At 65.9% G+C, this 99,018-nt stretch carries 82 protein-coding genes and 4 pseudogenes; 39 read left to right on the top strand and 47 right to left on the bottom strand.

Annotated features, from left to right (window positions below):
- A pseudogene (locus tag DVS29_RS26015) lies at nt 1-245 on the top strand (IS630 family transposase); the annotation flags it as partial.
- 303 nt (nt 246-548) lie between these two features.
- Here DVS29_RS26015 and DVS29_RS26010 read toward each other — a convergent pair.
- The 7 genes and pseudogenes from DVS29_RS26010 to DVS29_RS25980 form a co-directional block, all read right to left on the bottom strand.
- Nucleotides 549-1,682 (bottom strand): annotated as a pseudogene (locus DVS29_RS26010) (IS110 family RNA-guided transposase).
- Between the two features lie 499 nt (nt 1,683-2,181).
- Nucleotides 2,182-3,411 carry a tyrosine-type recombinase/integrase gene (locus DVS29_RS26005; protein ID WP_118183394.1) on the bottom strand — a complete coding sequence of 410 codons (1,230 nt, stop codon included), beginning with the start codon at nt 3,409-3,411 and terminating at the stop codon, nt 2,182-2,184.
- Complete coding sequence (locus DVS29_RS26000) at nt 3,356-4,444, bottom strand: fatty acid desaturase (RefSeq protein WP_118183393.1); 1,089 nt, start codon at nt 4,442-4,444, stop codon at nt 3,356-3,358. Before DVS29_RS26000 ends, DVS29_RS26005 begins: the two co-directional genes overlap by 56 nt.
- A 227-nt stretch (nt 4,445-4,671) precedes the next feature.
- Entirely contained in the window at nt 4,672-5,457 is a 786-nt protein-coding gene (locus DVS29_RS25995) for a CDP-diacylglycerol diphosphatase (protein ID WP_118183392.1), read from the bottom strand.
- A 55-nt stretch (nt 5,458-5,512) separates the two neighbouring features.
- Nucleotides 5,513-6,967: an indoleacetamide hydrolase gene (iaaH, locus tag DVS29_RS25990; RefSeq protein WP_118183391.1), complete on the bottom strand. Its 1,455-nt coding sequence runs from the start codon at nt 6,965-6,967 to the stop codon at nt 5,513-5,515.
- 295 nt (nt 6,968-7,262) lie between these two features.
- Entirely contained in the window at nt 7,263-7,478 is a 216-nt protein-coding gene (locus DVS29_RS25985) for a transcriptional regulator (protein ID WP_118183390.1), read from the bottom strand.
- Nucleotides 7,479-7,822: 344 nt separating this feature from the next.
- The gene (locus DVS29_RS25980) at nt 7,823-8,437 is read right to left on the bottom strand and encodes an NAD(P)H-dependent oxidoreductase (RefSeq protein WP_118183401.1); all 615 of its coding nucleotides are present in this window, start codon (nt 8,435-8,437) and stop codon (nt 7,823-7,825) included.
- A 597-nt stretch (nt 8,438-9,034) separates the two neighbouring features.
- Here DVS29_RS25980 and DVS29_RS25975 point away from each other — a divergent pair.
- The 3 genes and pseudogenes from DVS29_RS25975 to DVS29_RS25965 form a co-directional block, all read left to right on the top strand.
- Nucleotides 9,035-10,317 (top strand): annotated as a pseudogene (locus DVS29_RS25975) (quaternary amine ABC transporter ATP-binding protein); the annotation flags it as partial.
- On the top strand, nt 10,310-11,215 hold the full coding sequence (gene choW / locus DVS29_RS25970; protein ID WP_118183389.1) for a choline ABC transporter permease subunit: 906 nt from the start codon (nt 10,310-10,312) through the stop codon (nt 11,213-11,215). The pseudogene DVS29_RS25975 and the gene choW, both read left to right, overlap by 8 nt.
- A gap of 119 nt (nt 11,216-11,334) precedes the next feature.
- Nucleotides 11,335-12,327, top strand: coding sequence for a GlxA family transcriptional regulator (locus DVS29_RS25965; protein ID WP_118183388.1), 993 nt, complete (start codon nt 11,335-11,337; stop codon nt 12,325-12,327).
- A 135-nt stretch (nt 12,328-12,462) separates the two neighbouring features.
- Here the strand turns inward: DVS29_RS25965 and DVS29_RS25960 are convergent, their stop codons facing one another.
- From DVS29_RS25960 to DVS29_RS25935, 6 genes are all read right to left on the bottom strand, one after another.
- Nucleotides 12,463-13,653, bottom strand: a complete 1,191-nt coding sequence (locus DVS29_RS25960; protein WP_118183387.1) for a CmpA/NrtA family ABC transporter substrate-binding protein — start codon at nt 13,651-13,653, stop codon at nt 12,463-12,465.
- 7 nt (nt 13,654-13,660) lie between these two features.
- The gene (locus tag DVS29_RS25955; protein WP_118183386.1) at nt 13,661-14,236 is read right to left on the bottom strand and encodes an ANTAR domain-containing response regulator; all 576 of its coding nucleotides are present in this window, start codon (nt 14,234-14,236) and stop codon (nt 13,661-13,663) included.
- Nucleotides 14,237-14,267: 31 nt separating this feature from the next.
- Complete coding sequence (locus DVS29_RS25950) at nt 14,268-16,961, bottom strand: nitrate reductase (RefSeq protein ID WP_118183385.1); 2,694 nt, start codon at nt 16,959-16,961, stop codon at nt 14,268-14,270.
- Nucleotides 16,962-17,034: 73 nt separating this feature from the next.
- Nucleotides 17,035-17,376, bottom strand: coding sequence for a nitrite reductase small subunit NirD (gene nirD, locus DVS29_RS25945; protein ID WP_118183384.1), 342 nt, complete (start codon nt 17,374-17,376; stop codon nt 17,035-17,037).
- A 13-nt stretch (nt 17,377-17,389) separates the two neighbouring features.
- Entirely contained in the window at nt 17,390-19,822 is a 2,433-nt protein-coding gene (nirB, locus tag DVS29_RS25940) for a nitrite reductase large subunit NirB (protein WP_118183383.1), read from the bottom strand.
- Nucleotides 19,823-20,178: 356 nt separating this feature from the next.
- Nucleotides 20,179-20,385: a hypothetical protein gene (locus tag DVS29_RS25935; RefSeq protein ID WP_118183382.1), complete on the bottom strand. Its 207-nt coding sequence runs from the start codon at nt 20,383-20,385 to the stop codon at nt 20,179-20,181.
- A 187-nt stretch (nt 20,386-20,572) separates the two neighbouring features.
- Between DVS29_RS25935 and DVS29_RS25930 the strand changes: the two genes are divergently transcribed.
- The 4 genes from DVS29_RS25930 to DVS29_RS25915 all read left to right on the top strand — a co-directional run bounded on the left by DVS29_RS25930 (nt 20,573) and on the right by DVS29_RS25915 (nt 22,005).
- Nucleotides 20,573-21,223 carry a helix-turn-helix transcriptional regulator gene (locus DVS29_RS25930; RefSeq protein ID WP_276314341.1) on the top strand — a complete coding sequence of 217 codons (651 nt, stop codon included), beginning with the start codon at nt 20,573-20,575 and terminating at the stop codon, nt 21,221-21,223.
- Nucleotides 21,224-21,258: 35 nt separating this feature from the next.
- A complete protein-coding gene (locus tag DVS29_RS25925; protein WP_118183380.1) occupies nt 21,259-21,450 on the top strand; it encodes a DUF1653 domain-containing protein in 192 nt (63 codons plus the stop codon).
- A 31-nt stretch (nt 21,451-21,481) separates the two neighbouring features.
- Nucleotides 21,482-21,676 carry a YqaE/Pmp3 family membrane protein gene (locus DVS29_RS25920; RefSeq protein ID WP_118183379.1) on the top strand — a complete coding sequence of 65 codons (195 nt, stop codon included), beginning with the start codon at nt 21,482-21,484 and terminating at the stop codon, nt 21,674-21,676.
- Nucleotides 21,677-21,771: 95 nt separating this feature from the next.
- On the top strand, nt 21,772-22,005 hold the full coding sequence (locus tag DVS29_RS25915; protein ID WP_118183378.1) for a hypothetical protein: 234 nt from the start codon (nt 21,772-21,774) through the stop codon (nt 22,003-22,005).
- A gap of 327 nt (nt 22,006-22,332) precedes the next feature.
- On the opposite strand, the gene DVS29_RS25910 is transcribed toward DVS29_RS25915, so the two are convergent.
- Both DVS29_RS25910 and DVS29_RS25905 read right to left on the bottom strand, forming a co-directional pair.
- Nucleotides 22,333-22,689: a 2Fe-2S iron-sulfur cluster-binding protein gene (locus DVS29_RS25910; protein ID WP_118183377.1), complete on the bottom strand. Its 357-nt coding sequence runs from the start codon at nt 22,687-22,689 to the stop codon at nt 22,333-22,335.
- A 119-nt stretch (nt 22,690-22,808) separates the two neighbouring features.
- Entirely contained in the window at nt 22,809-24,872 is a 2,064-nt protein-coding gene (locus DVS29_RS25905; protein WP_118183376.1) for a sigma-54-dependent Fis family transcriptional regulator, read from the bottom strand.
- A gap of 360 nt (nt 24,873-25,232) precedes the next feature.
- Between DVS29_RS25905 and DVS29_RS25900 the strand changes: the two genes are divergently transcribed.
- On the top strand, nt 25,233-25,523 hold the full coding sequence (locus DVS29_RS25900; protein WP_118183375.1) for a DUF1488 family protein: 291 nt from the start codon (nt 25,233-25,235) through the stop codon (nt 25,521-25,523).
- A gap of 81 nt (nt 25,524-25,604) precedes the next feature.
- On the opposite strand, the gene DVS29_RS25895 is transcribed toward DVS29_RS25900, so the two are convergent.
- The 6 genes from DVS29_RS25895 to DVS29_RS25870 all read right to left on the bottom strand — a co-directional run bounded on the left by DVS29_RS25895 (nt 25,605) and on the right by DVS29_RS25870 (nt 32,066).
- On the bottom strand, nt 25,605-26,132 hold the full coding sequence (locus DVS29_RS25895; RefSeq protein ID WP_118183374.1) for a cytochrome b: 528 nt from the start codon (nt 26,130-26,132) through the stop codon (nt 25,605-25,607).
- A 183-nt stretch (nt 26,133-26,315) separates the two neighbouring features.
- Nucleotides 26,316-27,617 (bottom strand): NCS2 family permease, encoded by a 1,302-nt coding sequence (locus DVS29_RS25890; RefSeq protein ID WP_118183373.1) that lies wholly within the window; start codon nt 27,615-27,617, stop codon nt 26,316-26,318.
- Nucleotides 27,618-27,891: 274 nt separating this feature from the next.
- Nucleotides 27,892-28,152 carry a DUF4148 domain-containing protein gene (locus DVS29_RS25885; protein ID WP_118183372.1) on the bottom strand — a complete coding sequence of 87 codons (261 nt, stop codon included), beginning with the start codon at nt 28,150-28,152 and terminating at the stop codon, nt 27,892-27,894.
- A 199-nt stretch (nt 28,153-28,351) separates the two neighbouring features.
- Nucleotides 28,352-29,128, bottom strand: coding sequence for a slipin family protein (locus DVS29_RS25880; RefSeq protein WP_118183371.1), 777 nt, complete (start codon nt 29,126-29,128; stop codon nt 28,352-28,354).
- Between the two features lie 109 nt (nt 29,129-29,237).
- A complete protein-coding gene (locus DVS29_RS25875; protein ID WP_420816164.1) occupies nt 29,238-30,773 on the bottom strand; it encodes an NfeD family protein in 1,536 nt (511 codons plus the stop codon).
- Between the two features lie 243 nt (nt 30,774-31,016).
- A complete protein-coding gene (locus DVS29_RS25870) occupies nt 31,017-32,066 on the bottom strand; it encodes an AraC family transcriptional regulator (RefSeq protein WP_118183370.1) in 1,050 nt (349 codons plus the stop codon).
- Between the two features lie 239 nt (nt 32,067-32,305).
- Between DVS29_RS25870 and DVS29_RS25865 the strand changes: the two genes are divergently transcribed.
- The 6 genes from DVS29_RS25865 to DVS29_RS25840 all read left to right on the top strand — a co-directional run bounded on the left by DVS29_RS25865 (nt 32,306) and on the right by DVS29_RS25840 (nt 39,706).
- Nucleotides 32,306-33,439: an acyl-CoA dehydrogenase gene (locus DVS29_RS25865; protein ID WP_118183369.1), complete on the top strand. Its 1,134-nt coding sequence runs from the start codon at nt 32,306-32,308 to the stop codon at nt 33,437-33,439.
- Nucleotides 33,440-33,520: 81 nt separating this feature from the next.
- Nucleotides 33,521-35,212 (top strand): AMP-binding protein, encoded by a 1,692-nt coding sequence (locus DVS29_RS25860; protein ID WP_118183368.1) that lies wholly within the window; start codon nt 33,521-33,523, stop codon nt 35,210-35,212.
- An 81-nt stretch (nt 35,213-35,293) separates the two neighbouring features.
- Entirely contained in the window at nt 35,294-36,823 is a 1,530-nt protein-coding gene (locus DVS29_RS25855) for a CoA-acylating methylmalonate-semialdehyde dehydrogenase (RefSeq protein WP_118183367.1), read from the top strand.
- A gap of 38 nt (nt 36,824-36,861) precedes the next feature.
- Nucleotides 36,862-37,755, top strand: a complete 894-nt coding sequence (gene mmsB / locus DVS29_RS25850) for a 3-hydroxyisobutyrate dehydrogenase (RefSeq protein WP_118183366.1) — start codon at nt 36,862-36,864, stop codon at nt 37,753-37,755.
- Complete coding sequence (locus DVS29_RS25845; protein WP_118183365.1) at nt 37,755-38,549, top strand: enoyl-CoA hydratase; 795 nt, start codon at nt 37,755-37,757, stop codon at nt 38,547-38,549. Before mmsB ends, DVS29_RS25845 begins: the two co-directional genes overlap by 1 nt.
- Nucleotides 38,546-39,706, top strand: a complete 1,161-nt coding sequence (locus DVS29_RS25840; protein WP_118183364.1) for an enoyl-CoA hydratase/isomerase family protein — start codon at nt 38,546-38,548, stop codon at nt 39,704-39,706. Before DVS29_RS25845 ends, DVS29_RS25840 begins: the two co-directional genes overlap by 4 nt.
- Before the next feature lie 16 nt (nt 39,707-39,722).
- On the opposite strand, the gene DVS29_RS25835 is transcribed toward DVS29_RS25840, so the two are convergent.
- Complete coding sequence (locus tag DVS29_RS25835) at nt 39,723-40,985, bottom strand: phospholipase D-like domain-containing protein (RefSeq protein ID WP_118183363.1); 1,263 nt, start codon at nt 40,983-40,985, stop codon at nt 39,723-39,725.
- Between the two features lie 309 nt (nt 40,986-41,294).
- Here DVS29_RS25835 and DVS29_RS25830 point away from each other — a divergent pair, with 309 nt between their 5' ends.
- From DVS29_RS25830 to DVS29_RS25805, 6 genes are read left to right on the top strand one after another with little or no spacing between them, the layout of a single operon-like run.
- On the top strand, nt 41,295-42,161 hold the full coding sequence (locus DVS29_RS25830; RefSeq protein ID WP_118183362.1) for an STAS domain-containing protein: 867 nt from the start codon (nt 41,295-41,297) through the stop codon (nt 42,159-42,161).
- Nucleotides 42,162-42,173: 12 nt separating this feature from the next.
- On the top strand, nt 42,174-42,530 hold the full coding sequence (locus DVS29_RS25825; RefSeq protein ID WP_118183361.1) for an STAS domain-containing protein: 357 nt from the start codon (nt 42,174-42,176) through the stop codon (nt 42,528-42,530).
- A gap of 17 nt (nt 42,531-42,547) precedes the next feature.
- Nucleotides 42,548-42,973 (top strand): anti-sigma regulatory factor, encoded by a 426-nt coding sequence (locus DVS29_RS25820; protein ID WP_118183398.1) that lies wholly within the window; start codon nt 42,548-42,550, stop codon nt 42,971-42,973.
- Nucleotides 42,958-44,148, top strand: a complete 1,191-nt coding sequence (locus DVS29_RS25815) for an ATP-binding protein (RefSeq protein ID WP_118183360.1) — start codon at nt 42,958-42,960, stop codon at nt 44,146-44,148. Before DVS29_RS25820 ends, DVS29_RS25815 begins: the two co-directional genes overlap by 16 nt.
- Nucleotides 44,145-45,653, top strand: coding sequence for an ATP-binding protein (locus DVS29_RS25810; protein ID WP_118183359.1), 1,509 nt, complete (start codon nt 44,145-44,147; stop codon nt 45,651-45,653). Before DVS29_RS25815 ends, DVS29_RS25810 begins: the two co-directional genes overlap by 4 nt.
- The gene (locus tag DVS29_RS25805; RefSeq protein ID WP_118183358.1) at nt 45,650-47,203 is read left to right on the top strand and encodes a response regulator; all 1,554 of its coding nucleotides are present in this window, start codon (nt 45,650-45,652) and stop codon (nt 47,201-47,203) included. The genes DVS29_RS25810 and DVS29_RS25805 overlap by 4 nt, the downstream gene beginning before the upstream one ends.
- 77 nt (nt 47,204-47,280) lie before the next feature.
- Here DVS29_RS25805 and DVS29_RS25800 read toward each other — a convergent pair whose 3' ends face one another.
- The 6 genes and pseudogenes from DVS29_RS25800 to DVS29_RS25775 all read right to left on the bottom strand — a co-directional run bounded on the left by DVS29_RS25800 (nt 47,281) and on the right by DVS29_RS25775 (nt 54,432).
- The gene (locus tag DVS29_RS25800; RefSeq protein WP_118183357.1) at nt 47,281-48,534 is read right to left on the bottom strand and encodes an MFS transporter; all 1,254 of its coding nucleotides are present in this window, start codon (nt 48,532-48,534) and stop codon (nt 47,281-47,283) included.
- Between the two features lie 12 nt (nt 48,535-48,546).
- On the bottom strand, nt 48,547-49,371 hold the full coding sequence (locus tag DVS29_RS25795) for a siderophore-interacting protein (RefSeq protein ID WP_118183356.1): 825 nt from the start codon (nt 49,369-49,371) through the stop codon (nt 48,547-48,549).
- 124 nt (nt 49,372-49,495) lie between these two features.
- On the bottom strand, nt 49,496-50,254 hold the full coding sequence (locus tag DVS29_RS25790; protein WP_118183397.1) for a PadR family transcriptional regulator: 759 nt from the start codon (nt 50,252-50,254) through the stop codon (nt 49,496-49,498).
- A gap of 544 nt (nt 50,255-50,798) precedes the next feature.
- Complete coding sequence (locus tag DVS29_RS25785; RefSeq protein ID WP_118183355.1) at nt 50,799-51,542, bottom strand: glycosyltransferase family 9 protein; 744 nt, start codon at nt 51,540-51,542, stop codon at nt 50,799-50,801.
- Nucleotides 51,543-51,782: 240 nt separating this feature from the next.
- Nucleotides 51,783-52,667 (bottom strand): annotated as a pseudogene (cyoA, locus tag DVS29_RS25780) (ubiquinol oxidase subunit II); the annotation flags it as partial.
- Nucleotides 52,668-52,908: 241 nt separating this feature from the next.
- Nucleotides 52,909-54,432: a DHA2 family efflux MFS transporter permease subunit gene (locus DVS29_RS25775; protein WP_118183354.1), complete on the bottom strand. Its 1,524-nt coding sequence runs from the start codon at nt 54,430-54,432 to the stop codon at nt 52,909-52,911.
- 425 nt (nt 54,433-54,857) lie between these two features.
- Here DVS29_RS25775 and mreB point away from each other — a divergent pair, with 425 nt between their 5' ends.
- Nucleotides 54,858-55,913 (top strand): rod shape-determining protein, encoded by a 1,056-nt coding sequence (gene mreB, locus DVS29_RS25770; RefSeq protein WP_118183353.1) that lies wholly within the window; start codon nt 54,858-54,860, stop codon nt 55,911-55,913.
- Between the two features lie 39 nt (nt 55,914-55,952).
- Here mreB and DVS29_RS25765 read toward each other — a convergent pair whose 3' ends face one another.
- Entirely contained in the window at nt 55,953-56,354 is a 402-nt protein-coding gene (locus DVS29_RS25765; RefSeq protein ID WP_118183352.1) for a hypothetical protein, read from the bottom strand.
- Between the two features lie 432 nt (nt 56,355-56,786).
- Here DVS29_RS25765 and gltA point away from each other — a divergent pair, with 432 nt between their 5' ends.
- Both gltA and DVS29_RS25755 read left to right on the top strand, forming a co-directional pair.
- Entirely contained in the window at nt 56,787-58,091 is a 1,305-nt protein-coding gene (gene gltA / locus DVS29_RS25760; RefSeq protein ID WP_118183351.1) for a citrate synthase, read from the top strand.
- 119 nt (nt 58,092-58,210) lie between these two features.
- Nucleotides 58,211-60,496 carry an amylo-alpha-1,6-glucosidase gene (locus DVS29_RS25755; protein WP_118183350.1) on the top strand — a complete coding sequence of 762 codons (2,286 nt, stop codon included), beginning with the start codon at nt 58,211-58,213 and terminating at the stop codon, nt 60,494-60,496.
- A gap of 55 nt (nt 60,497-60,551) precedes the next feature.
- Here the strand turns inward: DVS29_RS25755 and DVS29_RS25750 are convergent, their stop codons facing one another.
- Nucleotides 60,552-60,956, bottom strand: coding sequence for a helix-turn-helix domain-containing protein (locus DVS29_RS25750; protein WP_118183349.1), 405 nt, complete (start codon nt 60,954-60,956; stop codon nt 60,552-60,554).
- 556 nt (nt 60,957-61,512) lie between these two features.
- On the opposite strand from DVS29_RS25750, the gene DVS29_RS25745 reads away from it, so the two are divergent.
- From DVS29_RS25745 to DVS29_RS25720, 6 genes are all read left to right on the top strand, one after another.
- On the top strand, nt 61,513-62,016 hold the full coding sequence (locus DVS29_RS25745; protein ID WP_205962517.1) for a hypothetical protein: 504 nt from the start codon (nt 61,513-61,515) through the stop codon (nt 62,014-62,016).
- A 90-nt stretch (nt 62,017-62,106) separates the two neighbouring features.
- Entirely contained in the window at nt 62,107-62,967 is an 861-nt protein-coding gene (locus tag DVS29_RS25740) for a MurR/RpiR family transcriptional regulator (RefSeq protein WP_118183348.1), read from the top strand.
- 198 nt (nt 62,968-63,165) lie between these two features.
- Nucleotides 63,166-64,227, top strand: a complete 1,062-nt coding sequence (locus DVS29_RS25735) for a C45 family autoproteolytic acyltransferase/hydrolase (RefSeq protein ID WP_118183347.1) — start codon at nt 63,166-63,168, stop codon at nt 64,225-64,227.
- Nucleotides 64,228-64,295: 68 nt separating this feature from the next.
- A complete protein-coding gene (locus tag DVS29_RS25730; protein ID WP_118183346.1) occupies nt 64,296-65,648 on the top strand; it encodes an aspartate aminotransferase family protein in 1,353 nt (450 codons plus the stop codon).
- Between the two features lie 39 nt (nt 65,649-65,687).
- Nucleotides 65,688-66,245 carry a carboxymuconolactone decarboxylase family protein gene (locus DVS29_RS25725; protein WP_118183345.1) on the top strand — a complete coding sequence of 186 codons (558 nt, stop codon included), beginning with the start codon at nt 65,688-65,690 and terminating at the stop codon, nt 66,243-66,245.
- Between the two features lie 242 nt (nt 66,246-66,487).
- Nucleotides 66,488-66,913 (top strand): OsmC family protein, encoded by a 426-nt coding sequence (locus tag DVS29_RS25720; protein ID WP_118183344.1) that lies wholly within the window; start codon nt 66,488-66,490, stop codon nt 66,911-66,913.
- A 13-nt stretch (nt 66,914-66,926) separates the two neighbouring features.
- Here DVS29_RS25720 and DVS29_RS37040 read toward each other — a convergent pair whose 3' ends face one another.
- Nucleotides 66,927-67,316, bottom strand: a complete 390-nt coding sequence (locus DVS29_RS37040; protein WP_124800718.1) for a hypothetical protein — start codon at nt 67,314-67,316, stop codon at nt 66,927-66,929.
- Between the two features lie 360 nt (nt 67,317-67,676).
- Here DVS29_RS37040 and DVS29_RS25715 point away from each other — a divergent pair, with 360 nt between their 5' ends.
- Nucleotides 67,677-67,955 carry a YodC family protein gene (locus DVS29_RS25715; RefSeq protein WP_118183343.1) on the top strand — a complete coding sequence of 93 codons (279 nt, stop codon included), beginning with the start codon at nt 67,677-67,679 and terminating at the stop codon, nt 67,953-67,955.
- A gap of 122 nt (nt 67,956-68,077) precedes the next feature.
- Here DVS29_RS25715 and DVS29_RS25710 read toward each other — a convergent pair whose 3' ends face one another.
- The 3 genes from DVS29_RS25710 to DVS29_RS25700 form a co-directional block, all read right to left on the bottom strand.
- On the bottom strand, nt 68,078-68,542 hold the full coding sequence (locus tag DVS29_RS25710) for a GNAT family N-acetyltransferase (protein WP_240655799.1): 465 nt from the start codon (nt 68,540-68,542) through the stop codon (nt 68,078-68,080).
- Between the two features lie 271 nt (nt 68,543-68,813).
- On the bottom strand, nt 68,814-69,968 hold the full coding sequence (locus DVS29_RS25705) for an epoxide hydrolase family protein (RefSeq protein ID WP_118183341.1): 1,155 nt from the start codon (nt 69,966-69,968) through the stop codon (nt 68,814-68,816).
- Between the two features lie 121 nt (nt 69,969-70,089).
- Nucleotides 70,090-70,458, bottom strand: a complete 369-nt coding sequence (locus tag DVS29_RS25700; RefSeq protein WP_420816163.1) for a superinfection immunity protein — start codon at nt 70,456-70,458, stop codon at nt 70,090-70,092.
- A 189-nt stretch (nt 70,459-70,647) separates the two neighbouring features.
- On the opposite strand from DVS29_RS25700, the gene DVS29_RS25695 reads away from it, so the two are divergent.
- Complete coding sequence (locus DVS29_RS25695; RefSeq protein WP_118183339.1) at nt 70,648-72,111, top strand: M20 family metallopeptidase; 1,464 nt, start codon at nt 70,648-70,650, stop codon at nt 72,109-72,111.
- A gap of 712 nt (nt 72,112-72,823) precedes the next feature.
- On the top strand, nt 72,824-73,693 hold the full coding sequence (locus DVS29_RS25690; RefSeq protein WP_118183338.1) for a crotonase/enoyl-CoA hydratase family protein: 870 nt from the start codon (nt 72,824-72,826) through the stop codon (nt 73,691-73,693).
- Nucleotides 73,694-73,752: 59 nt separating this feature from the next.
- On the opposite strand, the gene pdeR is transcribed toward DVS29_RS25690, so the two are convergent.
- Together pdeR and DVS29_RS25680 are read right to left on the bottom strand one after the other, a co-directional pair.
- Nucleotides 73,753-75,756: a cyclic di-GMP phosphodiesterase gene (gene pdeR / locus DVS29_RS25685; protein WP_118183337.1), complete on the bottom strand. Its 2,004-nt coding sequence runs from the start codon at nt 75,754-75,756 to the stop codon at nt 73,753-73,755.
- 481 nt (nt 75,757-76,237) lie between these two features.
- Complete coding sequence (locus DVS29_RS25680) at nt 76,238-78,004, bottom strand: hypothetical protein (protein ID WP_124800717.1); 1,767 nt, start codon at nt 78,002-78,004, stop codon at nt 76,238-76,240.
- A 422-nt stretch (nt 78,005-78,426) separates the two neighbouring features.
- Between DVS29_RS25680 and DVS29_RS25675 the strand changes: the two genes are divergently transcribed.
- Complete coding sequence (locus DVS29_RS25675; RefSeq protein WP_118183335.1) at nt 78,427-79,734, top strand: MFS family transporter; 1,308 nt, start codon at nt 78,427-78,429, stop codon at nt 79,732-79,734.
- A 74-nt stretch (nt 79,735-79,808) separates the two neighbouring features.
- Nucleotides 79,809-81,719 (top strand): S9 family peptidase, encoded by a 1,911-nt coding sequence (locus DVS29_RS25670; protein ID WP_118183334.1) that lies wholly within the window; start codon nt 79,809-79,811, stop codon nt 81,717-81,719.
- 6 nt (nt 81,720-81,725) lie between these two features.
- Here DVS29_RS25670 and DVS29_RS25665 read toward each other — a convergent pair whose 3' ends face one another.
- From DVS29_RS25665 to DVS29_RS25635, 7 genes are all read right to left on the bottom strand, one after another.
- A complete protein-coding gene (locus tag DVS29_RS25665) occupies nt 81,726-82,751 on the bottom strand; it encodes a LacI family DNA-binding transcriptional regulator (RefSeq protein ID WP_118183333.1) in 1,026 nt (341 codons plus the stop codon).
- Nucleotides 82,752-82,951: 200 nt separating this feature from the next.
- On the bottom strand, nt 82,952-84,052 hold the full coding sequence (locus tag DVS29_RS25660) for an ABC transporter ATP-binding protein (protein ID WP_118183332.1): 1,101 nt from the start codon (nt 84,050-84,052) through the stop codon (nt 82,952-82,954).
- 12 nt (nt 84,053-84,064) lie between these two features.
- Nucleotides 84,065-84,979: a carbohydrate ABC transporter permease gene (locus DVS29_RS25655; protein ID WP_118183331.1), complete on the bottom strand. Its 915-nt coding sequence runs from the start codon at nt 84,977-84,979 to the stop codon at nt 84,065-84,067.
- On the bottom strand, nt 84,979-85,812 hold the full coding sequence (locus DVS29_RS25650) for a carbohydrate ABC transporter permease (protein ID WP_240655798.1): 834 nt from the start codon (nt 85,810-85,812) through the stop codon (nt 84,979-84,981). Before DVS29_RS25650 ends, DVS29_RS25655 begins: the two co-directional genes overlap by 1 nt.
- A 137-nt stretch (nt 85,813-85,949) precedes the next feature.
- Nucleotides 85,950-87,215, bottom strand: coding sequence for an ABC transporter substrate-binding protein (locus tag DVS29_RS25645; RefSeq protein WP_118183329.1), 1,266 nt, complete (start codon nt 87,213-87,215; stop codon nt 85,950-85,952).
- Nucleotides 87,216-87,380: 165 nt separating this feature from the next.
- Nucleotides 87,381-88,772, bottom strand: a complete 1,392-nt coding sequence (locus DVS29_RS25640) for a GH1 family beta-glucosidase (RefSeq protein WP_118183328.1) — start codon at nt 88,770-88,772, stop codon at nt 87,381-87,383.
- A gap of 292 nt (nt 88,773-89,064) precedes the next feature.
- Nucleotides 89,065-89,403: a hypothetical protein gene (locus DVS29_RS25635; protein ID WP_118183327.1), complete on the bottom strand. Its 339-nt coding sequence runs from the start codon at nt 89,401-89,403 to the stop codon at nt 89,065-89,067.
- 389 nt (nt 89,404-89,792) lie between these two features.
- Between DVS29_RS25635 and DVS29_RS25630 the strand changes: the two genes are divergently transcribed.
- Nucleotides 89,793-90,077: a DUF3303 domain-containing protein gene (locus tag DVS29_RS25630; RefSeq protein WP_118183326.1), complete on the top strand. Its 285-nt coding sequence runs from the start codon at nt 89,793-89,795 to the stop codon at nt 90,075-90,077.
- A gap of 272 nt (nt 90,078-90,349) precedes the next feature.
- Nucleotides 90,350-92,425, top strand: coding sequence for a putative bifunctional diguanylate cyclase/phosphodiesterase (locus DVS29_RS25625; RefSeq protein ID WP_118183325.1), 2,076 nt, complete (start codon nt 90,350-90,352; stop codon nt 92,423-92,425).
- A 42-nt stretch (nt 92,426-92,467) separates the two neighbouring features.
- Here DVS29_RS25625 and DVS29_RS25620 read toward each other — a convergent pair whose 3' ends face one another.
- The gene (locus tag DVS29_RS25620; protein ID WP_118183324.1) at nt 92,468-93,241 is read right to left on the bottom strand and encodes a helix-turn-helix transcriptional regulator; all 774 of its coding nucleotides are present in this window, start codon (nt 93,239-93,241) and stop codon (nt 92,468-92,470) included.
- 124 nt (nt 93,242-93,365) lie between these two features.
- Between DVS29_RS25620 and DVS29_RS25615 the strand changes: the two genes are divergently transcribed.
- Entirely contained in the window at nt 93,366-94,445 is a 1,080-nt protein-coding gene (locus DVS29_RS25615) for a zinc-binding dehydrogenase (protein WP_118183323.1), read from the top strand.
- Here the strand turns inward: DVS29_RS25615 and DVS29_RS25610 are convergent.
- Both DVS29_RS25610 and DVS29_RS25605 read right to left on the bottom strand, forming a co-directional pair.
- Nucleotides 94,442-95,008, bottom strand: a complete 567-nt coding sequence (locus tag DVS29_RS25610; protein ID WP_118183322.1) for a cupin domain-containing protein — start codon at nt 95,006-95,008, stop codon at nt 94,442-94,444. The genes DVS29_RS25615 and DVS29_RS25610 overlap by 4 nt on opposite strands.
- Entirely contained in the window at nt 95,005-95,772 is a 768-nt protein-coding gene (locus tag DVS29_RS25605; protein ID WP_118183321.1) for an NAD-dependent epimerase/dehydratase family protein, read from the bottom strand. Before DVS29_RS25605 ends, DVS29_RS25610 begins: the two co-directional genes overlap by 4 nt.
- A gap of 116 nt (nt 95,773-95,888) precedes the next feature.
- Here DVS29_RS25605 and pdxR point away from each other — a divergent pair, with 116 nt between their 5' ends.
- The gene (gene pdxR, locus DVS29_RS25600; protein WP_118183396.1) at nt 95,889-97,418 is read left to right on the top strand and encodes a MocR-like pyridoxine biosynthesis transcription factor PdxR; all 1,530 of its coding nucleotides are present in this window, start codon (nt 95,889-95,891) and stop codon (nt 97,416-97,418) included.
- On the opposite strand, the gene thrS is transcribed toward pdxR, so the two are convergent.
- Nucleotides 97,415-98,614, bottom strand: a complete 1,200-nt coding sequence (gene thrS / locus DVS29_RS25595) for a threonine--tRNA ligase (protein WP_118183395.1) — start codon at nt 98,612-98,614, stop codon at nt 97,415-97,417. The genes pdxR and thrS overlap by 4 nt on opposite strands.
- Nucleotides 98,615-99,018 lie beyond the last annotated feature (404 nt).

Raw genomic sequence — 99,018 nt, 5'->3', positions numbered from 1 at the left:
TTCTGCAGCAACACTGCAACGTGCGGCTGCATTACACACCGACCTATACCTCCTGGCTAAATCAGGTGGAAAACTGGTTCGCGCGTATCCAGCGCGGCGTAATCGCGCGAGGCGTCTTCACCACCGTTAAGGATCTGGATCGCAAACTGATGCGCTATATCCGTGAGCACAACAAGAATCCGAAACCGATCAAATGGAAGTACAACGATCCATCGCGGCGAATTCGCCCGGTGCCATTTCAATGACGCGATGGACTGATATGACTCCCGGTGTCAATCGGGATGGTTTTTCGGTTGCTCGGGTTCATGTTGCTGGAATTTCCTGAGGGCGGCGTAGCAGTACGTCTCGACGGTGGATCAAACTGATATCCGCGGGTTGGGTACCGCATTACAGAAGTCCGCCCAATGAGCCTGCCGCTATCTAGAGTCGCAAGTCGGATGCAATCCGTTGCGTAGTCCGCTCGCGGGTTACTCGTGTGCCGGGCTACACCGCCTTCAGGAAACTCCTTCTGTCGTCAGGGTGCCACGGGTGATCGGGGTGATGCTGCGTCATGCGGTGAGTGCCCCGCGCGGCACGGCGAGCGACAGCGCGAGCTGACTGATGTCCCAGATGAAGCCGGAGAGCTCGCGGGCGACCGCAACCACCGCGATGTTCTTCTGCTTGCCGCGCGCGACGAGCTTGCGGTAGCGCCGGCATAAGCGCACCTGTGCATCCCAGGCGCGGTCCACAATCGGTTTCGGGATGCCCTCATGGCGGCGCTGGATCTCGGGGCTCACGCGCGCCGGATGCTGGTAGCTCCAGGCTGCCTCAACAAGCAGCTTCCTCGCGTAGCTGTTGCCGTTCTTCGTGATGCTACCCTGGCGACGCTTCTCGCCCGAAGAGTGTTCCGAAGGCGTCAGGCCCAGCTAGGCCATCAGCTGACGCGGATGGGCAAAGCGTGACAGGTCGCCAAGTTCAGCGAGCACGCCAACGGCCGTGGTGAACTGCACGCCACGCATCGTCTGCAGGGCCAGCACGACCGGATAGAAGCGCCAGTTGGTAACCGCCTCGCGCAACGCCGCTTCCAGACGCGCGCATTGTGCGAGGCGGTCCTCGATCGCGCGCCGCTGCTCCTCGAACGCCATTTGCTGCCAGGCGCTCTCGAAGGCAAACGCGCTCACCCAGCGCCGGTGCGCCGGTCCCCAGTCGGCACGGCCGGTATAGCGCACCCCATGCGAGAGCAGAAAGGCCTTCACCCGTTGCCGCGCGCGCTTCAGGTCGTCTTTGGCGCTGACCCACGTGCGCGCCAGATCGCGGAACGCTTCGTCGTCCACGCTCGGCACGTACACCGCTGAGAGGTCACCGGCGCGCAGCGATCGCACCAGCTTGATCGCATCACGCCGGTCAGTCTTGACCCGCTCGCCCGGCTTTTTCGGAATCAGCGATGGCGCGCACACCATGCACACGAATCCCTTCTGCACAAGCTGCCGGTAAAGCCCGTAGCCGCATGGACCAGCCTCGTAAACGACGCTGATGTGCCGCGCTTTTGACTGAAGGCGCCTGCACAGGCGATCAATATCCGCCGGCGTCGTGCCGGTCTTGCCCAGCAGTTCGACTTCACCCGAACCAGGCCCATACGCGACCGTGATCGATTCCTTGTGTACATCGAGACCGACGTACAGCGTAGTGCTATCGTGTTCCATGCTGGCCTCCGTGCTCGAAATCACCGGGTGCGGCCCTGTCCGCACCGTGCGGCTCTGACAGCAATGCTAACCCGCGTTTGATTTCTCACGGCAGGCCAGCCAATGCCTCACGGGAGTCATAGTGTCTAGAGAGATGCAGACAGTATTTTCTCGCGGGTCTCTCGATCCATTTTGTTCCGACATCCGCAGGGGGTATATCTGGGGGTAGCCGCACATCGTTGAATCGGGAATCCCTTGTGGGATTCGCCTCCGCGGCCAGCATGTGACTCCCACCCAGTCAGTCTCTCTGATGGTGGTCGTGGCATTGGGTAGCTTTGTCAGGACCGCGTTGGAGAATGCTTGACGGTATTCAATGACTGAGTCGTCGTCGCCACCCATCGTCTTGAGGTGCACCATCTTCGCGATTTTTTGAGCAAATTGGCGTTAATTCTCGATTGCTGTCCGCAGAGAAGCGACAAGTCTTGGATCTGAAGGCGTAGGCGCCGTCGTACCAAATAGATCAGTCGCTCAGGCTTTCGAGATAGTCCCCCCAAGCCTGCATCATTTTTTGTCTCTCTGAAATAAACTCGGCCTTGTTATACGCACGACTCGTGCGATTCCTCTCGACATGGGCTAACTGACGTTCAATCGCGAGAGGAGCAAATCCCTGTTCGTGTGCCCATGTGCTGAATGTACCTCGTGCTCCGTGCGCTCTGAAAAGCCGTTCGTTATTGAATCCAGCACGAACCAAAGCTGCATTGATTGTAGTGGCTGCCATGGTTCGTGATTTGTCTCTGGCGTTTGGGAAAAGGTAATCGACTGAGGTCTTGGGTTGGGCAATTTCTTTTACTTTTTTTAAGACTTCAATCGCCTGTGTGCTGAGCGGCACCACATGCGGACGCGCCATCTTCATGCGTTCTCCGGGAAGGACCCATATTGCTGCTTCGAGGTCAAACTCACTCCATGTTGCACTTCGCAGCTCGACAGTGCGTACTGACGTAAGTAGCAGCAGGTGCATTGCCAAGCGCGTTGGTGGAGTTCCCGTGACAGAAAACGCCGCCAGCAGGTGCTTGAGTTCATCAGCCTCCAGCGCTCGATTATGTCGAGTAGGCGGGAGTGTTACAACATCCGATGGTTTGAGTGCTGCGACAGGATTGGAGTCTACTCGTCCACTGATAATCGCTCGCCTAAATACAGCGTCAAGGTGTTGGCGCAGACGTATAGCGATGTGAGGAGCGCCCTCTGCCTTGCGTTCATCGCCTGAAAGAGTTTTGCGCTTTGCGATCGATTGGATCAGGTCATACAAGTGCGCCACCGTGATGTCACGAATTGGCATTCCACCGAGCTGCGAATCCTTCACGTAGCGTGCAAGGAAGCGCGTGGCTTGACCGTGATAGTAAGCGGTCCAGTTTCCTCGGTTGTCGCTCAGCCATTCTTCACACACCGGCCAGAGCGTGTTCTTGTGGTGGGCAACAGTCTGTTGTTGAAGACGCTTTTCGTGTGCCTTCGGATGAACGCCAGACGAGACGAGCTTGGCTGCAGCGTTGCGAAGCTGACGAGCGTCCGCTATCGAGACATCGGGAAATCGGCCGAGAGTGTAACTGCAATCCTTACCGTCCAACCGATAGTCAAATTTCCATACCTTCGAACCCGAAACCGACACCCGAAGATACATGGAATCGCGGTCGCGAATTTTATAGGGCTTGTCTTGCGGTTTGGCGTTCAGCAGCAGCGCGTAGGTGAGCTTCATGGAGTTTTCCTCGACGGACAACTATCATGAATTTTACCCGCAATTTACCCGCAAAACTGCCGGAAGCAGGCGGATTTTCCCAGATCAAACCGGATGGGTCCCCATAAACCGGATGGGCAATTCTGGCGAACGAATAGTGCTTCATCCATTCGCTGTATCCCTTTACCAGAAAGCTTCCTGAGCGTTCGATATATTGCTGCCTGGATGCTTCATAGACTTTCCGCAGCGCATACCACGGCACGGCCGGCAGATCGTGATGCACGAGGTGGTAGTTGTTGTTCAGAAACAGCAGCCGCCAGAACCATCCCGCTTCGTTGATTACCGAACGATGCGCGGCGTCGTCCGCGACGCGATGCTCATGGAACGAGCGCACCGCGCTGACTGACAGCGCACCATAGCCGGCGAGCATCAGCGCCAGTGGCGGCAAGCCGTAGCGATGCGCAAGCCACGAAGCCAGTGCGACGACCGCAACACCATGCGCGATCCACGTCGGCAGATCGCGCACGTCGCCATCGGCGAGCTTGCGCAACGCGGCTGCCAACGTCGCGACGATCGAGCACGCAGGGCCCAGCGCCAGCCGGCCGAAGAACGTATTCCGCGCCACCAGCAACGCGCGCACAAACGGCCCGCTTTCTTGCCACGTGCCAGCATCGACGAACCAGCTCTCCGGATCGAGACCGGGATGCGTCAGATGCAGATCGTTGTGATGTGCGAGGTGAGAGTCGCGATAGATGCCGAACGGAAACCACACCGCGAGCGGCGCGAAACCGAGCAACGCATTGAAGGTGGACGAGCGGGTCGGATGCCCATGCAGCAGTTCGTGCTGCAACGACAGATACCACGCGCCGGCGAGCGCAAGCAACGCAGTGGCAAGCGGCAAACCTAGCAAACGCGCATGCGTCGCGACGAAAAACCAGCTGCCATACACGGCGACGATCAGGAGCCACGTCGGCCATTCGCTGCGCCACGTCACGCTGGCGCGCAGTCGAAGCAGGGTATCGCGCTGCTGGTCGTCGAGATAATGATGGGCCATCGGCAGAACCGGTTCGAGCGCTGCATCCCACAGCAGCCGAAGGCAAACACCACCCGCCGCCACGATGCAGTGCAACCGATGCTACCGGCGCGATGCCGGCGGACGAACCAATTTGTTTGGCTAAGCATGTGCCGAAACCCGCTTAGCGCCGGATTGGCCGAGCGGGCCAAACGATGGCGATGGAGCCTTACGCCAATTCCGCTAAAGCGCGCATGCCGGACGACCAGTCACTGACTATCGACCACCTTGCAGCTGTGATCGAGCAGCACCTCGGCGCTAGCTGAACCGCGGTCTACATCGGTGCCGCTATTCACGACGAACCAGCCGCTTTGCGCGGCCGATGTTCCCGCGCCCGTCACGAGGATCGTCTGCGTGGCCATCGCGGCGGAGTCGGTGTGATCGCGCGCGACGATGCGGAACGGATCCTGATCGCCGGTCAGCGCGGTGACGCGCATCACGCGGTAACGCTGGCCGTCGAGCGTTTCCCAGCGCCAGCGCAGCGGCGGATCGCTCGCATGCTGGTCCAGCGCGGCGGTAACGTCAGTGCGCATGCAGTCGATATGGATATGCAGCTGCTGCTGCGAGCGCGCGAACTTCGAATTGATTTCCAGGCCCACCTGCTGGTCGTTCAGCGCGTGGTGCAGCGATGCATCCACGTCGTGCCGCGCGCCCCACGCATCGAGCCAGTAGTTCGGCGATCCGGCATAAAGGATCTGGTCGCTTTCGATGCCGGTCACGCGGTCGGTTGGAATCAGCAGATGCTGCGCCTTGCCGCTGATGTCCTTCAGGATCGCGTAGCGCTTCTGCAGATCGACCGTCGTGCAGTTGCCGGGATTGCCGTGATCGCGCTGCGACGGCACGCACTGCATGCTGACGATCTTCCACAGCGCGTCGGGATCGACGGTATGTAGATGCGCGCAGGCCGCGACGATCGCGGCGAACGCAAGCGCCAACGCGACGCGCGGAACACGCGCAATACGCGGATTGCGCGAAACAAACGGTAGTCGGCTCATGGCGGGCTATCGTGCGAACAGCAAAGAGGGTTGTACAACGAATCGGATCGACGGCTCAGATCACCGGCGCCGGCAGCGTGCCGAGCACCTGCTCGAACGCAATGCCGATCGCGAGCAGCCGCCGGTCGCTTCCGACTGGCCCATCGAGTTCGAGCCCGACCGGCAGGCCGTCGTGCGTCAATCCCGCCGGCAGCGACAGGCCCGGTATGCCGGCATTGCTCGCGGGGTCGGTGTTGCGCAGGTACGCGTTCATCTCGTCGATCGGCGCGCCGCCGTTGATCGATACCGTCGACGAACCTTCGAGTTCGTCGAGCGGTACCGCGGCGAGGATCGTCGTCGGAAACAGCAGCGCTTCGATACCGTACTTCGAGAACGTGTCCTCGTAATGTCGCTGCAACGCGGGGCGCGCGACGTTGAGCGCATCCGGGTACGCGGCCGCGAGCGGATCGGTCTGCATCAGGTCGTAGATGCCGCGCACGTCCGGGCTGCCGATGCGGGCAGCGACTTCGGCGACGGTCTTCACCGGCGCATCGTTCGCGACGAGCCATGCGGGTACGTCGGTCAGCGCTTCGTGGAACGCGACCGGCCCGCCGACTGCGCGGTTCAGGTCCATCACCGCGTCCATGCCGACCGGCACCAGCACCACGCCCGCGGCTTCGAGCCGCTTCAGCGCGGCGCGCGCGGCGTTTTCCACCGCGTGTTCGAGGTCGGTCCAGAACGGCCCCGGAATGCCGATGCGCAAGCCGGCAAGCGTGACCGCCGGCAGGCTCGTGTCGCCCGTGATCACGCCGTCCAGCAGCGCGACGTCGGCCACCGTGCGCGCCATCGGGCCCACGGTGTCACGCGTATGGCTGATCGGCACCACGGCGTCGGGGTCGTGATAGCGGCGCTCGGCGCCGCCATTGCCCACCGACGGCCGGAAACCGGCGATGCCGGTCAGCGCGGCCGGGATGCGCGTGGAGCCGCCGGTGTCGGTGCCGAGTCCAGCGGGCACGATGTGCGCGGCCACGGCCGCCGCGGTGCCGCCCGACGAACCACCGGGTATCAGCGACGGGTCGTACGGATTGCGCACGGGTCCCGCATGCGCGCTCAGGTTCGTGCTGGTAATGCCGAACGCGAGCTCGTGCATGTTGGCCTTGCCGAGCACGATCGCGCCGGCGTCCGTGAGCTTCGCGACCGAAGGCGCGGTGGTACGCGGCTTGAAGCCGTCGAGCGAGGGCGTGCCGGCCGAGGTCAGCAAACCCGCGGTATTGATGTTGTCCTTCACGACGACAGGCAGCCCGCACAGCGGCAGACGCGCCTTGTCAGCGGCGGGCAGCGCATCGATGCGCCGCGCTTCGGCGAGCGCGTCTTCCATATTGAGCGCGGTCAGCGCGTTGAGCGTCTCGAGCGCGGCGGCGCGCGCAAGCAGCGTCGCGACGTAGTCGGTGGCGAGCAGCTGGCCGGACCGGATCGCGGCGACCGCTTCGACGGCAGTGAGCGTGAGTTGTTGATCGACGGTCCAGCTCATGCGCAACGGCTCCTGTTCAGTGATGGTATGCGCCGCGGGCAGGCACGCGCAGATGCAGGCAGGGGCGCTGCGACGCACGCATGCCGCGAAGTCGGCATCAGCCGTACAGTACTACGTCCGGATGTTCTTGAGCGCGAGGCTCGCAGAAGGAGGCTCGCGGATGGAGCGCCAGGGTTCTGGACGCCGACGCGGCAGGAACAGGGGCTCAGGCGCGCATGGGCACGTCGCGCGACGCAGCCCAAGGCTTCAACAAAAACTTCAACGAAGGCTTCAATACGAACCCGGCGAACCCGGCTCAACGCCGGCTATCGATCCACATGCGTCCCCAGCGGAACGCATAGGCGAGCGCATGTTCCTCGTCGAAGAAGTAATCGAGCGCATCGAACGAAAAGGCCTGCGCTTTCTGTCCGGCGGCTTTCTCGATCTTGAGGTTGGCGGCGAACAGCCCGTTCGGCATCAACTGCGCGGCTGGCGCAACGTCATAGCCCTTGTAGTACATATGTCGGTTCATGATCGTGACGATGATCGTACCCGCTTGGCGTCCTCGGAACGCGACGATCGGTCAGGGAACGGGCACAGACAAGCGTAGGCGGTGCCACGGGGTGCGTGAACCAATCTTTCCTTGCAAGCAAATCACGGGTGTCCGGCAACGGTCATCGCGGATTCGCATGAGGCGGGTCGCGTAACGTTCAGCCCACTATCGGCCTGAGAAATGGCGACGTCTGTGGGTTTGCACACCGATCGAAAATGGCACGAAAGTACCGTGTTTCAAGGTGTTACGCGCGCATCGAAGGGCAGTTTTGCGGTTGAGTGCGCAACCGCACACAAACGTGCGCAAGCGCGCACCGCCTGTCATCAGGCGGCAAGTTTTGCGTTGGCCGGGCGGGGAGTGTTGAACGCGAGCGCGAAGGTGGCGGCCTGGCGGCCGACGGTCGCGAGCTGCTCGGCAACCTTCGGGTCCGAGCAGGTGGTGGCGGAGTCGAAGCGCGTTTCCAGCGTGTTGATGCCGGCGCCGAACGGCGTCGGCCAGCCCCGCAGCGCGTGCACGATCGAGCGCAGCGACGCGAGCACCGAGCCCGTTGCCTGCCAGCCGTACGCGGTGACGATGCAGCCGGCCGCGCGGCCATCGAGGTACGGCCGTTCGTCGGCGCGCAGTTCCTCGAGCGTATCGAGCGCGTTCTTCACGAGACCCGACACGCCGCCGTGATAGCCGGGCGTCGCGATCACGAGCGCGTCCGCGGCGCGCACGGCTTCGATCAGTTCGAGCTGTTCGTCGGTGCGATGCGGATGCTCGGGCGCATAGTGCGGCAGGCGGTGCAGAAATTCTCCACCGAAAAGACGCGTGCGCGCGCCCGCCTGTTCGGCGCCGCGCAGCGCGAAGCCGAGTGCACGCTCGGTCGACGACGCCGCGCGCGTCGTGCCGCCGATACCGACGACGAGCGGCCGGTGGGTCTGGTCGAAAGAGGTCAACGCAATGCTCCGTTCCGGTTCGGTCCAGCGCATTGGCAGATGAGACTGCGTGCGCTGGACGGCCTGCACGAGGGCAGGATCGAACCGACATCCTAGCGACCGGTCAGCGCGCCGCGAACCGACTTTTTGTTCTAACGATATACGCGGCGAGGGTTATCCCGACCGTCGCGGGCGCAGTCGCGGACGCAGTCGCCGATACCGATGCAGCGCACGCGACCCGCCGATAAGCATATGCAAAAGCATTGGTTGGTTGCGGGCGGACGGTGACGCTACGATGCACCCGTCTCCTCCATGACTTACTCCTTTGACATGGGACTCGGCCCCGGCATCCTCGCGACGCCGGGGCCATTTTTTTCCGCTTCGCTCGTCGACCGCGCAAGCTGAAAAGGTAACTCCGCCCGATTCCAGCCCTCCCTGCCGCCTCGCGCGATGCCCCGATCGCACGGTTTTCGGCCGCATTCCGCGATCATCCGCGAACGGACGCGCACCCGTCATATCGCGACACGCGCACAAGCCCGATGGCGCGCCGCAGCATCCCGGTGAGGCCCGCCACACAAGGCGCTCGGCGTCTCCGGTCCGAAAGACCCTGATTGGAGGTGTCGTATTTCCGCAAGCGTCTGTCGTAATTCGTCGGCAATCAAAGGTTTTTTCTAGCAACTATGTAGTCACATTGTGCGGGCCGGCGCCTGCACCACGAGGAGATGGAGTCGATGAATTCCCCTAAGGTGGTGGTCGAAGGTCTATGTAAGGTGTTCGGGAACAACCCCAAGCTCGCGCTCGACATGCTCGCAGCGGGGGCCGGGAAAGACGAAGTGTTCGCGAAGACCGGCCAGGTGGTGGGCGTGCACAAGGCCTCTTTCGACGTCAAGGAAGGCGAGATCTTCGTGCTGATGGGCCTGTCGGGCTCCGGCAAGTCGACGCTGATCCGCCTGATCAACCGGCTCGTGGAGCCGACGGCCGGCAAGGTCGTGATCGACGGTCGCGATATCGCCGCGGTGCGCCGCTCCGAGCTGACCGCGCTGCGACGCACCGACATGAGCATGGTGTTCCAGTCGTTCGCGCTGATGCCGCAACGCACGGTGCTGTCGAACGCATCGTTCGGGCTCGAGGTGGCGGGCGTCGGCAAGCGCGACCGCGAGAAGCGCGCGCTGGCCGTGCTCGAGCAGGTGGGCCTCGCGCCGTTCGCGCAGAAGCTGCCGTCGGAACTGTCGGGCGGCATGCAGCAGCGTGTGGGCCTCGCCCGCGCGCTCGCCGTCAATCCTTCGCTGATGATCATGGACGAAGCGTTCTCCGCGCTCGATCCGCTGAAGCGCAAGGAGATGCAGAACGTGCTGCTGGAACTGCAGAAGAACCAGCGCCGCACGATCCTGTTCGTGTCGCACGATCTCGAGGAGGCGATCCGGATCGGCACGCGCATCGCGATCATGGAAGGCGGCCGCATCGTGCAGATCGGCACGCCGCAGGAAATCATCAGCAACCCGGCCGACGACTACGTCCGCGCGTTCTTCGACGGCGTCGACACGAGCCGCTATCTGACCGCCGGCGACCTGATGCAGCGCGACGGCGTGCCGACGGTGCGCTCGCTCGATGCGTCGAGCGTCGCCGAGTCGCTGAACGGCAGCGCCGAATACGCGTTCGTGCTGGACGGCGAGCGCCGCATCCGCGGCTTCGTGACGCGCGATGCGATGGGCAGCGCGACGCCGGACGTGAAGCAGGTCGAGTCGGTCTCGCTCGGCGCGACGCTCGAGCAGGTCGTGTCGCGGGTCTGCGCGAGCAGCACCGCGCTGCCGGTGGTCGACGCCGAACAGCGTTACTGCGGCTCCGTCGATCAGGCGATGGTTCTGAAAGTCCTTACCCGCAATCGAGGTTCCCATGTCTGAGATCATCCCACTCGGCCGCTGGGTCGACGACTCCGTCCATTACCTGCTGGATCACGACGCCAATACGTTCGATGCGATCGGCAAGGGGATCGAGAGCTTTGCCGCGCTCGTCGAGCACAGCCTGCAGGCCATTCCGATGTGGCTGATGATCGCGATCTTCGTCGGCATCGGCCTGTGGCGGGTCGGCTGGCGCTTCGCGACGTTCGCGCTGCTGTCGCTGCTGCTGATCTACGCGACCGGGTTCTACGACGAGCTGGTGATCACGCTTGGCCTCACGCTGTCGTCGACGGTGATCAGCCTCGTGTTCGGCATTCCGATCGGCATCTGGACCGCGAAGAACAAGCACGTGAACATGATCGTGCGCCCGATCCTCGACCTGATGCAGACGATGCCGGCCTTCGTCTACCTGATTCCGGCGGCGATGCTGTTCGGTCTCGGCCGCGTGCCGGGCATTCTGTCCACGGTGATCTTCGCGATGCCGCCGGCCGTGCGTCTGACGAGCCTCGGCATCCGCCATGTGAACCGCGAGATCGTCGAAGCGGGGCAGGCGTTCGGCTGCACGCCGTGGCAGCTGCTCTACAAGGTGCAGTTTCCGAACGCGCTGCCGTCGATCATGCAGGGCGTGAACCAGACCATCATGATGGCGCTGTCGATGGTGATCATCGCGTCGATGGTCGGCGCGGGCGGTCTCGGCAACGACGTGCTGGCGAGTATCCAGCGCCTCGATATCGGCCTCGGTTTCGAAAGCGGTCTGTCGGTGGTGCTGCTCGCGATCATTCTCGACCGCATCACGGAAAGCTTCGGCCGCGCGCCGGGCGGAGCGAAGCAGCCGAAGCTCTCGGGCCTGCGCAGCATGATGCGCGTGCGTCGCGCCGCGCCGGTCGCGCAGCAAGGCTGATTCATCGCGCTGATTCACACGGCAGCTCATTCGCGGCCGCACCATTCGACCAGTAAAACAACGGGTTCGCGACACGACAGGTGTCGTGCGCGAACCCGGCCAGAGTTCGCCGTTGATCCATGGAGGGCGACGTGACGTCCGCCACGATTGCTGCATCGCCGTTGACGGGACTTGCGCATTTCGGTTTCCTGACCTTACCCAGCTTCTCGATGATCGCGTTCACGAGCGCGATTGAAGTGCTACGGATGGCTAACTATGTCGGCCGCGCGCAGCACTACCGCTGGTCGATCCTGACGCCGGACGGCGTGCCGGTGCGCGCGAGCAACGGCATCACCGTGAAGCCGACGCGCTCGCTCGACGAAAGCGGCATGCCGGACGTGCTGATCGTCTGTGGCGGCACGCAGATCCGCAACGCCGTGGACAGCCGCGTGACGACGCTGCTGGGCGAGCTGGCGGAGCAGGGCGTGCCGCTCGGCGGCATCTGCACCGGCGCGTATGCGCTGATGGCGGCGGGCCTGCTCGACGACTACAAGTGCACGGTGCACTGGGAAGATCTGTCCGCGCTGCACCGCGAGTTTCCGCGCGTGCATTTCGCCGACGAGCTGTTCGTGATCGATCGCGACCGGCTGACCTGCACCGGCGGCACCGCGCCGCTCGACCTGATGCTGAATCTCGTCGGCAGCCGGCTGGGGCGCAACGTGGCCGCGCAGGTGTCGGAGCAGTTCATCCTCGAGCGGATTCGCAGCGCGAGCGACCCGCAGCCGATTCCGGTCGACGCGCGGGTGGGCTTCTCGCGCGCCGAGCTGATCGAGGTGGTGCGGCTGATGGAAGCGAACATCGAGGAGCCGTTGTCGCTCGACGAACTCGCGCGGCTCGTGCAGCTCTCGCAGCGGCACCTGCAACGGATGTTCAAGGTGTACCTGAACGTGTCGCCGACGCACTATTACCTGTCGCTGCGCCTGCGGCGCGCGCGCGAACTGCTGCGCACGACGGATGCGTCGATCGCGAGCGTGACGAGCGTGTGCGGGTTTCATTCGCCGTGCCACTTCAGCAAGGCGTATCGCGCGCAGTTCGGTCATGCGCCAAGTGTCGAGCGGAGGCAGCCGGCTTGAGCGTGCGAGCGCGTGCGCTCGCATGAGCGCCGACACTGACGGTTTCTGTCAAGGGTAGGTGGATTGAGCGCGTGATTGCCTGCCAGGGGCGTCACGCGTCTTTTTTTGTGCTGCATTTTAACCGCGCGGCAAGGCTCAAGCCTTCACGTCGAACCCATCGACATAACCACGCGGATCGTTGCCATCCCACACGCGACCATCGATGAACGTCTGCGGCGCAGCGAGCGCCGCGGCAGACGGCACTACAACCTGCATCTGCGCCGCGGCCTGCTCGTACAGCGCCGTCTGGTTGATCGCCTCCGCGATCGCCTGATAGTTGTCGCGCGGCGCGATCATCCCCCAGCGCTCGTACTGCGTGAGGAACCACACGCCATCGGACGGCACGGGGACATTCACGCGGCCTTCGGCAAAGAAGCGCATCGGCAGACGGCGCGCATCGGGTTGCTGCAATGCCTGATCGCCGATACCAAACCGCCTGGCGATCACCGCCTCCGGCGCGCCGAGCAATTCGGGCTGCGCGAGCCACCGCGCGATATCGGAGCGATGCGGCGGCTCGTCGAGCCAGCGGCACGCTTCGAGCATCGTGCGCACCAGCGCCCGTGCGGTATTCGGATATCGCTCGACGAAATCGCGCCGGCTCGCGAGCACCTTCTCCGGATGGTCGGGCCACACTTCGCTCGTATACGCGGCCGTTCTGCCGACGCCGCGCGCCTCGGCCAGCGCATTCCACGGTTCGCCGACGCACAACCCATCCAGCTCGTTGTCGGCGAGCGACGGCACCATCTGCGGCGGCGGAATCACGACGCTCGTCACATCGGAGAGCGGGTGCACGCCGTGCGCTGCGAGCCAGTAGTACAGCCACATCGCATGCGTGCCGGTCGGAAAGGTCTGCGCGAACACGGGGCGTCGGCCGAGCGTCGCCAAGGCAGCGGGCAGCGAGCCGTGCTCGTCGAGCGCGGCCGCGACGCGGTTCGACAGCGTGATCGCCTGGCCGTTGCGGTTTAGCACCATCAGCACCGCCATGTCCGTCTGTGGACCGCCGAGCCCGAGCTGCACGCCATACACGAGGCCGTACAGCGCGTGCGCGGCATCGAGCTCGCCGGACAGCAGGCGGTCGCGCACGGCGGCCCACGAAGGCTGGCGCACCAGTTCGAGCGTGAGCCCGTGCGCATGGCCGAACTCGAGCAGCTTCGCGGCGACGAGCGGCGCGGCGTCCGACAGCGGCACGAAGCCGAGCCGCAGATGGGTCTTTTCGAGCGCGCCGTCATGACGCGTGGCGGGACCAGAAGCGGGACTCGAAGCGGGCGCGGAGGCAGAGGCGTTCATGGCGAGGTCAGCCTGACGAGTCGGCGGCCGCGACGATCTGGCGCGCGACCTCGACGAGTTTGATGCCCTGGTTCATCGCGCGCTTGCGCAACGTCGCATAGGCAGCGGGTTCGGACAGGTGCTGCCGGTCCATCAGCAGCCGTTTCGCGCGGTCGATCACCTTGCGCTCGGCGAGTTCGTTCTCCGCCTGCGCGAGCCGTTCGCGCAGTTCGGCCTCATGCGCGAAGCGCGCGAGCGCGGTTTCGAGGATCGGCGCGAGCTTGCCGGTGTCGAGGCCTTCGACGAGGTACGCGGTGACGCCCGCGCCGACCGCCGCGCGGATCAGCTGCTGGTTCGCGTCGTGGCTGAACATCAGCACCGGGCGTGGCGCGGTGGCGTTCATCACCGCGAGCTGTTCCAGCGTGTCCCGCGACGGCGACTCGGTGTCGATGATGATCACGTCCGGCCGCTCGGTGGCGACGACCGCGTGCAACGCCTGCGGCGTCGCCGTATTCGCGAGCATGTCGTAGCCGAGCCGCGCGAGCGCATCGCGCAGATCGCCGATCGGCTTGTCGGTGTCGGTGACGAGCAGTACCCGCAGCATCGAATGAATCAAGAGAGAGCGAGACGACAGTTTAGCTGGCGACGGCTGCGGCGTCGCACATTCGTTTGAGTTCGGGAACGCACGAGCCGCAGACGGTGCCGCAGCCGAGCGTCGCTTTCAGTTCGGGCACGCTCGCGCCGCGCGCGATCGCTTCGTCGATGCTGCTCTTCGTCACCTGCTTGCAGTTGCACACCACCTGGTCGCGCACGACGTTCGCGCGCTGTGCCGAGAACACCGTGAAGCGCGGTCCGCTCCATGGCGCGCCGTCGCCGAGCGCGGCCAGCAGCGCGTCGGTGCTGGTCACATCGCCCGCGAGCAGGAAGCCGACGATCCGGCTGCCGTCCCAGCCGACCCGTTTGTCGAGGCCGCGGCGCGCGTCGCGGTAGACGAGCAGGTCGTCGCCGGCGGGCATCGCGAGCGCGGCCGTGACCGCGTCGAGCCAGCCCTCGGGCGCTTCGGTGTGCGCGGCGCGCAGCACCAGCACGTCGTCGGCGTCGTAGGTCAGCGATGCGTAGCGGCAGGTCTTCAAGAGCGGCTGCAGCGCCGCGTGCAGCGCGAGCGTATCGCAGCGGCGCGCGGCGGTCATCTGCCACGGCAGCTTCGCGGCTTCGACGCGTACCGCCGCGTGCTTCAGCTCGGGTTGCTTCGACAGCGGATCGACGGCGGGCTGGGTGGCTTCGTTAATGCCGCCGCTCGCGAGGTACTGCGCGTTCCAGTGCATCGGCACGTACAGCGTGCCCGACTGCACGTCGTCGGACAGCTGCAGCGGCAGGATCAGTTCGCCGCGCCGGCTCGCGATCCGCACGAGGTCGCCGTCCTTCAGGCTGCGTCGCGCAGCATCGCCGGGCTGCATGTTGACGACCGCCTGCGGCGCGTGTGCGAGCAGTTTCGCGACGCGGCCGGTGCGGCTCATGCCATGCCACTGGTCGCGCAGCCGGCCGGTCAGCAGACGGAACGGATAGCGCGGGCTCGTTGGTTCGGCTACCGGCAGGTAGTCCGTCGCGTGAAAACGCGCGCGTCCATTGGCGGTGGCGAAGATGCCGTCGGTGTAGCGACGCGCGTCGCCGCCTTCGGCTGCGTTACGGCGCTTCGGAAACGGCCACTGCTGCGGGCCGTGCGCGTCGAGCACGTCGTACGTCAGCCCGCCGATATCGAGGTCGCGCCCTTCGGTCAGCAGCCGGTGCTCGTCGAACACCGCTTCGGGCGTGTCGAACGGGAACAGCGGCTTGCTCGCTTCCTTGAAGGTCAGGCCTTGAATCCGCTTCGCCACTTCGTTGGCGATCCACCAGTCCGGCTTCGCGTCGCCGGCGGGCGCGACGGCCGCGCGCACGCGCGAGATGCGGCGCTCCGAGTTGGTCACGGTGCCTGCTTTCTCGCCCCACGTCGCGGCGGGCAGCAGCACGTCCGCATACGGGACGGTGTCGGTCTGCGTGAACGCTTCCTGCACGACGACGAACTCGGCGGTATCGAGCGCTTCGCGCACGCGGCCGATGTCGGGCATCGAATGGACCGGGTTCGTGCACGCGATCCAGATCGCCTTCACCTTGCCCGAGCGCACCGCGTCGAACAGTTCGACGGCGGGCAGGCCGGGGCGGTCCGACAGCGCATCGATACCCCACAGCCGTGCCACTTCGTCGCGATGTTCCGCATTGCCGATGTCGCGATGCGCGGCGAGCATCGTCGCCATGCCGCCCACTTCACGGCCGCCCATCGCGTTCGGCTGGCCGGTCAGCGAGAACGGTCCCGCGCCCGCGCGGCCGATCTGCCGCGTCGCGAGATGCAGGTTGATCAGCGCGAGGTTCTTGTCGGTGCCGCGGCTCGACTGGTTAAGGCCCATGCAGTAGAGCGACAGCGCGGCGGGGCTCGCGCCGAACCACCCGGCCGCCTTGATCAGATCGCTTTCCGCGATCCCGCACAGCTCGGCCGCGATGCGCGGCGTGAACTCGCGCACGGTCGCCTTCAACGCGTCGAAGCCCTCGGTGTGCGCCGCGATGTAGTCGCGATCGATCAGTCCTTCCCAGATCAGGTGATGCAGCATCCCATTGAACAGCGCGACGTCGGTGCCGGGCTCGATCGCGAGATGCAGGTCGGCCATCGCGGCGGTATCGGTGCGGCGCGGATCGACGACGATCCAGCGGATCGCCGGGTTCGCCGCCTTCGCCGCTTCGAGCCGGCGAAACAGCACCGGATGCGCCCACGCCATGTTGCTGCCCGCGAACAGCACGGTCTGCGCCTGTTCGAGGTCTTCGTAGCAGGTGGGCGGGCCATCGGCGCCGAGCGCCATCTTGTACGCGGTCACCGCGCTCGACATGCACAGGCGCGAGTTCGTATCGATGTTGTTGGTGCCGATCAGCCCCTTCGCGAGCTTGTTGAAGACGTAGTAGTCCTCGGTCAGCAGCTGCCCGGAGATGTAGAACGCGACCGAATCCGGGCCATGCTCGGCGGCGATGCGCGCGAAGCGTGCCGCGACGTGATCGAGCGCTTCGTCCCATTCGACCTGTCGACGCGGCGTGCCGCGATCCAGCCGCAGTTCCGGATACAGCGCACGGCCGGTGTCCCGCGCTGCCGTATCGGCGAGCGCGAGCCCCTTCGTGCACAGTCGGCCGAAGTTCGCCGGATGGTCCGGGTCGCCCGCCACGCCGGTGATGCGGCCGTGCTCCGCTTCGATCAGCACGCCGCAGCCGACACCGCAATAGCAGCAGGTGGAACGGGTGACGGTCTTCATCGTGGCTCCGGGCGGTCGGTGGGCGGGGTGGAGGGCATCGGTTTTTGCGTGTGCTGACGTGCTCGCGCCGCGCTCACTCGTCGGCGGCGAGCTGCAGGAACACGCTGCCGTCGTCAGTCACGCGCACCGGAAAGCGCCGCGCGCAGCCGACGTCCGGCGCGCGCGCGTTGCCTGACGCGAGATCGATATTCCACGCGTGCAGCGGACACGTGACGCTCTCGCCGTGCACGATGCCTTGCGACAGCGCGCCGCCCTTGTGCGGACAGCGGTCGAGCAGCGCGAACACGTTGTCGCTCGCGGTGCGGAAGATCGCGACGTGGTTGCCGTCGTCGCGTTGCAGCACGCGGCTGCCGAGCGGCGGAATCTCGGACACCGCGCAGACGCGCGTCCAGGAGGAGGTGACTTGCATATCCATGGCGTGCGTGTCCTTAAGCGATGACCTTGAGCGGAATGTATTCGTGCTGCTGCTTGCCTTCCACGCGCTGTTCCCACGGATCGGACAGACCTTCGAGCGAGTAGAGCAGGCGTTCGTACAGCGCCTTGCGGTTCGCTTCGTCGTCGACGATCTTCTTCTTCACGTAGTCGAGACCCACGCGCGCGATGTAATGCACCGTGCGGTCCAGGTAGTACGCCTCTTCGCGGTAGAGCTGCAGGAACGCGCCGCTGTACTCCTTCACCTCGTCGGCGGTTTTCACTTTCGCGAGGAACTGCGCGACCTCGGTCTTGATGCCGCCGTTGCCGCCCACGTAGAGTTCCCAGCCACTGTCCACCGCGATCACGCCGACGTCCTTGATGCCCGCTTCCGCGCAGTTGCGCGGGCAGCCCGACACCGCGAGCTTCACCTTGTGCGGCGACCACATGTTCGCGAGCATCGTTTCGAGGTCGATGCCCATCTGCGTGCTGTTCTGCGTGCCGAAGCGGCAGAACTCGCTGCCCACGCAGGTCTTCACGGTGCGGATCGATTTGCCGTACGCATGACCCGACTTCATACCGAGATCGCGCCACACGTTGGGCAGGTCTTCCTTCTTCACGCCGAGCAGGTCGATGCGCTGGCCGCCCGTGACCTTCACCATCGGGATGTTGTACTTGTCCGCGACGTCCGCGATGCGGCGCAGTTCCGACGGATTCGTCACGCCGCCCTTCATCTGCGGCACGACGGAGAACGTGTTGTCCTTCTGGATGTTCGCGTGCACGCGTTCGTTGACGAAGCGGCTTTGCGGGTCGTCGATCGCTTCGTGCGGCCACGTGGACAGCATGTAGTAGTTGATCGCCGGCCGGCAGGTCGCGCAGCCGTTCGGCGTGCGCCATTCGAGGAAGTCGTACACCTCGCGATGCGACAGCAGCTTGTGATCGCGGATCGCCTTGCGCACGTCGGCATGCGTGTAGTCGCTGCAATGGCAGACGGGCTTCGTCTTCGGCGTTTCCTGGAAGCTGGAGCCGACCGTGCTCATCAGGATCTGCTCGACGAGACCCGTGCACGAGCCGCACGAACTCGAAGCCTTGGTGTGCTTCTTCACGTCGTCGAGCGTGAACAGGCCTTTCTCGGTGATCGCCTTCACGATCGTGCCTTTGCACACGCCGTTGCAGCCGCACACTTCGTCGGTGTCGGCCATCGCGGCCGCGCGGCTCTGGCCCTGCACGCCCGCATCGCCCACGCTCGATTCGCCGAACATGATGTGATCGCGCAGTTCGCCGAGCTTGCGGCCTTCGCGCAGCAGCTTGAAGTACCACGCGCCGTCGGCGGTGTCGCCGTACAGGCACGCGCCCACCAGCTGGTCGTCCTTGATCACGAGCTTTTTGTACACGCCGCCCGCGGGGTCCGATAGCACGATTTCCTCGGTGCCTTCGCTGCCGTTGAAGTCGCCGGCGGAGAACAGATCGATGCCTGTTACTTTCAGTTTGGTGGACAGCACCGAGCCCTTGTAGCTGCCGATGCCCATCAGCGCGAGGTGGTTCGCGCACACCTTCGCCTGCTCGAAGAGCGGCGCGACGAGGCCGTACGCGATGCCGCGATGGTTCACGCATTCGCCGACCGCGTAGATGCGCGGATCGTACGTTTGCAGCGCATCGGTCACGACGATGCCGCGATTGCAGTAGAGGCCCGCCGATTCGGCGAGCGTCGTGTTCGGACGGATGCCCGCGGCCATCACCACGAGATCCGTATCGAGCGTCTCGCCATCCTTGAAGCGCACGCCGGTCACTTCGCCGGCTTCGTTGCCGATAATCTCGGCGGTCGAGCGGTTCAGCAGGAACGCGAGGCCGCGCGCTTCGAGCGAGCGTTGCAGCAGCTGGCCGGCGGCCGTATCGAGTTGACGTTCGAGCAGCGTATCGGCGAGGTGCACGACCGTCACGTCCATGCCGCGCAGCTTCAGTCCGTTGGCCGCTTCGAGCCCGAGCAGCCCGCCGCCGATCACGACCGCGCGGCGCTTCACCGTCGCCGCGTCGATCATCGACTGCGTGTCGTAGATGTCGCGATAGGTGATCACGCCCTTCAGGTCCTTACCCGGCACCGGCAGGATGAACGGCGTCGAGCCGGTCGCGATCAGCAGGCGGTCGTACGGCGCTTCGCTGCCGTCGCTCGCGATCACCTTGCGGCGCACGCGATCGATCTTCTCCACCGACACGCCACAGTGCAGCGTGATGTGGTGTTCGTCGTACCACGCGAGCGGATTGAGGATGATGTCGTCGAAGGTCTGCTCGCCCGCGAGCACCGGCGACAGCAGGATGCGGTTGTAGTTCGGATGCGGCTCCGCGCCGAACACGGTGATGTCGTAGTGATCCGGTGCGATCGCGAGCAGCTCTTCGAGCGTGCGGATGCCGGCCATGCCATTGCCGATGACGACGAGACGGGGCTTGTTCATGATGTCGATGGTTGCGTCGTTGGATCGAGGCCGCGCGTGGGGCGCGCTGGCTGCGACGAACGTCGAACGTCATTGCCCGACTGGAATGCTCGCTTCGCGGGCCCGGGCGTCGTTGCGGCGGGCGGCGCGTCTCCGCTGCATTGCGGAGTTCGGAACGTAATTAGCAACGGCCATGCCAATTTGATGATTCGCCGGAAAGCCTTGTTGTATAAGGCTTTGCGGGCGATGCGCCGAACTGGGGAACGGGGCTTGCCGCACCGCAGCAGTGCGGGCGGTGCGATCGGGAGGGCGCGCGGCGCACCGAACTGGAGCGCGGGCGGTGGACGCGGGGTGACCCGCGGGTGACCTTGTGTGGTTCAGGCGATGCGCTTCTGCAGTTCCTTCGAAGCGGCGAGCGGGATGCGTGCGTCATCCCACGTCGACAGCCATTCCACTTCCTTCGCGGCGAACACCTGGCCGTGATTGCGCAGCGCGTACTGCAACGAATCGATGATGTGGTTGCGGATGATTTCCGGCGTGCGCTGGTCGTCGAGGACCGCGCGCAACGCTTCGAGCGTAGCCATCGGGGAGAGCTCCGGCGAGTTGCGAACGTCTGCTTATCGCACGACAAATCGACGCGCACCACCTGGTCAAAAATCGCGTTGTCTCCGGTAGATGAACGACGAGCGTCGCGAGCGTGTCGCCGGCGGACGATACAATGCACGCTTCACTGCGGCGGCGCGCGTACCGGTTGCCGCTCCGATCGACGCGATGGCGATGTCCAGCACACCTCTTTCATCCGGCAGCGATGCACTGCTCGAACGTTATGCGCCGATTGCGGACGGCATTGCGGCGCTGTTCTTTCCTTATGCGGAAGTCGTGATTCACGATCTGCGCGACAGCACGGTCGCGTACGTCGCGAACAATCTGTCGAAGCGCGAGATCGGCGACGAATCGAGCGTCGAGGAAATCGATCACGCCGATCACGAGCGCACGATCGGCCCGTACGAGAAGCTGAACTGGGACGGGCGGCGCATGCGCTGCGTGAGCAACGTGCTCACCGACGAAGCGGGCGCGCATGTCGGCATGATGTGCATCAACTTCAACATCGCGGTGTTCGACGACGTGCGCGCGACGCTCGACATCTTCATCAAGGGCACCGGCATCGCCGCGCGTCCGGTCGAACTGTTCCGCGACGACTGGCAGGACCGCATCAACACGTTCCTGCACACGTGGCTGCGCGAGCGGCAGCTCGGGCTCAACGCGCTGACGCGCGAACATCGCCGCGAGATCGTCGAGGCGCTCTACGCCGAGGGCGCGTTTCGCGGCAAGAGTTCGGCGAACTACGTTGCGCATCTGCTGGGCATGGGGCGCGCGACGGTCTACAAGCATCTGAAGCAGATGAAGGACGGCTCGAACTGAGCCTGGCAACCTGAATGAACTCCGCGGGGACATGCATGCGTTTTCGACACTACAAGGGCGGCATCTACGAACTGGTCTGCGAGGCGAAGCTCGAAGCGGACCCCGCGGTCACGATGATCGTGTACCGGGGCGCGGATGGTACGATCTGGACCCGTCCCGCTTCCGTGTTCTTCGAAACGGTCGAGCACGACGGGATCCAGGTGGCGCGGTTCACCGCGATCAACTGATACGGGCAACAACACAAGAGAGAGCGAACCCATGCGTCTGCTGCTGGCAATCATCATCCCCTGGCTGCAATTCTTCACGATCGGACGTCCGGTTGCCGGGATCATCTGTCTGGTCCTGCAGATCACGCTGATCGGCTGGATTCCCGCCGCGATCTGGTCCGTCTACGCGCTGAGCCAGTACAAGACCGACCAGAAGATCGAAGCCGCGCTTGGCGCGCGGCGGTAAGCGGGCGGGTTTTTTTCGGCGTTTTTCGGAAGGGGTGGCTCGGGTACACCGTTTGCTGAAGGGTGGTTCCCAGATTCAAACAACAAACGGGCACCATGAACCTCGACCACACGTCACAACCGGATCGCGCGCTCGATCTGCTGCCGGAGCTATTGCCTGAATTACTGCCTGAGTTGACGTCCGCCGCGCCGCGACGGCGGTTCAGGCTTGGCAGTTTCATCGCGTATGGCTTTGCCTGGATGTTCGGGCTCGAGCCTTTCCTGACCGAACCGGGCGCGCTGTCTTCGCGCGCCTCCGATGCAACGCGTGCCGCCGAACGGCGCCGCTGATTTTCATCGGTTTCATCGCTTCATCCACCGGCCCGATGTCCTGGCCCCCCGCGAAAACGATCGTGTTTCGGCATTTTTTGCCGCGCACGATCGTTCGTGATCGGCAATCCAGGGATATCGCCAATGTAGACGAATGGGTGTGTGCCGTTAAAGTACTCATGCAGCGCGCGTCAACCGACGAACGCACTCTGCATTGACGCTATCACGCGGCGGTCGGCGCCGCAGAGCACATCCGGGCAGCGTCAGTGTAGAGTGCGCTGCATTTCCTTCCTGCGGTTCCTCTTCCTTTCCCTGTTTTCCTGCACTCGATCCCACCGCGTTCCGAGATCAGATGTCCGTCGCGTCCGGCACTTCGATCACCAGATCGCTTTGCGCCACCGCCACGCACGGCAGGATCCAGCCCTCGGCTTTTTCTTCCCGCGTCAGTCCCGGCCATTCGATCGTATAGCTCACCGATCCGCTCGCGAGTTTGCACATGCACGTGCGGCAGGTGCCATTGCGGCACATCTTCGGCAGGCGCAACTGCGCGAAGCCGGCCGCTTCGAGCAGCGTCAGCGACGTGGGCGCGTCGAACGTGCGGCCGAGCGGCTCGACGCGCACGGCCCACGCGGTGTCTTCGTTGTCCTGGTGCGCTTCGTGGTCCGCCTGGTCGAGCGGGGGCAGGTTCGCTTCCTTGTCCGTCATTGCAGCGGTAGCGGTTCGTTCAGGTCAGGGCTCGAAGCTTAACCTGGGACGGTGGATGGCCGAGGCGGCGGGCCGGCGAAGCGTGCAATGTTGTTGGCGCTTCCGCGTGTCGCGGCGCGTCAATGCGCGCGCCGCAACCGCAGGTAGCGATAGACCGTGTTGCGCGCGAGGCCCAGCTCCCGTGCCGTCGCGGACACGTTGCCGTCGTGGCGCGCGAGCGTCCGCTCGATCAGCGACGCTTGCCAGTCCTGCATGTTCGTCGCGTTGCCGGATGCGGGCGAGGGCGGGATCGTGCGGTTCGTTGCGCCGGGTTGCGCTGTCTGGTTCGCCGCATCGGTGCACCCGGCGCCGTGCGTTGCGCGGCCGCCCCGCAAGTGGCTCGACGTTTCCGTCGATACCGACGACGGTACGGCAACGTCTTCATCCGGCTCGCAGTCCGCCGCAAGATCGTCCGGCAGATGCTCGAGTTCGATCAGCGGCGCGCTTTCGGCCATGATCGCGGCGGTGCGCAGCACGTTCGCGAGCTGCCGCAGGTTGCCCGGCCAGCGGCACCGCGCAAAGCGACCCAGCACGGCATCCGACACCTGCCGCGGCGCCGCGGCGTCGTGCTGCTGCGCGTCCAGTATCCGGCCGACCAGCACCGCGAGATCGGTACGCTCCGCGAGCGGCGGCAGCGTCACGACCAGACCGTTGATCCGGTAGTAGAGATCCTCGCGGAACGTGCCGTCGGCGATCATCGCGCGCAGGTCGCGGTGTGTCGCGCAGACAATCCGCAGATCCACCGGCACCGGACGCGTCCCGCCGAGCGGCACGACCTCGCGTTCCTGCAGCACCCGCATCAGCCTGACCTGCTGCGCGAGCGGCATGTCGCCGATTTCATCCAGAAATAAAGTGCCGCCGTCCGCCTGCACGATCTTGCCGGCGCTGCCGCGCTTCTTCGCGCCGGTGAACGCGCCGTCTTCGTAGCCGAACAGTTCGGCCTCGATCAGCGTATCCGGCAGCGACGCGCAGTTCACCGCGACGAACGGCGCATCGCGGCGCGGCGATGCATCGTGGATCGCGCGCGCGAGCCATTCCTTGCCGGTGCCGGTGCGGCCGAGCACGAGAATCGGGATATCGCGGCCGCGCACCTTCGCGACCCGTGCGAGCACGGCCGACATTCGTGCGTCGCCGGTGTCCAGTGAGGCGAGCGTGACCGGCGGGGTCGCCGGATCGGTGAGACGCGGCGCGCGGGCGGGCATGCGCTGCGGCATGGATCGCGTGTCGTCCCAGCCGCGGCCGCCATCGAGCGCGCTGACCGGAACGCCGCGCTGCGCCGCGTAGTCCGCGCGGGCGACGACACGCACGCCGCTCGGCAGCATCAGCGTCGCCATGCCATTGCCGTTCGAGCAGGCGCGCAGCATCGCGTGCAGCGGCGTGCCGAATAGTGCATCGAATGGCTGGCGCTGCAGTGCATCGAGCGCGACGCCGAACTGGAACAGCGCGCTGCGGTTCGCCGACAGGAATGTGCCGTCCGGCGCGAAGGCCGCGAGCCCTTCGAACAGCGTGCCGACGAACTCGGCGCGTGCATGAAAATGCACGCGCACCGCATCGACGAACTGGTTCGCGAACAGCTGGTTCTCGATCATCTGCGCGGACATCCGCACCAGCGCAAGCGTGTGCTTGTGATAGCCGCGCGTGTCGCCGCTGACGTCGAGCGCGCCCACGACGCGGCCGAACGGATCGGCGATCGGCGCGCACGAGCAGGTCAGGATGCTGTTTGCATGCAGGAAATGCTCGCCGGCGTGCACGACGGTGGGCTGATGGTCGACGAGCGCGGTGCCGATCGCATTGGTGCCGCGGTCGGTCTCGGCCCACGACACGCCCGGGCACAGCGCGACGCGCCTCGCCTTTTCGACGAAATCGCTGTCGCCGAGGCTATGCAGGATCGTGCCGTCGCGGTCGGTGAGCAGCACCATGCTCTCGGTGTCGACGATCTGCGCATGCAGCGTCTCCATGACCGGCAGTGCATGCGTGTAGAGGGTGTGATTGCCGTCGATCAGCTCGCGCAGCGCCAGTTCGCGCAGCGGCTGGAAATCCGGTGCTTCCGACGCCCGCAGTCCGCAACGCTGCGAACGGGCATGAGCCTGCGCGAGCACGTCGGCACGCGCCGCGGCGGTGGGGGCAAGGGAATGCGAGGCCAAGACTGTCTCCGTGTGTCCTGCTGCCGGCCCATCTTACAGGATCGGGCGAAAGCGCGACGGGCGTTGTATACCCGTAGGAATAGCGCTATCGCTGGACGGCAGGAGAAAATGGAGTGCAGTGCAGACGCACGGGAAGCCGTAGCGCCGTCCCGGACGAAACCCGCCGGGCGGTGAGGGAAAACTTGCGGCGCGGCGGAAGTCGTCTAAAGTGGATGAAACTGGCCGCCGTGAACGTACCGTGACGGCGCGGGTGGTCAGTTGAGCCCGCGCACGCCATCCGGTGGTTGAGGAAGCAAGCTCGCATCCGGCATACGCGGCCCCGAGCGGTCACGTGGACGCAGGTCCATCGAGGCGATTCCCATGCAGATCATTTTCCCGAACGAGATTCCCGAGTATTCGGGCCGCGAGTTGACCCTGGCGTTTCCGGCGATGGTCGATGGCGAACGGGTGGAATGCACGATTACCGCCGAAGCGCTCGAGGATCACTACGGCGCCGCGTCGTGGCGTCCGGAAGACATGATCGGCGCGTTCGATCTGCACCGGGCGCGCATCGAGGCGGCCGCGCGCCGCCTGCTGTCCGAAACCCGCGCGCAGTGCCTGACGCTGCGCAGCGGCTATGTCCGCTTCTACGAAGCGAACCTGCCCAACTGATACTCACCGCACCCGCTGCGGGCGGCGCCAGCCACCACGGCCGCGCCGCCTCGCGCCTGACGCGGCGTCACGAAGTCAAAGTTACATCATCCTGCGCAGCGTCTGATCCCTCAGCACGACGTGATGGCCGATCGCGGCCAGCGCATGCACGCCGATCACCCAGTAGAACGCGTTGCCGATCAGCACGTGCGCGCCATGAATCAGCTTGCGCGCCGTCGGGTCGGCGCCGACCAGCGTGATGTCGACATTGAGGCCCGCGAGCGTGACCGGATGGCCGCCGGTATTGATCATCAGGATGCCCAGCAGCGGCTGCACGAAGATGAACAGATACAGCGCGAGATGCACGAGCCGCGCGAGAAACTGCAGCACGGCGGGCGATTCGATCTCGTCGGGCGGCTGGCGCCACAGGCGCCACACGAGCCGCAGCACCGCGACGGTCAGCACCAGCGAGCCCGCCCAGAAATGCACCGCGGTCCAGAACGCGCGGCTGTCGCTGCCCTTGGGGCCGCGCACCTCGATCGCGAGGTACGCGGTCGCAATCAGTATGACGATCACCCAGTGAAACAGCACGGCGGGACGCGAATAGCGTTGCAGCTCGGGTGACGGCATGCGGCGGCTCCTGTGAGGGTCGAATGGTGTGAGGTTTGCCTGGAGCACGGATCATACGCGAGCACGCATGACGGCCGCAGTCAGGCAATCGATAGACCCCGCGCCATAGGCCCGCCTCATAGACCCACATGCTGGACGCAGAACCCGCGCCCGCCCGGCGATCAGCCCGAAGTCACCGTGAAGTCACTCCGAGCCGAGATAGAAGAACCGGAACAGGAACACGGCCGCGATCACCCAGACCACCAGCTTGACCTGGCGGGCGCGGCCCGTCAGCAGCTTCAGGCCCGCGTACGAGATGAAGCCGAACGCGACGCCGTTCGCGATCGAGTACGTGAACGGCATCAGCAGCGCGGTGAGCGCGGCGGGCACCACTTCCGTCGCGTCGTCCCACGGCAGGTCGGCCATTTCGCGCAGCATCAGGCACGACACGTAGAGCAGCGCGGGCGCCGTCGCGTACGGCGGCACCACGCCCGCGAGCGGCGCGACGAACAGGCACGCGAGGAACAGGACCGCGACGGTGATCGCGGTGACGCCGGTGCGCCCGCCCGCCTGCACGCCTGACGCGCTCTCAATATACGCGGTGGTCGACGACGTGCCGAGCAGCGAGCCCGCGAGAATCGCGCTGCTGTCGGCGAGCAGCGCGCGGTTCAGGCGGTGCAGCTTGCCTTCGACCAGCAGCCCCGCGCGGTTCGCGACGCCCATCAGCGTACCGGTCGCGTCGAACAGCTCGACGAGGAAGAACACGAGGATCACGTTCAGCACGCCCGTCTTCAGCGCGCCGGCGATGTCGAGGTGGAACAGCGTCGGCGAGATGGACGGCGGTGCGGAGAACACGCCGTGAAACTGGTTGCCGCCGAAGAAGAAGCTCAGCACCGTCACGCCGACGATGCCGATCAGGATCGCGCCGCGCACCTTCAGGCAGTCGAGCGTGACGATCGCGAAGAAGCCGATGATCGCGAGCACCGTGTGCGCGTTGTGCAGGTCGCCGAGCGTGACGAGCGTCGCCGGATTGCCGACCACGACGCCCGCGGACTTCAGCGAAATGATCGCGAGAAAGAGGCCGATGCCGGCCGTGATCGCGACGCGGATGGAGTGCGGAATGCCGTTGACGATCACCTCCCGCACCCGGAACAGCGTGACGACCATGAACAGGCAGCCGGAGATGAACACCGCGCCGAGCGCGGCCTGCCAGGTGAAGCCCATGCCCTTCACGACCGTGTACGCGAAATACGCGTTGAGGCCCATGCCGGGCGCGCACGCGATCGGATAGTTCGCGTACAGCCCCATGATCAGCGTGGCCAGCGCGGCGACGATGCAGGTCGCGACGAACACCGCGTCCTTCGGCATGCCGGCGTCGCCGAGAATGGCCGGGTTCACGAAGATGATGTACGCCATCGTCAGGAAGGTGGTCAAACCGGCCAGCACTTCCGTGCGCAGCGTGGTGCCTGCTTCGTCGAAGCCGAAGTATCGCTTGATGGAGTCCATGAGCCTGCGCCTCTGTCGTGTCTTTTAATGATGTGTGCGGTCCGCGACGCGATTGTAAATAAGAATGGCGCCGGCGTGCCGCTGGGGCGGCCGGTGCGTGTAGACGGTGCAACAGGGGATGACGGCGGGGGATGACAGCGGCTCGCTGGATGTGCCAGCCGGCGCTGGTGCTGCAAACAGCAGCGGTTGCGCGCGCAGCGGCTGTGCGCGGACGGCTCCCGCGCTGCCTGCTGCGCCTGCGGGATGCAGACTGCCGGGAAACGGCCGGCGCTCGCTACTGCGCCGGCATCGCCTGCCGCCGTCGCTCGAACACGATGCGCGCCGCATGCTGCGCGTTCTCGGGATAGTCGATCCAGTCGAACGGGTCGTAACCGGCCGCGAGCCAGTCGCGGAGGTCGGCGCGCACCTGCGCGCGGCTCAGCGGCGCCGATTGATCGTACGGTTGCGCGACGGTCTGAGCATGGGCGACGGATGCGCAGAGCGCACACGTCGCGCCGAGCGCGAGCCGCGACACGAAACGGGAAGATGGCTTCATGACGAGCCTCCCGGTTGACAGGCATGCTTCGAATTCTAGGCGCTGCGGCGGCAACTGCCAGCCCGCGCGGCGTTCAGTGCTCACTATTCAGCGTTCGGCGTTCGGCGTTCGGCGTTCGGCGTTCGGCGTTCGGCGTTCGGCGTTCGGCGTTCAGCGTTCAGCGTTCACCGTTGGGCGTTCACCGTTCACCGTTCACCGTTCACTGCCTCGGCGGCGACATGCCGAACCGGTCCAACACCGCATTCAGCACGTCGATCGGCAGCGGGAACACGATCGTCGAGTTCTTGTCGGCGGCGATCGTGGTCAGCGTCTGCAGATAGCGCAGCTGCATTGCCTGCGGCTGCCGCGCGAGCATCTGCGCGGCCTGCAGCAGCTTCTCGGACGCCTGCAGTTCGCCTTCCGCGTGAATCACCTTCGCGCGCCGCTCGCGCTCGGCTTCCGCCTGGCGCGCGATCGCGCGGATCATCGTTTCGTTGATGTCCACGTGCTTGATCTCGACGTTCGACACCTTGATCCCCCACGCGTCGGTCTGCGAATCGAGCGTCTTCTGGATATCGGCGTTCAGCTGCTCGCGCTCGGCGAGCAGCTCGTCCAGCTCGTGCTTGCCGAGCACCGCGCGCAGCACCGTCTGCGCGAGCTGGCTGGTCGCGTCGAAGTAGCGCGCGACCTGGATCACCGCGCGCTCCGGGTCGACCACGCGGAAGTAGATCACCGCGTTGACCTTCACCGACACGTTGTCGCGGGTGATCACGTCCTGCGGCGGCACGTCGAACACGACGGTGCGCAGGTCGATCCGCACCACCTGCTGCGCGACCGGCAGGATCAGCACGAGGCCCGGTCCCTTCACGCGCCAGAAGCGGCCAAGCATGAACACCACGCCGCGCTCGTACTCGCGGAACACGCGAATCGACGACGCGATGAGGAACAGCACGAGGATGAACAGAATGCTCGTAAAGCCGAAGGTGAAGCCAATCATTGCGTTTCTCCCTGTTGTGGCTCGTTGGTGGCGTGTTTGCGGCTTGCTTGTGGCCTCGTTATGAGTCGCTTGCAGTTCGGGGCTCGCTTGCGGTCCGCTCGTGGCCCGCTCATGACTCGCTTGAAGGCGCAGCTTCGGTTCGCGGCACGTTTTGCGCAGCTGCCGCCGCAGCCCGTTCGCGCGCAACCGTAAGCGTGAGCCCGTGACGTGCTGTCACCCGCACCGTGGCGCCCGGCGTCAGCGCGTCGTCGCAGACGATGTGCCAGCGTTCGCCATGCACGCGCGCCCAGCCTTCGCTGCGCTCGCCGTGGCGCGCGAGATGGTCGTCGAGCACCACACCGATGCTGCCGACGATCGCCTCCGAGCCCGTCACGACCGGCCGCCGTCGCGCCCTCAAAGCGATGCCCGACACGCAGAACACGAACACCGCGCCCACCGCCGACAGCGCCGCGATCAGCGGCAACGGAATGCCGTAGCCGGGCACGTCGGTGTCGATCAGCATCGTCGCGCCGATCGCGAACGCGATGATGCCGCCGAAGCCCAGCGTGCCGAAGGTCGGCAGGAACGCCTCCGCGATCAGGAACGCGAGGCCGAGCAGGATCAGCGCGAGCCCGACGTAGTTGATCGGCAGCATCTGCATCGCGAACAGCCCGACCAGCAGGCTGATCGCACCCGCGACGCCGGGCAGCACGAAGCCGGGGTTCGCGAACTCGAAGAAGAGGCCGTACATGCCGATCATCATCAGGATCAGCGCGACGTTCGGATCGGTGATCACCGCGAGCAGGTGGGTGCGCCAGTCGGACTGCTGCGTGACGATCGCCGCGTGCGCGGTGTCGAGCCGGTGCGGGCCGGTCGTTGTGACGAAGGTGCGGCCGTTCACCTGTTTCAGCAGGTCGGGAATGTCGGGCGCGATCAGGTCGATCACGTGCTGGTCGCGCGCTTCGGTCGCGGACAGGCTCACCGCTTCGCGCACCGCGCGCTCCGCCCACTCGGCGTTGCGGCCGCGCAGCTGCGCGAGCCCGCGGATGTATGCCGACGCGTCCTGCACCTGCTTGCGGGTTTCGGTGGATTCGGTGTCGGTTGCGTTCGCATGCGACGCGGCCGACGGCGGCTGCGCCGGGTTGGCGGGCGCGCTGCCACCACCACCGCCCATGCCGATCTGGATCGGCGTGGCCGCGCCGAGGTTGGTGCCGGGCGCCATCGCGGCGAGGTGGCTCGCATAGGTGATGTAGGTGCCGGCGCTCGCGGCGCGCGCGCCGCCCGGCGCGATGAAGGTGGCGACCGGCACCGGCGACGCGAGGATCGCCTTGATGATCTGCCGCATCGACGTGTCGAGTCCGCCGGGCGTATCGAGTTGCAGTATCGCGAGCTGCGCGTGCTGCTGGGCGGCACGGGCAAGCCCGCGTTCGATGAAGCTGGCGCTCGCCGGTCCGATCGCGCCGGCGACGGGAATCACGAACACGGGGCCATCGGAGACGGGGGCTGGCGTTGCGGTGGATTCGGCGGAGGCGTTCGCGCCAGCCGTCGCCGTTGCGCCGGAAGCGGCATCCGCCGCGTACGTCACGCTGGCGAAAATCGCGAGACACGCCGCGAGCGATAGCAGCGCCGCGCAGCGAACAACGAAGCGCACCGCCACGCGCGGCAAGAAGTGCGGCAAGAAGCGCGGCACAAAGCGGAGCCCCGCCATTCCGCGCATCGCTTTCCGCGCCGCACCGCAAGCACCGCGCGACGCAGAGCGCGAAAAAACGCAGCCGCCGCCCAGCCGAACCGAAAAGACCCGAAGTGTCATGGTTGACGACGCATGCATCGCGCCGCGTGAACCCCGCGCGGCGCCGCACCACGTCGGCCCTCAAACGGCCAACCCGCAGCCGATACAGCTAGCTTAGTCTCATTCGGCGGGCTGTGCGCGGTCGTCGGCGCGCTGCCGGTAGTCGGTCGGACGCATGCCGGTCCACTTGCGGAACGCGCGATGAAACGCGCTCGGTTCCGCGAAGCCGACGCTCGCGGCGATGTCGGCGATGGTGCGTTGCGGGTCCTGCAGCGCGCCGATCGCGATGTCGCGCCGCAGCTCGTCCTTCAGCGACTGGTAGGTGTGGCCTTCGAGCTTCAGCCGCCGGCGCATCGTCGCTTCGGCCACGTTCAGGCGCAGCGCCATCGCGTCCGCTGCCGGCCAGTTCGCGGCCGGCATTGCGCGCAGCGTACGGCGCACGCGCGCCGCGAAAGAATCGGGATTGCGGTACTTGATCACGAAGCTGCCGGGCGCGTCGATCAGAAACGATTTCATCGACTTCGCGGTCTGGATCACCGGCAGCTCCATGAAACCCGGCGCGAGATCCACGAACGATTCCGCCGCGTCGAACCCGAGGTCTTCGCAGAACATCAGCCGGTACTCGTGCGCGGCTGGTGGCGCGGCGCAGCGAAAGCGCGCCTGCTGCAGCGGAATACGCCGCCCGACGAGCCAGCAGACGAGCCCGTAGACGATGATGAACCATGTCGCATACGCGAACATCGCGGGCTCCCGGGCGCCGTCGCGCACCGCGAATTCGAGCCGCACGCGGGTGCTGTCCGCGACGACGCGCACCGCGAGGTCGTCGAGCACGAGCCGCATGAAGCCGACCGCGCGGGCGAGCGCATGCGCGCCGGTGCGCGCGGTCAGCGCCGCCTGGGTCATCGCGATGAAGCTGCCGCTTTTCATCGGATGCGAATCCTGGCCGAAGAACTCGTCGTCGAGCGCGCGGGCGATGTTCGCCCACAGGAAGCCGTACTGCGCGGACGTGACGCGGCTTTTCGGCGACGCGAGCACCTGCGGCGCGATGCCGGCGGTCTCGACGATCGGCCGCACGTCGAGACCCTGCCTGCGAGCGAGCGCGAGCGTCTCGTCGACAAGGCTCATCGAGATCGTGCCGCGTTCGTGTTCGGGATGCTTCGGAGTCTTCATCGGACGTCGCGTTGGTGGCGGGCCGCGGCAGCGCCATGGCAAATGCGCTCACGCAGATTGATCGGGCCGAGCATCGAAGCCGGGCGCCCGCCTGCCTACACTGCTTCCCACCAGGCAGCGGCGCCACAGTGTAGGGCTTTCGCGCACGCGGCGCCATGCCGCGCGAGGCCGTCGGCGTTCGCCACGGGCGCTGCATCGCCAAAGCCGCGCCAGCAACCCAGCATACGAGACCTATCACGATGGACGACTTCTACACCGACGAACAGCGCATGATCCGCGACGCGGCGCGCGACTTCGCGCAAGGCCGTCTCGCGCCCAACGCGGCGCAATGGGACCGCGACGCGCGTCTGCCGGACGACGTGGTCGCCGAGATGGGCGCGCTCGGGCTGCTCGGCATGATCGTGCCGCCGGAGTGGGGCGGCTCGTACACCGACTATGTAGCCTATGCGCTCGCGCTGGAAGAGATCGCGGCCGGCTGCGCCGCGTGCGCGACGATGATGAGCGTGCACAACTCGGTCGGCTGCGGGCCGATCCTGAACTTCGGCAGCGATGCGCAGAAAGACCGCTACCTGCACGATCTCGCGACCGGCCGGCAGATCGGCGCGTTCTGCCTGACCGAGCCGCAAGCGGGCTCGGAAGCGAACAACCTGCGCACCCGCGCGACGCTGCGCGATGGCCAGTGGGTGCTCAACGGCAGCAAGCAGTTCGTGACGAACGGCGCGCGCGCGAGCCTCGCGATCGTGTTCGCCGTGACCGATCCGGACGCGGGCAAGCGCGGCATCTCGGCGTTCATCGTGCCGACCGCGACGCCCGGCTTCAACGTCGGGCAGCCGGAGCACAAGCTCGGCATCCGCGCGTCGGACACCTGCCCGATCTCGCTCGACGACTGCGCGGTGCCCGAGGCGAACCTGCTCGGCGCGCGTGGCGACGGCCTGAGGATCGCGCTGTCGAATCTCGAAGGCGGCCGCATCGGCATCGCGGCGCAGGCGGTCGGCATTGCGCGGGCAGCGTTCGACGCAGCGCGCGGCTATGCGCACGAACGCGTGCAGTTCGGCAAGACGCTGAAGGACCACCAGACCATCGCGAACATGCTCGCCGACATGGCGACCCGCCTGAACGCCGCGCGCCTGCTCGTGCATCACGCGGCGCGGCTGCGCAGCGCGGGGCGGCCGTGTCTGTCCGAGGCATCGCAGGCGAAGCTGTATGCGTCCGAACTCGCCGAGGAAGTGTGCTCGAAGGCGATCCAGATTCACGGCGGCTACGGCTATCTGCAGGACTACGCGGTCGAACGTCACTACCGCGACGCCCGCATCACGCAGATCTACGAAGGCACGAGCGAGGTCCAGCGGATGGTGATTGCGAGACACGTTTGAGCGCACAATGAAGCGCAGTTGCAGGTAGCAGGCCAACCGCACAGAGCGCATCCATCGAGACGCGCCATCCTGGAGACGACGATGACCGCAGCGAAGAGCTTTCTCGAAGCGCGCGACCTGCTGTTGCGCCACCGTACCGACTACGACCGCGCGTATCGCGAGTTCGCGTGGCCCGTGCTCGGCGAATTCAACTGGGCGCTCGACTACTTCGACGCGATGGCGCGCGGCAACGATGCACCCGCGCTGTGGATCCTCGACGATCCCGCTTCCGAAGGCCTGAAACTCTCGTTCGCGCAGATGTCGGAGCGCTCGTCGCGGGTCGCGAACTTTCTGCGCGAACAGGGCGTGGGCCGCGGCGACCGGCTGCTGCTGATGCTGCCGAACCGCGTCGAACTGTGGGACGTGATGCTCGCCGCGATGAAGCTCGGCGCGATCGTGCTGCCCGCCACCACCCAGCTGTCGCCCGACGACGTGCGCGACCGCGTGCAGATCGGCGGTGCGCAGGTGGTCGTGGTCGATAGCGCGGAATGCGGCAAGTTCGATGCGATCGATCCCGCGGTGAAGCGCATCGCGGTCGGCACCGCGCCGTCCGGCTGGACCGCATTCGCGGCTGCATATCAAGCTTCGCCAGATTTCAAACCGGACGCCCCGACCCGCGCGAGCGATCCGTTCCTGCTGTATTTCACGTCGGGCACCACGTCGAAGCCGAAGCTCGTCGAGCACACGCACGAGAGCTACCCGGTTGGCCATCTGTCGACGATGTACTGGATCGGCCTGCAACCCGGCGACGTCCACTGGAACATCAGCTCGCCCGGCTGGGCCAAACACGCATGGAGCTGCTTCTTCGCGCCGTGGAATGCGGGCGCGTGCGTGTTCGTCTACAACTTCGCGCGCTTCGTGCCGAAAGAAACGCTCGACCTGCTGGTGCGCTGCAACGTGACCACGCTGTGCGCGCCGCCCACCGTCTGGCGGATGCTCGTGCAGGAACCGCTCGCGTCGTACGCGGTGAAGCTGCGCGAGATCGTCGGTGCGGGCGAGCCGCTCAATCCCGAGATCATCGAACGCGTGAAGCATGCGTGGAACATCACGATCCGCGATGGCTACGGGCAGACCGAGACCACCTGCCAGATCGGCAATCCGCCAGGGCAGCCGGTCGTGCCCGGATCGATGGGGCGAGCGCTGCCGGGCTATCGCGTCGAGCTCGTCGACGCCGACGATCACCCGGTAACCGAAGGCGAAATTGCATTGCCACTGGAAGGCCGTCCGCTCGGCCTGATGACGGGCTACGCGAACAACCCGAACGCGACCGCGAACGCGATGCGCAACGGCTTCTATCACACGTCGGACGTGGCGCTGCGCCGCGACGACGGCTACTTCGTGTACGTCGGCCGCTCGGACGACGTGTTCAAGTCGTCGGACTACCGGCTGAGCCCGTTCGAACTCGAAAGCGTGCTGATCGAACACGAGGCGATCGGCGAAGCCGCGGTGGTGCCGAGCGCGGATCCGCTGCGTCTTTCGGTGCCCAAGGCGTTCGTCACCGTGCGGCACGGCTACGAGCCGAGCGCCGAACTGGCGCGCGCGGTGTTCGCGTTCTCGCGCGACAAGCTCGCGCCGTACAAGCGCATCCGCCGCCTGCAGTTCAGCGATCTGCCGAAAACCATCTCCGGGAAGATCCGCCGCGTCGAACTGCGCCGCCGCGAAATGGAGCGCCCGGCCGAGCCCGCGCGGCTGCCCGACGAATACTGGGAAGAGGATTTTCCCGACCTGAAATGAGCGCCACGGGGTGCTACCCGCAACCACCCGCAGCCACCCGCATCGCCCTGGATTGAGACTGAACGTCAAAGGAGACACAGCATGAGCGCAATTCCATCGACGGCGTCGCGCGCCGATCTGCCCACGGTGAAGCTCTTGATCGACGGCGAGTTCGTCGAATCGCAGAGCACCGAGTGGCGCGACATCGTCAATCCGGCGACCCAGGACGTGCTGGCGCGCGTACCGTTCGCGACTGCCGCCGAGGTGGACGCCGCGATCCGCGCCGCGCATGCCGCGTTCGCGGGCTGGAAGAACACGCCGCTCGGCACGCGCGTGCGCATCATGCTGAAATTCCAGGCGTTGATTCGCGAGCACATGCCGCGCATCGCGAAGACGCTGACGGCCGAGCAGGGCAAGACGCTGCCGGATGCCGAAGGCGACATCTTCCGCGGGCTCGAAGTGGTCGAGCATGCGTGCTCGATCGGCACGCTGCAGCAGGGCGAATTCCTCGAGAACGTCGCGGGCGCCGTCGACACCTACACGCTGCGCCAGCCGCTCGGCGTCTGCGCGGGCGTCACGCCGTTCAACTTCCCCGCGATGATCCCGCTGTGGATGTTCCCGATGGCGATCGTCTGCGGCAACACGTTCGTGCTGAAGCCGTCCGAACAGGACCCGCTGTCGACGATGCAGCTCGTCGAACTCGCGCTCGAAGCGGGCATTCCGAAGGGCGTGCTGAACGTCGTGCACGGCGGCAAGGACGTGGTCGATGCGCTGTGCACGCACGAACACGTGAAGGCGATTTCGTTCGTCGGGTCGACTGCGGTCGGCACGCATGTGTACCGGCTCGGCAGCGAGCACGGCAAGCGCGTTCAGTCGATGATGGGCGCGAAGAATCATGCGGTCGTGCTGCCCGATGCGAACCGCGAACAGACGCTGAATGCGCTGGTCGGCGCGGGCTTCGGCGCGGCGGGGCAGCGCTGCATGGCGACCTCCGTCGTGGTGCTGGTGGGCGCGTCGCAGCAATGGCTGCCCGAGCTGATCGAGAAGGCGAAGACGCTGAAGGTGAACGCAGGTCACGAGCCGAAGACCGACGTGGGCCCGGTCGTGTCGCGCGTCGCGAAGCAGCGCATTCTCGGTCTGATCGACGCGGGCGTGAAGGAGGGCGCGACGCTCGCGCTCGATGGCCGCCACGTGAAAGTACCCGGCTACGAGGACGGCAACTTCATCGGCCCGACGGTGTTCACCGACGTCAGCACCGAGATGCAGGTCTACAAGACGGAGATTTTCGGCCCGGTGCTGTGCGTGATCGCGGTACCGACGCTGGACGACGCGATCGCGCTCGTCAACCGCAACCCGATGGGCAATGGCGTCGGCCTCTTCACGCAGAGCGGCGCGGCAGCGCGCAAATTCCAGAGCGAAATCGACATCGGCCAGGTGGGCATCAACATCCCGATTCCGGTGCCCGTGCCGTACTTCAGCTTCACCGGTTCGCGCGGCTCGAAGCTCGGCGATCTGGGTCCGTACGGCAAGCAGGTCGTGCAGTTCTATACGCAGACGAAGACGGTCACCGCGCGCTGGTTCGACGACGCGACCGTCAACGACGGCGTGAACACCACGATCAGCCTGCGCTGATGGAACGGGCAGAGGCAAAGGGCAAAGGAGACGGCACCATGAAGATCGGTTTCATCGGACTCGGCAACATGGGCGCGCCGATGGCGCGCAACCTGCTGAAAGCGGGCCACGCGGTGACCGTGTTCGACCTCAGCACGGATGCGGTCGGCGCGCTCGTCGACGCGGGCGCAAAAGCGGCCGCTTCACCGCGAGCGGCGGCGACGGACGTGGAATGCGTGATCACGATGCTGCCCGCGGCGGCGCATGTGCGCAGCGTGCTGAGCGGCGACGACGGCATTCTTGCGGGCATCGCGAAGGGCGTCGCGATCGTCGATTCGAGCACTATCGATCCGGCCACCGTGAAGGCGTGCGCGCAGCTCGCGGCGGCGCAGGGCAACCTGTTCGTCGATGCGCCGGTGTCGGGCGGCACGAGCGGCGCGGCGGCGGGCACGCTGACCTTCATGGTCGGCGGCACGGCGGCCGCGTACGAGCAGGTGAAGCCCGTGCTGCTCTCGATGGGCAAGAACATCGTCCATTGCGGCGACACCGGCACCGGACAGATCGCGAAGATCTGCAACAACCTCGTGCTCGGCATCACGATGGCGGGCGTCGCCGAAGCGATGGCGCTGGGTGCTTCGCTCGGCATCGACCCGAAGGTGCTGGGCGGCATCATGAGCACGTCGACGGGCCGCAGCTGGAGCGTCGATACCTACAATCCGTATCCGGGCGTGATCGACACGGCGCCGTCGTCGCGCGGCTATACGGGCGGCTTCGGCACCGACCTGATGCTGAAGGACCTCGGCCTTGCCACCGATGCGGCGAAGAGCGTGCGCCAGCCGGTGTATCTCGGCGCGCTCGCGCAGCAGCTCTATCAGACGATGAGCACGAAGGGCGCGGGCAAGCTCGACTTCTCCGCGGTGATCAAGCTCTATCGCGACGACGGAGCCGCGTGATGATCGAGCTCGCGTATCGCAGTGACGGCGCGGTCGCGCTGCTGACGCTGAAGCGGCCGCCCGCGAATGCATTCACGCCTGAAGGCCTGTTGCAGCTGCAGCGCACCGTCGAGCAGCTGGACGCCGAGCCGCGCGTGCGCGCGATCGTGATCACCGGCGACGGCCCGAAGTTCTTCAGCGCCGGCGCGGACCTGAACACGTTCGCCGACGGCAATCGCGACGTGGCGCGCATCGCGGCCGTTCGCTTCGGCGCGGCGTTCGAGACGCTGCAGAACGCGCGCGCGGTGGTGATCGCCGCGATCAATGGCTATGCGATGGGCGGCGGGCTCGAATGCGCGCTCGCCAGCGATATCCGCATCGCCGAGCAGCATGCGGTCATGGCGTTGCCGGAAACGGTGGTCGGTCTGCTGCCGTGCGGTTGCGGCACGCAGACGCTGCCGTGGCTCGTCGGCGAGGGCTGGGCGAAGCGGATGATCCTGACCGGCGAACGTGTCGACGCGGACACCGCGCGGCGGATCGGTCTGGTCGAAGAGGTGGTGGAGCGCGGCGCCGCGTTCGACGCGGCACTGGCGATGGCCGAACGCGTGACCACGCTGAGCCCGCAGGCGGTGGGCTTCAGCAAGACGCTGATCCATCAGGCGCGCGATGGCGTGCCGCGTCGCGCGGCGCTTGCGCTCGAACGCGAGCGCTTCGTCGATCTGTTTGACGGCTCCGACCAGCGCGAAGGCGTGAACGCGTTTCTGGAGAAGCGCGCGCCGCGCTGGCAAGTGAATGACGAGGAGTCCGCACGATGAGCACCGTGCTACAACCGCCGCTTGCATCGGTCGATGTGGGCACGCCTGCACCCGCTGAAGCGGAGGTGCTGTTTCGCGTCGTCAATCGCGTCGGTATCGTCACGCTGAACCGGCCTGCCGCGCTCAATGCGTTGTCTCATGCGATGGTGCGCGAACTCGCCGCGCTGCTCGAACGCTGCCGCGACGATGCTTCGATCGTCGCGCTGGTGCTGCGCGGTGCGGGCGAGCGCGGCTTCTGCGCGGGCGGCGACGTGCGCGCGCTGCATCGGCTCGCAACGCAGCGCGATCCTTCATGGCAGCCGTTCTTCGTCGACGAATACCGGCTCGACTACGCGTTGCACACGTATCCGAAGCCCGTCGTCGCGCTGCTCGACGGCATCGTGATGGGCGGCGGCATGGGGCTCGGGCAGGGCGCATCGCTGCGCGTCGTGACGGAACGCACGAAGCTCGCGATGCCGGAGACCCGCATCGGCATGCTGCCCGACGTCGGCGCGACGCATTTTCTTGGCGCGCTGCCGGTGGAACTCGCGCTGTACGCGGGGCTCACGGGTGTCACGCTGTCGGGCGCCGATGCGCTCTTCTGCAAGCTCGCCGACGTGTGCGTACCGTCGCACTGGCTCGCGTCGTTCGAAGAGCGGCTTGCCGGCATGCCGACCGAAGGCGATGTGCATGCGTCGTTGCGCGCGGTGTTCGAGCCGCCGTGCAACATCGTGCCGCATGCGGCGCTCGCTGCGCTGGTGCAGCCAGTGATGCGTCACTTCGATCGCCGCAACGGCATCGAGCGGATCGTCGCGACGCTGCATCAGGAACTGGAACGCGATCCGCCGCGCGAGATGCGGCAATGGCTGCAGAACACGCTCGACGCGCTGCTCGCGCATTCGCCGACCCTGTTGTACGTGACGCGCGAGGCGTTGCTGCGAGGCCGGCAGATGACGCTTGCGGACTGCTTCCGGATGGAGCTTGGCATCGTCACGCGCGTGATTGCGGAAGGCGACTTCTGCGAAGGCGTGCGCGCGCATCTCGTCGACCGCGATCGCAAACCGCGCTGGGCGCCCGCGACGCTCGCGGAAGTGCGGCCGGAGCGCGTGCGGCATTTTCTGTCGTCGCCGTGGAAGCTGGAGACGCATCCGCTGGTGGGGCTGGGAGCGCAGGGCTAAGCAGGGCTGAGCCGCGTCACAACTCCGGATCGAGCACCGACACAATACGGTCGACCAGCTTCTCCGTCCACGGCCTGCGTTGCCAGTCTTCCAGTGTCACGCGGCGCGACTTGCGCAAGTCGTCGTCGAAGATCGCGGTCTGCTGTTTCGCGAAGTCGCGATCGTAGATGTTGAGGTTTGCTTCGTCGTTGAGCTTGAACGAGCGGTTGTCGAAGTTCGTCGAGCCGACCGACACCAGATATTCGTCGACCACCAGCAGCTTGCAGTGGAACATGGTCGGCTGATATTCGTGCATCTCGACGCCGGCCGCGAGCAGCGCGCCCCATGACGCGCGCGACGCCTCGCGCACCGTGTGCGTATCGATCTTCCTGCCGGGCGTGATCACGAGAATCCGCACGCCGCGCTTCGCCGCTTCGACGAGCGCGTTGACCGTCAGCCGGTCGGGCACGAAGTACGCGCTCGCGAGGTGGATGCTGTGCGTCGCCGCGGTGATCGCCATCAGGTACATCAGCTGCATGTCGTCGCTGCCGCCGGAAGGCGAGCTGCTGAACATGTGCGCGACGCCGTCGCCCACCGCATCGATCGCGGGGAAGTAGTCGGGCCCGTGCAGCACGTTGCCGCTCGTCTTGATCCAGTTGTCCATGAACACGGCCTGCATGTGGCCGACCACGGGCCCCTCCACGCGGAAATGCGTGTCGCGCCAGTGCTGGTCGTCCTGCGCGTGTCCCGTCCATTCCGGCGCGATGCCCACACCGCCCGTGAAGCCGATCCGTCCGTCGACGACGAGCAGCTTGCGGTGCGTGCGGTCGTTCATCCGTCCAAGGCCGGTCCAGTGCGGACGGTGATAGCGGAACACCTGCGCGCCGCCGTCTTCGAGCATGCGCAGATAGCGCGGGTCCATCTTCGTCGAGCCGACCCAGTCGAGCAGCACGTGCACCGCGACGCCCTCGCGCGCCTTCGACGAAAGCGCCACCGCGAACTGCTCGCCGATCTCGCCGGACCAGTAGATGAACGTCTCGAACGTGATCGTGTTTCGCGCGCCGCGTATCGCGTCGAGCATCGACGGAAAGATTGCGTCGCCGTTGACGAGCACCTCGAAGCGATTGCCGCTCACGACAGGCGGTCCGAGCAGCAGCCCCATCGAACGGAGGAACTGCTGACTGTCGCTCGGATAGAGACGCTGGATCTTGTGCGCGATCTTCTTCTCGCCGCTCGACAGATTGGCGATGACGAGCACGACGACGAGCGTCGCGATGGCGGTGAGCACAACGGTCAGCATGGGCGAAGAATGCGCGAAGGCAGCGAGAGACGAATGCGCGTTTGGACCGCTTGCCACGCGCCCGGGTTCGGCGGTCGTTTGAAACAGTTCGCAAGCCTTGCGGGCTCGACCGAAGGACGCCTCAGGTCGTGCCCGATTTTCACCTGGAACCGGCGGCCTGCCTGTAATATCGATGCGCTAAGCGCGTCGCACAGCAAGCCCGTGAAAGCCGCGCCACATACGGTAAGCATTGCTGGCAGGTGCCACGCAGCCATCAGAAAGGTTGCGGATTCGAGCAATATTTACATCTCTTCCCTGTCCGGAGACCTCATGAATTCACAGAACGGCGCTGTCCTCGTCGATGTGCTGTCACGTCATCGTGACGCACTGCTGGAAGACTGGCTGAACCAGCATCTCGCGATTGCGCTGCGCCGCGGTCTGACGACGGAAGGCGAGATGCGCGAGCAGTTCCGCAACTTCCTGAGCAGCTTCATCGACGCGTTGCAGAAGAGCGATACGCTCGATGCCGGCCGTCCCGAATGGGAGCCGGTGCGCACGTTCCTCGCGGACATGTCAGCGCATCGCGCGCGCCAGGGTTTCACGCCGGTGGAAACGGCCACCTTCGTGTTTTCGATGAAGCAGCCGCTCTATACGCGGCTGCGCGACGACCTCGGGCACGATCCCGCGCAGCTCGCCGACATGAGCTGGGCCGTGAACCTGCTGCTCGATGCGCTCGGTCTGTACACGACGGAAGTGTTCCAGCGCAGCCGCGAAGCGATCATCGCGCGCCAGCAGGAAGAACTGCTCGAACTGTCCACGCCGGTCGTGCGGCTGTGGGAAGGCATTCTCGCGCTGCCGCTGATCGGCACGCTGGATTCCGCCCGCACCCAGGTCGTGATGGAGAGCCTGCTGCAGAAGATCGTCGAGACCGGCGCGGGCATCGCGATCATCGATATCACCGGCGTGCCCACGGTGGATACGCTCGTCGCGCAGCATCTGCTGAAGACGGTCGCGGCGGCGCGCCTGATGGGCGCCGACTGCCTGATCAGCGGCATCCGTCCGCAGATCGCGCAGACCATCGTGCATCTGGGCGTGGACCTCACCAACGTCACGACCAAATCGACGCTCGCCGACGCCTTCGTGATCGCGCTGCAACGCAGCGGCTCGAGCGTCACGATCGCATCGCACAAGGATTGAGAGGAGCGCGCGATGGAACGCATTCCAATCCTGCGTATGGGCGACTGTCTGATCGTCGCGATTCAGGTCGACATGCACGACCGGCTCGCAATGGCGCTGCAGGATGACCTGACTGCGCGTATCGTGAAGGAATCCGCGAAAGGCGTACTGATCGACATCTCGGCGCTCGACGTGGTCGATTCGTTCATCGGCCGCATGATCAGCAACACCGCGGCGATGGCCACCGTGCTCGATGCGCAGACCGTGGTGGTCGGCATGCAGCCGTCGGTGGCGATCACGCTCGTCGAGCTGGGGCTCACGCTGACCGGCGTGCGCACGGCGCTCAACGTCGAGAAGGGCATGGCGTTGCTGCGGCAGCGGCGGCGCTGACCGGGGTGTCGTTCATCATGACCCCACTCGACGTAACGGAAACGCTGGCGATCGAAGTCGGTCTGCGTTCGGATGAGGAAATCGTGCGGCTGCGGCAGATCGTGCGCGACCACGCCATCGCGCAGGGCTTTTCGCTCGTCGACCAGACGAAGTTCGTGACGGCCGCGAGCGAGCTGGCACGCAACACGCTTCAGTACGGCGGCGGTGGCGACGCGCGGATGTCGATCGTCACGAACGGCATTCGTACCGGGCTGCGCCTGAGGTTCATCGATCAGGGCGCGGGCATTGCCGACATCGAGCGCGCGCTGACGGACGGCTACACGAGCGGCGGCGGCCTCGGACTCGGTCTGGGGGGCGCGCGGCGCCTGTGCGACGAATTTGATATCCAGTCCACGCCGGGCCAGGGTACAACGGTATCGATCACGAAATGGAAAGTTCGCTGAGCGGGCTGCGCAGCACCCATCGCTCGTTCGACCTCACCGACACGAGCAGCGTCGCGTTCGCGCGGCGCGGCGCGAACGAGGCGGGGCGCGCGATCGCGCTCGACGAGACGGATCTCGGGCGGCTCGCGCTCGTCGTCACGGAAGCGTCGACCAACGTGCTCAAGCATGCGCAGCACGGCGAACTGCTGGTGCGCGTGCTGCCGCCCGACGAGCGCCACGGTCTGCCCGCGGGCGTCGAGATGCTCGCGATCGATAGCGGCCAGGGCATCGCCGACGTGTACGGCGCGTTCTCCGACGGCCGCTCCACCGCCGGCACGCCGGGCACCGGGCTCGGCGCGATCCGGCGTCTCTCCGAAGAACTGTCGATCTGGTCGCAGCCGCGGCTCGGCACGGTGCTGCGCGCGGTGGTGCGCACCCGCGGCCGCAGCGATCTGCCGCGCGCCGCCGCGGCGTCGGGCATCGACATCGGCGGGGTGTGCACGTCGCTGCCGGGCGAAGAGGTGAGCGGCGACGCGTGGGGTATCGAGTCGGACCAGGACGGGCTCACGGTCGTGGTGGCCGATGGGCTTGGCCATGGGCCCGACGCGCACGTCGCGTCGTCGACGGCGATCGATGCGGTACGGCGGCGCGCGGGTCGCTCGCCCGGCTCGCTGATGGGCGTCGCGCATGCGGCGCTGCATGCCACGCGCGGCGCGGCGGTTGCAATCGCGCGCTTCGACTTCTCGCGTGGACGGCTGTCGTTTTCCGGCACCGGCAATATCTCGGCGGTCGCGTACGGCATCGAGCGGCCCGCGCTCGTCGCGAACCATGCGGCCGGCACACCGGCGTCGCGGCTCGCGGGTATCGCGCCGGCCGGCTCCGTGTCGTCGCTGGCGAATTCGCCCGCAGCCGCGAGCGGGCGGCGCGACAGCTGGCAACTGGTGTCGCGCAACGGCATCGTCGGTCATACGATGCGCGACGCGCAGGAATTCGAATCGAACTGGCCGCGCGACGCGATGCTGGTGCTGCATTCGGACGGCATCGGTACGCGCTGGGATCTGTCGGCCTATCCGGGTCTCATGCTGCAGCCCGCAGTCATGATCGCCACCGTGCTGTACCGCGATTTCTGCCGGCGCCGCGACGATGCGACGGTCGTCGTCATCAAGTCGGACACCGCGCAGGCGCTCCACTCATGAGTACACGCATGCTTCGCCTGCGGCTCGACAGCGAGGCCGACGTGGTCGCGGCCCGCCGGCGCGCGCGCGACCTCGCGGCGGGCCTCGGCTTTTCGACGCTCGACCAGACCCGTATCGCGAGCGCGGTGTCGGAGATTGCCCGCAACGCGTTCGACTACGCGCACGGCGGCGAAGTGTCGTTCGCGTTCGACGCGACGACGAAGCCGCAGACCTTTCTGATCGACGTCACCGACCGCGGCCCCGGCATCCGCGATCTCGAAGCGGTGCTCGACGGCACGTGGCGCTCGACCACCGGGATGGGCCTCGGCATCGCGGGCTCGCGCCGTCTGATGGACCGCTGCGAGATCGAGTCGTCGCCGCAGGGCACAACGGTCGCGATGGCGCGCGTGCTGCCGCCGGACGCGCCGGTGCTCGGCCCGCGCGACCTCGACCGCATTTCCGGCGGCCTGATGGCGGTGCCGCGCGACGGCGCGGGCAATCCGCGTTCGTACGACGAAATCGCGCAGCAGAACCGCGAGCTGCTGACCACGCTGTCCGAACTGCGCGACCGCCAGGACGAGCTCGCGCAGCTGACGGGCGAACTCGAGGCGACCAATCGCGGCGTGGTCGCGCTGTACGCGGAACTCGACGAGCGCGCGGAAGAACTGCGCCGCGCCGACGCGATGAAGTCGCACTTCCTGTCGAACATGAGCCACGAGCTGCGTACGCCGCTGTCGTCGATCCGCGCGCTCGCGAACCTGCTGCTGAACCGGCTCGACGGCGACCTGAACACCGAGCAGGAGCGCCAGGTCGCGCTGATCCGGCAGTCGGCGGAAGACCTGACGGAGATCGTCAACGACCTGCTCGACCTCGCGAAGATCGAAGCGGGCCGCACCGAGGTGCTGCCGGTGCGGTTCGAGGCGGCGGGGCTGTTTGCGGCCTTGCGCACGATGCTGACGCCGCTTTTGACCGATCCTGCCGTGAAGCTGCATTTCGACGACACGCCCGGCCTGCCGCCGGTCTACACCGACGAGGCGAAGGTCACGCAGATCCTGCGCAACTTCGTATCGAACGCGCTGAAGTTCACCGAGCGCGGCGAGATCCGCGTCGGCGCGCGGCTCGAGCCGGATGGCGAGCAGATCACGTTTTTCGTCGCGGACACCGGCATCGGTATCGCACAGGAGCACCAACAGGTGATATTCGAAGAGTTCGCGCAGGTGCAGAACCGCCTGCAGCACCGCGTGAAGGGAACGGGGCTCGGCCTGCCGCTGTGCCGCAAGCTCGGCGCGCTGCTGGGCGGCTATGTCGGCGTGGAGAGCGAGCCCGGCAAGGGTTCGACGTTCTACGCCACGCTGCCCGTGCGGCTCGACGCGGAGCACGTGACGGGACTCGTCGCCGGGCTGATGCCGGGCGAGCTGCCGCAGGAGCGGGATCGAGGCACAGACCCGAGCGTGGAAGAGAGCGCGGGCCGCGAGGGCGGCGAGCGGTCCGCGGGTTCGCGGCCGCGCACTGGAGGAACCGTATGACGCCGCCTGCCGCGCTCATTCTTAACGTCGACGACAACGACGGCGCCCGCTATGCGAAGACGCGCGTGCTGGTTCACGCGGGCTTCGAGGTGATCGAGGCGGCGACCGGCCAGGGCGCGCTCGACCAGATCCGCGAGCATCGGCCCGCGCTGGTGCTGCTCGACGTGAAGCTGCCCGACATCAGCGGCATCGATGTCTGCAAGCAGCTGAAGAGCGATCCGCTGACGAGCTCGACGCTCGTGCTGCAGACGTCGGCCGCGGCCGTGCAGACGCTGGACAAGGTGCGCGCGCTCGACGGTGGCGCGGATAGTTATCTGACCGAGCCGATCGAGCCAGCCGAACTTGTCGCGAACGTGCGCGCGCTGCTGCGCCTGCGCCGCGCCGAAGATGCACTCCGCGAAGCCGACCGTCGCAAGAACCAGTTCCTTGCGATGCTCGCGCACGAGCTGCGTAATCCGCTCGCGCCGATCCGCAACGCAGTCGAGCTGATGGACCCGAAGTACCACACGAGCGAGGCGCGCATCGACGAAGCGCGGATGATCGTGATCCGCCAGGTCGCGCATCTGAGCCGGCTCGTCGACGATCTGCTCGACGTGTCGCGTATCACGCACGGCAAGATCGCGCTGAAGATGGAAAACGTGGATGTGGCGGCGGCGATCGCGACGGCTGTCGAAGCGAGCCGGCCGATGATCGACGACAAGCATCACACGCTGACGGTGCGCGTGCCCGACGGCCGCTGCATCGTGCGCGGCGACGGCATCCGCGTCGCGCAGATCGTCGCGAACCTGCTGTCGAACTCGGCGAAGTACACGCCCGAGGGCGGCGCGATCGAGCTTGACGTGGGGATCGTCGACGGCAACGTGAAGATCAGCGTGCGCGACAACGGCATCGGTATTCCGGAGAGCGAACTACCGGACGTGTTCAACCTGTTCATGCAGTCGCAGGATGCGGTGGCGCGCTCGGAGGGCGGGCTCGGCATCGGGCTGTCGCTCGTGAAGACGCTGACCGAGCTGCACGGCGGTTCGGTCGGCGCGCAGTCCGAAGGCACCGGCCGCGGCTCGGAGTTTTCGGTCGTGCTGCCGGTGTTCGACGAAGAGACCTCGTCCGCTGGCGAACTCGCGCCGGCGGCCGGCGAGTCGAAGGGCGCGCGCCGCGTGCTGATCGCGGACGACAGCGAGGACGGCGCGCTGTCGATGTCGATCCTGCTCGAGACGATGGGGCACGACGTGCGCGTCGCGTTCGACGGACCGAGCGCGGTGACCGCTGCGGCTGAGTTCGCGCCGGAAGTGGTGATTCTCGATATCGGTCTGCCGGGGCTCGACGGTTATGGCGTCGCGCGGGCGTTGCGCGCGCAGCCGTCCACTGCGGGCGCGTTGCTGATTGCGCTGACGGGCTACGGCCAGGAAAGCGACCGTCGTCAGACGAAAGAGGCCGGCTTCGATCATCACCTCGTGAAGCCGGCGCTCTTCGATACCGTCATTCAGGCGATCGAAACCGACGCCGGCGAAGGCCGGCCGCGCAATCCAGGCGTCGCGGCGGCCGGGGGCTGAGCCAAGCGTCTGGCAGCAAGTCAGTCTGCAGACGAGCCCGCGAATCGAACAGCGAGCTGATCCCGCGGCGCGGCCGCTCAAGCCTCGCCGAGCGGTTCCGCCGCCACTGGCCGCGCGACGTCGCGGCCTGCCGGCGCCTTCACGCGCCCGATCCACACGACCGCCACCAGCGCCAGCGTGACCGCGACGAGTCCGTTCATTCCATAGCCTTCGATCTGCCCACCCGGCCCGCTGCCTAGCATCAGGCCGCCGACCCACGCGCCGCAGCCGGTGCCGAGCGCCTGCACCGCCGCGTTCGCGCTCAGGAACGCGCCGCGGTTCGCGGGCGCCGGCACGGCGGTGAGGAGCGCCTGCATCGGAATCATGCGGCCCGACATCGCGACCATGAAAAACGGGAAGAACGCAAGCATCGCGACGAACGTCACGTCGGGCAGATGCGTGACGAACAGCACGGGCGCCATCGATATCACCGCCATCAGCCGGAACATCCGGTGCTTGCCGTAACGGTCCGCGAGCCGGCCGACCCAGCGCGAGGTGACGAACGTCGCCGCGCCGCCCGCCATGTACAGCCACGACAGCTGCCCCGGCGCGATACCGTGGCTGAGCACGAGCATCGGCGAGATGAACGGGATCACCAGCATGTGCGACGACATCACGATGAAGGTCAGCGCGAACGCGGTTAGGTGCTGAGGCCGCGTGAGCAGGCTCCACAACTGCGGCAGCACGGTGGCGAGCGGCGCGGGCTTCGACGCGAGATGCTCGCGCAGCGACGGCACGATCCGCATGCCGCCGATCCACACCACGACCGACAGCACGGTGAGCAGCACGAACGGCGCGGACCAGCTGAAGTGCGCGCCGAGCATCACGCCCGCCGGCACGCCCGCGATCGCCGCGAGCGAGAACGCGGTCATGATCACGCCGGTGGCGGCGCCGCGCCGCGCGACCGGAATCACGTCGGCAACGATCGCCATTACGACCGACGCGAGCACGCCACCCGTCATGCCGGCAAACGCGCGCGCGGCGAGCAGCATCGGGTAGCTGTGCGCGGTCGCGCAGGCGAGATTCGAGAGCGCGAACAGCGCGTAAATGGTGAGCAGCAGCCGACGACGGTCGAAGCGGTCGATATAGGTCGCGGCGAACAGGCCCGACAGCCCCGAGCACCACGAGTACACCGACACGGCCGTCGCGAACTTCGCGGGCGAGATGGTGAACGCGTGCATGATCTGCGGGCCGATCGGCATCATCACCATGAAGTCCATGATGATGGTGAACTGCGTGAGCGCGAGCAGCCAGAGCAGCTGGCGTTCGCGCGGAGCTTGAAGGTTGTACATGGGTGGTGGGGTTCAGTCGTCGAACGATTCGTGGACCGCCTGCGTGCCGCGCCGCCAGTAGCTCGCGGCGCGAATGCGCTTTTTGTCGACGCCGCGTTCGTCGCACAGGTACTGGCGGATCGCGCGGATCGCCGACGATTCGCCGGCCGCCCACACGTAGCCGTCGCCGGGCGGCAGGTACGTGTCGCGCACGGCCTGCAGCAGCGCGCTTTCGTTTGCATCGTCAGCCGCTGCGCTCGAGCGGTGCACCCAGACGACGAACAGGTCGGCGTCGGTGTCGAATTTGATCTCGTGCGACGGACTCTCCACTTCGATCACCGCCGCGACGCGCGCGCCCGCCGGCAACTCCTCGATGCGCCGCGCGATGGCGGGCAGCGCCGTTTCGTCGCCGATCAGCAGATGCCAGTCGAAGCCGGCCGGGATCACGAGCGAGCCGCGCGGGCCGCCCAGGCCGAGATACTGGCCGGCCTGCGCCTGCGCGGCCCACGCGGAAGCGGGGCCCGCGTCGTGCAGCGTGAACTCGATGTCGAGCTCGCCTTCGGCGCGGTTGTAGCGGCGCGGCGTGTAGTCGCGCGCGGCGGGACGCGGCACACCGTCGGGAAACGCGATGCCGTCCGGGCCCAGCGACGGCAGCACCGGCACCGACGCGCCCGGTGCGGGGAAAAAGACCTTCACGTGGTCGTCGAACGACGCGGACACGAAGTCGTCGAGATCGTCGCCCGTCAGCGTGACGCGCACGAGCGACGGCGTCACGCGATTCACACGCGTGACCTGCAGCAGACGGAATTTCAGCGGATGACGCACGCGTTCGACGGCGAGGTCGGGGCGGTTCTGCATGAAGTTTCTCCAGTCGATGTTCGGTGTGGCGGGTGAGGCGGCGGTTTCATCGGCCGGCTGCGGCCGTGGCTCTTTGCTATTGCCATCGCGGTTGCAATGGCTCCGGCGGTCTCGCCCGTGCGGCTTACTCGTTGCCGGTTTCCCGCTTCCCGGTGTCGCGGCCTTCGATCTCGGCGGTGGCGCGCGCGAGGATCGCGGCGATGCGGCGCTGTTCGTCCGCGGACGTATCGGTGCGTCGCACGAGCGCATGCTTCAGCGCGCGGCGCGCTTCGATCAGCTCGGGCACCCAGCCGCCTTCGGACGGATCCGCCGGCTCTTCGCCCGCGAACGCGCGGCGCACCATGTCCATCTTGCGGGCGATGTGCGTGAGCTTCGCGAGCATCAGCTCGGCGCGCTCGCGGTTCGCGTTCAGGTGCTCGCGGCCAGCGTCCGAGAGCGCATAACGCTTGCGGTTGCCTTCGAGTTCGACGGTCACGTAGCCGAGTTCCTCGAGGTACGTGAGCGCCGGATAGACCATGCCGGGGCTCGGGCTGTAGAAGCCGTTCGAGCGCGCTTCGAGCGCCTTGATCAGTTCGTAGCCGTGGCTCGGCTGCTGGTCGAGCAGCGCGAGCAGCAGCAGTTGCAGGTCGTCGGACGAGAACTTGCGGCCGCGCGGCATGCCGTCGCCGAAGTCGCCGCCGCCGAAACCGCCTGCAAAACCGCCGCCGAAGCCGCCAGGGCCTTCACCCCAGCCGCCGCGCCCGCCGCGGCCACCGCCGCCGCGCCCGCCACGGCCGACGGCATGCCACAACGCATGCAGACGGCGCGCGAATTCGCGGTCGAAATGACGGAAGCCGTGCCGGCCGCCATATTCGCGCAGGCGTTCGATCAGATGCTCGCGCATCGGTTGGCCGAAGCGCGGGTCGAATTCGCAGCCGAAGTCGTGGCCGTGGCGGTCGCCGCGGTGACTGTAATACTCTTCTTCGAAGCCGTGCTCGGGGCGGCCTTCGAAGCGGTTTTCATGCTGGCGGCCATGGTGGCCGCCGCGTGAGTCCCGGAAATCCCGGTTGTCGTCCTGACAGGACGAACGTTGAAAGTGAGGGTGGCGCATGCCAGTAACTCCAGATATGTCGTAAAACGTATCTTAAGATATATATCTTAAGATATTTTGTCAAAGAGGAAATTTGTAACAGTGGATGGCAGGGGGCGGGCGATGAGGGCGTGGCGCGCCGAGGGCCGGGCAGAGGGCGGTGCGAGGGAGGCGTCGCCGCTTGGACCGCGGCTGGTGCCGAAGAGGGGAATTCGGCGCTCGCGGCCGGTTGGCTGGGCTGGAGCAGCCAGAGCGGGCGGCCCGGCAGGGCGTTCGCGCTGCCCGGCTCGTTCCGGAAGGTGTGAGAGACGGGCGCCCGCCGCGCTCATCGCGGCAAGGCGGAACGCCTTCGCGCAGGTCAGATTGCGTGCGCGGTGCCCGGCGCGACGAGCGTCGTGGCCTGCGCCGCCGCGGCGGCCTGCAACGCCTGCGCGATCCGCTGGATCACGTCGTCCCAGTGGCCCGGCTGGGTCTGCCGGAACAGGCGGGCGGTCGGGTACCACGGCGAATCGTCGCGGTCGCGCAGCCAGCGCCAGCGGCCGTCGAAACGCGACAGGATCCACACTGGCCTGCCGAGTCCGCCGGCCAGATGCGCGACCGACGTATCGGCGGCGATCGCCAGGTCGAGGCTGTTGATGATCGCGGCGGTGTCCGCGAAATCACGCACCTCGCCCATCAGATCGAATGGACGCAGCGCCGGCGGCAGTTCCGCGATCTGCGGTCGCGTCGTGTCGCCCTTCTGCAGACTGACGAACGTGACGCCGGGTATCGGCAAGAGCGGCAGGAACGCGCTCGCGTGCAGCGAGCGGCGCCGGTCGATCGCGTGCGAATCCAGCTGGTCCGGACGCGGGTCGCTCGCCCACCCGAGCCCGACCTTGGAGCCGTCGTCGGGCAGCCGCGTGCGCCAGTGTTCGAGCAGCGCTGGCGGCGCGTGCAGATACGGCACCGACGCGGGAATCGTCTCGGCCGTGGTCGCGAAACGCAGCGGCAGGCTCGTCAGCAGGCACCAGTAGTCGTGCGGCGGCAGGTAGCCGAGACCATGAAACGCGAGCGCGAGCTGCACCCGCATCATCACCGCGTCGACGAAGCCGCGCACCAGCATCAGTAACGCGACGACTTAATACATGACGCCGATCCGCTTGTGATCGACGCTCGTGAGCCACTCGATCCATAGCCGCGTCCAGCGGCCGGACTTTGTGAGCATGACGACGACGGCGAGCACGACCAGCGCCATGAACGCGGCCGCGCCCATGACGATCGGCTGATCGAACGGGATCGCGTCGAGCGTGAGTTTTCCGAACATGACGTACTCCGTGGTCTGCACGCGGGTTTCCGCGCTGGTCTGCGTGCGACACGCGGCGTCGCTGAAATCCGTGACGTTGCCGTTGTTGTAGCGGGCGACGATGTTGCTGAAGAGGCGCGGGTCGACCGACGAGAAGTAGCGCACCGGCTGCTTTTCGCTCGGCTTCGCGACGCCGGCGTATTCGTCCATGCTGAGTCGATCCGGCGATGCCTTCAGCTTCTGTACCCATGCGTCGAATTCGGCGCGGCTCGTGGCGAGCGTGCGGAATGTCATGTCGGAGAAACCTTTGCCGCTGAAGTTGGCGGACATGCCGTCGTAGTCGCCCGGCGCGTCGGCGATCAGATGCAGGCGGGTCTGCATGCCGGCCATCGCGTACGCCTGGGTGCCGAGCTGCGGGATGAAGAACGAGTTCGTCACCGAACCCGACGTGATGCGGAAGTTCACTGGCGTGCCGACCGGCACCGCGAGCTGGTTCACCGACGCGATACCGAGGTCCGGGTAGATGAAGAGCCACTTCCAGTCGAGCGCGAAGACCTCGACCTTGATCGGCTTCACGCCCGACTTCAGCGGTCGGTAAGGGTCGAGCTCATGCGAGGTGCGCCACATGAGGATGCCGAGCTGCAGGATGATCAGCGCGGGAATCGTCCACATCACGACCTCGATCGCGGTGGAATGTGCCCACTTCGGTGCGTAGACGGCACGCCGGTTCGACGCGCGGTAGCGCCACCCGAAGAACAGCGTCAGCAGGATCACCGGGATCACGACGATCAGCATCGCCCACGTGGCGGTCGCGATCAGCGATTTCTCGGCCATGCCCACGCTTCCTTTCGGGTCCAGCACGGTGAGATCGCATCCGGACAGGCAGGCGGTTAACCCCGTGACGATGGGTATCGACCATTTTCTTGAGGCCCTTCTGGCTTTCATGTTGGTCCAGTCTGGGTAGAAGCAAACTGGACGCGAACGACTGGCTGCGCGCACACGCGCAGGATGGAACGCGCCCGGCGCAATCGTCCGCCGTTCGGTGTGCGTGTACCTTGACGCAGATCCAACCAGAAGGGCGCGTACGGGTGCGGCCTGGTGACGCAGAGAGGTGATTGCTGGTGGTGAAAAAAAGGCCGCGCGAATGGGCGGCCGGGTGTGCTGCGTACGACGCGAGCGGACGGCGTTAGTGCGCGCCCGCCGCGTCCTTGCCGCCGCCGCCCTTCGCAGGTCGCGTGATCCAGATCAGCGGGATGATCAGCACGAAGATGATCGCGGACACGTAGAAGATGTCGTTGAGGCCCATCATCGCGGCCTGGGTGTTGACGGTGAAATCGAACAGCGCATTCGCCGATGGCGTGCCGAGGTTGAGCAGCGACTGCGTGCCGTCGATCTGCTGGCGGAACAGCGGGTTGTCGATGGTCGCATACTCGGTGAGCCGCGCGTGATGCAGGATCGTGCGGTTGTTCCACTCGTTGCCGGCGATCGACGTGCCCACTGCGCCGCAGAACACGCGCACGAAGTTCGACAGGCCCGCGGCCGCCGGGATGCGCTGCGGCGGCTGGCCGGAGAGGATGATCGCGGTGAGCGGCACGAAGAACATCGCCATCGGAATGCCTTGCAGCAGCGTGGGCAGCACGAGGTGCCAGGTGTCGATCTCGATCACATACTTCGAGCGCATGAAGAACACGATCGCGAAGCCGACGAACGCCGCGGTCGCGATGATGCGCGCGTCGGAGCGCGGCAGCACACGTCCCATCACGGGCGCGAGAATCACCGCGAACACGCCAAGCGGCGCTGTCACGAGACCCGCATCGACTGACCGGTAATTCAGGTACTCCTGCATCCATTGCGGCAGCAGCACGAGATTGCCGAAGAACACGCCGTACGCGACGGAAATCGCGATCGTGCCGCCGAGGAAATTGCGCTGCCTGAACAGGCGCAGGTCGACGATCGGGTTCGGCTCGGTCAGCTCCCACACCAGAAAGAAAGCGAACGAGATCAGGGAGGTCACGCCGAGCGTCACGATCACCGGCGAGTGAAACCAGTCGAGATCCTTGCCCTTGTCGAGCATGATCTGCAGCGACGCGACCCAGGCGACCAGGAGGCCGAGTCCGACCACGTCAATCGGCAGCTTGCGGCTCGGCGTTTCGCGCTTGCGGTACAGCATCCACGTCACACCGGCCGCGAAAATGCCCACCGGAATGTTGATGTAGAAGATCCACGACCAGCTGTAGCTGTCGGTGATCCAGCCGCCGAGCGCCGGGCCCGCGATCGGACCGACGGTGGCGGTCATCGCCCACAGCGACAGCGCGGTGGACGACTTTTCCTTCGGCCACGAGCTCAAGAGGATGGCCTGCGACATCGGGATCAGCGGCCCGGCGACGGCGCCTTGCACGACCCGCGACACCAGCAGGATCGGCAGCGTCGGCGCGATCCCGCAGGCCCACGACGACACCACGAACAGCAGGATCGCGCCGACAAACAGCTTGACCTGGCCGAGCCGCTGCGTGAGCCAGCCGGTGAGCGGAATCGACACGGCATTGGACGCGGCGAACACCGTGATTACCCACGTGCCTTCGTCGACCGATACGCCGAGGTTGCCGGAGATGGTCGGGATCGCGACGTTCGCGATCGACGAATCCAGCACGTTCATGAAGGTCGCCAGCGCGACCGCGAAGGTGGCGAGCGCGAGCTGCGCGCCCTGCATCGGCGGGGGCGGGGCGGGCGGCTTCGCAGGTGCGGCGGCGGGCTGGCTCACGAGGCTTCTCCAGTCGGGGAACGGGCGGGTGCCGCGGTGGGAATGCCGGGGCCGCGGCGAGTGTCCTGGAACAGGCGCAGGACGGCGCACGGGGCCAGCTGGCAACGAGGGCCAAAGGATAACCGCAACCGCCGCAAGCTGCCGGGCAGCCCGCACGGCGGCCGCCGTAATGCCCGGTAATCGGGCTTTTTTATGGCTGTACGGTAAAACATGCTAAAGATTGCGCCTTTACCTGCCGATAGTCGTTATCAAGCAGGAAAAAATAACGTGCAGACCAGCGCCCGGTGCACGAAGCGGCAGAAAGCTTCGCCGCGGCCGGGTTCGATTGATTCGTGCCGCCGTTTTGGCGGCCGACTGACTCGATGAGCCCTTCGATGGCCAGAGCGATGCCGCACCACACCACGGGACCGACGCTGTTCCAGCGCCTGTTCCGCAACACCATTGCGGTCGACGCCGGCACCGCCAACACCCTCATTTACACCGACGACGGCGGCATCGTGCTGAACCAGCCGTCGGTCGTCTGCTTCGAGAAAGGCGCCGATGCGAACCACGTGCGCGTCGCGGCGGTCGGCAGCGAGGCGAAGCAGATGCTCGGCCGCGCGCCCAGCACGCTCGAAGCCATACGGCCGGTGCGCCACGGCGTGATCGCCAATTTCTCCGCGGCCGAGCACATGATCCGCGAGTTCATCGAGATGTCGAAGGTCCGGCCGCTGTTCGGGCGGGCGGAGTTCACGATCTGCGTGCCCGCCGGCGCAACCGAAGTGGAGCGCCGGGCGATTCGCGAGGCTGCGGCGGCGGCCGGCGCGTCGAAGGTCAACCTGATCGGCGAATCGCTGGCTTCCGCGGTCGGCGCGGGGCTGCCGGTGTCGTCAGCGCGCGGCTCGATGGTGGTCGACATCGGCGGCGGCACGACCGAAGTCGGCGTGATCGCGTTGGGCGGGCTCGCGTACAGCGCGTCGGTCAAGGTGGGCGGCGACCAGTTCGACCTGGCGATCGTCAACTACGTGCGCAGCCTGTACGGCGTGCTGCTGGGCGACCAGACGGCCGAGCACGTGAAGAAGACCATCGGCTCGGCGCTGCTCGACGTGCCGGTGGAACGGATGCACGCGACCGGCCGCAGCGCCGAGGACGGCTTGCCGCGCACGGTCGAACTCACCAATCACGACGTGACCGACGCGATCGCCGGGCCGCTGCGCCAGGTCGTCGAGGCCGTCAAGGCGGGGCTGGAACTGGCGCCGCCGGAACTCGTCACCGACATCGCGCATCATGGCGTGACGCTGACGGGCGGCGGCTCGCTGCTGCGCCACCTCGACCGTTGTCTGCAGAACGAGATCGGCATCGATGTGCGCGTCGCCGACGAACCGCTGACCTGCGCGGTACGCGGCGCGGGCATGGCCGCGGCGATGCTGGACGCGTACGCGTTCGACTGACCTGAGCGGCGCACCCGCGGCGCCGGAGCGCGAACACCGTCAGTCCTTGCTGTGCGCGTCCACGTCGAGCGCGCGCTCGGCCGCTTCGCCGACGAGGCCGTTGTAGTACAGATGCGTGCCGATCGCGAGCGAGTCGTTGCGGATCTCGTGCAACGCCTTCCACGCCTTCAACGGCTCCCTGAACAGCAGATAGTGCGCTTCCTGCGCGACCAGATGCGCGACCTCGTGCAGACCGTGGCCGTGCAACGCGGCGACGAGTGCGTCGAGACTGCGATGGGTGCGCGCGTCGGTACGCGGATAGAGCATGTGCAGCACCGCGACCCGCTGCGGTGCGAGCGCGGCCGACAGCGCCACCACGATGTCCTGATGGCTCAGCGCGGCGACGGCGCTGTCCTCGCTCGCTTCCGGTTCCGGGAAGAGCGTATCAATCGAAAGATTCATCTGCGTGTTCCTCGAGTCCTGCTCAGTGGCTCACAAAAAAAGCCGTCACCTGCGCGTGACGGCGAGCCTTTCGGCATGCCCCTGACCTAGTGGATACCCTGAGTATTGCAGAGGAACCACGATAGTTTGCTTCTCTCAAAAGCAAAACATTGTTTCCCGATGCACAACGCTTGCAACGGGCTTTCGGTTAGCCGGAAGTTCGCGCGGTATTCGTGCAACCGCCACGACAGACGGTGGCCGCAGCAGCTTCGCAGGGTGCGAGTGTTGCCGGCCGCGGTATGGATTGTTGTGTGCTTTCATCTGAATGACGGTGCGACCTCGCCTTAGAATGCGCGGCAGGGCCGGGACACGGCGCGCCCGGTCCTGCTCTGGACGGCGGCGACGCGTCACCGGCATGTCACCGACAGCCGTGATACGACAAGGAACACGCTCATGAATGCCTCCTCCAGTTCGCACGCAACACTGCGCTTCTCAGACAGCGACACCACCATCGACCTGCCGGTCTACCAGGGCACGATGGGCCCGGACGTGATCGATATCCGCAAGTTGTACGGGCAGACCGGCAAGTTCACGTACGACCCGGGCTTCATGTCGACGGCGGCGTGCAATTCGTCGATCACGTATATCGACGGCGACAAGGGCGAGCTGCTGTACCGCGGCTATCCGATCGACGACCTCGCGCAGAACGCCGACTTCCTCGAAACCTGCTATCTGCTGCTGAAGGGCGAACTGCCGAACGCGCAGGAAAAGGACGCATTCGTCGAAGCCGTGACGAAGCACACGCTCGTGCATGAGCAGATGCACTTCTTCTTCCGCGGTTTTCGCCGCGACGCGCATCCGATGTCAATCCTCGTTGCGGCGGTGGGTGCGCTGTCCGCGTTCTATCACGACTCGCTCGACATCACGAACGCGGAGCATCGCGACATCTCGGCGACGCGCATGATCGCGAAGCTGCCGACGCTCGTCGCGATGGCGTACAAGTACAGCATCGGCCAGCCGTTCGTGTATCCGAAGAACGAACTGTCGTACAGCGCGAACTTCATGCACATGATGTTCTCGAACCCGTGCGAAGAGTACAAGGTCAACGACGTGCTGGTGCGCGCGCTGGACCGCATCCTGATCCTGCACGCCGATCACGAGCAGAACGCGTCGACGTCCACCGTGCGTCTGGCCGGTTCGTCGGGTGCGAATCCGTTCGCGTGTATCGCGGCCGGTATCGCGTGTCTGTGGGGCCCGGCGCACGGCGGTGCGAACGAAGCCGCGCTCAACATGCTCGAAGAGATCGGCTCGGTCGACAACATTCCGACGTTCATCGAGCAGGTGAAGGACAAGAACTCGGGCGTGAAGCTGATGGGCTTCGGTCACCGCGTGTACAAGAACTACGATCCGCGCGCGAAGCTGATGCGCGAGACCTGCCACGAAGTGCTGGAAGAACTCGGCCTGCACGACGACCCGCTGTTCAAGCTCGCGATGGCGCTTGAAAAGATCGCGCTGGAAGACGAATACTTCGTGTCGCGCAAGCTGTATCCGAACGTCGATTTCTACTCGGGCATCGTGCAGCGCGCGCTGGGCATTCCGACGTCGATGTTCACGTGCATCTTCGCGATGGCGCGCACGGTGGGCTGGATCGCGCAGTGGAACGAGATGATCGCCGACCCCGAGCAGAAGATCGGCCGTCCGCGTCAGCTCTTCATCGGCGAGACGCCGCGTGAGGCGAAGCCGATCGCGAAGCGCTGACGACAGCCATTCGCTATCGCGTTTCGCGTGGCGAATGGAATCCGCAATCGCCCTGTCGGTGTGCTTCGGTCCGAGACCCTCTACAATCGGAACGAAGCAAACCGGACAGGAGCCACACGATGCAGGATCCAGAAGACCTCGGCGGGCTGACTCACGCGGGCAAGGTCGAATACGACGACGAGGACCCGCAGGACAGCGTGTTCATCGCGCCCGAGAAGGAAAGCGTCGCGTCCGCGAACCAGTACGTGCTGAAGGCGGGCAACACGTTCATCGTGAACGATGCGCTCGGCGACATCACGGGCCGCGACGATGGTCTCTTCGTCAACGACACGCGCGTGCTGTCGGAGCTGCGGCTCACGTTTGGCGGCCGCGCGCCGTCGCTGTTGTCCGGCGCGGTCAGCAGCGACAACGCGGCATTCACCGCGCATCTGACGAACCGGCCGCTGCCGCCGCTCGGCGGGTCGAGCACGCCGGAAGGCGTGATCCACGTCGAGCGTGTGCGCGTGCTGTCGGGCACGGTGCTCAACGAAGCAATCGAACTCACCAACTACGGCACTACAGATGCTGTGGTGCCGCTGTCCATTTCCTTCGCGAGCGACTTTCGCGACATGTTCGAAGTACGCGGTCTCAAGCGCAACAAGCGCGGCGAGATCGTGCCGGCGCATGTCGAGAACGGCGAGGTTGCGCTCGGTTATGTCGGCCTCGACGATGTCGAGCGCAACGTGCGGATCGCATTTTCGCCGGCGCCGGACAAGCTTTTCGCTAATCGCGCGGACTACTCGGTGCAGTTGCCGGCGCAGGCGTGCGTGTCGATCTATGTGTCGGTCGCGGTGCAGGTGAAGCCGCACAGCGCGAAGGCAAGCGAAGTCTCCACCGCGGCGCCGCCGCATGCGCCGGGCACGCTGCATCTGTCGCAGATCGATGCGGCGCGGCCGCGCGTCGGACGTGCAGCGGTGCGCGCCGCGCTGGTCGACGCCCACCTCGTGATGCGCGAGCGGCGCCGCTCGTCGGCGCGCGTGCGTTCGAGCAATCCGCTCTTCAATGCATGGATCGACCGCTCGTTCGCCGACCTCGGCCTGCTCACCACGGATCTCGATTCGGGCCCGTATCCGTACGCGGGCATTCCGTGGTTCTCCACGCCGTTCGGCCGCGATGCGGTAATCACGTCGCTGCAGACGCTGTGGCTGCAGCCGGCGCTCGCGCGCGGCGTGCTGCGCTTTCTCGCGCAGCATCAGGCGCGCGAGAACTCGGCGTTTCGCGACGCCGCGGTCGGCAAGATCATGCACGAGATGCGGCGCAGCGAAATGGCGGCTTCAGGCGAGGTGCCGTTCGCGCTGTACTACGGCGGCGTCGACACGACACCGCTCTTCATCGTGCTGGCCGGCGCATATGCGGCGCGCACCAATGACTTCGCGTTGATCGACGAGTTGTGGCCCGCGCTCGATCTCGCTGCGCAGTGGGTGGCGGGCGTGTGCGACCGCAACCGTTATGGCCTCCTCGATTACCAGCGCGCATCGGAGGGCGGCCTTGCGAACCAGGGGTGGAAGGACAGCCACGATTCCGTGTTCCATGCGGACGGCCGTTTCCCCGATGGGCCGATCGCGCTGGTCGAAGTGCAGGCGTACGCGAGCGCCGCGTTCGACACGATGGCGCACTTCGCGCGGCATCGCGGCGATGCTTCCGCGGCTGAAGGCTATGCCGCGCGCGCGACGAAAATCCGCACCTGTGTCGAAGAGCAGTACTGGATGGACGACGCGAACTTCTACGGCATCGCGCTGGATGGCCACGGCGACCTGTGCCGCGTGCTCGCATCGAATGCGGGCCATCTGCTCGCGTTCGGGCTGGCCGAACGGTCGCGCGGCGAGGCGGTGGCGCGCGGGCTCGAATCGACGCTGTTCCACACCGGCTGGGGCGTGCGCACGCTCGCGGCGGGTCAGGCGCGCTTCAACCCGATGGCGTATCACAACGGCTCGGTCTGGCCGCACGACAACGCGATCTGCGCGCGCGGTCTCGCGCGCTACGGCGCGAAGGCGGCCGCCGTGCGTCTGCTGCAGGCGCTGTTCCAGGCGGCGGTGAACTTCGATATGCGGCTGCCGGAACTGTTCTGTGGCTTCCCGCGCCGGCGCGGCGAGCCGCCCACCGCGTATCCGGTCGCGTGCCTGCCGCAGGCATGGGCGGCAGGCTCGCCGTTCATGATGCTCGAAGCGTGTCTCGGCCTGTCCGTCGATGCCGCGCGCCGCGAGGTGCTGATCGAACAGCCGATGCTGCCCGAGGGCATTGACTGGCTCGAGGTCGGCGATCTGCGGGTGGGCGATGCGACGGTGTCGATCACGTTCCGTCGGGTGGACGGCAAGGTGGTCGCATCGGCCGGGCAGGGCGACGTGCGGGTGGTGGCGCTGCTATAGCGCTGCGCGCGACGCTGGCGTTGGGCAGGAGCAGGGGCGCTGACAGCGCCCCGCTTCATTTGCGCAACTTCGATAGCCGGTGCCCGAGGCCGAGCCGCGTCGCGAGTTGCCACGCGTACACGCGCGAATAGTGGACGCCGAAACGACGCGCGATCAGTTCGCGCAGACGCGCGTTGGTCCACGCCTCCGACGGAAAGCCGTGCTCCATGGCCGAGCCGCCGAGCGCTTGCGCGATCCAGTCGAGCGCGTCCGGGTCGAGCGCGGAGATGCGCCCACCCACGCTGATCGCGGCGAGCGCATCGAGACCGCCGGCCTCGACCAGCAGCTTGTACTTCCTCACCGTGGCGGGCGTCAACTGATGGGCGCGGGCGACCTCCTGGATCGATGCACCTTCGAGAAGCATGCGGCCCGCCTTCAACCTGCGCGCGACGACGGGAAGATCTTCTCGGCGTGACGGCATGGTCCGGACTCCTCGGCGGCATCGGCATGAATATTGGCCTCACCATCAATAATGGTTTTGCGGGCCGATGTGTCGGCAGATCAAAAAAATCATGAGAAGTCGAATCCCGATGGGCTCATTATATTGTTTAGCCGGCTGAAACGATTGAATGGCTTTGTTCTTGCCGGACTGTAAATCGAATCCGCCGATTTTAAAACTGCCTGGAAAGCTTGCGTTCAGGCACCCCGTTTGCTAACCTGATTTATCGCTTGATAATCGATGTTCGCAGTAGTGCGCGAGACAACACATATTGCCGCATACGTCCTGTGTGCGGGGCCCGCTGCGCTCCGCGCGCAACGTCGTATAGCAATCCGCTTTCGTATCGACTGCGCCTTGCCGGGCTATTTCTGACCGGCCTGCTTTCATTTTCATATTTAGACCATGCGGTTGTCTTTGTGCTGGCCGCGATTTTATCTGCGTGTTCCGCGCAATGACGGACAGCTGCGGAACTGGTAATCGATTTAAAGTGATTTCGCAATGAAGATGTAAGTATGTGTCGAATGGAATTTATCGGCGGATGCCGCTGCATTTGCGAATAAACAGAAGCCGGTTCAATCAGCCGAATTGGAGGCACGCTGTGGAAGACGAATTGACCGAACGCATTGCCCGCGCGCTGCTGCGCGCCGCAATCAAACGCAGCGTGCTCAGCTATCAGCGCTTTCATGATCTGTGCGGGCCGGAGTTGAGCTATGCGCAGCGGTATTGCGTGCTCGAGAAGGCCGTCGAATCCGTCAGCGATCCGCGAAGACTCGACTACGGCGTGCTGCTCGCGCTCGACAGCGGGCTGCCTGGCGACGACTACTTCCGGCGCTTCTACCGCTATCGCCACGACGAGTATTTGAGGTCGATGGGCGATCCGCGCATCCAGCGGCAGTCGGTAAAGCAGAAGTGGGCGCTCGTGCGTGTCGAACGGATGCGCGCGTATGAAGATGCGCGAGTCGAATCCGCGCTGCCGCGGGCGCTGGACGCGAACGCACTGGTTCACATCGCGTCGCCGCTTCCCTGGCCAAGGACGACATGAAAACGATCGCGCTGTCGTAACGACGGTTCGCCGGCCGCGCGTTGTCCCGGTGGTAACATTTGTTGTCAACCCGTCACCACCGGACCGCGCATGACCGCTACCTTCGACCAGCTGGCCACCTTGATCCGCTCGCGCTTCGCCGAATTCAGTCCACAGTTCCAGCTCGGCGCCGCGTTCCTGCTCGATCATCCCGACGAGGTCGCGGTGTCGTCGATGCGCAAGGTGGCGGAGCGCGCGCAGGTGCAGCCGGCATCGCTCGTGCGGCTGTCGCAGCAGCTCGGTTTTCCCGGCTGGAACGAGCTGCGCGAGCTGTTCGTCGCGCGTGTGCGCACGCGGCCCGAGCCGCTGACGAGCCGCGCGCGTTCGCTCGTGCGTTCGAACGCGAAGGATGCGCTCGCGCACGACCTGCTGCGCTCGCAGCAGCACAATCTCGACGTGACGGCCGCGCAGAACGCGCGCGTCACGATCGAAGCGGCGAAGCTGTTGCGGCGCGCGGCGCACGTGCATGTCGCCGGGTTCCGCTCGTGCTATCCGGTCGCGTTCAGCCTGCTGTATGGATACCGGCTGTTTCGTTCCTCTGTGTCGCTGCTGAGCGGCGAGGCGGGCACGCTCGACATGCAGCTGCGCAGCATCGAGCGCGACAGCGCGACGGTCGTGATCAGCTTCGCGCCGTATTCGGCCGAAGCGGCGCGGGTAGCGGAGGCCGCGCGTGAAAAGGGCAGCCGCCTGATCGCGATCACCGACAGCGCGGTCTCGCCGATCGCGCTGAACGCCGACAAGGTGCTGATCTTCACGCACGACAGCCCGTCGTTTTTCCCGTCGCTGGTCGCGGCGATGGCGATCGTCGAGTCGCTGGTCGCGCATCTGCTCGCGCTCGAAGGTGCGGGTGCGGTCGCGCGGCTCGAGGAAGCGGAGCGGGCGCTGCACGCGAAGGGCGCGTACGTGCAGTGACGCCGGTGAAGCAGTGACACGTTAGACGGGCACGTTGGCATCGAACGGTGTCGTGCCGTCTTGAACAACAACAAATGTTGCATTACTATCCGGGAGATGCACCTGCTGTTGACGACCTCGCGTAGTCGTATCCGCGTATCCGCACAGCGCGTCAAGGCCGGTTTTTCGAGCACCGTTCCGTCCAGGTTTCCACCGCGCATGACCTCCGCTGCTTCCCTCGATCCTGTTCACATCGCCGGCGATCCGGCAACGATCGGCCGCCGTCTCGGCGAACTCGCGCGTCCCGTGATGGATGCGTACCTCGCGCAGAGCGACGCGTGGCGCGCGGTCGAGCGCTGGCGCGGCCATCCGTTCGTCGCTGCGTTGCGCGCCGCGACCGCGCGCCATTTCCCCGCGCTGCTCGACGAGCTCGATGGCATCGCGGCGGGGCTCGGCCGGTCCGCCGACGACGTGTTCCTGTGGAATTGCCGCGGCGAACTCGCGCACAGCACACCGGACGGCTGCACGACGCTTGCCGCCGTATCGCCGCGCGGCGCGTGGATCGCGCACAACGAAGACGGCGACCCGTGCCTGCGCGGCCGCTGCATGCTGGTCGACGTGCAGCCGGAAGGCAAGCCCGGTTTCGTCAGCTTCTACTATCCGGGTTCGCTGCCGGGCCATACGTTCGCGGCAAACCGCGCGGGTCTCGCGCAGGCGATCAACAACGTGCGCTTGCTCGAACCGCGGGTGGGCGTGCCGCGCATGGTGCTGGCGCGCGCAGTGCTCGATGCCGCGTCGCTCGACGATGCGCTCGCGTTGCTCTCCGACACGCCGCGCGCGAGCGGCTTTCATCACACGCTCGGCGCGGTGGAGGAGAGCGGAGAAGCGGACGGCACAGCGCGCATCGTCAGCGTGGAGGCGACGGCGCGGCGCTGCTCGATCGAAGCCGTCGGCGCGTTGCGCGGTCATGCGAACCATCTGATTCATACCGGCCACGAGAGCGAAGCGCAGATCGTCACCGATTCCTCGCGCGACCGTCAGCTTCGTCTCGCGCAACTGCTGCCGGGCGCGGAACGTGAGGGCAACGCCGATGCGCTTGTCGCCGCGCTGCACGACGTGGCGCCGTCCGGGCTGCCGATCTACCGCGACGATCCGCACGACCCCGACGGCGAGAACACGCTCGCGACCGCGCTGATGCAACCGCGCGCAGACGGCGTCGCGCTGCGCGTGGTCCAGCACCACGTCACCACCTTCGATCAACTGATCGCGCGCACCTGCTGAACGGCGCCCGCACGAGCAAACTGAACACCGAACACCCAATCCGACACGTCCGAACCCGGAGCCTCATCATGACCAACGTCTTTCACCGGATGCCCAAAGCCAGGCTGCCCGTTGCGGTAGCCGGCGACGGCATCGAGATCATCGATTCGACCGGCAAGCGCTATATCGACGCATCGGGCGGCGCCGCCGTGTCGTGCCTCGGGCACAGCAACCAGCGGGTGATCGACGCGATTGCGCGCCAGGCGCGGCAACTGCCGTACGCGCACACGTCGTTTTTCACGACCGGGCCGGCGGAACAGCTCGCCGATCATCTGGTTGCCGCCGCACCCGAAGGACTCGGCCACGTGTATTTCGTGTCGGGCGGGTCGGAAGCCGTCGAGGCCGCGCTGAAGCTCGCGCGCCAGTATTTCGTCGAAACCGGCCAGCTGGAACGCCGGCATTTCATCGCGCGCCGGCAGAGCTATCACGGCAACACGCTCGGCGCGCTCGCGATCGGCGGCAATGCGTGGCGGCGCGAGCCGTTCCTGCCGCTGCTGATCGAAGCGCATCACGTGAACCCGTGCTACGCATACCGCGAGCAGCGCGCCGACGAAAGCGACGAGCAGTTCGCGCAGCGCCTCGCCGATGAACTCGAAGCGAAGATCCTCGAACTCGGGCCGAACACGGTCGCCGCGTTCGTCGCGGAGACGGTGGTCGGCGCGACGCTGGGCGCGGTGCCGCCGGTGCGCGAATACTTCCGCAAGATACGCGCGGTGTGCGACCGCTATGGCGTGCTGCTGATTCTCGACGAGATCATGTCGGGCATGGGGCGCACCGGTTATCTGTATGCGTGCGAGGAAGACGGCGTTGCGCCGGATATGCTGACCATCGCGAAGGGACTCGGCGCGGGCTACCAGCCGATCGGTGCGACGCTCGTCAGCAACCGGATCCACGATGCGATCGTCGGCGGTTCGGGTTTCTTCCAGCATGGCCATACGTATATCGGTCACGCCACCGCCTGCGCGGCGGCGCTCGAAGTGCAGCGCGTGATCGCGGAAGAGCAGCTGCTCGACAACGTGAAGGCGCGTGGCGAGCAGTTGCGCGCGCTGTTGCGCGAGCGCTATGCGGAGCATCCGTTCGTCGGCGACGTGCGGGGGCGCGGACTCTTCGTCGGCGCGGAACTCGTGAAGGACCGCGCGACGAAGACGCCGTTCGACCCGTCGCTGAAACTGCACGCCGCGATCAAGCGCGAAGCGTTCGCGCGTGGGCTGATGGTCTATCCGATGGGCGGCACGGTGGACGGCCGGCTCGGCGATCACGTGCTGCTCGCGCCGCCGTTCATCTGCACGGAGCACGACATCGCGCGCATCGTCGAGCGTCTCGGCGATGCGATTGAAAGCGCGATTGAAAGCGCCCTTGCCGCCACCGCCGCTGCGCGCTGATACTGCGTCGACCGCTTCCACGAACGAACGAGCGCCACCATGACGAACCGTCTTCCCACCTTCGACCCATCGCAGGCGACGCCCGAGCAGCGCGCGGTGCTCGACGAAATCCTGTCGGGACCGCGCGGCAACCTGAACGGCCCGTTTCTCGGCTGGATCCACAGCCCCGAACTCGCGCAGCATGCGCAACGGCTCGGCGCGTTCTGCCGCTACCAGACGGGTTTGCCGCTGCGGCTCTCCGAACTCGCGATCCTGGTCACCGCGTCGCGCTGGCAGGCGCAGGCCGAATGGCACATTCACCATCCGATCGCCTTGCAGGCGGGCGTGCCCGCGGCGCTCGCCGAAGCGATCCGTACCGCCGGCGCCACGCCGTCGTTCGACGAACCCGACGACGCACTGATCTACGCATTCGCGACCGAACTGTACGACGCGAAACGCGTGTCCGATGCCACCTACGCGCGCGCGGTGGAACGCTTCGGCGTACCGGTCACGATCAATCTCGTGAGCCTGCTCGGCTACTACGCGCTCGTCGCGATGACGCTCAACGTGTTCGGCATGCTCGCGGACGGGCAGACATCCTTACCGTTCCCGGAGTGAGTGCCGGTCATCCTTGCTGACTGGTGCGGGCCGCTGCGAGTCGCCGCACGCGGCTGCGGTATGCACTGCAGGGATGCAATACGCGCGTCGCGGGAACCGCCTATGATGGAAAGCCGGTCGACGCCCGAATCCCGGCCCGCGGCACGGACGATCGATGCCGCAAGCGCACCCTCCCGGGCGTGACCGTGCGGCAGTCGTCGTCGGCAGTTCCGTCGCGCGCACCGGCCCATCAGGAGAGTGCGATGAAGCGCAAGGCATCAGCAGTCTGGCAAGGCGGCCTGCAGGACGGCAAAGGTTCGATCTCGACCGATAGCGGCGTGCTGAAGGACACCCAGTACTCGTTCTCCACCCGTTTCGAAAACGGCGTCGGCACCAACCCCGAGGAACTGATCGCAGCCGCGCACGCGGGCTGTTTCTCGATGGCGCTATCGGCGGAACTGGGCAAGGCGAACATCAAGCCCGAAAGCATCGCCACCACGGCCACCGTGACGCTCGATAAAGACGGCGGCGGCTTTTCCGTCACCGCCTCGCATCTCGACGTGGTCGTGAAGATACCGGGTGGCGACAAGGCAGCCTTCGAAAAAGCCGCGGCGGACGCGAAGGCCGGCTGTCCGATCTCGAAGGTGCTGAACGCGAAGATCTCGATGGACGCGAAGCTCGAAAGCTGATTCCAGATCGACGTCATGACGGCGCGTGCTCGCGCGCCGACCAGCAGCGCCGCGCGCCGCGTCGCGCGGCGCTGCTTCCCCTCGGGCGCTGCGCCGGCGCCCGTTCCCGCTCCCGGTTCACGCAGGCACCGTCGCGGATAACCGCCGCACCGGATTGCGGCGCGCGCATCCGGAATTCGCCAATTGTGGTGCGGCTGAAAACGTTTTCTCTTTGCCGCGAATAAAAGTTTGACTTTTTTAAATCAGGGCATTGGATGAATGCACAATCGTCGCGCATGGATTTAATACGACGATGTGACAGCGTTGCGATTAATCGCCGGCTAATCCATTCGTCAGACATCGGCATCGGTAAAACCACCGATTCGCAGCAGCTTTTACGTGCGAACGTCCGCTCGACGGTCATTTTGGCCGCTTTCCATCGGGCGCAAACGCCCGCCGGGCAGGCGTTGGCAGGGTCTTTGCAGCGAATGGAAACTGGCAGCGCTTCCGCCCGCTGGCATTTCTTCAGACGCAATAATTCCGGACGTAAAACGTTTTGCGATGCGCCGCAAAATCGATATTTATAGATTTCGCTTGCCGCGTGAATTTCACATTGTTAATCTTGGCGGGCCATCAAAAGTTGGTCGCAGACGGGATTAAATCAAGGTAATGGATGAACCCGGGTTTTTACGGGTTTCACCGGAGGGTCATTATCTCCCTGTCTGCCGTGTCGAGCGATTCGCCGTCGGGCGAAACTACTGATGCCTACGTACCGGGGAGCACCATGTCCACCATTGCCGTCGACACCATCGATACGCAGATTCCTCCGTCTTTCCAGATCGGCGACGTCGTGACTTTGCGCGCGGGCGGTCCGCGCATGACGGTCACGTACCAGGGTCCGGTCGCGTACGCGTCCGGCGAGTGGCTGATGTGCGAGTGGTTCGACGAGCATGGCGAGCTTCGCCAGGACATGTTCGCCGCCGGCATGGTTCGCGTGGAGCCGCGCTCCATTCCGGCGGGCTCCGTGCAGTGGGGCATGCAGGTACGCGCGATGGCTCGATGAGGGCCGGCTTTGCGGTTCGCGTTCGCGTCGCGCGCGTGGCCTCCACGCGCATCAGCCTCATCATCCGATCCGAAGGTCATTGCGACGATCGCCCAGGCGATCGTCGTGACGCGACGCCGCGTTTACTCCGCGGCGGGCACCGCGCGCGCCATTTCGGTCGTGGTCTGCCAGCCGAGGCCTTCGTACAGCGGACGTCCCAGTTCGGTCGCGTGCAGGATCGCGTAGCGCAGGCCGCGCGCGCGGAACGCATCGTCCGCGTGGCGCATCAGCGTCTCTGCTATACCGCGCCGGCGGCAGTCCGGTTCCACGTACACATTGAGCACGTAGCCGCGCCGATCCTGCTGCGGATGCAACGGATGCGGCGGCCAGTCGATCTCCATCAGGCCGATGCCCGCCACTGCGCGCGTGCCGTCCATCGTGACGAAACCGAAGTAGCTGCCGCTCGCGAGACGCGGCGCGAGCCACGCGTGAAACGGCGCGGCCATCGCGTCGAGCACGGCGGGATCGCGGCCGGCCTCGGCGAACATTCGGTGACGGTGGCGGCACACGAGGTCGAGATCGTTCGTATCGAGCGGGCGGGTGGTCAGCACGTTGTCGGTTCCTTGTCGTCGGTGACGATTTTCCAGCCGGCGGGCGGGCAGGGCGCTCTCACTTAGCGTCGAGCATTCAGCCTCATGCCGTTCGTCTGTCGGCATGAAGCGGTGGCAGCCAGACAGACGAGGGTCGACAGATCTGAGAGTGCGGGCGTATCAACCTACATTAACCCAGCCCGCGGGGAGACGGACGGCGTCGCACGGTGTGCGACGCCGTTTCTTTTTGCGTGATGTCTTCCGATGAGCGGAGGTGGAGCGCTCCAGTTCAGCCACGCAACGGCCTGAAGAAGCGGCGGATTTCCTCGGCGAGCAGCGCCGGCTGTTCCATTGCGGCGAAGTGTCCGCCACGCGGCATGTCGTTGAACTGCGTGACGTCGAACACGCGCTCGAGCCACGAACGCGGCGGCCGGTGGATCTCTTTCGGAAAGCGCGCGAAGCCGACCGGCGGCCGCACGCGCTCACCGGCTTCGAAGCGGAACGGCTTCAGGCGCATCTCCCAATAGAAGCGCATCGACGACGTGATGGTCTGCGTATGCCAGTAGAGCGACACGTCGGTCAGCAGGTCGTCCTTCGAGAACACGCTTTCGACGTCGCCGCCGCAGTCGCTCCACGCGCGAAATTTCTCGGTGATCCACGCCGCGAGCCCGACCGGCGAATCGTTGAGCGCGTAGCCGAGCGTCTGCGGCCGGGTGGCGTGCTCATGCGCGTAGCCGCCTTCGATGATCGCCCATGCGGCTTTCGCATCGAGATACGCCTGTTCTTCTGGCGTGACCGGCGCACTCGACGCATCGGCCACCGGCTCGAACGACGACGGCAGAAAGTTCAGATGGATGCCGTCGACGTGTTCGGCATGCCGGTACGCGAGCGCGATCGACACGGCCGCGCCGAGATCGCCGCCCTGCGCGCCGAAGCGCTCGTAGCCGAGGCCGCGCATCAGCTCGCACCAGGTGTCGGCGGTGACGAACGCCGACGTGCCGGGCGTGACCGGCCGCCCCGAAAAGCCGAAGCCGGGCAGCGACGGCAGCACGACGTCGAACGCATCGGCGGGATCGCCGCCCGTCGACGCCGGATCGCACAGATAGGGCAACAGCCGCTCGAACTCGACGAACGAGCCGGGCCAGCCGTGCGTGATCACGAGCGGATACGGCTTCGGTCCGACGCCGCGCCGATGCACGAAGTGCACGCGCTGCTCGCCGAGGTGCGCGACGAACTGCGGCAGGCGGTTGAGGCGCCGTTCGACGGCGCGCCAGTCGAAGCCGTCGGCCCACCACGCCGTCAGTTCGCGCAGCCAGTCCAGATCGACGCCGGTGAGCCAGCGTGTGCTCGCGTATTCGTCGGGCCAGCGGGTATGCGCGAGACGCGCGGTGAGCGAGCTCAGCTCGTAATCGGCAATGGCGATCTGGAAGGGTTCGACACGCATGGCGGACTCTCGTCGGGTGGTGCGGCGGAACACGCGGCGACCGGCGCGGGCCGCGCGCGAAGCATGAAAGCGGGACGAGACAGCAGGATACGACGTTGCGCGAATGACGGCAGACGGGCCGTCACTTCGGCCCGCGGTCGCGCGCGGCGGCGCGCGCCGAACGGCTGCGCACCCGGTCGACGAGGCCCTTCGAGAAGGTCCCCATGCTGACGAGGCGGCGCTTCTTCGCGATGTCCTCCGCGACGTCGGGCGGCGGGTTGGGCTGGAACGCCCAGTACAGCGCGACCAGCCAGCCGAACACGGTCCAGCCGAGGCACGCGTTGAAGAGGGCGATGGTCAGCACGTCATCGCGCTTGCGGCGATCCGCGACGATGGACGGCAGGAAGTACGCCGCCATCGCGGCGACGACTTCGACGCCCTGCACGATCATGCCGTTACCCGCCATGGTGTCCGCTGCTCCCCTGATGTGTCGCGCTTGCCTTTGCGACATCGATGTCGCCTCGTTGAAAGCCGACGTTGAAAGCATATCGCAGCTAGACGAGCGTGCGCGAGCCTGGCGTCGATCGGTCCACTGCGGGTCCGTCGCATGACCTCGGCACGAGCCGACCCACAGGATGGCGCGCTTCGGCGCACAGCCGATCGGGTCTATCATGTGCGTTTCGACGCACCGGAGACCCCGATGAGCACGCACGAAACGGGCGCGGCTACCCGCCAGCTCGATCACGACGAACTGACCGCCTTCGTCGAACGCAAATGGAATGACGAGATCGTCCCGGCCCTGACCGACTACATCGCGATCCCGGCCAAGAGTCCCGCCTTCGACCCCGACTGGTCGCGGCGCGGCTACATCGAGCGCGTGATCACCGATGCCGCGCACTGGGCCGAACAGCAGCGCGTGCGCGGACTGAAGCTCGAGGTGGTGCGCCTGCCCGGCCGCACGCCGGTGATCTTCTTCGAATCGCCCGCGACGAAGTCCGGCAGCACCGACACGATCGTGCTGTACGGTCACCTCGACAAGCAGCCCGAATTCGATGGCTGGCGCAACGACCTCGGTCCGTGGACGCCGAAGCTCGACGACGGCAAGCTCTATGGCCGCGGCGGCGCGGACGACGGTTATGCGATCTACGCAAGCCTCACGGCGCTCGCCGCGCTTGACGCGCAAGGCATCGAGCGGCCGCGCTGCGTGGGCATCATCGAAACCTGCGAGGAATCGGGCAGCTACGACCTGCTGCCGTACGTGGATGCGCTGCGCGACCGGCTCGGCAAGGTGAGCCTCGTGATCTGCCTTGATTCGGGCGCGGGCAACTACGACCAGCTGTGGCTCACCACGTCGCTGCGCGGTCTCGTGTCGGGCAACCTGGAAGTGCACGTGCTCGACGAAGGCATTCACTCGGGCGGCTACGGCGGCATCGCGCCATCGAGCTTCCGCATCATGCGGCAACTGTTCGCGCGGCTCGAAGATGCGTCGAACGGCAACCTGCTGCCCGACGGCTTCCACTGCCCGGTACCGGACGACCGCCTGCGCGAAGCCGAGATTACCGCGAAGATCCTCGGCGAGACGGTATGGAAGACGATGCCGTGGGCCTGCGGCGCGGACGGCCGCCAGGTGCTGCCCACCACGACCGATCCGAAACAGGCGCTGCTCAATTCCACGTGGCTGCCGTCGCTTTCCGTGACGGGCGCGTCGGGCCTGCCGGCACTCGAAGACGCCGGCAACGTGCTGCGGCCGCGTACCGCGTTCAAGCTGTCGCTGCGGCTGCCGCCGCTCGTCGATGCGGCGAAGGCAGTCGGCGAACTGAAGGACCTGCTGGAGCTCGACCCGCCGTACAACGCGAAGGTCACGTTCCGCCCCGACGCGGGCGCCGCGACCGGCTGGAACGCGCCGGAGCTGTCGCCGTGGCTCGCCGGCGCGCTCAACGACGCATCGCGCAAGCACTATGGCGCGGACGTCGCGTACATCGGCCAGGGCGGCACGATCCCGCTGATGAACACGCTGAAGGAAGGTTTCCCGCACTCGCAGTTCATGGTGTGCGGCGTGCTCGGGCCGAAGTCGAACGCGCATGGACCGAACGAGTTCCTGCACGTGCCGTATGCGAAGAAGCTCACGGCGGCCGTGGCCGAGGTGATCGCCGCGGCGCCCTGAGTCCGTCGCGAGCGGGAGCAGCCTCGCGCAGCAACGTCACACGCTCACACGCGGCCGGATTCCAGTGCGAACCGGCCGTGCTTCAAAACCACTTTCCTGTGTGCGGCAACCCACCAAACGCCGCACCTCCGCCTTTCCCTCCCTTGCGGGCCGCCGGTCCTGCTGACGCGCGGCTTTGCGCCGTTTACCCCCGCGCGCTTTCCCAGGACGATTGACCAGCATTTTGCGTATTTGGTGCGTTCACGCACGCAAGCGATTGAATTTTGCCGTCAGGATAGCCACGCAGTCTTCGTTGAAGTGAGTGGTGAATGTTGATGGTTGTGTGTGCAATTTAATGCCGCATCCATCCGCAAATTTCCACACCGGGGTTCGTATTATCCAATCAGCATAAAAATCAGCCGTTCAGGACTGGGGGCAGAAATGGATGATTGGTTGCGCGATACCTTCCTCGAGTCGCTCACTGCGACGAATTTCCGTTTTCCGGTGATGAAAAACAGCACGCGGCGTGTCGCAGGTACCACGCCACGCCGCCGCGCTTGCCGATCGAAGATTCATGCCGCACCAGCCATTCCGGGCGATCGGCCGTAATTACTGTCAAGGCCGTTTTTATAAAAGGCCACTCATTACCGCAATACGGTCGGCTGCTTTAGGCTCGCCAATGCATTACCCGCGACATCTGCATTACCGCCTATAACCTGACTGGACCGCCATAATGAATCTGAATAATCACCACGCCTGCCGGCCATTTGTAGAAGCTGGAAATCTGTCGCAAATCTCGGCCTATTACGAGGAAGGCCGGAATATCATGTGGATGATGCTGCGCGCGCAACCGCGTCCCTGTTTCAATCTCGAACTGGTGTACGACATTCTCGGCCTCGCACGGGCCGCGCGCGAATCGGGACTGCCCATCGACTTCTGGGTCACCGGCTCGCTGATTCCGTCGATGTACAACGTCGGCGGCGACCTCGATTTCTTCGCGGACGCAATCCGCGGCGGCAAGCGCGAAGCGCTGATGGCGTATGCGCGTGCATGCGTCGACTGCGTGCATGCGGCGTCGCGCGGCTTCGATACCGGCGCGATCTCGATCGCGATGGTCGAAGGCACGGCGCTCGGCGGCGGCTTCGAGGCCGCGCTCGCGCATCACTTCGTGCTCGCGCAGAACGACGCGCGCATGGGCTTCCCCGAAATCGCGTTCAACCTGTTTCCGGGCATGGGCGGCTACTCGCTGGTCGCGCGCCGCGCCGGCATGCGGCTCGCGGAAGAACTGATCGGCATCGGCGAATCGCATACGGCCGAATGGCACGCGTCGAAGGGGCTCGTCGATCACCTGTTCGAACCGGGCGACGCCTACGTCGCGACCCGCACCTTCATCGATACGATGCGGCCCAAGCTGAACGGCATCCGCGCGATGGTGCGGGCGCGCCAGCGCGTGCTGCAGCTGACGCGCGCGGAACTGATGGAAATCACGGAAGACTGGGTCGACGCCGCGTTCTCGATCGAGGAGAAGGATCTCGCGTTCATGGAGCGGCTCGTCGCGATGCAGAACCGCCGCACGTCGCATCTGCGCGCGAGCAACGGTTGAGGCGAGGGCGGGCTGCCGTGCGTCTGCCGCCGCGCCTGCCCCGCGCCGGCGAGGTGTGATCAGGCGATCAGCCTCAGCTTCTGCCGGCCGCGCAGCCACTGTTCGAGCTCAGGCGCGGGCATTGCGCGCGCGTACAGATAGCCCTGCATGAAGTCGACGCCGAGCGCCTTCATGAACGCCTCTTCGCGCTCGGTCTCGATCCCTTCGGCAACCACTTTCATGTGCAGCTCCTGCGCGACCGCGATCATCGAGCGGACCAGCGCCTGGGCTTTCGTATTCACGTCGATGCCCTGCACGAAGCTGCGATCGAGCTTGATCGCGTCCAGAGGAATCCGGCCGAGCTGCGACAGCGACGAGTAGCCGGTGCCGAAGTCGTCGAGATGCACCTCGGCGCCCAGCTCGCGGAACTGCGCGATCACGTCGGTGGCGAGCGCTTCGTCCTCGATCAGGCAGCTCTCGGTCAGTTCGAGATCGACGAGGCATGGCGCGAGCCCGGCGCCTTGCAGCGCCTCGCGGAACTGCCGCACCACCGAGCTGTCGACGAGCTGCCGCGGCGACACGTTCACCGCGATCCGCAGGTCGAGCCCGCGCGCCTTCCATTCGGCGGCCTGGCGGGCGGCCGTCTGCATCACCCAGCGCCCGAGCGGATTGATGAGGCCGGATTCCTCCGCATAGCGGATGAACTCGGTGGGCAGGATCTGGCCGCGCTCCGGCGAATTCCAGCGCACCAGCGCCTCGACGCTCTGCACCATGCCCGTGCTCAGCTGCAGCTTCGGCTGGTAGTAGAGCGTGAGCTGGTTTTCCTCGAGCCCGCGGCGCAGGTTGGTGTCGAGCCACACGTATTCGGCGACCTTGCGGTCCATCTCCGCCGAAAAGAACCGCCACGTGCGCTTGCCGGCGTCTTTCGCGACGTACATCGCGGTGTCCGCCGAGCGGACCAGCGATTCGAGGCTCGTGCCGTGATCCGGGCTCAGCGCGATGCCGATCGAGCAGCCCGTGTAGACCTCCACGAGGCCGAGCGTGAAGGGCACCCGCAGCCGTTCGATGATGCGCTGAGCGGTCCCTTCGAGCGCATGCGCGCTCGCCCGCGGCGACAGCACGATGAACTCGTCGCCGCCCAGCCGCGCGAGCGAGTCGCTTTCGTCGAGGCATGCGACGATCGTCGCCGACACGTCCTGGATCAGCCGGTCGCCGAACACGTGACCGTAGTGGTCGTTGACCTTCTTGAAGTTGTCGAGATCCAGATACAGGATGCCGACCGATTCGCCTTCCGCGGCCTCCTCGAGCGCCGCGCGGATCCGGTCGTGGATCGCGTTGCGGTTCATCAGGCCCGTGAGGCTGTCCGTATTGGCGAGCTCGCGCAGCCGTTCCTGCGCGCGGCGTTCTTCGGTGATGTCGGTGCCGGAGCAGATCAGGAACTGTTCGTCGATGCCGCTGCCGCTGTGCACGAACTTGTTGCGGAACACGAAGAGCCGCTCGCCGTGCACGGTCTTCACCACGCGCTCGACTTCGTACGACACGCCACGGTTGAAGAAGCTGCTGATGTTGTGGCTGGACGCCGCACCTTCGCTCGACGACATGAAGAGTGCCCACACGTTGCGCCCGATCACGTCGGTTTCCTTCATGCCGGTCAGCTCTTCGGCAAGCCGGTTGAAGCGCTGGATGCGGCCCTGCCGGTCGACGATCACGACGACCGAGTTCACTTCCGACACCACCGTTTCGGCGAACGACAGGCCGTGCACGAGGTCGCGCGCGACCGATTCGGTGTCTTCGTAGGACGACGCGGTGCCGGCCCACAGGTTGGCCGACAGCTTGCGGCCAACCAGGTGCAGGCGCAACGGTTCGCCGAGAAAGTGGACGTCGAGCGTCAGGTGCGACGTGACGCCGGACAGACGGCGGATCTGCGCGGCCTGCTGGCTGGTCAGCGCGACGGCGACGTTGGCTGGACCGGGCCCGGTGTCCTCGGTCAGTTCGAGCGCATTGCTGTCGCCCGACAGACGCCAGCATGGGCTGCTCGTGCCGAACTGGGCATACAGCAACTGGTCTGGTTGGACGTCTTTCATCGAGGTATCCGTGGCTCTACGGGTCGTTTGACCAGCGACGTCTCGCCGGACCAACGCTACGGCGATCGGTTTTCGGGTCAAGGAACTGCCTCAAGAGGGAAGAATGCCGGCTTGGCCTTCGAACAGGTTATCGAACGAAAGCGAAAGAAACTTTAATTTTCCCGCGCCGCCGCTCATTCGCCGGTCACTCATCCTCTTTAACTGCGACTTCATCAAATTTATTTAGACAGGTTATCGCACGTTCGTTCGTCCACCGTTCAAACCGGCGTCCGGCAAGCGCCGCGGCAAGCATAGCCGACTTTGGTCAATGGAACCCGCTATGCGCCCGCCGATGCCGTTGTTAAATCATCAAACGAATTAGCTTCGCCGGGAAATAATGTCGCAATTCGGGAATGACGGCACGGAAATTCGCATGACCCGTGGCGTAAGCGCCGCATCGGGAGGGCGGCGCGCGATGCCGCCGGCAGCGGCGTCAACCGCCTCAGCCACCGTCGAATCCGTCAAAAATCCCATGACCGGGATGCCGGCGCTCATACTCCGCGCGCAGGTTCTGCTTCAGCTGCTCCGCCGCTTCCGCGTCCTGCCGCTCCTTGAAGTGGTCGGCGAAGTCGCCGAGGCCGACGCCGATGCTGGCGAGCGCCAGCGCCAGCAGCGGCCCCGCTGTCGGAATGAAGCCGATGATGCCGCCGGCCAGGTTGACGACCTGGGCGCCCAGATTCAGCTTGTCCTGGGTCGTCAGCGTGCCGGCGTTCTTCTTCTTCAGGTAATTGTCCAGTGCCGCGCCGAATCCGGCTGCGCCGAACGCTGTGTTGATGGCGGAGGGCACCAGCTGAGCCCGTAGCGGCTTCGAGATCCTGAACCATTCCGGCAGCGTGTCCGTGCGCGCGAGCAGGCCGTTCTGGTATTTACCGAAAGCCTTGCCATACTTGTCCGCCCATTCCGACACCCTGGCGGGGCGCTGATCCACGGGCGTGCTGCGCATCAGGCTGTCGAGATCGTCGAATGCGGCTGGCGCCGATTTCAGCAAGCCCTCCTGTTCGTCCAGCGCGTGGTTGAACTGGTCGTAAGCCTGCCGCTTCAGATGCGCATAGTCGTCGAGCTGCGCGACGATCCGCTTCACCGCGGTCTGATCCGATGCGCGAGCGGCATCGACGGTGTCGTATCCGTGCGATTTCAGCTCATCGACGAGCGGCTGCGCCCGTTCGTCGATGCTCTTGATGTTCTCGTGCGCGTCTTTCGCGGCCTGTTGCGACGCTTCCCTCAACGTCGATTCGAGTTCGCCGATCTGCAGCCACTCGCCCTTGATGCCGTCCACGCCGTCCTGCAACGACAGCGCCGCCGCATCGTCTCCTCTTGCTTCGACATCGTTGAGGACGCGCTCTTCCGGTTCGTGCCGCCGCGCGGCAACCTGCTGATCCATGTCCGACGCCGTGCTGCCTGTCTCGCTGTCGATCCGTTCGTGAAGCGGGTCGTCCGGGGCAAACTGTCCGAATTCGTCCGGCGATCCGGAGCGCCCGGCTGACGTCGTGGCGGTACGGTCGGACAGTGGACTCTGCGGGGTGGCAGGTCTTTGTGGCGGTCTCGCGGCCTGCAGCTTGACCATATGATTGCCGAAGTCGGTCATCGCACCGGCCGTGATTTCGGTCGCACCCTGGCCCGCCGCCGCACTGCCTCCGATGAAGTCGTCGGTCGGATCCTGACCGTTGCGCATTCTGGCGATACCCGACGCGAACATCGTGGCCGCCTTCGTGAAATTGCTGGCGGCGGCATTCATACGGTTTCCTAACAGAACGCCGAGCCGTCCATTGGCGCCGATCGGGTCCAGCACGCTTTTGCCTGGGCGCAGAAGCCGCGCGAACGATGTGTTCTGCAGCACCTTCGAGTTGTTGAAACGCGCTTCGTCGAAAATCAGCGCGCGCGTGTAGGTGCTTGCCGTCTTGCCATAGGAGCCGTACAAGTCCTGGCTGCTCTTGCGCTGAAGTCCCGGCAACGGGACGTGAGCCTTCTGTGCGATCGAGTCGAGTGAATCGGTCGGTTCACCGTCCCTGATCGCTTTCGCGAGCGAAGCAATCCGCCCTTGCTGGTCGTAGCTGGGTGCCGCCCGGTTCGACTGATCGTATGCATCGTTGAACGCCTTCGCCGCGGCGATGCTGTCATCGGTCGTGTCCTTGCCCTGCAGGACATCGTTGCGGATGTCCACAAGCGCAGCGTCGAATTTCTGCATGCTCTGGCCGGCGTCGTTTGCCATGACGAGTTCGGTTGCCAGCTGCGTTGGGCCACGCGACATCTGGGGCGCGCCATGATCGCTCGTGAAATTCGGCCCAGCGGATGACGGGTCGCCCGACGCTTGCGGCGAATCGACGGGATCAACTGAACCGACTTTCATGGCATCTCCTCTATGAACACGGATTCACCTTCGACGGCAGGGTCGTAAAGTTGATGCATCGTAGTCCGAACTAATAGAAAATGGCAATGGAAGATCACTGCAGCAGTGGTGTACGGCATGATCGACCGCGATCCCGCGGCACTCCATGTGTCGATCGCAGTGCGCCCGTTCTAATTTGAGATAGGGAACTGGAATCGCCAACTATGATCGATCGCGGCGCGAAAGGCGATGGACGACGCAACATTTCGTCGCCAGGTTCGCATCGACAACACATGGAGACGTGAATGGCAACAGTTGAAAACACCCAGGAAATTCATCGCGCATACGGCGCGCGCCGTCGCATCATGGCGATCGTCGGCGCATCGTCCGGCAATCTCGTCGAGTGGTTCGATTTCTATGTCTACTCGTTCTGCGCGTTGTACTTCGCACCCGCTTTCTTTCCCTCGGGCAATCCGACCACGCAGTTGCTCAATACCGCCGGCGTGTTCGCCGCCGGGTTCCTGATGCGTCCCATCGGCGGCTGGTTTTTCGGTCGACTCGCCGACCGCCACGGCCGGCGCACGTCGATGCTCGTATCGGTCTTCATGATGTGCGGCGGTTCGCTGATGATTGCCGCGCTGCCCACCTATGCGCAGATCGGCGCGCTCGCACCCGCGCTGCTGCTGGTCGCACGGCTGTTTCAGGGGCTCTCCGTCGGTGGCGAATATGGCACGAGCGCAACCTACATGAGCGAAGTGGCGCTGGAAGGACGACGCGGTTTCTACGCATCGTTCCAGTACGTGACGCTGATCGGCGGCCAGCTGTGCGCGCTGTTCGTGCTGGTGATTCTCCAGCAGGTGCTGAGCGCCGGTGAGCTGACCGCATGGGGCTGGCGCATTCCGTTCGTGGTCGGCGCATGTGCCGCGCTCGTCGCACTGTCGCTGCGACGCTCGCTCGAGGAAACCACGACCGCGCAATCGCGACGCAGCCGCGAAGCCGGTTCGTTCGCCGGGTTGTGGCGGCACCGGCGCGCGTTCGTGACGGTACTCGGCTTCACGGCCGGCGGCTCGCTGTCGTTCTACACGTTCACGACCTACATGCAGAAGTACCTCGTGAACACGGTCGGCATGCACGCGAAAACCGCGAGCAACGTGATGACCGCCGCGCTGTTCGTGTTCATGCTGATGCAGCCGCTGTTCGGCGCGCTGTCCGACCGGATCGGCCGGCGCCGCTCGATGATCTGCTTCAGCGTGTTCGCGACGCTCGGCACGGTGCCGTTGATGCTGACGCTGAAAGATGTGACGAGCCCGCTCGCGGCGTGCGCGCTGATCGTGACGGCGCCGTGTGTGGTGAGCTTCTACACGTCGATCAGCGGGCTCATCAAGGCGGAAATGTTCCCGGTGCAGGTGCGCGTGCTGGGCGTGGGGCTCTCGTACGCGATCGCGAATGCCATTTTCGGCGGCTCGGCGGAGTACGTGGCGCTGTGGCTGAAGCAGGCAGGCAACGAGACGATGTTCTACTGGTATGTGACGGCGATGTGCGCGGCGGCCGGCCTCGTCTCGCTTCTGATGCGCGATCCGCAGAAAGCGGGCCTGCTGCGCGACACGAACTGATACTGCTCGCGAGCGACGCCGTTCCTTTATGATGAACCTCCTGAACGTGAATCGTTTTCGAACAGGAGGCTTCAATGAGCGGTCGAGAGCAGGGGTCCGGCAACGCGGCGCCAGCGGTGAAACGGTATGACGTCCGCGATTTCTTTCGCCGGCCCGAGCGGTCGCAGTTCCTGATTTCGCCGGATGGCCGCCATCTGTCGTTTCTCGCGCGGCACGAGGGCCGGCAGAACGTCTTTGTGCAGGCCATCGATGCCGACGGCGCGCCCGTCGGCGCCGCCCGTCCGCTCACCGCGGAAACCGGCCGCGATGTGCCGACCCATCTGTGGAAGGGCAACGGTCACATCCTGTATGTGAAGGATTTCGGCGGCGACGAGAATTACCACGTGCTGTCGGTGCCGATCGACGGCGGCGCGCCGCTCGACCTGACGCCGTACGAACAGATCCAGGCGAGCATCGTCGACGACCTGCGCGACGACGACCGCCATATCCTCGTGTCGCACAACCGGCGCAATCCCGAAGTGTTCGACGTGCTGCGCGTCGACGTCACTAACGGCGAGTCGCAGCAGATCGCAGAGAATCCCGGCAATGTGGTCGGCTGGGACACGGACCACGACGGCCGTCTGCGCATCGCCGTTTCCAGCGATGGCGTCAACACCACGCTGTCGTATCGCGATACCGAAGACGAGCCGTTCCGTCCGCTCGTCACCACCAACTTTCGCGAGTCGGTGCAACCACTGCTGTTCACCTTCGACAATCGCCGGCTCTACGTGCTGTCCAACCGCGGGCGCGATCGCGCGGCGATCTTCGAGTTCGATCCGGCCACAGGTGAAGAGGGTGAACTGCTGTTCGAGCACCGCGACGTGGACGTGGGCGGCCTCGCGCATTCGCGGCTGCGCCGCGTGCTGACTACCGCGTGGTACGCGGACGACCGGGTCCACCGGTACTTTTTCGATGACGACGCGCGCGCGATGATCGCGGATCTCGAAGCGCAGCTGCCCAACGCCGACATCTGGCTGACCAGCATCACGAAGGACGAAACGCGCGCGATCGTCACCGCGTCGAGCGACCGGTCGGCCGGCTCGACGTACCTGTACGACATCGGCAGCCGGCGCCTGACGAAGCTGGCCGATGCGATGCCCTGGCTCGACGTCGCCGACATGGCGCCGATGCAGCCGGTGCGCTTCACGTCGCGCGACGGATTGCAGATCAACGGCTATCTGACGCTGCCGCCGGACGTCGCGAGCGCGAGCGGGCATGGCAACGTCGCGCCGCACAACCTGCCGCTCGTCGTGAACCCGCACGGCGGCCCGTGGGCGCGCGATCACTGGGGCTTCAATCCGGAAGTGCAGTTGCTCGCGAACCGCGGCTATGCGGTGCTGCAGGTGAATTTCCGCGGCTCGACGGGCTATGGGCGCGCGTTCTGGGAAGCGAGCTTCGGGCAGTGGGGCAAAACCATGCAGCACGATATCGACGACGGCGTCGACTGGCTCGTGTCGCAGGGCATCGCCGATGCGAAGCGGGTGGCGATCTATGGCGCGAGCTACGGCGGCTACGCGGTACTCGCGGGCGTGACGTTCACGCCGAACCGCTACGCGGCCGCGATCGACTACGTGGGCGTATCGAATCTCTTCACGATGCTCGAATCGGTGCCGCCGTACTGGAAGCCGATGCTCGACATGATGTACGAGATGATCGGCAGCCCGAACACCGAGGCGGGCAAACAGGCGCTGCACGATGCGTCGCCGGTGTTCTTCGCGGAGCGCATCGTGACGCCGCTGCTGGTGGCGCAGGGCGCGAACGACCCGCGCGTGAAGCAGGCCGAGAGCGACCAGATCGTTGCCGCGCTACGCTCGCGCGGCGTCGACGTGCAGTATCTGCTGAAGGAGAATGAAGGGCACGGCTTCCACAACGAAGAGAACCAGTACGAGTTCTACGCGGCGATGGAAGCGTTCCTCGCGAAGCATCTGCGTGGCGGGGCCGCTTGAGCCTCGTTATCTCCGGTGCTTCGTTTTCGATGCGTGGGCGACAGACCCGCGCATCGTCACCGTCACCGGAAAGTCGCGTTCGATGTCCCATGACGTGCCATAGCACTGGTTGACGAGCCAGCGCACCGCGTTGCGGGTCAGCTCGGCAGTCGGAATATGCACCGACGTGAGCCCGGGCGCTGTGTACGCGGCCGAATAGTCGTCGTCGTAGCCGATGACGGATACCTCGTGCGGCACCGAAACGCCCGCTTCCTGCAGGCGGGCGAGCGCGCTGACGGCCATCGTGTCGTTCGCGCAGAAGAGGCCGGTGAACTGCGCGTTGCCCTTCAGCAGTTCGCCGGTCGCCGCATAGCCGCCTTCGGGCGAGAAGTCCGATTCGATCAGCGTGACGTCGTTGCGCGCGATGCCATCGCGCGCGAGTTCCGCGAAAAAGCCGTCGAGGCGCGCGCGGTTGTCCGATGCGGTGAACGGCCCCGCGATCACCGCGATGTCACGGTGGCCATGATCGAGCAGCGTGCGCGCCGCGAGCGCGCCGCCGCGCACGTGGTCCGCGCAGAACGACGCATCGGGCAACTGGTCGAACGCGCGGTTCAGAAACGCCATGCGCGGATGCAGCTTGTGCAGCATGGTCAGGTCTTCGTCGTGCAGGTCGTGGCTGATCACCACCACGCCGTCGCAGTCGCGGCCAATCAGGAAACGTACCGCTTCGATGGCCTGCTCGCGCGGCGTGGTCTCGCCGCAGCCGGTCGCGACCACCACGTGCCGATGCACCGCCCTCAGCTCCGTATCGGTCTCCTTGAGGATGGTGCCGTAATATGAACCGAAGAATGTCGGCACGAAAATGCCGATGATGCCGAGCTGCTTGGTCGCCATCGCGCGGCCGATCGACGACGGCCGGAAGTTCAGCGCTTCGATTGCGGCCTGCACGCGCGCGGCCGCGTCCGCCGACACGGGGCCCTTGCCCGAGATCGCGCGCGATGCCGTCGACATGCCGACGCCCGCGAGTGCAGCAACGTCCTTCAACGTGGCCACGAGGTCTCCGAATATCCGTTTATGTCATGTGCGCCGGCCGAGGCCAGACGCGTTTTCCTGCAAGCCTGCTATTGCCTGAGCATTCGCGCCGTGCGCGAGGCCGCACTATTCAGAGTCCTGCTTAAAAGCCCTGCCTGAAAATCCTGCCTGAAAGCCCTGCTTGAAAGCCCTGCTTGAAAGCCCTGCTTCAAATCCCTGTGTCAAAGCCGCACTCCGGTCGCCTCGTCGAACAGCGACACATGCGCGGTATCCAGCGCAAAACCGGTCTGGTCGCCCACCGCGACCGGGCGCTTGTCCTGCACGATCGATGCGACCTGTGCTTCAGGATAGTCGAGCCACAGCACACGATGGTTGCCCATCGGTTCGACGAGCATCACGCGCGCATTCAGCTGACCGCCCGGCGCGCCCACTTCGACCGCGCCGACCTGCACGTCTTCCGGACGAATGCCGAGCTGGCACGCGCGCGCTTCGTCAGGATAATCGCGAAACGCATAGCCGGACAGATCGAGATCGAGCTGATCGCTAAAAAAACGCACCGCGCCGTCGCGGCGTTCGAGCCGGCCCGAGATCAGGTTCATCGGCGGCGTGCCGAGGAAGGTCGCGACGAACAGGTTCGCGGGCCGCGCGTAGAGCTCGGCGGGCGTGCCGATCTGCTGGATCACGCCGCCGCGCATCACCGCCATCCGCGTGGCGAGCGTCATCGCTTCCACCTGATCGTGCGTCACGTAGATCATCGTTGCGTTGAGGCGCATGTGCAGCTGCTTCAGCTCGCGGCGCAGCTCAGTGCGCAGCTTCGCGTCGAGATTCGACAGCGGCTCGTCGAACAGGAACACGTCCGCTTCGCGCACGATCGCGCGGCCGATCGCGACGCGCTGCCGCTGGCCGCCGGACAGCTGCGCCGGCCGGCGCTTGAGGAGCGGGCCGAGCTGCAGCATGTCCGCCGCGCGTGCGACGCGCCGCTCGATATCCGCCTTCGGCGTGCCGTTGATGCGGAGCGCGAATGACAGATTGCGCTCGACGTTCATGGTCGGATAAAGCGCGTACGACTGGAACACGAGCGCGATGTGCCGGTCCTTCGGATCGGCCCATGTCATGTCCTGCCCCCCGATCTCGATGCTGCCGCCCGCCACGTCGATCAGGCCCGCGATGCTGTGCAGCAACGTGGACTTGCCGCAGCCGGATGGCCCGAGCAGCACGAGAAACTCGCCGGGTTCGACTTCGAGATCGAGCGCGTCGATGACCGTGTTCGCACCGAGCTGGATCTTGAGGTCGCGCACCGAAACGTTCGCCAGACTAGCCATCGCAGCTCATCCTTAGCCCTTGATCGCGCCGGTCGCGATGCCGCGCACGAACCAGCGTCCCGACAGGAAATAGACCGCGAGCGGCACCAGCGACGTCAGGATCGTCGCGGCCATGTTCACGTCGTACAGACGCTCGCCGGTCGTCGTGTTGATGATGTTGTTCAACTGCACCGTCATCGGCAGGTTGTCGGTGCCGGCGAACACGAGGCCCAGAATGAAGTCGTTCCAGATGCCGGTGACCTGCATGATGATCGCGACCACGATGATCGGCGTCGACATCGGCAGCATCAGCTGCACGAAGATGCGCCAGAAACCGCCGCCGTCGATGCGCGCCGCCTTGAACAGCTCGAGCGGAATCGCCGCGTAGTAGTTGCGGAACAGCAGCGTCATGATCGGCATGCCGAAGATCGTATGAATGATCACGATACCCGGCAGCGAGCTGAACAGATGCACGCTCGCCAGCACGCGCACGAGCGGATAGACGAGCACCTGCACCGGAATGAACGCGCCCGCGAGCAGGATCGCGAACAGCACGCCGGCGCCGCGCGGCCGCCAGAACGACATCGCGTAGCCGTTCACCGCGCCCACCGCGATCGAGAAAATCGTGCTCGGCACGACGATGCGCACCGAGTTCCAGAAGCCGACGCGGATGCCGTTGCAGTCGAGCCCGGTGCACGCGGAAAGCCACGCGTCGCGCCACGGCGCGAGCGTGAAGTGGGCGGGCAGCGCGAGCAGGTTGCCGAGCCGGATCTCGCTCATCGGCTTCACCGACGTGACCAGCATCACGTAGAGCGGCAACAGGAAGAACAGCGCCGAGACGATCAGGAACGCGTAGATGCCGACGCGCGCCGGCGTGAAGAACGGGCGCTTCCTGCGCGGCGCGCGTTTTTCGGTCAACGAGCGTGGCGATTGCGAGAGCGTGTTCATCACACCGCCTTGCGCAGCGAGGCGCGGCTGCGGGCGTAAAAGAACGGCGCGAGGATCGCGAGCACCGTGACGAGCAGCACGATCGAAGCCGCCGACGCGAGCCCGATGTTCGCGCGGTTGAACAGATAGTCCATGATGAACTTCGCGGGCACTTCGCTCGCGGTGCCGGGGCCGCCCTGGGTCATCGCGACCACCGCGTCGTAGAGCTTGACGATCATCACGAACAGCAGCACGAACGCGGTGGTGATCGACGGTCCAAGCATCGGGATCACGATGCTCGCATACACGCGCCAGCGCGGAATGCCGTCCACACGCGCGGCTTTCCAGATCTCGTCGTCGATGCCGCGGAGGCCCGCCAGCATCAGCGCCATCACGAGGCCGGACGCCTGCCAGACGGTGGCGATCACGACCGTGTAGATCACCATGTCCTGCTGCACGATCCAGTCGAAATGCGCATGCGTGAAGCCGAGCCGGTGCAGCACGTGCTGGATGCCGAGCTCCGGATTGAGGATCCATTGCCACACGAGCCCGGTCGCGACGAACGACATCGCGTACGGATACAGGAAGATCGTGCGCAGCACGCCTTCGGCCGTCACGCGCTGGTCGATGAAGATCGCGAGCAGCGTGCCGATCACGAGACAGCCGGCGATGAAGCACACGCCGATCACGATCATGTTCTGCAGCGACAGCAGCCAGCGCGCGTTGTGGAAGAGCCGCGCATACTGCTCGCCGCCGATGAAGTCGTCGACGGGCAGCGAGTGCGAGTTGCTGAGCGAAATGCGCGCGGTCCACAGCATCGTGCCCACGTACGCGAACACGACGGTCACCACCATCGGCAGGAGCGCGATCCACGCGGCCACCGGAAAACGGCGGCCGAGCGGCCGGCGTCCGCGCTTTGCCGGGGCGGCTGTACGCGCGGTGGAAAGGGCGGACGTGATGGCGGCTTTCATCTTCGTGGCGTTGGCGGCGACTAGCCCTGGATCGCGCCTGCGAAGGCCTTCTGCGCGTCTTCCGCGGACTCGTTCCTGTTCCAGTAGTTCGTGATCACGTCCTGCAGCGCGCCCTGCACGTCAGGCGAGATCAGCATCTCCGGATTGGGTAGCTGGCGCGACTTGTCCTTCATGATCGCAATGCCTTCCTTCGCGCACATGTCGAGGCTCGACGTATCGACGTCGGGGCGGATCGGGATCGAACCTTTCTTCGCGCTGAACGCGACCTGCGCGGCCGGCGACGTCATCACGGTCGCGAGCAGTTGCTGTGCCTTGACCTGCTCCGGGTTGTCCGTCTTCGGGAACACGAACACGTCGCCCGCCACCATGTAAGGCGAATGCGGCCCGAAGCCGGGGAAGCAGCCGAAGTCCTTGCCGGGTTCCTGATGCGCGGCCGAGAACTCGCCCTTCGCCCAGTCGCCCATGATCTGCATGCCCGCCTTGCCGGAAATCACGAGCGCCGTCGCGTCGTTCCAGTTACGGCCCGGCGAACCCGCATCCACATAGTTGTGCAGGCGCTTGAACGTGACGAGCACATTCTTGAATGCAGGCGAATTGACGGCGTTGACGTCGCGGTCGCGATACACCTTCATATAGAGGTTCGTGTCGAGGTCCGCGAAGATCGCATCGAACGTGATCTTTTCCTGCCATGCCTGGCCGCCTAGCGCGAGCGGAATCAGGCCCGCGGCTTTCAGCTTGTCGAGATCGGCGAAGAGCTGGTCGAAGTTCTGCGGTTCGCCGCCGATGCCGGCCTTCTGGAACGCCGCCTTCGAATAGAAGAACCAGTCCTGCATGTGGATGTCGACCGGGGCCGCGTAGAAGTGCCCCTTGACCTTGATCGCATCGAGAATGGACTGCGGGAAGATCGCGTTCCAGTTCTCTTTGGTCGCGACGGTATCGACGTTGTTCAGCATGCCCTGGTCGATCAGGTCGTGAAACTGCTTCGACGTGTTGAACTGCGCGGCGGTGGGCGGATTGCCGCCGACGATCCGGTTGATCGCCGCCGCGCGCGCCTGGTCGGCGCCCGCGATCGCGTTGTCGACCCACTGGCCGCCCGCCTGGTCGTACGCATTGGCGAACTGCCGGATCGCGGCCGATTCGCCGCCGGAGGTCCACCAGTGGATCACGTTTGCCTTGAGCGGCGCATCGGCCTCTGCCGTCGTATTCACGACGAGACCCGCGATGCCCGCGACGGCCATCGCGACGGCAACAGTGACGGTGCGCACGATCCTGCGTTTGCTGTTCATGCTGTCTCCAGTGGGCGTTGCGCCCTGGTTTTTTTCACGTCGATCGATGATCGCGTGCCGTCATGGCCGGGCAACGGCAATGATTGTGGCACGTCCGGGACTGCGGTGGAGCCGGTGTTGCGCCGCATGGTGCCTGGCGTCGCTGTCACGTTCGTGACGCGCGGTTCAGGTGCGCGCGTCGCGCTCCGCGAGGAACTTCGCGATCAGATGGGCGCTGCGCTTGAACGTGCGTTCCTGCGTGCGATAGTCGACGTGCACGACGCCGAAGCGTCGCTCGTAGCCGAACGCCCACTCGAAGTTGTCCATCAGCGACCAGATGAAGTAGCCGCGGATGTCGACGCCGGCCTTGATCGCCTGATCGACCGCCGAGAGATGGCGCTTGAGGAATGCGATGCGCTGCGGATCGTCGACGCGGCCGTCGACGACCTCGTCGTCCGAGGCCATGCCGTTTTCGGTGATGTAGATGGGCGGCAGCGTCGGGTAGTGTCGATGGAAGCCGACCAGCAGGTCGCGCAAACCATCGGGATGCACTTCCCAGCCCATCTGCGTACGCTCGACGCCCGTGAGCGGCGCCTCGACGAAACCGTGCGCGCCGTCGCTGCGCACATTGGTACGGAAGTAATAGTTGATGCCGAGGAAATCGAGCGGCGCGGCGATTTTCTCCATGTCGCCCGGCAGCGCGAGCGGTTCGGTGCCGGGCCACAGCTCGAAGAGCTCATCCGGATAGCGACCCTTGAGGAGCGGATCGAGAATCCACGCGTTGTGCTGCACCTCGAACAGATGCGCGGCGTGGCGGTCCGCGTCGCGGTCGGTATCGGTCGTACCGCGCCCGACGTTCGCGACGATGCCGACCTTCGCGCGCGGGTCGTTCGCGCGCAGCACCTGGACTGCTTCACCATGCCCAAGCAAAAGATGATGCATCGCCTGCGTCGCGAAGCGGCCGTTCGCGAGCCCCGGCGCATGATGGCCGTTGCCGTAGCCGAGATACGCGGAGCACCATGGCTCGTTCAGTGTCATCCACGCGTCGACCTGGCCCGTCAGCTCGCGGCTCATCAGATCCGTATAGTCGGCGAAGCGGTGCGCGATATCGCGGTTCAGCCAGCCGCCGCGATCCTCCAGATACTGCGGCAGATCCCAGTGATACAGCGTGACGAAGGTCTGCAGGCCTTTTTCTTTCAGGCGGCCGAGCAGGCGTTTGTAGAAGTCGATGCCCTTGCGGTTCGGCTGGCCGCGTTCGTCCATCACGCGCGGCCACGCGAGCGACAGCCGGTACGCATCGACGTTCAGCGCCGACAGCATGTCGAGGTCGCTTTCCCAGCGGTGGTAGTGATCGCACGCCACTTCGCCGGTATCGCCCGCGAGCACCTTGCCGGGCGTGGCCGAGAAGGTGTCCCAGATCGACGGCAGACGGCCGTCTTCGTGGACCGCGCCTTCGATCTGGTAGGACGCGGTGGCGGTGCCGAACAGGAAGTCCCGGCGCCACATTGCGGAATCGGAAGCCGGGGTGAACGGATCGTCGGACGAAAGACCGGGGACGGCGAGGGCGTCGGTTGCCACGAGACCTCCTGTTCGAAGCGCGTCGGTGAACGGAACCAGCGAAATTGGTGCAGCGGGTGGTTGGCGCGCAGGGTGTGGAAGCGCTTCCACTCAACCTGGCCACGATAGCAGCGGCGAATTCCGGCGGGCAATCAGGGTTTTTCTGGAGGCGGGAGCGGGGTGTTGCGGAGCGGGCAGAGCGCCGCGGTTATGACGGTGCGCGCTGCGCGCAGATGAGGGCGATGGTCAGGACGCGGCGCCTGAGCCGGATTTCAATGCCGTGACAGGATGCGAAATTGATATGGATGCCGAATCAATCGCGCGTGATGTCTTTCATCAGCAGGCGGTTGTCGCGGCGGCTGCGTATCGTGACATGCGCGACGCGCGTGGAATCGACCAGCATTTCGATCGCGCGGGCCGTGAACGCGAGGCACAGGATGACCGTCAGGAAACCGCTCGCCGTCACGATCGCCGCCCGATAGGCCGGCGAGGTCTGGTCTTCGATATGCAGACGCCAGAGGTCCGGCAGATGCAGCAGCGCCCAGCCGGCGCCGGCGGCAACCGCGGCATACAGCGCGAACGACAGCACGCTGACCAGCAGCGTGCACAGGCGGCAGGCGGACCACCAGGCTTTGCGAGCGACGACGTTCATGGAATCCTCCCGGGGCGGCCATTCTTCAGACAGGATCAAGCGGGTCTTGTGTCTCTTTTGTCGGCATATGCACGGTGGTTCTTTAGCGACGAATGCGTGTACGCGTTTTGCGTTTCCGCCGGGCCTTGCCGCAATGGGATTTCGCAGTATGCGGGAGTCCTTACCGTAAATTTCTCGTGTGCGGCGCTTGCGTGCCGCTTGAAGTGAGCGAACCCGCGAGCCAACTCACGAGCGTCGCGCAAACCGCGGTGCGGATACATAACACGACGGATCGTCGCAGCCAATCGAGTCCTCACGCGTCGGGCGATCGGCGCGAGTTTCTGAAATTCGATCCTGTATCGCACATGCGCCCGCCTATGATGGTTAATCCAGACCCGAGGAGATTCGTCATGAAATTCATCGTCCAATGGAAAGGTCTGCCAACCGTACAAGCGTCCGCCATAGAGCGTTTCTTGGAAACCGGCGGCCGTCCGCCGGCGGGTGTCGCGTTGCTGGGGCGCTGGCATGTGATCGGCGAATTGAGCGGGTTTGCGGTGGTCGAGGCAGCGGACACCAGTGGCCTCGCGGCCTGGGTGCTGCAATGGGGCGATCTGTTTTCGTTCACATCGGCCCCCGCGCTGACCGACGAGGAACTCGGCGCAGCGCTGTCCGCTTACAAGGCCGCCTTGCATTGAGCAGGTCGACCCGAACGGCCGCGCTCGCCGCTTCGCAGTACGCGAAACGCGAGATCGCGGTGACCAAGGGCCCTTCAGTAACCCCCGACGCTGCCGTTAACACGTCGGTCAAGGCGCATTGATGCGTCCTGGCACGTGCCGCGCTGAGAGACGCGGCCGATGCCGGCGGCCCCGGTCACACCCATCGTTCAGCAAGCATTCGGCCGCTGTCCAACAAGAGCGCTAAGAGCATTGCCGCGCATAACCGATAACAAGCGCGCAGAGGGCCAATCATGAATGCTGCTTACAACCCGCTATTGACGGGTCTGTCTGTCGTCGTCGCTTTCCTCGCGTCGTTCACCGCACTGGAAAGCGTCGCGATGCTGAACACCGTGACGAGCCGCCGTCAGCGCGCCGTCTGGCTGGCCGGAAGCGCGTGCGCGATGGGCGCCGGCATCTGGTCGATGCACTTCATCGGCATGATCGCGCTCACGTTGCCGATCGCGGTCGGCTACGAAATCGACGTCACCGCCGCATCGCTCGCGCTGGCCGTGCTCGCTTCGTTCGTTGCGCTCGCCACTGTCAGCCGCGATGGACTTTCGCCGCGGCGGCTCTTCGCGGCCGGCACCGTGATGGGGCTCGGCGTGGCGGCGATGCACTACACCGGCATGGCCGCAATGCGGATGTCGCCTGGCATCGACTACGACCTTGGCCGGGTGGCGCTCTCCATCGGCATCGCGATCGGCGCGTCGATCGCCGCGCTGTGGCTGGCGTTCCAGCTACGCGATTCCGCCCGCGACAACATCGTCTGGAAGCGGCTCGGCGCGGCCGCGATCATGGCGTTCGCGATCGCCGGCATGCACTACACTGGCATGAGCGCGGCGACCTTCGCGCGCGGCAGCATCTGTCTCAGCACCCACAAGGTCGACGCGAACTGGCTGGCGCTGACGGTCGGCGTCGCGTCGAGCTGCGTGCTCGTCGGCACCTTGTGTCTGTTCGGCCTGCAGTCGAGCCGGCTGGCCGCGTCGCTCAACGAGGCGACCAACACCATCCGCCGTCTCGGCACGCACGACCCGCTCACCGACCTGCCCAACCGCGCGTACCTGATGTCGCGCGCCGACGAACTGTTTACGCGCAACGCACGCGTCGCGCGCGTGCTGGCCGTGCTCTTCATCGATCTCGACGGTTTCAAGGCGGTCAACGATTCGCTCGGTCACCGGACCGGCGACGATCTGCTCAAGCAGGTGGCCGCGCGCCTCTCGGCATGCGTGCGCAACGACGACGTGGTGGCGCGGCTGGGCGGCGACGAATTCGTGATCGTCGCGGGCAACCTGCGCGACGAGCACTCCGCCGACGCGATCGCGCACAAGGTGCTCGCGAGCCTCAGCGAAGAGTTCCTGCTGGATGCGTCGATCCCGGTCCGGATCGGCGCGAGCATCGGCATTGCGCTGGCAACCGCCGGTGCCGCATCGCTCGACGCGCTCCTGAGCGACGCGGACTGCGCGATGTATGCCGCGAAGCGAAGCGGGCGCAACACGTTCCGGCGGTTCGAGCAGAGCATGAACGAGTCCGCGCTGAAATCGCTGCAGATCCAGCGCGATCTGCACTTTGCGCTGACGCGAGAGGAATTCAAGCTGGTGTTCCAGCCGAAATTCACGGTGGACGGCAATTCGCTGACGGGCGCCGAGGCGCTCCTGCGATGGGATCACCCCGTGCTCGGCGACGTGCCGCCGCTCGAATTCATTCCGGTCGCGGAACGCGCCGGTCTGACGATCCCGATTGGCGACTGGGTGCTGCGCAAGGTGTGCGCGCATATCGCCGCGTGGGACGAGGACGGGCTGTCGCCCGTGACGATTTCAGTGAATCTTTCAGCGTTGCAGTTCAATATGCCGCGCGTCGTGGAGCGCATCGATGAAATCGTGAAGGCAGCCGGCGTGTCGCCGCAACGATTGATGTTCGAGATCACCGAGGCGACCGCGATGCAGGACGTGAAGCGCACGAGCCGCGTCATCGGGTTGCTGCGCGATCGTGGTTACTCGGTTGCGCTCGACGATTTCGGTACCGGTTTTTCGAGCCTCGGGCATCTTCAGGACTTCAGGGTCGACCAGATCAAGGTGGACCGCTCGTTCGTCAGCGATCTGGACGATACGTCGTCGAAAGGCTCCGCGTTGCTGTCGGCGGTGGTCGCGCTCGCGCGCGTACTTAGCATCGAGGTCGTCGCGGAAGGCGTCGAAACGGTCGCGCAATCGCTGAAGCTGCTCGCGCTGGAATGCGATCAGATGCAGGGCTTTCTGTGCGGTTCGCCGTTGTCCGACCGGGAGTTTCAGCGCGCGATGTCGGGTTCGATGGCGATGAGCGCGCGGGCGTGACGACGCGCGCGGGCGAGGTGCGCTAAAACCCGCGCTAAAACCTCAAACCGGCGTATAGATCGCGAGCTTCAGCGCCGGATCGTCGTTCGCCTGGAACGTCGCGTATTCGTAGCGTTGCGTGCCGCGTTGCGGATGCTCGAGCACCTTCTGTCCGGACACGCCGCTGCGCACGTCGTGCGCATTCCACCATTTCGCGAACTCCGGACTGCGCGCATGCAGACGGCCGACCAGTTCCACGAACGCGGGATCTTTGGCATGGTGATCGTGCGTCGCTCGAAAGAGCGCGATCATGCGGCGCGCTTCGTCCGCCCATGTGCTTCCAAACAGGCGACGTCCTTCCGGTTCGATGAACATGAAGACGAGGATGTTGCGATCGCTCTGCGCGAGACGGTCGAAGCCGAACAGATCGGCGGCGGCCGGGTTCCAGCACAGAATGTCCCAACGCCGGCCCGTCACATAGGCCGGTAGCGACAGGCTCGCTACAGTGCGCGCGATCGCGGGCGGCACGCTTTCGGGCGCGAAGGCCTCGCGAACGCCGCCGCGCGCCAGTGCACGCAGATGCTCCGCTTCCACCTCGCTTAGCCGCAACGCTTCGGCGAGCGCTTCGAGCGTCGCATCCGACGGACTGACGGTGCGTCCCTGTTCGAGCCGCACATACCAGTCGACGCCGATTCCGGCCAGCTCTGCCACTTCTTCCCGCCGCAGTCCCGGCGTGCGCCGGCGCCGCGCGCTCTTTGGCGTGCGCGCATCGGGGTTCAGCTTTTCCCGCCGCGAGCGCAGGAAATCGCCGAATTCGCTTCGTTTCGTTGCCCGCATGAGTGTCCTTGCGTGTCCTTGCAAAGGGAGGTATGCGCGAATCCTGGGATCGTACCAGGCCTTGCTGGCGATTCTAGGCCCGGCAGAATGATTTCGTCTGGTCACCCTTCGATGGAGCATCACGATGAAAGCAGCAATCCTGAACGCATTCGGACAGCCGCTCGCGATTTCGCGCATCGCGGACCCGGAACTCGGCACCGGCGAGGTGATCGTCGATGTCGCGGCCGCGCCCGTGCTGTCGTACGCGAACGAAGTGTTCAGCGGTGAGCGCCGCTATCCGGTCCAGCTGCCGCTCGTGCCCGGCTGCGGCGCGATCGGACGGCTGAGGGCGAGCGGGCCCGATGCGACGCATCTGCAGCCGGGCGACTGGGTGTTCTGCGATCCGACCGTGCGCTCGCGCGACGACGCATCGATGCCCGACATCCTGCTGCAAGGCTGGAGCGCACGCGGCGAAGGCGGCACGCGTCTGCAGCAGTACTATCGCGACGGTCCGTTCGCGGAACGGATGCGCGTGCCGACCGAGAACGCGGTCCGCATCGGCGACATCGATCCCGACGAAGCCGCGCGCTGGTGTGCGCTCAATACGATGCTGGTGCCGTATGGCGGATTGCTGGCGGGTTCGTTGCAGGCGGGCGAAACGCTGCTGGTGAGCGGCGCGACCGGCAACTTCGGCAGCGCAGCCGTGGCCGTTGCGCTCGCAATGGGCGCGCGCTGCGTGATCGCGCCGGGACGCAATGCGGCTGCGTTGGACGATCTGAAGCGCCGCTTTGGCGAACGCGTGCGAACCGTGAAACTCACGGGCAATGAAGACGAAGATCGCGAACGCATGCGGCAGACCGCGCCCGCTCCGATCGACTGCGTGATCGACCTGTTGCCGCCATCGGTCAGCACCACGGTCGTGCGCGCGGCGGTGATGGCGGTGCGTCCGTATGGCCGCATCGTGTTGATGGGCGGCGTCGGCATGCTGGGTGGAGCGGGGCTCGAGTTGCCTTATCCATGGCTGATGCGCAACGACATCACGGTGCGCGGCAAGTGGATGTATCCGCGCGAAGCCGTGACGCGGATGGCGGGGCTGGTCCGCGCGGGCTTGCTGGATCTGACGCAGGTCGAAGTCACGACGTTCGCGCTCGACGATGCGAACGAAGCGGTCACGCACGCGGCCGCGAACGGCGGTCCGTTCAAAATGACCGTGATCAAGCCTTAACCGCTAACCGGCTCGGGAAGGGTCAACGGACCGCAATTCGCATCGGTCACGAAGAACGCGATCAGCTGCGCGTGGCGCACGGGGTCGGGATTTTCAGCGAACACGTGCAACGTGCCGGGCGGCTCGAAGAAGGTTTGCCCGTGCGTATAGTCGATCGCCGGTTCGCCCTGCAGCTGCGAGCGGATCGTGCCTTCGGTGACGAACACCGTGACGGAGCCCGGATGACGATGCGCGGGCGAAAACGCGCGCGGCGGGAAATCGACGATCGCGGTCGTCACCGTCTTGCCCGGCAATTGCGGCAGCGGCGTGCACGACAGCACGGTGACCTTCGTCGTGGGGCGCGCGGTGTCATGCGCGCCGGCGGACGTGGGCGCGCTTGCGAACATCGGCGCGCGGGTTTCGCCGCAGATGTCCGCCACCCACTGCCGCAACGGCCGCGGCGCCACCGATGCCGCGACGAGCCAGAGCAGCGCGGCCGGCGCCCATGCGGCTCGCAACGGTACGCGCCGCGGCGCGAACGCGCGCAGATTGCCGAACGTGCCTGCAAAAGGAGCGGTGCTCATCGGCTGGCCTTAGCGTCCGCATTCGCGTTCGCACGATCGGCAAGCCGCATTGCCGCGCTCCACGAAAGCTCGCGTTTCGCCTTGTCGCTGCTCACTTCATTGCCATCCTCGGCGATATTGAAGATGCCGCTTGCCGACTGCTGCACCGCCAGCAACGCCGCCCACGCCGCGGCTTCGACGTGCACCGGGCACGCGCCCGACGGCGCATCGCGGCCGGTGCGCGGCCCGTACAGATTGCCGTAGCGCAGCACCGCGCCGCGCAGCGCCGGGTTCGCGAGCACCTGACGTTCGAGCGACGCGACGCCCGCGATCGAGATCGCCCGCGCGCCTTCCGCCGCGAGATCGAGCGGCTGGCTCTCCTTATAAGGCTTGCTGCCGGGCGCATACGCCCACGCGATGCTTTGCGCGACGAGCCGCGTCGCGCCCGCGACGACGGCCGCACCCACCAGGTTGCGCGTGCCTTCGTCGCGGATCCGCGCATTGCGCGCCACCGCGTCGGCCATCCGCGCGGGGTCGAGCGCAGGCGGCAGATCGGTCAGCTGATGTACGACGATCGCGGGCTCCGCGCGCCGCACCGCCTGCAACAGCGCCGCCGCGTCGAATACATCGACGACAGCGGCGGTCGCGCCCATCGCCTCGATTGCGGCCACGCGTTCGGGGCGGCGCGTGCTGCCCACCACCCGATAGCCGGCATCGACCAGCAGCGGTACGAGCACGCTGCCGATGGCGCCTGTCGCGCCTGCCACGAATACGGTTTCGGTCATCGTATTGGCTCCTGTTGACCCGGATGATTCGAATGATTGATAGCACATGGACCACAGCTTACGGCTACGATGTCATAAGCAAAAGAGCCAAGATTGAGGAAAACGACCAGGCCATGATGACGACACGACGAACTGTACGCGCAACGCCCGAAACCACCAGCGCGCATCCCGCATGGGCGGCGCTGCTGCGGCTCGATCGCGCGGTGACCTTGCCGCTGCAGCGGCAGATCTACGAACGCCTGCGTGCCGCGATCGATACGCGGATGCTGCGGCCGGGGGAACGCATCGCATCGGCGCGCGGGCTCGCGAGCGAACTAGGCGTGGCGCGCGGCACGGTCGAGGCCGCGTATCAGCAGCTCGCGGGAGAAGGCTATCTGCTCGCGCGCGGCCAGGCGGGCACGATCGTGTCGCCGCATCTGCCCGACGAAGTGCCGCGCCAGTCCGTGTCGCGCACGCGAAACACGGGGCGCCGCACGCAACGCGCGTCCGTCGCGCAACTGGATTTCACCCCGGCCGCCGAACCACTCCCGTTCCAGCTCGGCATTCCCGCGCTCGGTGCGTTTCCGCGCAAACTGTGGTCGCGTCTCGGCGCGCGCCGGCTGCGCTCGCAGCTGCCCGCCGAACTGTTCTATGGCGATCCGTCGGGTCATGCGCCGCTGCGGCAGGCGCTCGCGGCGTATCTGCTGGTTTCGCGCGGCATTGCGTGCCGGCCGGAGCAGGTGTTCGTCACGGCGGGCTATCGCGCGTCGCTCGGCACGCTCGCGCGGACCTTGCTCGTGCGCGGCGATCGTGTGTGGATCGAAAACCCTGGCTATCCGCCAACGCGCGACGTGCTCGAACGCGGCGGCTATCGCGCGGTATCCGTCGACGTGGATCGCGAGGGGCTCGTCGTCGCGCGCGGGTTGCGCCGTGCGCCGCGCGCGAAGATGGCGGTGGTCACGCCGTCGCATCAGGCGCCGCTCGGCGTATCGATGACGATGCCGCGCCGTCTGCAACTGCTCGACTGGGCCGCGCGCGCCGGCGCATGGATCGTGGAGGACGACTACGACGGCGAGTATCGCTACAGCGGTCCGCCGCTGCCCGCGTTGAAAAGCCTCGATGCGCGGGACCGCGTGATCTACGCGGGCAGTTTCTCGAAGACGCTGTATCCAGGCCTCGCGCTCGGCTATGTGGTCGTGCCGGAGCCGTTGGTCGAGCGCTATGCCGACACGCTGCGCGCCGAATCGAACGGCTGTCCGCCGCTGATTCAGGCGATCGTCGCGGACTTCATCGCGGACGGCCACTTCTCGCGTCACCTGAAGAAGATGCGTCTGCTGTACGCGCGCCGCCGCGAGACGCTGGCGAACGCGCTCGTCGCGGTGTTCGGCGATCAGGTATCGATCGAACTGCAGGCGGGCGGCATGCATCTGATCGCGCGTTTCGCGACGCGCCGCAGCGATCGCGTGCTGGCCGCGAAGGCGCAGCAGGCGGGGCTGAACTGTCAGCCGTTGAGCGAGCGCGTGTCGGACATATCGCGCAACGCGCGCCGCCGCCATGAAGGTGAACGTGTGTCGCACCATCAAGGCCTGCTGATGGGCTTCACGAACATCGCGACGGCGGCGCACGCAAAGCGCCTATGCGTTGCGCTGCGGCAAGCAATCGGTTAGCGCGGAGCGCGGGCTAGCTCCACAAGCCTTGCGATGCCTTCGTCGAGCGCGCATACCTGCCGCGAGCCATCCCGCAGCCGCAGCGACAGCGTGCCGTCGCGCGCATCGCGCTGGCCCACCGCGACGAACGCGGGCACGCACTGATCGAGCGCATCGACGAGCTTGCGTTCGAGCCGCTCCGGCCGGTCGTCGAGCACCGCGCGCAGGTTCGCGTCTTCGAGCTGTCGCATCAACTGCCGCGCGTAGTCGCCTGCCGCATCCGATACCGTCGCGACGACGATCTGCTCGGGCGCGAGCCACATCGGCAGCCAGCCCTCGTGATGTTCGAGCAGCACCGCGATGAAGCGTTCGAGACTGCCGAGCACCGCGTGATGCAGCATGACGGGCCGCACACGCTGGTTGTCCGCATCCACGAACGACACATCGAGCCGCTCCGGCAACACGAAATCGAGCTGGATCGTGCCGCATTGCCAGCGGCGCCCGCGGCTGTCTTCCAGGTGGAATTCGAGCTTCGGGCCATAGAACGCGCCTTCGCCTGCGCGCACGTCGAAGCGCAGTTGCGCGGCTTTGGCGGCCTCTGCGAGCACGGCCTCCGCATGGTCCCAGCCGGCGTCGTTGCCGGCGCGCAGTGCGGGGCGCGTGGCGAGCATCACGTCGAACGATGCGAAGCCGAGCTCGCGATAGACCTGCCTTAGAAGCTCGCAGAAGCGCGCGACTTCGTCGGCGATCTGCGCGGGCGCGCAGAACACATGCGCGTCGTCCTGCGTAAACGCGCGCGTGCGCTTGAGTCCTTCGAGCGCGCCCGAAGGCTCGTCGCGATGGCACGCACCGAACTCGCTGTACCGCACCGGCAGCTCGCGGTACGAGCGCACGCGCTGACCGAACAGCTGCACATGACAGGGACAGCTCATCGGTTTCAGGCAGTATGCGCGCGCTTCCTCGCGATCCGCGAGCGCATACATCGCGGCCTGGAACTTGTCCCAATGACCGCTCCGTTCCCACAGCGAGCGCGCGAGCAACTGTGGCGTGCGCACTTCGCGAAAGCCCGCGCGGCGCATCGTGTTGCGGATGTAGTCTTCGAGCAGCCGGTATAGCATCCAGCCGCGCGGATGCCAGAAAATCATGCCCGGTCCTTCGTCCTGCTGATGAAACAGGTCGAGCCGGTTGCCGAGTTGCCGATGATCGGGATCGTTCACGATGCGCTCCGTCATAACGTTGAGAGGCCGGCGTAAGGAGCGGAATCGTGAACCGTAAACGGCCAGGGCCCCGTCCGTTGCCGGCGGGGCCCTGGAAAAATCTGCGCTGTCTGCTTCTGCTGCCGCTAACGCATGCGATCTCCGGACGACCCGCCAAAGCTGGTGGTCGTCGTGGTGGTGAGCGCGACACTAACGAAGTCGCGAACGGAACGTTGCGGGTTCATGCGAGTTGCTTTAGCAGGTTTAGCGGGTTTAGCAGGTCGATGGTCATCAAGATAACCGGGCATGGGCTTACGCGTCAACCCACCGCCTATTGAGACTTACGTAAGTCATGACATCACCACAGCTCGGCTTGTTTCCAACATGCGACGATGATCGATTTGCGCTTCTGGCCGCTCTTGAGC

The sequence above is a fragment of the Paraburkholderia phosphatilytica genome (assembly GCF_003443895.1).
Lineage (GTDB): Bacteria > Pseudomonadota > Gammaproteobacteria > Burkholderiales > Burkholderiaceae > Paraburkholderia > Paraburkholderia phosphatilytica.
The sequence above is the reverse complement of the archived record's forward strand: the minus strand, read 5'-3'. Positions and strand labels throughout refer to the sequence as shown.

Excerpts from the sequence above, each read along its gene's own strand:
- DVS29_RS25910 (WP_118183377.1), bottom strand. The coding sequence starts at position 22,689 with ATGACGGACAAGGAAGCGAACCTGCCCCCGCTCGACCAGGCGGACCAC.
- DVS29_RS25815 (WP_118183360.1), top strand. The coding sequence starts at position 42,958 with ATGGAAAGTTCGCTGAGCGGGCTGCGCAGCACCCATCGCTCGTTCGAC.
- DVS29_RS25630 (WP_118183326.1), top strand. The coding sequence starts at position 89,793 with ATGAAATTCATCGTCCAATGGAAAGGTCTGCCAACCGTACAAGCGTCC.
- DVS29_RS25955 (WP_118183386.1), bottom strand. The coding sequence starts at position 14,236 with ATGCTGCGGGTACTGCTCGTCACCGACACCGACAAGCCGATCGGCGAT.
- DVS29_RS25700 (WP_420816163.1), bottom strand. The coding sequence starts at position 70,458 with ATGTCGCAAAGGCAAGCGCGACACATCAGGGGAGCAGCGGACACCATG.
- DVS29_RS25930 (WP_276314341.1), top strand. The coding sequence starts at position 20,573 with ATGGCGATGTCCAGCACACCTCTTTCATCCGGCAGCGATGCACTGCTC.
- DVS29_RS25735 (WP_118183347.1), top strand. The coding sequence starts at position 63,166 with ATGACCTCCGCTGCTTCCCTCGATCCTGTTCACATCGCCGGCGATCCG.
- DVS29_RS25690 (WP_118183338.1), top strand. The coding sequence starts at position 72,824 with ATGAATCTGAATAATCACCACGCCTGCCGGCCATTTGTAGAAGCTGGA.
- DVS29_RS25880 (WP_118183371.1), bottom strand. The coding sequence starts at position 29,128 with ATGATTGGCTTCACCTTCGGCTTTACGAGCATTCTGTTCATCCTCGTG.
- DVS29_RS25845 (WP_118183365.1), top strand. The coding sequence starts at position 37,755 with ATGATCGAGCTCGCGTATCGCAGTGACGGCGCGGTCGCGCTGCTGACG.
- DVS29_RS25935 (WP_118183382.1), bottom strand. The coding sequence starts at position 20,385 with ATGGCTACGCTCGAAGCGTTGCGCGCGGTCCTCGACGACCAGCGCACG.
- DVS29_RS25670 (WP_118183334.1), top strand. The coding sequence starts at position 79,809 with ATGAGCGGTCGAGAGCAGGGGTCCGGCAACGCGGCGCCAGCGGTGAAA.
- pdxR (WP_118183396.1), top strand. The coding sequence starts at position 95,889 with ATGACGACACGACGAACTGTACGCGCAACGCCCGAAACCACCAGCGCG.
- DVS29_RS25715 (WP_118183343.1), top strand. The coding sequence starts at position 67,677 with ATGTCCACCATTGCCGTCGACACCATCGATACGCAGATTCCTCCGTCT.
- DVS29_RS25725 (WP_118183345.1), top strand. The coding sequence starts at position 65,688 with ATGACGAACCGTCTTCCCACCTTCGACCCATCGCAGGCGACGCCCGAG.
- DVS29_RS25895 (WP_118183374.1), bottom strand. The coding sequence starts at position 26,132 with ATGCCGTCACCCGAGCTGCAACGCTATTCGCGTCCCGCCGTGCTGTTT.
- iaaH (WP_118183391.1), bottom strand. The coding sequence starts at position 6,967 with ATGAGCTGGACCGTCGATCAACAACTCACGCTCACTGCCGTCGAAGCG.
- DVS29_RS25720 (WP_118183344.1), top strand. The coding sequence starts at position 66,488 with ATGAAGCGCAAGGCATCAGCAGTCTGGCAAGGCGGCCTGCAGGACGGC.
- DVS29_RS25805 (WP_118183358.1), top strand. The coding sequence starts at position 45,650 with ATGACGCCGCCTGCCGCGCTCATTCTTAACGTCGACGACAACGACGGC.
- DVS29_RS25925 (WP_118183380.1), top strand. The coding sequence starts at position 21,259 with ATGCGTTTTCGACACTACAAGGGCGGCATCTACGAACTGGTCTGCGAG.
- DVS29_RS25810 (WP_118183359.1), top strand. The coding sequence starts at position 44,145 with ATGAGTACACGCATGCTTCGCCTGCGGCTCGACAGCGAGGCCGACGTG.
- pdeR (WP_118183337.1), bottom strand. The coding sequence starts at position 75,756 with ATGAAAGACGTCCAACCAGACCAGTTGCTGTATGCCCAGTTCGGCACG.
- choW (WP_118183389.1), top strand. The coding sequence starts at position 10,310 with ATGTCTGAGATCATCCCACTCGGCCGCTGGGTCGACGACTCCGTCCAT.
- DVS29_RS25635 (WP_118183327.1), bottom strand. The coding sequence starts at position 89,403 with ATGAACGTCGTCGCTCGCAAAGCCTGGTGGTCCGCCTGCCGCCTGTGC.
- DVS29_RS25995 (WP_118183392.1), bottom strand. The coding sequence starts at position 5,457 with ATGAGCCGACTACCGTTTGTTTCGCGCAATCCGCGTATTGCGCGTGTT.
- DVS29_RS25775 (WP_118183354.1), bottom strand. The coding sequence starts at position 54,432 with ATGCAGGGCGCGCAGCTCGCGCTCGCCACCTTCGCGGTCGCGCTGGCG.
- DVS29_RS25830 (WP_118183362.1), top strand. The coding sequence starts at position 41,295 with ATGAATTCACAGAACGGCGCTGTCCTCGTCGATGTGCTGTCACGTCAT.
- DVS29_RS25920 (WP_118183379.1), top strand. The coding sequence starts at position 21,482 with ATGCGTCTGCTGCTGGCAATCATCATCCCCTGGCTGCAATTCTTCACG.
- DVS29_RS25610 (WP_118183322.1), bottom strand. The coding sequence starts at position 95,008 with ATGAGCACCGCTCCTTTTGCAGGCACGTTCGGCAATCTGCGCGCGTTC.
- mreB (WP_118183353.1), top strand. The coding sequence starts at position 54,858 with ATGGCCAGAGCGATGCCGCACCACACCACGGGACCGACGCTGTTCCAG.
- DVS29_RS25950 (WP_118183385.1), bottom strand. The coding sequence starts at position 16,961 with ATGAAGACCGTCACCCGTTCCACCTGCTGCTATTGCGGTGTCGGCTGC.
- DVS29_RS25650 (WP_240655798.1), bottom strand. The coding sequence starts at position 85,812 with ATGGTGGTGACCGTCGTGTTCGCGTACGTGGGCACGATGCTGTGGACC.
- DVS29_RS25625 (WP_118183325.1), top strand. The coding sequence starts at position 90,350 with ATGAATGCTGCTTACAACCCGCTATTGACGGGTCTGTCTGTCGTCGTC.
- DVS29_RS25620 (WP_118183324.1), bottom strand. The coding sequence starts at position 93,241 with ATGCGGGCAACGAAACGAAGCGAATTCGGCGATTTCCTGCGCTCGCGG.
- DVS29_RS25785 (WP_118183355.1), bottom strand. The coding sequence starts at position 51,542 with ATGCTGGTGCGCGGCTTCGTCGACGCGGTGATGATGCGGGTGCAGCTC.
- DVS29_RS25795 (WP_118183356.1), bottom strand. The coding sequence starts at position 49,371 with ATGCAGAACCGCCCCGACCTCGCCGTCGAACGCGTGCGTCATCCGCTG.
- DVS29_RS25900 (WP_118183375.1), top strand. The coding sequence starts at position 25,233 with ATGCAGATCATTTTCCCGAACGAGATTCCCGAGTATTCGGGCCGCGAG.
- DVS29_RS25605 (WP_118183321.1), bottom strand. The coding sequence starts at position 95,772 with ATGACCGAAACCGTATTCGTGGCAGGCGCGACAGGCGCCATCGGCAGC.
- DVS29_RS25960 (WP_118183387.1), bottom strand. The coding sequence starts at position 13,653 with ATGAACGCCTCTGCCTCCGCGCCCGCTTCGAGTCCCGCTTCTGGTCCC.
- DVS29_RS25750 (WP_118183349.1), bottom strand. The coding sequence starts at position 60,956 with ATGCCGTCACGCCGAGAAGATCTTCCCGTCGTCGCGCGCAGGTTGAAG.
- DVS29_RS25855 (WP_118183367.1), top strand. The coding sequence starts at position 35,294 with ATGAGCGCAATTCCATCGACGGCGTCGCGCGCCGATCTGCCCACGGTG.
- DVS29_RS25680 (WP_124800717.1), bottom strand. The coding sequence starts at position 78,004 with ATGGCAAACGACGCCGGCCAGAGCATGCAGAAATTCGACGCTGCGCTT.
- DVS29_RS26000 (WP_118183393.1), bottom strand. The coding sequence starts at position 4,444 with ATGGCCCATCATTATCTCGACGACCAGCAGCGCGATACCCTGCTTCGA.
- DVS29_RS25615 (WP_118183323.1), top strand. The coding sequence starts at position 93,366 with ATGAAAGCAGCAATCCTGAACGCATTCGGACAGCCGCTCGCGATTTCG.
- DVS29_RS25835 (WP_118183363.1), bottom strand. The coding sequence starts at position 40,985 with ATGCTGACCGTTGTGCTCACCGCCATCGCGACGCTCGTCGTCGTGCTC.
- DVS29_RS25860 (WP_118183368.1), top strand. The coding sequence starts at position 33,521 with ATGACCGCAGCGAAGAGCTTTCTCGAAGCGCGCGACCTGCTGTTGCGC.
- DVS29_RS25730 (WP_118183346.1), top strand. The coding sequence starts at position 64,296 with ATGACCAACGTCTTTCACCGGATGCCCAAAGCCAGGCTGCCCGTTGCG.
- DVS29_RS25885 (WP_118183372.1), bottom strand. The coding sequence starts at position 28,152 with ATGAAGCCATCTTCCCGTTTCGTGTCGCGGCTCGCGCTCGGCGCGACG.
- DVS29_RS25890 (WP_118183373.1), bottom strand. The coding sequence starts at position 27,617 with ATGGACTCCATCAAGCGATACTTCGGCTTCGACGAAGCAGGCACCACG.
- DVS29_RS25915 (WP_118183378.1), top strand. The coding sequence starts at position 21,772 with ATGAACCTCGACCACACGTCACAACCGGATCGCGCGCTCGATCTGCTG.
- DVS29_RS25740 (WP_118183348.1), top strand. The coding sequence starts at position 62,107 with ATGACCGCTACCTTCGACCAGCTGGCCACCTTGATCCGCTCGCGCTTC.
- nirB (WP_118183383.1), bottom strand. The coding sequence starts at position 19,822 with ATGAACAAGCCCCGTCTCGTCGTCATCGGCAATGGCATGGCCGGCATC.
- DVS29_RS25865 (WP_118183369.1), top strand. The coding sequence starts at position 32,306 with ATGGACGACTTCTACACCGACGAACAGCGCATGATCCGCGACGCGGCG.
- DVS29_RS25820 (WP_118183398.1), top strand. The coding sequence starts at position 42,548 with ATGACCCCACTCGACGTAACGGAAACGCTGGCGATCGAAGTCGGTCTG.
- mmsB (WP_118183366.1), top strand. The coding sequence starts at position 36,862 with ATGAAGATCGGTTTCATCGGACTCGGCAACATGGGCGCGCCGATGGCG.
- gltA (WP_118183351.1), top strand. The coding sequence starts at position 56,787 with ATGAATGCCTCCTCCAGTTCGCACGCAACACTGCGCTTCTCAGACAGC.
- DVS29_RS25825 (WP_118183361.1), top strand. The coding sequence starts at position 42,174 with ATGGAACGCATTCCAATCCTGCGTATGGGCGACTGTCTGATCGTCGCG.
- DVS29_RS25695 (WP_118183339.1), top strand. The coding sequence starts at position 70,648 with ATGAGCACGCACGAAACGGGCGCGGCTACCCGCCAGCTCGATCACGAC.
- DVS29_RS37040 (WP_124800718.1), bottom strand. The coding sequence starts at position 67,316 with ATGACCGTCGAGCGGACGTTCGCACGTAAAAGCTGCTGCGAATCGGTG.
- DVS29_RS25790 (WP_118183397.1), bottom strand. The coding sequence starts at position 50,254 with ATGCGCGAGCATCTGATCGAACGCCTGCGCGAATATGGCGGCCGGCAC.
- DVS29_RS25660 (WP_118183332.1), bottom strand. The coding sequence starts at position 84,052 with ATGGCTAGTCTGGCGAACGTTTCGGTGCGCGACCTCAAGATCCAGCTC.
- DVS29_RS25965 (WP_118183388.1), top strand. The coding sequence starts at position 11,335 with ATGGAGGGCGACGTGACGTCCGCCACGATTGCTGCATCGCCGTTGACG.
- DVS29_RS25705 (WP_118183341.1), bottom strand. The coding sequence starts at position 69,968 with ATGCGTGTCGAACCCTTCCAGATCGCCATTGCCGATTACGAGCTGAGC.
- DVS29_RS25755 (WP_118183350.1), top strand. The coding sequence starts at position 58,211 with ATGCAGGATCCAGAAGACCTCGGCGGGCTGACTCACGCGGGCAAGGTC.
- DVS29_RS25870 (WP_118183370.1), bottom strand. The coding sequence starts at position 32,066 with ATGAAGACTCCGAAGCATCCCGAACACGAACGCGGCACGATCTCGATG.
- DVS29_RS25985 (WP_118183390.1), bottom strand. The coding sequence starts at position 7,478 with ATGAACCGACATATGTACTACAAGGGCTATGACGTTGCGCCAGCCGCG.
- DVS29_RS26005 (WP_118183394.1), bottom strand. The coding sequence starts at position 3,411 with ATGAAGCTCACCTACGCGCTGCTGCTGAACGCCAAACCGCAAGACAAG.
- DVS29_RS25765 (WP_118183352.1), bottom strand. The coding sequence starts at position 56,354 with ATGAATCTTTCGATTGATACGCTCTTCCCGGAACCGGAAGCGAGCGAG.
- DVS29_RS25840 (WP_118183364.1), top strand. The coding sequence starts at position 38,546 with ATGAGCACCGTGCTACAACCGCCGCTTGCATCGGTCGATGTGGGCACG.
- nirD (WP_118183384.1), bottom strand. The coding sequence starts at position 17,376 with ATGGATATGCAAGTCACCTCCTCCTGGACGCGCGTCTGCGCGGTGTCC.
- DVS29_RS25675 (WP_118183335.1), top strand. The coding sequence starts at position 78,427 with ATGGCAACAGTTGAAAACACCCAGGAAATTCATCGCGCATACGGCGCG.
- DVS29_RS25800 (WP_118183357.1), bottom strand. The coding sequence starts at position 48,534 with ATGTACAACCTTCAAGCTCCGCGCGAACGCCAGCTGCTCTGGCTGCTC.
- DVS29_RS25655 (WP_118183331.1), bottom strand. The coding sequence starts at position 84,979 with ATGAACACGCTCTCGCAATCGCCACGCTCGTTGACCGAAAAACGCGCG.
- DVS29_RS25745 (WP_205962517.1), top strand. The coding sequence starts at position 61,513 with ATGCCGCTGCATTTGCGAATAAACAGAAGCCGGTTCAATCAGCCGAAT.
- DVS29_RS25645 (WP_118183329.1), bottom strand. The coding sequence starts at position 87,215 with ATGAACAGCAAACGCAGGATCGTGCGCACCGTCACTGTTGCCGTCGCG.